We start from the raw sequence: 113,332 nt of genomic DNA, 5'->3' as shown, positions 1-113,332 counted from the left end.
GGAGCTGAAGACCACCATCAACACGATGGTCGACCAGCTGTCCGCCTTCGCCGCCGAAGTCACCCGCGTCGCCCGCGAGGTGGGCAGCGAGGGCCGGCTCGGCGGCCAGGCCGAGGTCGAAGGGGTCTCCGGCACCTGGAAGCGGCTGACCGAGAACGTCAACGAGCTGGCCGGCAACCTGACCCGACAGGTCCGGGCCATCGCCGAGGTCGCCAGTGCGGTCGCGGAGGGCGACCTGACCCGCTCGATCACGGTCGACGCCTCGGGCGAGGTCGCCGAACTCAAGGACAACATCAACTCCATGGTCGGCTCGCTCCGCGAAAGCACCCGGGCCAACCAGGAGCAGGACTGGCTCAAGTCGAACCTGGCCCGCATCTCCGGCCTGATGCAGGGCCACCGGGACCTGGCCGCCGTGGCCGAGCTCGTCATGGACGAACTGACCCCGCTGGTCGCCGCCCAGTACGGCGCCTTCTACCTCGCCGAGGACCGCCCCGGCGCCACCGTGCTCACCCTCGTCGGCTCCTACGGGCGCTCCGCCGCCGCCCAGGAGGGCGCCGCCTTCGCCCTCGGGGAGTCCCTCGTCGGACAGGCGGCCCGCAGCCGCCGGATCATCGCCACCGACCAGGTTCCCGCCGGCTACGTGATCTCCTCCGGGCTGGGCCACACCACCCCGGGCAGCCTGATCATCCTGCCGATCGTGGTGGACGACCAGATCCTCGGAGTGATCGAGCTCGCCTCCTTCTCCGCCTTCAATCCGGTCCACCGCGACTTCCTGGCCCAGCTGATGGAGGCGATCGGCGCCAACGTCAACACGATCGTCGCCAACGCCCGCACCGACGAGCTCCTCGGCGAGTCCCAGCGGCTGACCGGTGAACTCCAGGCCCGCTCCGAGGAACTCCAGGTCCAGCAGGAGGAACTCCAGCGCTCCAACGCCGAACTGGAGGAGAAGGCCGCGCTCCTCGCCAGCCAGAACAGCGACATCGAGGCCAAGAACCTGGAGATCGAGCAGGCCCGGCAGGAGCTGGAGACCCGCGCGCAGCAGCTGTCGCTGGCCTCCACGTACAAGTCCGAGTTCCTGGCCAACATGAGCCACGAGCTGCGCACCCCGCTCAACAGTCTGCTGATCCTGGCCCAGTTGCTCGCCCAGAACCCCGCCCGCAACCTCACCCCCAAGCAGGTCGAGTACGCCGGCATCATCCACTCGGCCGGTTCGGACCTCCTCCAGCTGATCAACGACATCCTCGACCTGTCGAAGGTCGAGGCCGGGAAGATGGACATCCACCCCGAGCGGGTGCACCTGCCCCAGCTCCTGGAGTACGTCGACGCCACCTTCCGGCCGATGACCACGCAGAAGAGCCTTGACTTCACCGTCACCACCGCCCCCGGCGCCCCCGACGACCTGCTCACCGACGACTCCCGGCTGCGCTAGATCCTGCGCAACCTCCTGTCGAACGCCGTGAAGTTCACCGAGCGCGGCGGCGTCGAGCTCCGCATCGAACCGGCCGCGGCCCCCGAGCTGCCCGCCGGGCTCTCCCGGCGCGGTCCGATGCTGGCCTTCCGGGTGCGCGACACGGGCATCGGCATCCCCGAACAGCAGCTGGAGTCCGTCTTCGGAGCCTTCCAGCAGGCCGACGGCACCACCAGCCGCAAGTACGGCGGCACCGGTCTCGGGCTGTCCATCAGCCGCGAGATCGCCCAGCTCCTCGGTGGCGCCGTCACCGCGGAGAGCACCCCCGGCCAGGGCAGCACCTTCACCCTCTACCTGCCGGTCAGCCGTGCGGACTACGAGGACGCCTCCTCCTCCGAAGCCGTCCCGGCGCTCCCGCCTGGGGCCCCGTACCGAGCGGCGAAGGGTCCGGGCAACCGTCCGGGCAAGCCCGAACTCCCCGAACAGCGCAAGCCGCGACGGCTGCTGGTGATCGAGGAGCGGACCAACGGCCTGCTCTCCCTCGTCGCCGAAAGCGCCGACCGGGACTTCGCCCCCGGCCACCGGGGCACGGGGGAGCGGGGCGGCATCCACGTGGTCAACGCCACCGGCTCCCGCGAGGCCGCCGCCGCCCTGGCGGCGCACTCCTTCCACTGCGTGGTCCTGGAACTGGACCTGCCCGACGGTGAAGCCCTCCGGTTCCTCGACGCCCTCGACGGAGACCCGGCCCTCGCCTCGCTCCCCGTCCTCGCGCACAACAACCCCCGCGTGCGGCCCGGCCAGGAGGAGGCCCTGCGACAGCGGGCCGCGTCACACCGCGTGGAACTGCTCTCCAGCCTGGACGAGCTGCGCGAACGCATCGCCCTGCACCTGTCCGCCGAACAGCCGGGAGACGTCCTGCCCCTGGTCCACGGCGACGCGCGCCGCCCGCACGCCGATCACGTGGTCGAAGGCGACCTGGCCGGACGCACCGTCCTCGTCGTCGACGACGACGCGCGCAACCTCTTCGCCCTCAGCGGGGTCCTGGAACTGCACGGCATGCGGGTGCTCCACGCCGAGGACGGGCGCAAGGGCATCGACGCCCTCGTCCGCAACACCGGGGTCGACATCGTCCTGATGGACGTGATGATGCCGGAGCTGGACGGCTACGCCGCCACCGCCGAGATCCGGCGGATGCCGCAGTACGCCGATCTGCCCATCATCGCGGTCACGGCCAAGGCGATGCCCGGGGACCGGGAGAAGAGCCTCGCCGCGGGAGCCAGCGACTACGTCACCAAGCCGGTGGACGCCGACGACCTCATCGCCCGCATCCGCCGCCGGCTCACCCGATGACCGGCGACACGCACCGGTACGACGCCGTCCGCGGGCCGGGAACCCCGGACGGCGAGCGGCCCGCGGGCCTCGTACCGCAGCAGTCTCCGACTCCGCTGGGGCGCCTCGTCGCCACGGTGGAACGGCTGCGCCGGGAGGTCCTGGAGGCACAAGCGGCCGCCGACGGGCGGGCCCTGGTCGAGCTGGCCAAGGGCATCCTGATCGGGCAGCTGAACTGCACCCCGGCCGCGGCGGCCCGCCAGCTCGACGTGCTGAGCCGCGAGAGCGGGATGTCCCCCCTCGCACTCGCCGCCGACATCGTCAACCAGGCCTCCCGCGACCATGTCAGCGCGATCGCCGCCGAGTTCGTCGAACGCACGGGTACGGACGGGGGTACTGACGCGGGTACGGACGCGGGTACGGGTACGGCTGCCGGTACCGGCGGCTCCGGACCCGCCGGCCGGCACTCCACCGTGTCGGTGCGCCTGCGCACCGCCGAGAGCGGGGTGCTGGCCGTCACCGCCGACACCCAGGCGGTGGCCGAGTCCCTCCTGACCAACGCCCTGAGCCCCCTCGGAGCGGTCGCGGTGGCCGTCTGGACGGCCGAACCCGACGGTTCGCTGGCCCTCGCCGGCCACGCCGGGTTCCCGCCCAGGGAGGCCGTCCGCTGGCGCCACGTACCCCCGGGCGTCTCCACCGCCGCCCGCCTCGCGCTGGCGGAACGCCGGCTGGTCACCCTCACCGACCTCGACCGGGAAGGACTCCCCTCCATCGGCCGCGCCGAGTGGCCCGGCGGCGGACGGATGACGGTGCCCACGGGAACGGGCGGCCGCATCCAGGGCGTTCTGGAGATCTGCTGGCCGCGGCCCCTGGAACCCCAGGCACCCTCGGTCGAGCGCCAGGTGGAAGCCCTCGCCGAGCTGTGCGCCCGCACCATGGACGCCGCGCCCCCGCTCGACCCCGCGGCGACCGAGGCGCTCCTCCCGGACGTCGCCGAGCTCATCGACCTCGCCGAGGGGCTCCACGACCCGGCCGTGGTCCTCACCCCGGTCCTCGACCCCGAGGGCCGGCTCGCCGACTTCCGGATCCGGCACACCGGCAGCCGCTTCGTCGACCCGGTGGGACGCCCGCGCGGCGACGTCAACGGCGCCCTGCTCCTGGAGGCCTACCCGCTGGCCGCTGGGGAGAGCGGACTCTTCGACATCATCGAGCGCGTGCACGCGACGGGCGAGCCGTTCCGCGCCGAACGCATGAGCTTGACCGCACTCGTCGACCAGATCCCGGTGACCTCGGTGGCCGACATCAGCGTCAGCCGCCACGGATCCGCCGTCCTGCTGATCTGGCGGATCCAGGACGAAACGGCCCGGCTGGCCAGCCTCCTCCAGCACGCCCAGCGCCTCGGCCGCATCGGGGGCTTCGAAGAGAACCTCCTCACCGGCGAGACCACCTGGAACGCCCAGCTCTACGCGCTCCACGGACTCCCGCCCACCGCGCCCCCGGTCCGGCTGCGGGAACTCCCCGGCTACGCACACCCCGACGACTCCGCGGCCCTCGGCCGGTTCCTGCGCGCGGTCCTGCGCCACCGCCGCCCCGCCTCCGTCAACCTGCGCCTGCGCAGATCCGACGGCATCACCCGCCACATCCGGGTCATCGCCGAGCCCGTCCTCGACGCGGACCAGCGGCTGCACGTCGTGCGCGGCGCCTACCAGGACATCTCCGCCCAGCACTGGACCGAGGTCGCCCTGGCCGCCACCCGGGACCAACTCGCCTACTCCGAGGCCGAGTCCGCCGAACGGAACAGGCTGGCCCTCCAGCTCCAGCACGCCATCATGCCCGCCACCCCGCCGGCCATCGAGGCGCCGGGCCTGCGGGTGGCCGTCCGCTACCGGCCCGCGGAGATCGAGGCGCTCGTCGGCGGAGACTGGTACGACACCGTGGTGCTACCCTCCGGACTGATCATGCTGTCGGTGGGCGACGTCGCCGGGCACGGCATCGAGGCGGCCACCGGCATGGTCGTCCTGCGCAACGCCCTGCGCGGCCTCGCCGTCACCGGGGCGGGCCCCGGCCAGCTGCTGTCCTGGCTCAACACGGTCACGCACCACCTGGCCAAGCACGTGACGGCCACGGCCGTCTGCGGCCTCTTCGACCCGCGCACGAGGGTGATGCGCTGGGCCCGTGCGGGCCACCTGCCCCCGGTACTCGTCCGCGCCGGGGAGGCGGAGGCCTTCCCGCTGATCGAGGGGCTGCTCCTCGGAGCGCTGCCCGATGTCGCCTACGTCGAGCGGGAGGTGCAGCTCGAACCGGGCGACACGCTGCTGATGTTCACGGACGGGCTGGTGGAGCGCCGGGACTCCTCGGTGCAGGAGTCGCTCGGCCACCTCGTGCGGGCGGCGGCCACCACCGACGGGGACCTGGACGGCCAGCTGGACCGCCTCCTCGCCGCGAGCCGCTCCGACACGGACGACGACACGTGCGTCATCGGCATCCGGGTCGGATGACGGCCCCGGCCGGCCGGTTACCGGGCGGCGATGCGCACGGAGTCGATGACGACCTTCTGCCGCGGTGCTCCGTCGCTCCCGCCGTCCGCGGTCCCCTTCCGCGCGATCTCGCGCAGCACCCCGGCGTTCCCGGTGACCTTTCCGAACGGGGTGTAGCGCGGAGGCAGCCGGGTGTCCCGGTACACGAGGAAGAACTGGCTGCCGTTGGTTCCCGGCCCCGCGTTCGCCATGGCGACGGTGCCCGCCGGATAGACGGCGCCCGACAGGTTCTCGTCCGCGAACCGGTAGCCGGGACCGCCGGAGCCGGTACCGGTCGGGTCCCCGCACTGCAGGACGAAGATGCCGGCGGTGGTGAGCCGGTGGCACGAGGTCCCGTCGAAGTACTTGTGGCCGGCCAGATGGGCGAAGGAGTTCGTGGTGCACGGGGCCTTCGCGGTATCGGCTTCGAAGACCACGGCGCCGTGGTTGGTGTGGAGCGTGGCCGCGTACGGCCGCAGCCGGCCGACGTCCCCGGAGGGGGTCCCCACGTTCCTGGCCGCTTTCCCGTCCGGTGCGTACGTGCAGGTGGCGGCGGCCGAAGCCGGCCCCGCTGGTCCGGTGAGCAGCCCGGCGGCGAGCGCGGCGCCGGCGGCCGCGCGGAGAACGTTCGAGAGCATGGGATTCCAATCCGAGAGCGGGGACCGGCCCTTGATACCGGTGTCCCGCCCCGCCCGGCGGAGAAACGCCGTGCGGGTCCTCCGATCAGCCGAGCCGGCCGGCCCGCATCCACGGGCCGGCCAACAACCGAGGAGTCGTACGTGAACCACCGGCCCGAGTCCTTCGAGATCCTCCCCGGCGCCGGTGCGTCGCCGGTGATCCTGCACGTACCGCACTCCTCACGGGTCATACCGGAGCCGGTCCGCAGCGCAATCCTGCTGTCCGACGGGGCGCTCGAGCGGGAGCTCGACCACATCACCGACTCCCACACCGCCCAGATCGCCGCAGTGGCCGCGGCCGCCTGCGCCGTCACCCCGTGGCGGTTCGTCAACGGGCTGTCCCGGCTCGTCGTCGACCCCGAGCGGTTCCCCGACGAGCGCGAGGAGATGCTCGCCGTGGGCATGGGAGCGGTGTACACCCGCTCCACCCACCGGGAACGGCTGCGCCCCGAGGGATTCGACGCCGGGCCCCTGCTCGACCGCTACTTCCACCCGTACGCGCAGGCGATGACGCGGGCCGTGGAGGACCGGCTGGAGGCCGCCGGACGAGCCGTGATCATCGACGTGCACTCGTACCCGACGCGGCCCCTCCCGTACGAACTGCACGGCGAGGGCCCCCGGCCGCCCATCTGCCTGGGCACGGACCCCTTCCACACCCCGCCGGCCCTGCTGGCCGCCGCCGGGGCGGCGTTCGCGGGCTTCGGCGGCACCGGGCTCGACAGCCCCTTCGCCGGTACGTACGTGCCGCTGGAGCACTACGGCAAGGACGACCGGGTCGCCGCACTGATGATCGAGATCCGCCGGGACACCTACATGGCGGAGCCCGGCGGTCCGGCCGGCCCCGGCCTCGCCGCGCTGGCGGCCGCCCTGACGGCACTCGTGGACGAGCTGGCGCAGACCGCCGGCATCAGCTGACATCCGCCGACGGCTCGTACGAGAGGCTCGTCATCGGAGCGTGCACGGTCCAGCCCAGCGCTGCGTAGAGGGCCCGGCCGTCGGGCGTGCCGACCAGCAGGCCGGTCCGTGCACCGGCCTCGTACGCGGTGCTCTGGAGCGTGCGCATCACCAGGCCGCCGAGGCCCTTGCGCCGGTGCTCGGCGGCGGTCTCGACCTGGTCGACCACGGCATGGGCGCCGACGTGGGCGATCTGCCCGCGGGCGGCGAAGTGCCCCTCGCCCGTGCGGACCAGCACGCGGCTGACGCCGCCCCGGGTCCAACGGGTGAGCGTGTGCCCGGCCGGTACTTCGGGACTCTGCGGTACGAGGTCACAGGTCATCAGGAAGCCGGCGACGCCGCTCCGCCAGCCCGGTCCGGCCCAGGGCAGGACCTCCTCCTCCTCGGCGAACAGCTTGAGCCAGGTCCCGGGCGCGCTCGTCGCGGCGACGATCTTGCGCACATCGGCCTCGGAGGGTTCCGGCAGCACGTGCCGGGCCACGTGCTGCGGCTGCCCGACGTCGATCGTCCAGCCCCAGGGCTCCTCGACCGGGTCCGAGGCGCCGCGGGAGACGACCCAGCCGTTGATCCACATCCGCACGAGCCCACTGATCGCGGTGTCCGGCATCGCCCCGCGCCCCCTTCATCGGTAATACATGACAGCCTTGAACGGACCTTACGTAACGGGGGCGGGCCTTGGCCATAGACCCCGTGGCACCCGCTCGCGCAAGATCGCCGGCGTAGCAACGCAAAGTATTCATACGATTGCGTTCCGTGATGATCCAGGTGTGCGGGGCTTCCTGGCGGGCAGATAACCCGCATGCTCTCGGACATGATCGAACGGCTGCGGCTCCTGCCCCGCCCGCGCCGGACCCCCGTCTTCACCGCCGACTTCGCCTCTCCCTCCCAGTGGATCGCCGGCCACTCGTGGGCCTATCCCGACGGCGGCCCGGTCAACCCGGGCGACAACAAGCTGGACCACCTCACCGGCGACCCCTCCTACAGCCGCGGCGGGATCTTCCGGGCGACACCGCGGCCCGACGGCCACTGGGACTGCGGGCTGCTCACCACCGAGGGCAGCGACGACGGCTTCCAAGTGCGCACCGGAGACGTGCTGGAGGCCCGGGTGAAGCTGCCCGTACAGCTCGGCGCCTGGCCCGCCATCTGGACCTGGCGCGACGGCGGCCAGGAGATCGACGTCTTCGAGTACCACCCCGACAACCCGGACCTCCTCGAACTGTCCAACCACGTCAGGGAAGCCAACCGCTACCACCGGGACCCGGCGGTCCGGCCCGGAGCGTGGATCGACCTCAAGGTCGAGTTCGGAAGGAATTCCGTCGTCTGGTGGCTGGGCGACAAGCGGGTCTTCAGCGACGGGCGGGGAGTGGGCCGCCGCTGGTCCGCCTACCTCATCGTCAACCTCTCCGTGTGCGCGGGCAGGTACCACCCGGCGCCGGAGCCGGCGGAGACGGAGCTGTCCTACGAGGTGGCGCAGTTGAGGGTGTACCGGACGCCATGGGGGCTGCTCTGACCCGGCAACGCGCCCGCGGCGGCCGGATTCCGGGGCAGCCCCGTGGCCGGGACGCGCCCTGGACGGTGCATCCGGGGTGCGTTAGCTTCCGGCGCCATGAGACTTCTGGGAGTTGGCATGTGCGCGGCGGCCCTGGTGCTGGGGGTGGTGGCCGCCCCGGCGCAGGCCGCCGACGGGCCGGGGGAACTGCGGGGTGCCCGCTGGGCGCTGAAGGAGACCGGCAAGGACGCCCGCTTCCGGGGACTGGCGGCGGTGAGCCGGTCCACGGCCTGGGTGGCCGGCTCGAAGGGCACCGTACTGCGCACCTCGGACGGCGGGCGCAGCTGGCGCGACGTCTCACCACCCGGGGCCGTCGCGGAGGCCCTGGAGCTGCGGGACATCGAGGCCTTCGACGGGCGGCGCGCCGTGGCCCTGTCCATCGGCGAGGGCGAGGCCTCCCGGGTGCTGCGCACCGAAGACGGCGGCGCCACCTGGACGGAGGCCTTCCGCAACCCCGACCCGCGGGCCTTCTACGACTGCCTCACCTTCTTCGACTCCCGCCACGGGCTCGCGATGAGCGACCCGGTCGACGGCAAGTTCCGCATCCTGTCCACGGACGACGGCGGTCGCAGCTGGCGGGTGCTGCCGGACACCGGGATGCCGGACGCGCTGCCCGGCGAGGCGGGCTTCGCGGCGAGCGGCCAGTGCCTGGTCTCCGCCGGGCCGCGCGACGTCTGGCTGGCCACCGGTGGGGGACCCGTCGCGCGGGTGCTGCACTCGTCGGACCGCGGCCTCACCTGGCGGGTCAGCGAGTCCACCCTCCCCGCGGGCGACCCGGCGCGCGGGGTCTTCGCCCTCGCCTTCAGGGACCGTACGAAGGGCCTGGCGGTCGGCGGCGACTACCGCACCGGGCAAGCCTCCCCGCAGGCCGCCGCGGTGTCCCGGGACGCGGGCCGCACCTGGACCCCGGCGACGGCCCCGCCGCCGGCCTACCGTTCGGGCGCGGCCTGGTTCCCGTACGGCGCCGGCGCGGCCCTGGCCGTGGGCCCGACGGGCACGGACGTGACCGGGGACGGCGGCCGCACCTGGCGGGCGCTGGACGCGGGGTCCTTCGACACGGTCGCCTGCACGGCGGACGGAGCCTGCTGGGCGGCGGGGGAGAAGGGCCGGGTCGGGCGTCTCGAAGGGGCGCGCAGGGGCTGACCGGCGTCGGGATAGGCCCACGAGCGGCCGGCGACCGGCGTCAAAGGGGCGTCACCTGCCGGCGTGCGCCGCCCGCAGGTGCGCCAGATAGACCTCGGGGTCCGGGCCGTGTGCCCGGTCCTGGGCCCCTGGCCGGACGTGCGCCAGCTCCCCGCCGGAGCCGATGCGCAGCATGGTGGTGGCCGCGTGGGGGGTGCCGGGGCGGCGCAGCGCGTCGGCGTCGACGACCGGGATCCCGGGCCCGAACATCGCCGCCGCCCGGGCCGCGGTGTCCGCCGGCGGCTGCCCGGTCCGGTTGGCGCTGCTGACGTAGAGGTGCGGAAAGCCCGTCAGCAGGGCTGACAGCGGCCCCCAGTGCGCCCCGAACAGCAGCAGGTGGCCGTCGCGGAGCGCGGGTCCGGTCCACGGCGACGGCCGGGCGTCCGCGCGTACGGGCACCAGCAGCGTGACCTGCTCGTCGCGCAGCAGGGCGAAGGCGGTGCGGAGCGCGGCCGGTTCCAGGGCCAGTTCCGTGCCCAGCTCGCCCCAGACGGCGTCGTCGTGGACCCAGAGGGCGACTTCCTGGCCGGTCGGCCGGCCCTTGGCATCGTTGACGGCGCCGGGGGTGGTGGCGGCGACGACGTAGGTGAGCGGGCTGGGGTTGGGCAGGATGACGGCCCCTCCGGCCCGCAAGACGTCGGCGGCGGCGCCGGTGTCCGGAAGACGGGTGTCCGCAAGGCTGGCGTCCGCAAGGCCGGTGTCCGGAAGGCGGGTGTCCGACATGGGGTCAGTCCGTTCGGGGTGCGCTGGTGAGGGTGGTCTCGGTGGCTGCGGCCGTGGTGAGGGCGTCGAGGTACGCGGCGAAGTCCGCGTCGGGGATCTGGGCCTGGTTCAGCCGGTAGGCGCGGTCCTTGACCCAGGCCAGAGCCTCGCCGGTCTGGTCCGGATCCAGCTGGTGGCCCAGCCGTTCGGCGACCGCGCGCAGCACGCGCCGGCTGGCCAGGTGGGTCAGCACCACCCTCGGGGCGAGCCCGAGGTGCTGCTCGGGGTCGTAGGGCTGGAAGGTGCGCGGGTGGGTGAAGGGGGTCCCGGTGGAGATCGTGGCGACCCCGCTGCCCACGATCGGCGTGGTCACGGTGAGCGGTATCCCGGTCTCCGCGGACACCATCCGGGCGATGCCCGGCAGCCGCGTCAGGTCCGGCTGCGTCCACCACGGCTCGCAGCCGGGTCCCAGGACGTACGCGGCCTTGGCCGGGTCGTGGGCGAGGAGGAAGAGCAGCTGCTCGGTGGCGACCATTCCGCTGCGCTCGGCCATGCCCAGCCAGGAGCAGGCCGCGACCCGCGCCCCGCTCTCCAGGGCGGCCAGCGTGTTGGCCAGGCCGAGCCCGAGGTCGTTGTGGAGGTGCGAGACCAGGACCGTGTCCGGACCGGCGCCTTCGGAGACCCGCCGGAAGAGGTCCCGGGTCTGTCCGGGCAGCAGGTCGCCGACCGTGTCGGCCAGGACGATCGTGGCCGCTCCCTGCACGGTCATCCGGCCGGCGTACTCGGCCACCAGCGCGTGGTCCGCGCGCGGCGCGTCCACCAGGCACACGTCCACCGCCGTGCCGTCGGCGCGGTCCACGGCCTCCTTGACCACGTCCAGGCCCCGCTCCAGAGCGGTACGGGCGTCACCGTGCACCAGGGCCCGGGCCGTGGCCTCCGAAGCGGCCACGATCACCATGATCCGCCCGTGCGCCGCACCCCGTACCGCGCTCAGCGCCAGCCGGACGTCCTCCACCGTGCCCCGGCAGATCGCCGAGGGACTCACCGACTCCTGGGCCTCCAGGGCCACGTGCCGGGTCGCCTCGAACTCCTGGCCGCACACGGAGGGGAATCCCGCGGCGAAGACCACGTGGCGAGGGCCATCGGCCCCGAACACCGCACCCTGCTCACGGGCGAGCCGCACGCGGAAGGCGGCGCTCATCAAGGTCTTCGCCTGGGCGCCGTCCCGAGCCGACTCCTCGAAGAGGACCACCCGCCCGGCTGCGGCGGACTCCCGCACCACGTCCACGTTCGACAACGTCCAAGCTCCTTCTCCGACGGGGCATTTGAGCGCCCGCGCGCACCGTGGTGATCCACTGGGAAAGATCGTACGGGGCGCACCGGCCTCGCTTCCGCCATACGGGAACGTTCGAGTCGGTGATCGAAATGGGGATGCGCCCGGCCGCCGGCGGCTGGCAGGCTGCGCCGGTGAACCGTGAACACCTCTCCAGGATCGCCCACCGCGCGCACCCGATAAAATCCCCGCTCGACGACGCCTCGGTACGGCTGCTCCTGGAACGGGGCCTCCCGCGCGGCGACGAGCGCGTCCTCGACCTCGGCTGCGGCAGCGCGGAATGGCTCCTGCGCGCCCTGGCCGCCCGCCCGGCCCTGCGCGCCGAGGGGGTCGACATCTCCGAGGACGCACTGGCGCAGGCCCGGCGGGAAGCGGAACGCCTGGGCGTCGAAGGGCGGCTGGTCCTCCACCACCGACCGGCCGTGGAGTTCGCCTCCCCGCACCCGTTCGACCTCGTCGTCAGCGTCGGGGCCGCGCACGCCTTCGGCGGCCTCCTGCCCACCCTCGCCGCCGCCCGCGAGCACCTCGCACCCGGCGGCCGGATCCTGATCGGCGAGGGATTCTGGGACCGGCCGCCTTCCCCGGAGGCCGTGGAGATCTTCGGGGAGCTGGCCGACCTGGCGGGCACCGTCGACCTCGTCGTCGCCGACGGGTGGACTCCCGTCCACGGGCACGTCAGCACGCGCGCCGAACTCGACGCCTACGAATGGGCCTGCTGGGGCTCCCTGGCCGCATGGGCCCTGGACCACCCCGCCGATCCGGACAGCGGACACGTACGCGAGACCGCCACCGCCCGCCGCACCGAATGGCTGCGCACCTACCGGGACACGTGGGGCTTCGTCTCCCTGGTGCTGCGACCGACGCCGAACTGACCCGACCGCCCGGCCGGGTCACACGTAGCCGACCGTGACCTCCTGGAAGCCGAGGGAGCGGAGCAGGCCCTCCAGCATCGTCGTGGTGTTCTTCTCCGTGCGCTCCACGAGCCCGCTGTCGCGCGCGGCGTCCGAGATGTGCTGAACGGCCAGGCGCTGTACGGCCTGTTCACCGGCCGGATTGTCGGTGAACAGGTCGCCCAGCCGGTCCAGTAGTCCCCGCTGCTTGGACACGGCGTACGAGCGGTCCAGGTCCAGCGCCGCCGTCCCGAGGACGGCGTGGGGCAGCCGGAGCGAGACCTTGGTGCGCTCCTCGTTCACCGTGACGGCCTGTTCGCCGAGCCCGCCCAGGTCCACGTAGCCGCTCACGGTCCCCGCTCCGACGTAGAGGGTCCGGGTTCCGCGGATGGAGTCGGGAAGGAAGGCCGCGTCCTTCTCCAGGTCCACCACGACCTGGAAGTTGCCCGCGGCGCCCTCGTAACGGTGCATGTCCTGGATGGACTTGAGCAGGACCGGCCCCGAACGGTCCACGGTGTCCTCGCGGAACAGGCCGCCGAAGCCGGGCAGCAGACTGAACCGGCCCGCCAGTACCAGGCCCGCGGCCAGTACGACCAGCACGGCCAGCCCGCGGACGGCCCGTCCCCGCCACGGCAGCCGCCGCGGCTTTCTTCGCGGTGCGGGTTCGCGCTCCGCGTCGTGCGCTGAGTTGTCCATGCCATGCGGATGCCCGCCCCGCGCGGCCGCACTCCCTCACGGAGCCTGCCGCGGGGGCCCTTTCCGCGAAGAGCCGGGCTACCAGGTGCCGGCGCCCGGTGCGGCCTCGGTGTGGGCGGAGCGTCCGGGGGCGAAGGACATGCGGTTCCAGGTGTGGCGGCGGCCGCGGATGGCCACCGAGTACGCGTACATCACCTCGGGGTCGCACATGCCGGGGAGGTAGGAGTCGCCGAAGTGGTGGGCGTCGAAGCCCGCTTCCTTGGCGTTGAGGGCCAGCTGCGGCACCACGTTCGCGTGGGACCCTTCCTGGCTGGTGCCGATGGCGCCCATGACGATCGCGCCCGCGTCCTGGACCGCGGCGACGGCGGTCGCGGCCAGCTCGCGGGTCATGCCGGGCAGGGTGCCCGGCAGCGGGGCGACCACCCCGTCCGCCCCGGCGTCGACGAGGGCGGTCAGCCGTGCGGGGGTGACGCGTTCGGGGCAGCCCGCGTGGTGCATCTTGCCCGACCACAGGGCCGCGTCGTCACCGAGCCCCTTGCGCAGTTCCTCCGTGACCCGGGCCATGCCGTCGTAGGTGCCGCCGGTCCCGGGATTGGCGGTGATGCACAGCAGGGCGGCGCCCATGTCGACGAGGCGCCGGGCGTGCTCGGAGGTCGCGCGGCGGATCTCCGGGACGTCGCCGGGCTCCAGGTTCACGCCCACGGGCCGCCCGATCAGGCGGGCGAGGTCGGTGAAGGAGGTGAAGGTCCCGAGTCCGGGCATGACCAGCCGCTCGCCGTCCCAGGCCCGCTCGATGAGGTTCAGGATGACGATGTCGGCCCCGAAGGCCGCCACCAGCTCGGCGTTGTGCACGCCGCGCCCGTCGGGATGCGGGGAGAGCGCGGCCCGCTCGGCGAACACCTCGGCCACCATGGTGCGGCCCTCGGCGGCGGCCACCGCCCGGGTCAGCTCGCGGCCGCGCAGAGCGGAGAGGGCGTCACGGTCGAGGTCGAGGATTCGCTGCGTGGTCATACCCACGACCCTAGCCACGGGTCCCCCCGCCCCCGCCCGTCGATGGTCCCCCCGAGGGGGGCCTTTGGCCCCGCCCTGGATTCCTCCCGGCCGCCCGGAGCGGCGGAGCCCGGCCGCATCGAGTCCGCACGCGTCCAGGTCGACCCGTGCCGCGTCCACGACCGCCTCCACTGCGGCCCGCGCGCCAACGGCAGCCAGGAGTGCAGGGCGTACCGGGGCCCGGGCAGCAGGCGCCGTACGGTCGCGGCGGAGCAGGTGGGCAGCAGCCGGGCCGCCTCGCGGTCGCCCCAGGTCGTGCGGACGGAGTCGAGCGAGGACGCAGGAGGAACGAGCAGGTGAATGACGCCGGTCGCAACCGCCACGAAGGGGGCAACTCTCCCCAACCATGAGGATTTGACCCGTTCCGCCCCGTGCAGGAAGGTCGGGGCATGGATCAGATCTTCGAGAAGTTCCGGACCCTGCCCGTCGAGGAGCAGCTCTCCCCGGCCCTCACCCGACGCAGGTACGCGGACTTCCCCGTGCTCGTCGTGGACCATCCGCGCGCCGGGCAGGCCTGCGTGAGCATCCAGGGCGGACAGCTCGTCAGCTGGCGCCCGGCCGCCGCCCGCCCCGGCGATCCCGGCGTGCTGTGGTCCGCCGACCCGGACCTGTGGCGGCGCGGAACGGCCGTCCGCGGCGGCGTCCCGCTGTGCTGGCCGTGGTTCGGACCGACCGGCCCCGCCGGCTCGCCCTCGCACGGGTTCGCGCGAACCAGCGACTGGGAGCTGACGGCATGGGAGGAGGACGAGGACCGGGTCGTGGTGGAGTGCACGCTGCGGTCTTCGGCGGCGACCCGCGCACTGTGGCCCGAGGAGTTCGTCCTCGTGGCGCGGTACACCCTGACCGACAGCTGCCTCATCGAACTCGAAGACAGCGGAGACCACACCGCCACCGCCGCGCTCCACACCTATGTACGGATCGGCGACCTGGGGCGGGCACACCTCGCGGGCCTCGGCCCCGAGCACACCGACGGGCTGACCCGGCGCCGCTACGAGGGCGAAGACGGCACGCTGACCCCCGTGGACCACGTGGAGCGGTTCCAGACGGCGCCCGCGCCCGTCACCACGGTCCGCGACGAGGTGCTCGGAAGGATCGTCGCCCTCGCCCACCACGACCACAGCGACGTGGTGGTCTGGAACCCGGGCGCCGAACTCGCACGGGGCATGGCGGACCTCGCGGCGGACGAGCACCACCACTTCCTGTGTGCCGAGACCGCCCGGGTGGGGCGGCCGCTGGTGGCACAGGAGGGCAGGCCGGGCCGGCTGGCGGTCGAGCTCCGCACGACGGAGCACTGAGGGCGGGGAGTCCCGACCGCCGGCGGCTCAGGTGCCGGTCACCCGCCGGTCAGCGCCGTGGCCAGCAGTGCGGCGGTCCGGGCGATGAGGGGGTTGTCGGCCGGGGCGTCGGGTCGGGGCTTGGTCGTCAGGACGGCGATGACGAGGGGCGGCCGGCCGGGAGGCCAGGCGATGCCCACGTCGTTGTTGGTGCCGTAGGCGCCCGCGCCGGTCTTGTCCGCCACGGTCCAGTCTCCCGGCAGACCGGCCCGCAGCCGCTCGCCGCCCGTCGTATTGCCCAGCAGCCAGTCGGTCAGGCGCTGCCGGTCCGCAGACTCCAGCGCGGTGCCGAGGACGAGACGCCCGTAGGTCTGCCCGATCGCGTACGGGGTGGTCGTATCGGTCAGCCGCTGCGGCTCCGCGGTGTTCAGGTCGGGCTCCCACCGGTCCAGGCGGGTCACCGGGTCCCCGGTCGAGCGGGCGAAGCGCGTGACGGCGGCCGGGCCGCCCAGCTCGCGCAGCAGGAGGTTGGCGGCGGCGTTGTCGCTGAAGCGGATCGCGGCGTCGCTCAGCTCCGCGACCGTCATCCCGCGGGCGACGTTCTCCGGACGGCCGGTGATCGGAGCGTTCCCGGAGTCGGAGGCCTCCTGCGCGGTGTAGCGGATCCGCTTGGCCAGGAACTCCCCGTTCCGGTCGAGGTCACGCAGGACGGCCGCCACGGCCAGGGTCTTGAAGACCGAGCAGATGGGGAAACGCTCCTGCGCCCGGTAGTGCAGCGTGCGGCCGGTGGCGGTGTCGTGGGCGTAGACGCCCAGGCGGGCGGCATGCTCCCGTTCCAGCGCCGCCAGCTCGCGCGCGATGTCGCCGCTGCCGCGGGGGGAGGCGGTCGCGGCGGCGTGGGCGCTCGCCGGCGGCAGCGAGGCCGCGAGCGCCGCTCCGGCTCCCAGGGCGAGCAGGGCGCGCCGGGACGGTGTCTTCTCTGTGGTCTTCACGGTCGTCCTCTTCTTCCTCTCCGGACCAAGATCTGAACCATTCCCCGCCTGTCCCGCGGCGATGCTTCCAAACGGGGAGCCGGGGTCCCGGCGGCTGGCTGCGGAAACGGTGTTCATTGGGGCGCTGGGCCTTCGATCCGGTGAGGACAAATGCACCCAAACCTTCCCCTGGAAGGTGTGCGAGTGGGCACGGAGGGTGAGATGGGGGGTGGGTGGTGGTGAGGCGGCCCACAGGACCTGGGTCACATACGAGGCGGGATCGTAGTCCTTAATCGTCCCGTATGTCCCCGGTCGGATGTTCTCTCACCTGGGGTGATGTGAGTGAGGGGCGTGGGGGTTGTTGCGCCCCGGCTGCGAGGGTGGCTAGTAAGCGGGGTCGTTGCCAGGTGGGCTCTACCCCCGTAGAACTGGATGAGTCGCAGGGCGGACGGAGGTCCCCCGGATCCCCGCTCCCGCTGACGAACCCCTCTCCTTCACGTGAGTGGCTCCGGTGTGCCTGTGACTGCCCCTGTCCCCGTTGAAAGGTCCGTCCGTGTCCAACGCTGTCATCCGCCGCATCGCCGCCTCGAAGAAGACCCTCGCGGGTACCGTCCTCGCCCTGGGTGTTGCCGGTTCCATGCTGGCCGCGGTTCCCGCGCAGGCCGCCCCGGTGAGTGCCAAGGCGATCGCCCAGCAGATGATCAAGGACCCGGCGCAGTTCGCGGCGTTCAACAACATCGTGTCCCGTGAGAGCGGCTGGGACCACACCGCGACGAACTCCTCTTCGGGTGCTTACGGTCTGGTTCAGGCGCTGCCGGCTTCGAAGATGGCTTCGGCGGGTTCGGACTGGAAGACCAACCCGGCGACCCAGATCAAGTGGGGTCTGGATTACATGAACTCGCGTTACGGCAGCCCCGCGGGCGCCTGGACGTTCTGGCAGAACAACCACTGGTACTAAACCCACCAGCGGGATCGCAGGGACACGAAAACGCTCGGCCGGACACCCGGCCGAGCGTTTTCGCATGCCCACGACACCGGGTACGGGGCTGCCCACGGCTCGCCCACCGGGCCCTCACGGCTGTGCGCCGCTCCTCTCGGCCCGGTCCACCAGCCGTGCGAGCTCCGTCCGGGAACGCACTCCGAGCACCGCGAAGACGTTGCGCAGGTGGTGGTCCACGGTGCGCGGGCTGACGGAGAGGATCAGTGCCACCTCGCGGTTGGTGGCGCCCTCGGCCACACAGCGTGCGATGCGCAGCTGCTGCGGAGTGAGGACGGCCAGCCCGCCTACGGGCACCGGGGCGGGTGCGTCGCCGGTCGCCCGCAGTTCGGCCCGGGTCTGCTCCGCCCAGACCGGGGCCCCACAGCGTTCGAAGGAGACGAGCGCGTCCCGCAGCCGGTTCTTCGCCTCGGCCGGACGGCGCCGCCGGCGCAGCCACTTCCCGTACAGCAACTGGGTGCGGGCCCGCTCGAAGTCACCGTGCACCGCCTCGTGCCGGTCCAGTGCCAGCTCGTAGAGCGCATCGGCGGTGTCGTCCGGCGGGGCGACCAGCGCCCGGCACCGGGCCAGCTGCGCCGGTGCCTGCGGGTCGGCCCCCTGAGCGGCCCAGAGTGCGAACTCCTCGACGGCCGCCTTCGCCTCCGAGGAAGCCCCGGACTGTACGGCCGCCTCGACAAAGCAGGGCAGGGCGAGCATCCGGACGGCGAAGTGGCCGCGCCCCGGACCCGGCCGGGTCAGCGGGCCGAGCCGCGCGGCCGCCTCGAAGGGCCGGCCGCGGCACAGGTCCGCGCGCGCCGAAGCCCATTCGGCCAGGGTGACGGCTTGGAGCAGCCCGTGCGGGCGGGCGATCTCCAGGGCCGCGCCGGCATGCGCGGCGACGGCCGCCGCGTCGTGCTCGACCGAGGCGACGAGGGCCAGGATCGCGTGCTGGCCGGCGGCCACGTTGCGCTGGCCGGCCCGGTGGGCGGCATGGAGGCCCTCCTGCGCGTGGGCCCTGGCCCGTGCGTGCCGGCCGGCCCGCAGCTCCGCGTAGGCGAGGTGCTCGAGAATCCGTGGGGTGAGGGAGGCCAGCCCCCGCGACCGGGATACGGCCAGGGCCCGCGCATTGGTCCGGCACGCCGCCGCGATGTCGCCGAGCACCAGCGCGGCCACCCCGGCCCGCAGCAGACGGATGGGGTCGTCGTCCTCCCGCGCACGGTCCAGGACCCGGCGCAGCGGCGACTCTGCCTCGGCCAACTGCCCGACGAGCGCCGTGCGCAGCCCCGCCCGGTAGTCGCGCCTCGGATCCTGCGGGGGAGAAGGGGGAGAGGTAGGAGAAGGGGACCGGGTCTCGGTGAGTGCGGCGAGGCAGTCGACGGGGTCGCCCGCGGCCCAGGCCGCGTCCATCGCCTCCATCCGGGCTTCCGCGGCCGCCTCCGCGTCGGAATGGTCCAGGCGCTCCGCGGCCATGAGCAGCGCCTGGTAGGCGTCGCCGACGGGCCCGTCCCGCAGGGCCAGGCTGCCCCGGAGGAGTTCCGCCCGCCCGTGCACCGTGTCGGGGGATGCGCCGTCCCGGGTGGCGGCCAGCAGCCGGCGCGCCCTGCGGGTGTGTCCGGCCAGGCGTGCGTAGTCCGCCGCGGCGGTGAGCCGTGCGGTACGGGCATCCTCCTGGGGGGTGAGTTCCGCGGCCCGGGCCAGGGCCGCGGAGCGTTCCATGCCGGACGTCGGCGTGCCCGGAGCGGCGGCGGCGTCGAGGCGGGCCGCGAGAGCGGCGTCCGGTCCCTGCGCGGCCAGCGCGAGGTGGAGCAGCCGGCGCAGCGGATGCCGGTCTGCGGCGACGGCCGAGGCGAGCAGGGCATGAGCGGCCCGGCGGTGCGACGACGGCGCGCCGGTGTAGACGGTCCGCCGGAGCAGGGAGCCGGCGAAGGTGATGCGGTCCCCGTCGTGGTGCACCAGCCTCGCCGCCTCGGCGGGATCCAGCGCGGCCGGTCCGAGCCCGGCGGCGCGGGCGGCGCGCAGCACCAAGGAGGCGTCCGCGCCCGCCGCACCGGGGTCGGTTTCGTGCGCGGCGGCCGCGAGGAGCAGCAGCTGCCGGGTAGGGGCGGGCAGGGGATCGAGGGGGCTGCCGAAGGTGGCCCACAGGGCGGCGCCGTCCACGAGCGGGCGGGGCAGCGGCCGGTGGCCGCCGAGCTCACCCGGTGTCAGGCGCCGGGCCAGAGCCGCCAGCACGGCGGGGTTCCCCTCGGCCTCGGAGAGCAACTCCGTGCCCACGGCGGGGTTCAGGTGCTCACCGGTGAGTTCGCGGAGCAGGGCGGATGCCGCGCCGTCGTCGAGGGGGCCGAAGCGGAGCACGGGCAGGCCGGTGAACTCGGTGTCCGCCGCGCGGTGTTCCGCCATCGAGAGCAGCAGCCCGAGCGGGAGACGCGGGTCGGGGTGGCGCGCGGCCAGGCCGAGGGCCGCCCGCGAGGGCGCGTCCCACAGGTGTACGTCGTCCACGCAGACGAGCAGCGGCTCCTTCTCGACGCTCCCGGGGAGGAACCGCCGCAGCAGCGAGGTCAGTTCGGATGCCCCGTCCGGTCGGCCCGCTCCGAACGTGATCCGCGGCGGTGCCGCGCCCGGCACCTCGGCCGCCGCACACAGCAGCGCGCGCAGGCCGTCGTAGGGCCGGGGGGCCCGGGGCAGGGGCCGCGGCCGCAGGACGGGCCCGGGCCTGAACTGCCGTGCGGCCCCGGCCAGCAGGGCGCTCCGGCCCAGTCCGGGCTCCGCCACGAACACCAGCGCCCCGGCGTGACCGGCCCGGAGCCGGTCCGACAGGGCCGCAACAGCTGCCAGTTCGGGTGTCCGGCCGTAGATCCGGCAAGGACTCTCCGCGGTCGTCTGTCCGGTCACGCCGGTGAGGTTACTGCGGTGTAAACCAGGGTGGAAGACCGGACGCGGCAGGTGGGGGACCGAAACGGAAGGGCCTCCCACCTGCCGGGCGGATCAGGAGGTGTGGGGGCAGTTCCCCCGGTACTCCTCGATGGCAGGGCCCGGGCCCGGCAGCGGGCAGAGGAACTGCTCGTAGCGGCTGTCGTTGTCGATGAACCGCTTCAGCCACGAAATGCTGTACTTCGCGATGGTGGTGTTCGAGCTGTTCGGGGTGAAGTGCGTGGCGTTGTTGAGCTCCAGGTACGCCTTGTCGAGCGAGCCGGGCAAGCTCGTGTAGAAGGGCTCGGAGTGCGTGGCGACCGGTGCGACCGTGTCGCCGTCGGCCCCCACGATCAGGGCCGGCGTCTTGATCTCGGGCCAGGACTTGTCGGTGTTCCAGCCGGTGAGCGCGATCGCGGCCTGCAGGGAGGGCCGGCTCTTGGCTGCCTCCAGCGTGCCGCCTCCGCCCATGGAGTGGCCCATCACGCCGAGCCGGCCGCTGTCGATCCTGGTGCGGACGGCGCTGCGCTCCGTCAGGTAGTCCAGGGCGGCCAGCAGTTGGCGTCCCCGGCTGTCGGGCTGGTCGAGCGTGGTGAGCGTATCGATGGTCATGACGATGAAGCCCTGGGAGGCGAGTCGCGGCCCGAGCCAGGAGATCGAGGACTGGTAGGCGGTGAAGCCCGGTGAGATCACCACGGCGCCGAAGGTCCCGTCCGCGGTGGACGTGGGGTAGTAGACGGTGCCGCCGCCGAAGCCGGTGACCCCCAGCGGGGAGACATCGGTCTGGGACACCGCGTACGGGCCGCGCAGGGCCTCGATGCTCGCGCTGGTCGGCGCTGGGCCCCGCTCGTACGGGTTGGCCGCCGAGGCCTGCGCCCCGGATGCCGTGAACGTCGCGATGGCGCCGATCGTCGCGAGGGCCGCCAGTGCGGACACGAGCGAACGGAGCCGCCTCCCGCCCCCGACGGGGTCGGCGGACCGGTTCCCCGTACTGACGGGTCCGTGGTCGGAGTAGGCCTGGTGGATGTTCTCGAAGCGTTGCTGCTGCACGACGGAGTCGTCCTCTCGGTCGTGGCGGAGCCGGTCCGGTGCGGGCCGGCACCCGGCTCCGTGCCGAGGTCCCTGCCGCCCGCCGATGAGTCGGTCCCGCCGCTTGCGCTGGCCGGACCACTGTCGGGGAGCACCACGGGGGCGCACATCGGCGGAACCACCGGTCTCGCCGACGGACGGGGATCCGTCGCCCGAAGGGTCCGCCGCCCGAAGAGGCGGCCACCCAGGCGCGACCGCCGCCCCGCCCCGGCGCGACCGCCGCCCCACCGCGACCGCCGCCCCACCGCGCACGCCGCGCTCAGCCGATCGACAGCCGGTACGCGTCCCATGCCAGCGTCAGCGCCATGAGGTCCCGGGGGCGGGACAGGGACTTCGACGTCAGGTGTTCCAGCCGGCGCAGGCGGTTGAAGACCGTGTTGCGGTGGCAGTACAGGCGGCTCGCCGCGCGGCCCGCCGAGCCCTCCGCCGCCAGCCAGGCGTCGAGGGTCTCAAGCAGCATCGCCCGGTCCGCCGGGTCCAGGTCCAGCAGGGGGCCGAGTACCGCCTGGACCAGCTCGGCCGACAGCTCGGGCTGGCGCACCACCAGGGCCGTGGGCAGCCGGTCGGCCAGCCGCACCAGCACCCGTTCGTCCGGCCCGCAGGTCCGCAGCGCCGTCTCCGCCAGCCGCCGGGCCCGGCCCAGTTCGGCCAGTCCGTCCACCACCGGGCTGATCCCGCCCGGCCCCGGGCAGCGGTCCGCGAGCTCCGCCGCCAGCTCGGCCGACGAGCTGTCGCCCAGCGCCACCACGGCCAGTTCCCGCTCCGTGCGCATCCGCCAGAACAGCCGCATCCCGCCCGCCGCCGCCACCCGGTGCACCGAGTCGCCCCGGTCGGCCGGCAGCACCACCACCGCGTACCGACCCTGCTCCGGCAGGTCCAGGGCCAGTGCCACCTGCGCGGCCAGGGCCGGCGCCGTGTCCCCCTCCAGCAGGGCGTCCAGCAGCGCCTGCGCCCGCTCGTCGCTGCGCCGGCGCATCTCCAGCTCCGCCGTGCGGTACGCCTCCGCGGTCGCGGCCGCCTGCTGCTCGATCCCCGCCCACATGGCCCCGGCCGCGCGGGCCAGGACGGGCAGGGCCTCCGGCTCCTTCTCGGTGACGATGTCCAGCAGCGCGTCCCAGGTCAGCCGGCCCGCCCTGCGGTACGCGTAGAGCAGCAGGTCCAGCGGAAGCCCCTGCTCGGCCCGCCGCCGGCCCAGTTCCACCGCGTACGCGAGGTCCTTGCGCGGGACGGACCGGGACGCGGCGAAGGCCTCGATCCCGTAGTGCATGGCCTCGCTGACCTGCTGCCAGTGTTCGTCCCGCGGAACGGCCAGGTCGAACAGCGGCGAGTGCTTCGCCAGGTCCCCGATGAGCTGGTCGGTGAGCCCGGGGATGGCGGCGATCAGTACGTCCGCCGCCGACACCAGGACCGACCACTCCTGTTCCGTGCGCGTTCTGCGTCCACCCATGGCCGCTGAGGATGTCACCCCGTCTCCACCGCCGTAAGGGGCGCGCACGGCAGGTCTGTGCGCGTGCACAACACGCCCCTGTCCGGGCTGGTCATCGGCAGCGATTCCGCTTCCGCCCGTGGACGCCCGCCCCGGCCCGGTGCTGGTCTGTGCGCCAGCACAAGGCCGCCCAGAGGAAGGAGAGGACGTGGGTTCGCTACAAGTGCGTGCGCTGTCCATCGGCTACGGGCCGGTCCGGGCACTGCGCTCCGTATCGCTCGACGTGCCCGCCGGCGCGGTGGTCGTCGTACTCGGCGGGAACGGCGCCGGGAAGTCGACGCTGCTGCGCGCCGTGTCCCGGACGCTCGGGTTCCACCGGGGAGCCGTCACGGGCGGGAGCGTCACCTTCGACGGCCGGCCGCTGGACGGGCTCACCCCGGACCGGGTCGTCGCCGCCGGTGTCGTACAAGTACCCGAGGGGCGCAAGGTGTTCACCCGGATGACCGTCGCGGACAACCTGCGCGCCGGGGCCCTCGGCGGCCGGGCCGGATCCCGCGCCGATACGGCCCGCTCGCTGGCCCGGGTGCACGAGCTGTTCCCCGTACTGGCCCAGCGGGCGCGCCAGCGGGCCGGACTGCTGTCCGGCGGCGAACAGCAGATGCTCGCCCTGGGCCGGGCCCTGATGGCCCGCCCGCGGCTGCTGCTGCTCGACGAACCCACCCTCGGGCTGGCCCCCAAGATGGCCGCCACCATCGCCGAGACCATCACGGAGATCAACGCCTCGGGCGCCTCGGTCCTCCTGGTCGAGCAGAACGCCGCCCTCGCCCTGCGGCTCTCCTCCCACGCCTACGTCCTGGAGGTCGGCGAGGTCACCCTCGACGGCCCGGCCGCCGAACTGGCCGCCTCGGACGAGGTGCGCCGCCGCTACCTCGGCATCACCGACGAGGCGGCGCCCGAGACGGCCACCGCCGGGGCACGGCGGGAACTGCGCAGGTGGACAGCATGAACGCATCTGCAACCCCTCCGGCGGACGCAACCCCTCCGGCGGATGCAGCCCGTCCGGCGGATGCAGTCCCTCCGGCGCAGGCCGTGCCGACACCGCGCGCCGCCCCGCAGCCGCATGCCGTCCCGCCGCCGCTCACCGTCACCGACGTCACCGTCCGCTTCTCCGGCCTGACCGCGCTCGACTCGGTGTCCTTCACGGTGGACCCCGGCAGCGTGCACGCCGTCATCGGACCCAACGGAGCGGGCAAGTCCACCTGTTTCAACGTGCTCTCCGGGGTCTACCGGGCCACCGGCGGAAGCGTCCGGTTCGGCGCCGCCGAACTCACCGGCCTCGCCCCGCACGCCGTCGCGGCCCTCGGCATCGCCCGCACCTTCCAGAACCTGGCCCTGCCCCCGCACACCACCGTCGCCGACAGCCTCCTGCTGGGGCGCCACCGGCTGATGCGGACCGGCTTCCTGGCCGCCGGACTGCGGCTGCCCGCCGCCGCGCGCGAAGACCGCAGGCACCGTGAACGCGTCCGGGAGATCGCCGAGTTCGTCGGACTGGAGGGCGACCTCGCGGCGCCCGCCGGCTCGCTCCCGTACGGAAAGCAGAAGCTCGTCGAGCTGGCCCGGGCCCTGTGCATGGAGCCCCGGCTGCTCCTCCTCGACGAACCCGTCGCCGGCATGACCGCCGACGAGAGGCAGCGTACGGCCGCCGTCATCGCGGGCGTCCGCGACGGCCTCGGCATCTCGATCGTGCTGGTCGAACACGACATGGGGGTGGTGATGCGGCTCGCGGACGCGGTGACCGTACTCGACTTCGGCAGACGCATCGGCGGCGGGACTCCCGCACAGGTGCAGAACGATCCCGCGGTGGTCCGCGCGTACCTCGGAGAGGAGGAGCCGGCCGCATGACCACCTTCCTCGAACTTCTCCTCGGCGGGCTCTCCATGGGCTCCGTCTACGCCCTGATCGCCCTCGGTTTCGTGGTCATCTTCAAGGCCACCGAAGTCGTCAACTTCGCCCACGCCTCCCTGCTCCTGGCCGGCGGGTACGTCACCGCGACCCTGCACGAGGAACTCGGTTTCTGGGGCGCGCTCCTGGCCGGCGCCCTCTCGGCGGCCGCCGTGGGGGCGGCGATCGAGTTCCTGGTGATGCGGCGCTACCGGGGCCAGGACCAGAGCGTGCTGGCCATCGTCACCATCGGCGTCGACATCCTCCTCATCACCGACCTCACGCGGCGCCTGGGCACCGACGTGCTCTCGCTCGGCGACCCGTGGGGCGACCGCGTGGTCCACCTCGGCGCGGTCACCGTGCCCCAGACCCGGATCGCCGCCATCCTCGCCGCCGGGCTGCTCATCACCGTCTTCCTGCTCGTGTTCCGGCACACCTCCTGGGGCGTGGCCATGCGCGCCGCCGCCGAACAGCCGGAGACCGCCGCGCTGATGGGCGTACGGCTGGGCCGCGTCTCGCTCGCCGCGTGGGCCGTGGCCGGGGCGCTGGCCGCCGTCGCCGCGCTCTTCCTGACCGTCTTCCCCACCCCCGGTCTGGAGCGGGCCACGTCCCTCGCCGCACTGAAGGCCTTCCCGGCCGCGATCCTCGGCGGCCTCGACTCCACCTCCGGCGCTCTGGCCGGAGGCCTGATCGTGGGCGTCACCGAGGCACTGGCCACCGGCTACCAGAGCCAGCTGACCTTCCTCGGCCGCGGCATCGGCGACCTGGCCCCGTACCTGGTGATGGTCGCGGTGCTGCTGATCCGTCCCTCCGGACTCCTCGGCACGAAGGAGCTCGCCCGTGTCTGACACCCGCACCCCCGTGCTGCCCCCCGAGGCCGCCGCCCCGGTCGCGGCTCCGCGGACCCGGCGGCTCAGCACCCGGAACACGCTGATGGCGGCCGCCGTCCTGGTGCTCCTCGCGCTGCCGTTCTACCTCGACCGGTTCTGGCTGCAGGCCGGGCTGTTCGCCATCGCCGCCGCCATCGGGGCCATCGGGCTCAACCTGCTCACCGGAGCCACCGGCCAGCTGTCCATGGGCCACGCCTTCTTCCTCGCCGTCGGTGCCTACGGGTACTGCGCGCTCGCCGGGGACGGCAGCACGGCGGGCGGCCACACCCTGGTCGGACTCGGCCTGCCCAGCTGGCTCGCCGCGGTCCTGGCCGTCGCCCTCGCGGGGGCGGCCGGCGGCCTCTTCAGCCCCATCGCCGGCCGCCTGCGCGGCGCGTACCTCGGCATCGCCACGCTCGCGCTGATCTTCATCGGCCAGCACGTGCTGTTCAACGCCACCAGCCTCACCGGCGGGTTCAACGGCCGGGAGGTGGAGCCGCTCTCCCTCCTCGGATTCACCTTCGACGACACGGAGACCGTCATCGCCGCCGTGCCCTTCCAGTCCGCCGAGAAGCTCTGGTACGTCGCCCTCGCCGCCCTCCTCGGCGGCGCCCTCTTCGCGCGCGGCGTCCTGCGGGGCCGGCCCGGCCGGGCCATGAACGCCCTGCGCGACCACAGCATCGCCGCCGGGGTGATGGGCGTGCCGGTCGCCCGGTACCGGGCCGCCGTCTTCGTCCTGTCGTCCATGTACGCGGGGCTGGCCGGCGTCCTGCTCGCGCTGGTCTTCCAGCGCACCGTGCCGGACTACTTCGGCATGGTGCTGTCCCTGGAGTACCTCGCCATGATCGTGATCGGCGGCCTCGGCACCGTCATGGGGGCCGTCGTGGGCGCCGTCTTCGTCTCCCTCCTGCCCCCACTCCTCACCCGCTACAGCGAGGCCCTCCCGCTGGTCTCCGCCCCCGGCACCGGCGGGGTCTCGCCGGGCGAGGCCTCCCGGTACCTGTACGGAGCGGCCGTCGTCGCGGCCGTCCTGTTCCTGCCCGGCGGCCTCACCGGCATCACCCGGACGGTCCGGACCCGAACCGGCACCACACCCCCGAAGGAGCGAACGTGAACAGAAGAAGGCACGCCGCCGCCGTCCTGGCGGTCGCACTCGTCCTGACCGGCGCCGCCGGGTGCAGCAGCAAGGCCAAGCCCGCCGCGGACGGGGACAAGCCCGCCGCGGGCGGAGTGAAGGCCGGAGCCGGGGTGAGCGACAAGACCATCAAGCTCGGTGCGCTCACCGACATGACCGGCGTCTACGCCTCCCTCGGCAAGAGCGTCACCCAGGCCCAGCAGCTGTGGGTCAAGCAGACCAACGCGGCGGGCGGCATCTGCGGCCGCACGATCGAGCTCACGGTCCGCGACCACGGCTACGACCCGCAGAAGGCCCTCGCCGCCTACACCGAACTGGAGCCCTCGGTACTGGGCTTCGCCCAGTTCATCGGCTCCCCGTTCGTCGCCGCCGTCAAGCAGCGGATCGACGGGCAGGACAAGGGGCTGGTCATCCCGCAGGCCTGGTCCGCCTCCCTGCTCGGCAGCCCGTACATCCGTACCGTGGGCGCGACGTACGACGTGGAAACGATCAACGCGGTCGGCTTCCTCCTCGACCAGAAGCGGATCGCCTCGGGCGACAAGATCGGCCACGTCTACTTCGAGGGCGACTACGGCGAGAACGCACTGACCGGTTCCAAGGCCATCGCCGCGGAGGCCGGACTGACCGTCGTCGAGCAGAAGATCAAGCCGACCGACAACGATATGACGGCCCAGGTCGCCGCCCTCAAGCAGGCCGGCGTCAAGGCCGTGGTCATCAGCGCCGGCCCCCGCCAGGCGGCCTCGCTCGTCGGGGTCGCCGCGGCCGGCGGCTGGAACGTCCCGTTCGTCGGCAACAACTCCGCCTTCGCACCGCAGCTGCTCGCCACCCCGGCGGGCGCGGCCCTGCAGAAGGACTACTACGTCGCCTCCTCGGCGCTGCCGATCGGCTCGCCCGAGGCGGGCCCGGCCGCCCTGGCCGCCGCCTACAAGGCCGAGTACCCGGACTCCGGCCTGGACAACGGTGTGGTGGCCGGCTTCAGCGCCGGCGCCCTGTTCGGGGAGGTCCTGAAGAAGGCCTGCGCCGACAAGGACTTGACCCGCGAGGGGATCCGGGCCGCCCTGCTGAGCCTGAAGTCCTACGACAACGGCTTCGGCATCACCCACGACTTCTCGGACCCGAAGGCCCCTTCCACGCGGCAGAGCGTGATCCTGAAGCCGGACGCGACCGTCCCGGGCGGCATGAAGGTGGTCAAGGAGGCCACCGCGGTACCCGCCGCGACGAAGTTCACGCCCGCCTCCTGAGCCGCGGGGAGCAAACGGACGCCGCCGCCCCGACCCCCGTCGGGGCGGCGGCGTCCGGCTGCCCGGCCCGGCACTCCCGGCCGGGCACTCCCGGCCGGGCACTCCCGGCCGGGCCGTCGGCTCCCGATGAAACGCTTTGCGCACGTCCGGCCAAGTACTGGATGAGGGGGCCATCCGGGATCCCCGCGCAAGGGAGGACCGGGTGCTCAGCCCACGTCACGAGACCGGACCCCCGGGTCTCACCACACCCGAGGGATTCGGCGCGTTCTACGAGCAGCACATCGACGCCGTCCTCGGATTCGTCACCCGCCGGGTCGCCGACCCGTACCTCGCGGCCGATCTCACCGCGGACATCTTCCTCACGGCCATCGGCTCGGCCGCCGGCCACCGGCCCCGCAGGAAGGCGCCGGTCACCTGGCTGTTCGCGATAGCCCGCACCCTCTCGCAGGGCGCCCCCGGTCCGGCCCGCGACGGCGGCACACCGGCCCGGCTCAGCGGCCGCGGCCTCCTCGACGGTGACGACCTCGCCGCACTGGAGGAACGGATCGACGCCCAGCGGGCCTTGAGACACCTGGCCGAGCGCCACGCCGTCCTGCCCGAGCCGCTGCGCGCGGTCCTCGATCTCGTCGAGGTCGACGCACTCACCCCGGCCGAGGCCGCGCAGGTCCTCGGCGTCACCCGGGCGACGGTCCGCGTCCGCCTGCGCCGGGCCCGGCGCGCCCTGGACGCCGCCCCGGTGTCCGTCACCGAAGGCCAGTTGGAGGCATCCCGATGAGCGAGCGGCCCAGTGGTTTCGAGGAGCGCCTCAAGGCGGCGCTCATGGCACGCCTCCCGGACGTGCCGCCCCCGCCCCCCGCCCAGTCCGCCGCCCGGCGGTACGGCATCCCGTTCGCGGTGGGCGCCGCGACGGCGGCGGTCGTCGCCGTGATGGTCCTGCCCGGCAGCACCCACAACGCCTCCCGGCCCGCCGGCGCTCCCACCGGCTCGCCGAGCCCTCCGGCAGCGGACCAGCCCGAGATCAAGCGGGACGCCGACGGCTCGCTCCGCTTCGACCTGCCCGAGAACGACCAAGTGCCCGGGCTCGCAGCGCGACTGAAGGCTCTGGGAGTGGCCGTGGCCGTGGTTCCGTCGAAGCCCCCGTCCCAGTGCTCCGAGCCCGGAGGCGGGTACCGGGGGCCGCAGGCCGATCACGAGGCCGAGATCATGCAGAACAGTGCAGACGGCCACGTCCTGAAGGTCAACGCCAAGACGGTCCCGCCGGGCTACACGCTCACCCTCGGGTGGTCGGACTACTACCCGCTGGGGCAGGGAGGAAGCAGCTTCGGCGTCATCCAGACCTCCAAGGTGCCGTCCTGTTCGGTCGACTACTCCGAGGGACTGGAGGAACTGCTGGCGTCCCGGGCTGCCAGCCCGGCACCGTAGCGACCACCCACCCACCCACACACACGGCAGGATTGGCCCCGGCCCCCGAGGGGGCCGGGCAGGCCGGTCTGCGTCCGCTACGGACGGGCGGTGAAGAGCGTTTCGGTGAACTCCGCGACCTCACTGAAGCCGAGCCGGCGGTAGAGGCGGACGGCCGTGGCGTTGTCGGCCCGGACGTTGAGGCCTATGTGGTCCACCGTCTCGCCCAGCTGCCGGCACAAGGCGGCCACGCAGGCACCCGCGGCGCCCTGTCCGCGGACCCGCGGATGCGTGGTGACGTTCCCGAGCGCGGCGACCCGGTACGCGGCCGAGTGGACGTGCACGCCCGCCACGGCGACCAGTTGCCCGGCCTGCCGGGCGCCGACGTACTGGCCGGTGTCGAGCATGCGGTCGTCGAACCAGTTGCCCGGGTAGGCCTCCGCGAAGAGTTCGAGCAGCTCCGGAAGGTCGTCCCGGCTCAGCGGGGCGGGCCGCCAGGGTCCGGCGGGATATCCGTCGGCCAGCCCGGGCTCGGTCAGCGCCATGCGGAGCAGGGTCGTCCGCGACTGTGCGACGTACCCGGATTCCAGTACCTTCGCGGCGTTCCCGGTCAGATGCCCGAGGAAGCGCCGGGGGAGTACGGGCAGCATCGCCTCGGCGAGCTCCTCCAGAGCGGCCGCTTGCGCGGGGCGGGTGAAGCCCAGCAACGTCGGTACCTCACCGACGGCGTAGAGCAGCGCCACCGGCCCGTCCTTGGAGACGGAGTACCAGCTGGTGTGGGGCCACGGCAGGTCGTCGAGGTCGCCGAGTTCCATCAGGTTCAGGGCCGGATCGCGCTCGAAGCGGGCCGCCAGGTCTGATCGGTCGTGAAGGCTGTGCAGGATCACCCGGACAGCCTACGGCGAGCCCCGGACCGGTCCGGCGGCGAGGTGGACAGGGCCACGGGCAACGGCCCTGCCGGACGCGACGACGCCCCGCACCGAGACGGTGCGGGGCGTCGGACCGCTACGGCTCAGACCGGCCGGATGTCCTCGGCCTGCGGGCCCTTCTGGCCCTGCGTGACCTGGAACTCGACCTTCTGGCCCTCCTGGAGCTCACGGAAGCCCTGGGCGTTGATGTTGGAGTAGTGGGCGAAGACGTCGGGGCCGCCGCCGTCCTGCTCGATGAAGCCGAAGCCCTTTTCCGAGTTGAACCACTTCACAGTTCCGGTGGCCATCTACTGCTCCCTGTCGGGGACGGGGGTCCTCGCGGATGAGGACCCCTTGGGTGTGGGGTGCTTGCCCTGGTCCTCCGACGCTTGGTGAAGCGGTACTTCGGACACACGACTGCCGATCACGAGGCATGATCTACCCACTTGCGCGAGGAGGGCAAACCGATGATCGTTTTGCCCCGACATGGGCACACCACCGCGGGCCGACCGAGCGCGCCACCGCGCGGTACCGAGGATGATCAACAGTCATACTGCTGCCACCCCCTAGGGTGGTGGCCATGGAGTCGTACACGATGGGGCAGGCCGCCGAGCTGCTGGGTGTGAGCGTGGACACGGTGCGGCGGTGGGCGGACGCGGGCCGCTTCCCGACGCACCGGGAGGGCAACCGCCGCATCGTCGAGGGACCCGCCCTCGCCGCGTTCTGCGTGGAGGTCGCCCAAGAGGGCGCCGATGACGAGGACACCCCGTACACCTCGGCGCGCAACGCCTTCCCGGGCATCGTGACCGCCATCAGACTGGGCGACGTCTCCGCGCAGGTGGAGGTCCAGGCGGGCCCGCACCGCGTGGTGTCCCTCCTGACGCGCGAGGCCGTGGAGGAGCTCGGACTGGCCCCGGGCGTGACGGTCACCGCCCGGGTCAAGTCGACCAGCGTGCACGTCGAACGCGGCTGAGCACCCTTCCTGCTGCCCGTGCAGCCGGGCGTGTTCGCGGTCCCGAGCCGGGCGGTCATCCCGGCCAACCTGTTCCACAACGTCGTCGTCGGACTTGCGCGCCCGTCGCCCAACTCGCCCCCGCGACCGCGACCACGAGGGCGAAGCCCCGGACCCTGCGCCCATGCCTCAGGCGCGGCGGACCCGCCACAGCCATGCCGTCGTGCCCGCCAGCAGGGCGAGGGTCGCCACGTTGGCCAGGGTGGCCGCGGTGTCGCCCGCGGGGGCGGCGCCGGACCAGGTCCAGATGCTGATCGCGACGGTCGGCAGGACGGCGGTGAGCAGCACGCCGGCCGTTTTCCGGCCCGTGCTCCAGTGCACCGAGGTGCAGAGGAGCACCGCGCCGATGACGCGGAAGAGGGTGCTGCAGAACCCGACGGCGGGGACGTGGGGGAAGACCGATGCGAGGAGGAAGGGGAGCGTGAGCATCAGGAGCGGGACCACGGGGTGCACCGTGCCGCGCCGGACGGGTGCGTCGGCCCCGCCGGCGGCCGGTGTCCCGACCGCCTCGGCCGCCCCGCCGCCCGCCTCGGCCACGGCCGTTGCCGCGATCGTACGGGGGTCGCCGAGCTCCGCCAGGACCTCGCCGATCGTGACGTGGGGACGTTCGGCGCGGGTCACCTCGATGTGTTCGGCGAGGTCGGCGAGGAGCTCCCGGCGGCGGTCGGCGGGCAGCGCGGAGGCCTCGCGCCCGACGGCGGAGAGGTAGTCGCGTACGGGATCGGCCGAGGTCTTCATGCGGGGTCTCCGGTGGCGTGGTGCGGAAGGGCGAGGAAGCCGTCGACGGCGTCGCGGAAGCCGGGCCAGACCCGGGTGAACTCCTCGAGTGCGGCGCGGCCGCTGTCGGTGAGCGCGTAGTAGCGCCGGGGTGGTCCCGAGGCTGACTCCTGCCAGGTGGTGGTGACCAGGTCGTCGCGGCGCAGCCTGGAGAGCAGCGGGTAGACCGTGCCCTGGCTGGTGGCCAGGGTGCCGGAGTCCTCCAGGGCCTGAAGGAGCTCCACGCCGTACCGGGGGCGGTCGCGCATCAGGGCGAGTACGCAGTACTCCAGGACCCCCTTGCGCAGCTGCGCGGCGGCCCGCGCCTGCTTGGTCGAATCACCTGGTTCCATGCGATGCAAGATACCTGGCGAGGCAACCAGGCGGGAAGAGGGGGGGGAGGGAGGGGGGCCGGTGTCACGTTCACCGGAATCATCTGGCCGATACTTGATCATGTGACGGGGGGCAGCGCGGCGGTGGGGCAACCGGTGAGGAACCGGTTCACTGCCAGGTCAAAGGGTGTGGGGGAGCGCATGGGCTGGTCGATGGCCACGGAAGCCGTCGTGGCGCGCGAGGACAGGTTCGACTGGTTCTGCGAGACGGTGTCCAGCGATGTGATGCCCGTCATGCTCAGCACCCGGCACGCGGCCGACTTCCGGGCGAAGTTCACGGACCTGGACCTCGGCGCCGTGCGGCTGTCGGCCCTGAAGTGCTCACCGGTGCACTCGCGCCGCACTTCGGCCCACGTCCGGCGCGGTGATCCCGAGCACATGCAGCTGGCGCTCATCACCCAGGGCGCTTTCAAGATCTCCCAGCGGGGCAGCGAGTCGGTGATCGCGGGGGGACTCGTCCTCACGGACACCTCGCGGCCGAGCGAAGGGGTCAGCGCGGGCGGGCAGGGCGAGGCCATCGTGCTGCAGATACCCCGCCCGGCCCTGGCGCTGCGCTCGAACCGCGTGGACCGCCTCCTCGCGCAGAACCTGTCCGCGGCCACGGGCTCGGCGGCCGTCCTGGCCGACTTCCTGAAGACGCTGCTCGCGCACGGCCCGTACTGCAGCCCGGAGGAGCTGCGCGGGCTGGGGGCGATCGCCCTCGACCTGGCCACCGCGTGTCTCGCCCAGCACCTCGGCGATCCGGGCGAGGCGCCCGCCGAGGTGCGCGCACAGGAGACCCGGCAGCGCATCCACCGCTTCATCGAGAACAACCTCGGAGACCCGGGCCTGACTCCCCAGGCGATCGCCGACCGGCACAACCTCTCGCTGCGGGGGCTCCACGCCCTCTTCGCCGGCCAGGACTTGAGCGTTTCGGCCCGCATCCGCGAGAACCGCCTGGAGCGGGCCCGCGCCGATCTCGCGTGCGGGGAGCAGGGCGGACAGCCCGTTCAGGAGATCGCGGCACGCTGGGGATTCTCCAGCGCCACGGCGTTCAGCCGGGCCTTCCGCGAGGCCTACGGAATCACCCCGACCGAACACCGGGCATCATCCCGGCAGGCCTGAGGACGCCCTCTCCCGAGCCCGCAGGGGAGGCCCCGAGCCGCTCGCGGGGCTGTTAGCTTCCCTCCCATGCCGGATCATCAGACCGAAACCAAGACGGCCTACGACGGGATCGTCGAGCTCTACGCATCCCTGTTCGCCGACCGGCTGGAGACCCAGCCCTTCGCCCGAGCCATGATCACCACCTTCGCCGAGCTGGTGCGCGGGACGGGGAATCCGCGGGTGGCCGACGCAGGGTGCGGACCCGGACACCTGACGGCCCTGCTGCACGAAATGGGGCTGGACGCCTTCGGGCTCGACCTCTCCCCGGCCATGGTCGACCACGCCCGCCGGGCCCATCCGGAGCTCTCCTTCGACGAGGCGCGCATGGAGTCCCTGCCCGTCGGGGACGCCGCACTCGGCGGCGTGCTCGCCCACTACTCGATGATCCACACCCCGCCCGCCGAACTGCCCGCGCTCCTCGCCGAGCAGGCGCGGGTCCTGGTGCCGGGGGGCCTGCTCATGGTCTCGCTCTTCGCGACCGACCGGCACGAGGCGCCGGTCCGCTTCGACCACAAGGTGACGCCCGCCTACAGCTGGCCGGTGGACCGGTTCGCCGCGTTGCTGTCCGGGGCCGGCCTCGTCCCGTTCGCCCGGCTCGTCCACGACCCGGCCACCGAGCGCGGCTTCCTCGACGCCCACGTGATGGCCCGCCGCCCCTCGTGACCTGCGCCACGTCGGCGACCTCTCCCCGCGGGCAATTCCCGGTGTTAAGGTTTTGTCTGATCGATCTCGATCGCAGGATTGTTACTCCCCGAGGACACCACCTTCGTCGTTCCACGACGTCAAGGCGGTGCGCCGTTCGAGGGGAGGCAAGGCCTGGGTGGCGCCGCGTGCGCGACCCGGGCCTTTTTTGTTGCCCGGATCCGGGCGTGAGAGATCGCGGACCTCAGCAGATGGCAAGAGCCCCAGGATGCAAGGACGCATCATGAACACACCCGTAGCCGGACCCGGCACGCTGGCGGAGCAGATCCTCCGCGGCGTCGGCGGAGCCGAGAACATCGAGAGCTTCACGCACTGCGCGACGAGGCTGCGTTTCCAGCTCCACGACGGGGCGAAGGCCGACACGGCCGCGCTCGATGCCCTCTCCGGCGTCATGGCCACCGTCCCGCAGTCCGGTGACCGGCTGCAGATCGTGATCGGCGGAGCCGTCGCACGCGTCTACTCCGAGATCATGAACCTGCCGTCGATGGCGGGCGGCGGAACGGCCGCCGCGAAGTCCGACGCCGACGTCAAGGCCGCGATGCGGGCCAAGAGCCGTGGCCGCTACGCCTGGGTCGACAACTTCTTCGAGTACCTGTCGGACTCGTTCCGCCCGCTCATGGGCGTGCTGCTCGGCTCCTCGCTCATCATCGCGATCGCCTCCGTCCTCGACGCCCTGGGCTTCGTCGACTTCCGCGCCGCGGACAAGTCCGCCACCTGGGTGTTCGTCGACGCCATGTGGCGCTCGGTGCTCTACTTCCTGCCGGTCATGGTCGCGTACAACTCGGCCAAGAAGCTGAAGATCGACCCCTGGGTGGGCGCCGCGGTCATGGCCGCGGTCATGACCCCGAACTTCACGGGCATGCTCAACCCGAAGTCCGGGATCCCCGGCATCACCTGCACCACCAACGGAACGCTCGGCACCCAGGAGTGCGTGGCCCACGTCTTCGGGCTGCCGATGCAGCTGAACGACTACGGCGGCCAGGTCTTCGTACCGCTCCTGATGGTCGCCGTGCTCGCCCTGGTCTACAAGGGACTGCAGCGCATCTTCCCGGAGACCGTGCACCTGGTCTTCGTGCCGTTCTTCAGCATGCTGATCATGATCCCGATCACCGCCTTCCTCATCGGCCCGATGGGCGTCTGGGCGGGCAACGGCCTCGGTGAAGGACTGTCCTGGCTGAACGGCAACGCCCCGATCGTCTTCGCGATCCTCATCCCGCTGCTGTACCCGTTCCTGGTGCCGCTGGGCCTGCACTGGCCGCTGAACGCGCTGATGCTCGTGAATATCAACACCCTCGGCTACGACTTCATCCAGGGCCCCATGGGAGCCTGGAACTTCGCCTGCTTCGGCGCGACCGCCGGCGTGCTGCTGCTCTCGCTGCGCCACCGCGAGAAGGAGATGCGCCAGACCGCCACCGGCGCCCTGGCCGCGGGTCTGCTCGGCGGCATCTCCGAGCCCTCGCTGTACGGCATCCACCTGCGCTTCAAGCGGATCTACCCGCGGATGCTCGTCGGCTGCCTCGTCGGCGGCGTGCTCGTGGGCGTCCTGGGCGGCGTGGACACCAAGGCCTTCGCCTTCACCTCCCTGCTGACCATCCCGGTCTTCTCCCCGATGGCCACCTACGGCATCGCCATCACGGCCGCCTTCTTCGTCTCGATGGCGCTCGTGTACTTCTCCGACTTCCGCACCCCGGAGGAGCGTGCCCAGGCCAACGCCGAGCGCGACGCCGCCGAGGCCGCCGAGGCCGCCTCCCGCGGCGAGGCCGTGACGGCCGATGACCGCGAGCTGGTCACCGTCGGCGCCGCGACGGCCACCGCGGGCGCCTCCGCCTCCGTTGCCGGCTCCACCCCGGCTGCTCCCACCGCCACCGCCACGGCCACCGCCCCCGCGGCAGGCAAGGCCATCGAGCTCGCCGCTCCGGTCGCGGGCCGCGTCGTCGGCCTCGACGAAGTCGGCGACCCCGTCTTCGCCTCCCGCGCACTCGGCGAAGGTGTGGGCATCGAGCCGGCCGACGGCCGCATCGTCGCCCCGGTCGACGGAGAGCTGGTCATCGTCGCCGCCACCGGCCACGCCTTCGGGATCCGTACCGCGGAGGGCATCGAGGTGCTCATCCACGTCGGCATCGACACGGTGCAGATGAAGGGAGCGGGCTTCGACGTCCGCACCGAGGCCGGCCGGCAGGTCTCGGCCGGTGACCTCCTCGTCGAGGTCGACCTCGACGCCGTTCGCGCGGCGGAGCACCCGACCGTCACCCTCATGACCGTCACCAACACCGCCGACCTCACCTCGGTCGAGCCGCACACCGGCCGGACCGTCGCCGCCGGTGCCCCCGTGGTGACCGTACGGCGGTAGCGACCCGCCAAGAGGCGGCCTGATCCGACGCGGGCACGCCCCACACCTCGTGGGGCGTGCCCGCGTCGGACCGGACCGGGGGAGAGGGTGGCGCATGCGCGCCAGACAATGCGGGATCATTGGGCAGAACCGGACCGCGAACGAGAAGGAGAGCAGGCGTTGAAGGCGCTGCGTGTCCTCAATAACAACGTGGTCCTCGCGCGCGACGACAAGGGCCAGGAGGTCATCCTCACCGGGCGCGGCATCGGCTTCAGCTCCCGCCAGGGCAAACCGGTCGACCCGGCACTGATCGTCCGCGTCTTCGTCCCGGCCGACGGACGCGACCCCGACCACCTCAGCGAGGTCCTCGCCCTCATCGACGAGGAGGTCCTGCGGGCCGTCGTGATCGCCCTCGACGAATCCGGCATCGAGGGGCGCGAGTCCACCCGGCCGACCCTGGCCATCGCCGTCGCCGACCATGTCGCCGGGGCGCTGGACCGGGCCGCACGGGGCATCGTCATCGAGTACCCGCTGCGCGCGGAGGTCCAGGCCCTCTACGCCGCCGAGTTCGCCCAGGCGCAGCGCCTGCTGGAGGCGATCAACGAGCGGGTGGACCCGCGACTGGATCCCTCCGAGGCGATCGCACTCGCGCTGCACCTGGTCAACGCGGGCTTCGCCACGGGCGACCTGTCCTTCACGTACACGATGACCGGGGTCATCCAGCAGATGCTCGCCGTCGTGCGGGAGCGCTACGGGCTGTCCGTGTCCCAGGAGTCCATGAGCGCGGCGCGGTTCATCACCCACGTGCGCTACCTCTTCGTACGCATCCAGCAGCACCGGCAGCTGAAGGGCCACGAGTCGACGATCGGCGAGGGAATCCGCCGTCACTACCCGGAGGCGACCCGCACCGCCCAGCAGCTGGCGACCATCGTCGAGCTGCGCCTGGGGGAGCGCCTGAGCGAGGACGAGGTCTCCTACCTGGCCCTGCACGTGGCCCGCATGACCGTGGAGCCGGACGGCACCCCCGAGTAGCGGGCCCGGGCTCCGCCCCGCGTCCGCGTCACCTCTCCGCCGCGGCCCTACCGGACGCCCTCCGTCACCGGCCGGGCCGACTACGGCCCCGCGGCGGCCGGGCGCCGAGGGCTCCGGCACCGGCCCTCACCATCCCGGTCCGGACGCGGCCGGCCGGGCGATTCCGCCACGCCGGGCCCCGGACCGGGGCGGACGCCCCCGGCCGGCGAGAACGGACGCGGCGTACGGACCGGGTGCGCGCACGTACACTCGGCTCATGAGCCGCACACGACGTGTCACGGGGGACTGCCCGCCGCAGGCCGCCCCCGGCGCGCCCGCGGTTCCTGCGGGCCGGACGGGCATCAGCCCCCGGACCGCCGCCGACGCCCAGGCCCCCACGGTGGGCCGCGGCGTCCTGCACGGCCACGGCTAGCGCCCTCCCACCGCGCCCGGGCCCCTTCCCTCCCGCCGCACCATCCCCGGCGACGGACCCTGCCCCCGGCAGCCCGCGGCCCGGCCCGGACACCGGGCCCGGCCCGGCCCCCGTCGTCCCGAGGGCGACGCATCGCCCTCCCCAGAGCACCACCCGCGGCCCCGACGCTCCGTCGGCGCCGCCACCAGGCTAGGGCCGTGCGCCGGGCCGTAGCCGCCTCCGAAGGGACCACCGTGAAGTTGAGCGGGTTGCTGACCGGCCATGAACACCACGTCCTCCAGGGCGACCCCGAGTCGACGGAGATCACCGCGGCCACCACCTTCGACGTCGACCGGGTGGTGCCGGGCTCGCTCTTCATCGCCGTACCCGGCCACCACGGCGGCGGCCCCGAGGCCATCGGTGCGGCGCTCGCGCGCGGGGCGGTGGCGGTGCTCGTCGACGAGGAAGGAGCCGCCGCCGCACCCTCCGGGCGGGAGCTCCTTCCGGCGGTGTGCATCGTACGGGTCCGCGACACCCGCAAGGCGGCCGCGGTCGTCTCCTCCCGCTACTTCGGAGAGCCCGGCCGGCACATGGACATGGTGGCGGTCACCGGGACCAACGGAAAGACCTCCATCGCCTCCATGGTCGAGTCGCTCCTCAGGATCTCCGAGGGCGCCTCGGTGGGCGTGATCGGGACGGCGGGCAGCCGCATCGGCGACGAGATGATCCCGATGCCGCCCTCGGTGCTGACCACACCGGAATCACCCGACCTGCAGTACCTCCTGGGCCGGATGCGGGACCGGGGCACCGGCAGCGTGGTCCTGGAGGCCACCTCGATGGCCCTGCAGACGTACCGGGTGGACAGGACCTTCGTCGACGTCGGCGTGTTCACCAACCTGACCCAGGACCACCTGGACGACCACGGCACCATGGCCCACTACACGGACGCCAAACTGAGGCTGTTCCAGGGGCTGTGCCGGTACGCGGTGGTCAACGTGGACGACGTCGTGGGAGCCGGGATCCCGGCGATGATGCCCGGCGCGGTGACCACGTACGGCCTCGACCAGGACGCCGACTTCCGTGCCACGGACCTGATCGCGGACGCCGCGGGCACCCGGTTCACGCTGCAACACGACGGCCACAAGTACCCGGCCGCGATCCCGGTCCCGGGCCGGTTCTCCGTGTCCAACGCGCTGGCGGCCGTGGCGGCCTGCCACGTCCTGGGCCACGACCTGGACGGACTGGTCTCCGCGCTCGCCCAGATGCCGCCCGTACCGGGCCGGTTCGAGCGCTTCGTCACCGCCGCCGGCACCTCGGTGATCGTGGACTACGCCCACTCGCCCGACTCCCTCGACAAGATCCTCACCGCCATCCGGGGCTTCGCCCGCGGCCGCGTCATCACCGTCTTCGGCTGCGGCGGCGACCGCGACACCACCAAGCGCGCCGAAATGGGCCGCATCGCCGGCGCCCACTCCGACCTGTGCGTCCTGACCTCGGACAACCCCCGCACCGAGAACCCCGAGACGATCCTCGACCAGATCGCGGCGGGCATCGAAAGCACCGGCACACCCTACGAACGCTCCGCCGACCGGCGCCGGGCCATCGCCTTCGCCCTGTCCGCGGCGCAGCCCGAAGACATCGTCCTGATCGCGGGAAAGGGCAGCGAACCACACCAGATCGTGGGTGAAACCCTCATCCCGTTCAGCGACATGGCCACCGTCCGCGACCTCTCCGCCCACCTCCTCCCCTGACCGGCGCCTTCCCGGGACCGAGAACCCCCGGGCCCTCGCCGACCCCCTAGTCGGGGATGCCGGGCATGCCCCAACGGGCGTGCCTGTCGCCGACGTCGGCCCCCGGGCACGCCCTGCGCCAGGCCGTGAGCACCGGAGGGCGGCCCGGGCGTCCGAAGCAGAGCCGCCGCTTGCGGAGGTGCAGGCGGAGCTTCGCCGAGCCGTCGATGTTGTCGTGGACGACGAGGACCCGGACCACCTCACCGGGGTCGTGTTCCGTGGTCCGACCGCCGGCACGCCGGAGGCGGAGCACGGCGCCGACTCCGGCTCCATCGGGGACGAGCCGCGCCTCGACCAGGCGCCGCCGGTCCCACAGCCAGTACGCGGTCTCCGCAAGGACGTAGGCCACGGCGGCCGAGGCCGCCCACCGGACGTCGGATTCCGCCCACAGCACCAAGGCGAAGAAGCCGAGGCAGCACGCAACCACAGCCATGCGCCGCAGCCGCGGCACCCTCCGCATGGTGTGGTCCGCCGCGTCCCAGAGCAGATCCTCGCCGACTGCCATCACGCCATCATGGGCCCCGGCCGCCCCTCCTGAGAAGCCCCGGCCGGACTCCCGCCGAAGGAAGGCGGGTTCGACGTCGCGCCGGCGGCGGGCGGATCGCGCACCCGCACGACCGCACCCCAACCGGCAATTGGTCCAGACCTATTGACCGGCCGTTCCGTTGCTCCTACGATCCGGTCGGCACAGCCCCACCTGTCCCCACCACACCCAGAGCCGGGCGCCACGCCCCCACGCGTCGCCATGCCCACGGCGCTCGGCCTGAATGGAGCACACCATGTTCCGTCGGAGATCACGTACTCCGCGCCTCCCGGCTGACCTCGGCCCCGGTGCGAACCGGACCGGCCGCGCCAAGCACGGAGCCACCGTCCTGAACCGCTCCCTCGCCGGAGTGAGCGCCGCCGCCGTCATCGGTGCCGGCCTGGCAGCGGCGGGGGCCGTCACGGCCGGCGCCGCGACGACCGAGGACGTCGCCGCCAACCTGGTGGTCAACTCCGGTTTCGAGAGCGGCCTCTCCGCCTGGTCCTGCTCCGGAGGCTCCGGAGCGGCCGTCGGCAGTCCGGTCCGTGCGGGTACCTCCGCGCTCAAGGCCACGCCGTCCGGCCAGGACAACGCGCAGTGCACCCAGACCATCAGCGTGCAGCCCAACTCCCAGTACACGCTGAGTGCTTACGTCCAGGGCAGCTACGTATACCTGGGCGCCACCGGCACCGGCCTCACCGGAACCCCGTCCACCTGGACACCGAGCAGCCCGTCGTACGGTCAGCTCAGCGTCGGCTTCACCACCGGGCCGAGCACCACCTCGGTGACGGTGTACCTGCACGGCTGGTACGGGCAGCCCGCGTACTACGCGGACGACGTATCGCTCGTCGGTCCGGGCGGCAGCAGCCCCTCACCCTCCGTGCCGCCGACCACGACGCCGCCCACCACCGCACCTCCCACCACCGCGCCCCCGACGACCGCACCGCCGACCACCGCGCCGCCGACCACGGCGCCCCCGACCACCGCCCCGCCCGGTGAGACCTGCGCCACGAAGGCCAAGCCGGCCGGCAAGGTCCTGCAGGGCTACTGGGAGAACTGGGACGGCGCCTCGAACGGAGTCCACCCCGGGATGGGCTGGGTGCCCATCACGGACGGCCGGATAGCCGCGCACGGCTACAACGTCATCAACGCGGCGTTCCCGGTGATCCTCTCGGACGGCACCGTCCAGTGGCAGGACGGGATGGACGCCGGCGTCAAGGTCGCGACCCCCGCCGAGATGTGCCAGGCCAAGGCGGCCGGAGCGACGATCCTGATGTCGATCGGCGGCGCCGCGGCCGGCATCGACCTGAGTTCCAGCACCGTCGCCGACAAGTTCGTGGCGACCGTGGTGCCGATCCTCAAGAAGTACAACTTCGACGGAATCGACATCGACATCGAGACCGGTCTGTCCGGCAGCGGCAACATCAACACGCTGTCCGCGTCGCAGGCCAACCTGATCCGCATCATCGACGGCGTACTGGCCCAGATGCCCGCGGGCTTCGGCCTGACGATGGCCCCCGAGACCGCGTACGTCACCGGCGGCAGCGTCACCTACGGATCGATCTGGGGCTCCTACCTGCCGATCATCAAGAAGTACGCCGACAACGGCCGGCTGTGGTGGCTGAACATGCAGTACTACAACGGCAGCATGTACGGGTGCTCCGCCGACTCCTACCAGGCCGGCACCGTGCAGGGCTTCACCGCCCAGACCACCTGCCTGAACAACGGCCTGACCATCCAGGGCACCACCATCAAGGTGCCGTACGACAAGCAGGTCCCCGGCCTCCCGGCCCAGACGGGCGCGGGCGGCGGTTACATGGCGCCGAGCCTGGTCAGCCAGTCCTGGAACGCCTTCGGCGGTTCGCTGAAGGGTCTCATGACCTGGTCGATCAACTGGGACGGCTCGAAGGGCTGGAGCTTCGGCGACAACGTCAAGTCGCTCCAGGGGCGCTGATCACCTACCCTTGAGCCCTTCCCCCTGACCCTCAGGGGGAAGGGGATGTGAGCGGACAGGCCCCGGGTGGGCGCGCGTTGAGCGCCTCCACCCGGGGCCGTGCCGTGTTCCGGCTCGGTTCTGCTCTTCCGGATCAGGAGGCGGTGCGCAGGCGGGTGGCCGCGGATTCCGCTTCCCGGACGACGCGCTCGGTGTCGATGTCGACGAGGCGGCCGTCGAGCTTGAGGGGCCGGCCGTCCACGAAGACCGCGCGGACGTTCTCCGGACGGCCGTTGAAGACGATCTGGTTGATCCAGTCGAACCGCGGGGCGAAGTTGAGGGCGGCCGGGTCGATCACGATGACGTCGGCGCGCTTGCCGGGGCTCAGGGATCCCACCCTGTCGGCCATGCCGATCGCCTCGGCGCCGCCGAGCGTGGCGAGCCGCAGCACGTCGCTCACCTGGGGGAACACCGAGGACTCCAGGGCGCGTGCACGCTGAAGACCGACGGCCGCCTTCATGAGGGCGAAGAAGTCCGAGGAGTCGTTGGTCCCGCCGTCCTGGCCGAGTCCGGTCTTGACCCCGCGCCGGCCGAGGTCGGGAAGCCGCATGATCCCCGAGGCGAGGCGCATGTTGCTGAGCGGGCAGTGCGCGACCCGTACGTCGTGCGCGGCGACGGCGGCGATCTCTTCGTCGGTGAGGTGGACGGCGTGGTTCATGAGGAGCTGCGGACCCAGTGCGCCGATGTCCGTGAGCGTGCCGACCGGATCGTCCGCGCGTTGCTCGGAGCGTTCGAGGACATGGCTGTTGAGCATGACTCCGAGGTCGCGGGCGATCTCCCAGTGCAGCCGGTTGAGGCCGGCGATGGCCCGTGCCGCATGGGTGGCGACCTGCGCCGAGGCGAGCGGGAGCGGGTCGATCAGTTCCCTCTTCGTGCGGGTGATCAGCGAGGCTTCCCGCTCGGCCTGGAACATCGCGTACGTGAAGCGCACGCCGGTGTCGGCCAGGGCCCGCACGTACTGGACCGTCGTGTCGTAGGGGAGGGCGTCCACCCAGTCCACGAGCGTGGTCACGCCGGACTGGACGGAGTCGAGGGCGCCGAGCCGGACGAAGCGGTACATGTCCGCGGGCGTGATACGGGAGAACGTCGCCCGGTTGCAGTCGGCCAGCCAGCCGAACAGGTCGCGGTCCGCGCAGCCGCCCCGCATCGAGGACTGCCACAGGTGGGTGTGCACGTCGACGAATCCCGGCATCACCAGATGGCCGGTCGCATCGATCACCCGGGTGCCGGGCGGTGCGGGCAGCCGTTTCCCCACGGCCGCGATGGCGCCGCCCCGCATGTGGACGTCCGCGTGCTCGACGGTGCCCAGGGGGCCGTCACCGAGGGCGGGATCCATGGTGAGCACGAGCGCGGCGTTCCTGAGGACGACGGCTTGGCCCGGGGCCGTTCCGCCGGGCGGCCGGGTCCGCCCGGCGCCCAGGACGAGGGGGACGGCTGCGGCCATCCCGAGGCCTCCCAGGACTCGGCGTCGGCTGGGCGCTCCCGTCTCGGGCGCGGGCGCGCTGACTTGGGGTGGGCGGGCTCCCGGTAAGGAGGTGGGGACGGGTTCGGGACACTCGCTGAGCGGGTTCATGGCGTGTGGCCTCCCAACGAACGAGGGGGATCGCCCTTCTCCGCACTGACGATCGGTCAGTGACGGCGGGGGCGGTACACGAATCGTCCATCGGGCCGGGGCTCTGCGGATAGAGGCGCGTCAACATTCTGTAGAAGTTTTATCCGTGGCGGCTCGGTGGCGGCTCCATGGAGCCGCTACGGATGCCGCCCCTACGGCCGTTCGTCGTAGGTCCCCGCCTCGACCTCGAGGGCGAGTTCCTGGAGGACCTCGATCGCGGAGACGTCCGTGCGCCCGGCGTCGTGGGCGATCGCGAGGCTGGTGAACGCCAGGCTGAATCCGGAGACCATCGTGTGCAGGGCCGGGCCGAGGGCCTCGGCCACCGCCGCTGCCACCTGCTGCGGAGTCGCGTCGGCCGGCACGCTGATCGACGGGAGCATCTCGTTGAGGAGGGTCGAGGCCACGCCGGCCGTCGCCTCCACGGCGTCGACGCCGCCGGCCCCGTCATCGCCGCCGGCTCCGGCTCCTTCCTCCCCGGCCGCATCCCGTTCGTCCTCGACGGCCCGACGGATGTCCTGGGCTTCGGTGAGGATGCCGATCACTCGCTTGAGGACCTCTGAGCGTTCCATCCCACGGAGCCTAGTCCCGCATGCGGGCGCGGACCGACTCCACCGGTGGCCGCTCCCGCAGCGCCCCGTACGCGATGAAGTAGGCCGGCACCCGGTTCAGCCACGGCGCCCCGGTCACGAGCTCCGTCAGCCGCTTCGCCGCCTGCGGGTGGCCGAAGGCGGTCCGGCCGGCCAGCAGGGGCTCGATGACCTGCGTGTGGGCCAGGCGCTGCAGGCCCTGCGTCGCCACCGTCGTCGGCATGCGCCGCCGTTGTACGCGGCGTACGTCGTGCAGCCCCACGCTCCCCGCGCGCAGCGGTCCCACGAGATGGCGGGCCGCCGCCACGGCGTCCTGGACGGCGAGGTTGATGCCGATGCCGAAGACCGGCGACATGGCATGGGCGGCGTCGCCGATGCACAGCAGACCCGGCCGGTGCCAGCGGCGCAGCCGCTCCAGCCGGACGTCGAGCAGCTTGACCTCGTCCCAGGAGGTGACCGAGTCCGCCCGGTCCGCCAGCCACGGGACGGCCTGCGCGAACTGGGCCATGAAGCGGTCCAGGCCCTCCGCGCGGCGCTGCGCATCGGTCCCCTTGGGGATGAGCCCCGCACACTGCCAGTAGTCGCCGCGGTCGATGAGCGCGCTGAAGAACCGCTCGCCCAGGCCTCCCAGGAGCCCGCTGGGATCGCTCTCGTGCCGCGGCAGCCGGAACCACCAGGCGTCCATCGGGCACGGGAAGCCCCGCAGGCCGAGCTCCGGCAGCGCCCTGGCGAAGGATCCGCGGCCGTCGCAGGCCACGGTCAGCGTGGCCCGGATTTCACCGGTGGCCCCGTCCGCCGTGCGGTAGCACACGCCCGCGACCCGCCCGCGCTCCATCAGGAAGGACGTGGCCTCGGTGTCCATGCGGAGCCGGAAGGAGGGTTCCTTGCGCGCCTCGTCGGCGAGCAGGTCGAGGAGGTCCCACTGCGGCACCATCGCGATGTAGTTGTACTTCCCGGGCAGGGCCGCGATGTTCCCGACGGTGACGAGGGAACGGTCCGGCCCGACGGGCAGCTGCACCGAGGTCACCCGTCGCTGTGGCAACCGGGCGAACCGTTCGGCGAGGCCGATGTCGTCCAGCAGGGACAGCGTGGAGGGGTGCACGGTGTCGCCGCGGAAATCGCGTAGTAAGTCCCCGTGCTTCTCCAGCACGGTGACCTCCACCCCGGCCCGGGCCAGCAGCAGCGCCAGCACCATCCCGGCGGGCCCGCCGCCCACCACACAGCAGGTCGTACGCTCCACGGCAACCCATCCCTCCGGCGGCACCGGCCATCCCGACGACACATGGCCCACTACCCCACCAGCTTGCTCGTCATCGCTCCGCGCGGGGCGGCGACGCGCGGTGTGCCGGGTGGTGACGGCCGGGTCGCGGCCACGGGCGGGAGACTGCCGGGCATGAACATGGACGTGGAGTCGGTGACGGCGGAGCTGTACGCGGTGCGGCCCTCGGAGTTCACCTCGGCCCGGGACGCGTACGTGGCCAAGGCCCGGAAGGCCGGGGACCGGGAGCTCGCCGCGGCGATCGCCGCGCTGCGCAAGCCGACGGTGGCGGTGTGGACGGCCGGGTTGCTCGCCCGCGGCCGGCCGGAAGAGGCCCGGCAGCTCCTCCTGCTCGGCGAGGCGTTGCGCACCGCCCACCGGACCCTGGACGCCGGGCAGCTGCGCAAGCTGTCGCACGACCAGCACCTGGTGATCGGCCGTCTCGCGCGCACGGCACGCTCCCTGGCCGCCGAGTTTGACCAGACGGTGAGCGAGCCGGTGCTGAGCGAGGTCGAGCGGATCCTCCACGCGGTGCTCGCCGATCCCGAGGTCGCCGAACGGTGGGCGGGGGGCCGCCTGGTGCGGTCCCCGGACCCCGCGTCCGGCTTCACCGGCCTCGAACCACAGCCCGGCGCGGCTCCGCCCCGGCGGAAGGAGAGCGCTCCGCCCGAGCCCGCGGGCCCCGCAACCCGCCGGACTCCGGCGCCGGGAACGGACGGGGGAGCGGAGCAGACACGGCGTCAACGGATCGAGGCAGCCCGGGAGGAGCTGTCGGAAGCCCGCGCCGAAGCGGACCGGCTGAGTACCGAGGAGGCCGCGGCACAGGAACTGGCGGACGGCGCTGAGGCCGCGGTGCGGTCCGCGGTGGCCCGGCTGGAGGAGGCCCGGGCGGCGAGCGCGGCCGCGGCCGCCGGCCTGCGCACGGCCGGGCAAGCGGCGGCGAAGGCACGGAAGCGGGCGGATGTGGCGGCACGCAAGGCCGAGAAACTCACCGGCTCCGAGGCGTGACCTCTTGCCGGGGCGGTCGGCCTCCCCGACGATGCTGCAAGACCCCTTCTGCCCGGGTCTCTCAGGCTCTTGACGGGGCATCGAACAACAGGGGGAAACAGTGAAGAACCATCACGCTCCGAAGAAGCGGTCCCGTACGGCGGCGTCCGCCCTCGTACCGCTCTTCGTCATCGCAGGACTGCTGCTGGGGCCGGCGGCAACCGCGACGGCGGCCGCGCCCACCGCCCGGCAGGCACCCGCTTCCGCAGCTCTCCACCAGGGTCCCCTCGCGTCCGGCGCGGGCGAGGTGACGGTACTCGGCGCACCCGCGTCGTCCCGGGTCCAGGCCACCACCGGCAACAAGAAGAAGAAAAAGAAGAGCAAGAAGAAGGGCGGCGGCTTCTTCAAGACCCTCCTCGTCATCCTGCTCCTCGCTGTCGTAATCCTCGCGATCGTCTTCGTCGTACGCATGCTGCTGCGCCGCCGGTCCGCCTAGGGACCGACGCCACACCCCGGTCGCCGCCCACGTGAAGGGGCCGCGGCCGGGTTCCGTCCGGCCCGCTCCGGCCGGTCCAGGACGCTGGTGAGCGTGGTGGGACGGAATCCGACCACCACGCCCAGGTCCACCACACCCACCTCCGCCAGGCCTGGCTCCGCCATGCCCGCCTCCGCCATGCCCGGCTTCGGCTCCAGGCCCACGAGCTCCGCCACGCGGAGCTGAAGCGTGGCCGGAAGCGGAACGGCGGTCACCCTCTTGTCGGAACTCCCTTGCTCAATGGTCAAGAAACGTTGACCATTGAGCCATGCCCACCGATGAGCCCCCCGAGGCCTTTCACGTCACCACGGACGAGCAGCTGCGCGCCGTCTCCAACCTCACGCGCCACCGGATCATGGCCATGCTCCGTTTCGAGCCGGCGACGATCACGCAGATCGCCGCACGGGTCGGCCTGGCGAAGGGGAGCTCCAGCTATCACGTGCGCCTGCTGGAGCGGGCCGGCCTGGTGAAGGTGGTGCGGACGCGGAAGGTCCGGGGGGTCAACGAGCGGTACTACGCGATGGCCGCGCGGTCGATCGTGCTGCCGGACCCGGGCGAGGGCGGGCCGGACCTGCTGATGCGGCACGCGGTGGCGGACCTGGAAGGGGCGCCGTCGGACGGTGAGCGGCACGTGGGGATGGCACACCTGCGGCTCACCGACGAGCAGTTCGCGGAGCTGGGGGCGCGCCTGGAGGCATTGGCGGACGAGTACCGGGAGTTGTCCGATCCGGCGCTGCCCGACGCCTCGTTCGTCTTCGCCCTCTTCCACCCTGCACGTCGCGACCAGAGCACCGAGGGAGACTCCAAGTGACCACCGGCACACAGAAGTTCCCCACCGGCTTCGGACGGCTGTGGACCGCGCAGACCGTGTCCTCGCTCGGCGACGGGGTCACGCATGCCGCGCTGCCGCTGATCGCGCTGACCCTGACGCGGGATCCGATGGCACTCGCCGTCGTCACCGCCGCCGGCACCCTGCCGTGGCTGCTCTTCGGATTGCTCGGCGGCGCCCTGGTGGACCGCTGGGACCGCCGGCGCACGATGTGGATCGCGGACGCGGCACGTGCCGTGCTCCTCGCGGTACCGGTGGCCGCCGCCGCGCTCGACGTGCTGAGCATTCCGCTGCTCGGGGCCGTCGCCTTCCTGCTCGGCCTCGGCGGACTCTTCTTCGACACCGCCGCCACGGCCTACCTGCCGGACCTGCTCGGCCGCGACCCCGCGCTGCTGGAACGCGCCAACTCCCGCCTGCGCGGCGCCCAGACCGCCGCGTCCGGCTTCGCCGGGCCGCCCGCGGGCAGTGCGCTGCTCGCACTCGGGCGGGCGGTTCCGCTGCTCGCCGACGCGGTGTCGTTCGCGGTCTCCGCCCTGCTCGTACGGTCGCTGCCGAGCATGCCCCGTCCCGTACCGCAGGCCCGTGAGTCGCTGCTGCGGCAGGCGCGGGCCGGGGCCTCGTACGTCTTCCGGGACCGGTTGCTGCTCGGGCTCGCACTGCGCCCGGCGGTCGGGAACATCGCCTTCATCGCGGTGGAGACGGTACTCGCCCTCTTCGCGCACGACCGACTCGGCATCGGCGCCCTCGGCTTCGGCCTGCTCCTCACGGCGGAGGCCACCGGCGGCCTGCTCGGTGCGGGCATCGCCTCCCTTCTCGGCCGCCGGCTCGGCACCGGCACCGCGCTGACGTGCACGGCCGCCGTCGAAGGACTGGCCGTCCTCGGGCTCGCCACCGCCGGGAACCCGTACGCGGCCGGCCTCGCGCTCGCCGTCTGCGGGGCGGGCATGGGTGCCACGATGGTGCTCGCCCCCTCCCTGCGGCAGGCGATCGTCCCCGCCCACCTCATGGGCCGGGTCGCCTCCACCTCCCGCATGCTCGCCATGTGCGCCGCCCCGTTCGGCGCCTTCCTCGGCGGCTGGCTGGCCACCGCGTACGACGTCCGCACCCCGCTCTACGCCGCCTCCGGCCTCCTCCTCGCCATGACCGCCATCACGGCCAACATGACCGGCAACCGCCGCGTCGAGGCGGCGCTGCGCGCGGCCGCTCCCGCGGCAGGCACCCCCGATGACACGGAATCCGGGGATCCGGCCCGGCGGGAAGTCTCCGAAACGGTGTGACGCCGCGTGCGGGTCTTATAGGCCGTCCTACGTAGCCGGGCCTCTGGTCTGCCGGCCGGTGCGGACCACGTACTGGATCTTGAGACTGCGGGAGGCCCATGGCAGGCTCGTGCCGCATGATCGATGAATTCGCGAAGGACAACCTGCTCGGGAGACTGCGGCGGGACCGCGAGGCGCTGCTCTGGAAACTCGACGGCTTGTCCGAGTACGACGCCCGTCGACCTTTGACGGCGACCGGGACCAACCTCCTCGGGCTGGTCAAACACGTGGCCACCGTCGAGGCCCGGTACTTCGGCGAGGTCTTCGGCCGTCCCTCCCCGGAACCGCTGTCCCGGTGGCAGGACTCCGACGGCAGCGATCAGTGGGCGGCCGGGGACGAGACCCGCGATCAGATCATCGGGTTCTACCGGCGCACGTGGGAACACTCGGACACGACGATCAACGGGCTTCCCCTCGACGCTCCCGGCCACGTGCCGTGGTGGCCGGAGCCTCACGCGCACACGAACCTGTTCGCCGTCATGACCCATGTCCTCGGCGAGACCGTCCGGCATGCCGGACACGCCGATATCCTGCGCGAGGGCCTCGACGGCCGGACCGGGCCGCGCGCCGAACACGAGCAGCAGATCGACGAGGATGCCCGTGCGGCCCACCGCGCGAAGATCGAGCGGGCCGCGCGGTCGGCCGCATCAATCGGGGCTTAGGGATCGATCGCTCTTTCGCTATCCTCCGGTGATGCTCATGGAATCCGGAGAACCAATTCCCGGGCAGGGCCGAAACGCCGATGTCCTCGTCCGTCCCGGCGCATCGGGCGACCTTTCGGCGCTGACCGACCTGTACAACCACTACGTCCGGGAAACCCCCGTCACCTTCGACGTGGAGCCCCTGACCCCCGGCATGCGCCGGGAATGGCTCGAAGCACATCCCGCGGCCGGACGGCACCGGCTGCTGGTCGCGGAGTCGGACGGACGAGTCATCGGCTATGCCTGCAGCGGCCCCTACCGCCCCAAGCAGGCGTACGAGACCTCGGTGGAGACCAGCATCTATCTGGCGCCCGACCAGGGGCGGCGGGGCATCGGCTCCCTGCTCTACGCAGAGCTCTTCCGCGCCCTCGCGGAAGAAGACGTCCACCGGGCTTATGCGGCCATCACCCTTCCGAATCCGGGATCCCTCCGACTGCACGACCGCTTCGGCTTCGAACCCGTGGGCGTGCACCGCGAGGTGGGTCGCAAATTCGGTGCCTACTGGGACGTCGCCTGGTATCAGAAGGAGATGCGGTAGGCGCGAGCCGCGTCGGCAGGACACCCCCTAGGGGGTGTCCGCGAAGTGGCGCCGGGCGCCCGGAGGGCGCCCTCGCGGCGTTCGGTGCGTGCTCTCGGCGCACCGGGCGGAAGCCCGTGTACTGGACGTACTCGGGATTTCGCCCGGTGCGCCGAGAGCGCGTGCCGGGCGTCGCGAGGCAGGCGGGACTTTGCGGAGACCCCCTAGTGCGGCAACTCCACCACCACGGCGCCGAAGTGCCGTCCTTGCGTCAACTCCCGCAACGCCTGCGGGGCGCGATCGATGCCCGGGATCCGCACATGGGGGAAGCGGATCTCACCGGACCGCAGCCAGGCCCCGAAGCGGCCGGTCCATTCCTGCTCCACGCCCGGATGCTCCGTACCGAGGTACCCGCGCACCGAGACGCCCCTGACGACCAGGCGGAACGAGTCGATCTCCGCCGGGGCACAGGCGCCGGCGGACCCCGGTGCCAGCTGGCCCGAGAGCGCGCCGAGCAGGGCGAAGCGGGCGCCGTGGCGGGCGGCGCCGACGGCCGCGGCCAGTTGCTCGCCGCCCACGGTGTCCACGAGCACGTCGATCCCCCCGGGCGCCGCCCCGGCGAGCTGCTCGGCGATCGGCCGCCCGGAGCCCCGTAGCAGGACCGCGTCGTAGCCCAGCTCCGCCACCAGCCGCTCGGCCTTCTCCGCGGAGCCGGTGGTGCCGATCACCCGGCCCGCGCCCAGCAGCCGCGCCGTCTGGCCGGCCAGGGTTCCGACCGCGCCCGCCGCTCCGGTGACCAGGACGGTGTCCCCGGGCCGGACCCCGGCGAGCCGGGTTAGCGCGCCGTACGGGGCCGAGCCCTGGGCGAGGTGCGCCACCGGGTCGGGCAGGGTGTCGTCGAGGGGTGTGCAGTCGGCCGCGTCCACCAGGGCGTACTCCCGCCAGCCGAGCAGGTGCGAGACGAGCGCGCCCGGGCCCAGCGGGCTGCCGGCCGGGGCGGCCACCACCTCGCCGACGGCCGGCCCGAACAGTGCGTCCCCGGGGCTCAGCGAGGGCAGCGGCAGCCCCTCGACCGCGCCGCCGATCAGCGTGAGCAGCCCGGGGAACACCAGGAAGTGGCGGTTGCGGACGAGCACCTGCCCGGGCCCGGGCTCCGGCAGCGCCACCTCGGCAACGGTGAAGTGCGCCCGCTCGGGCGGTCCTTCGGGGCGGGCTGCGAGCCGGATCTCGCGTGCGGTGCGGGGCAGGGCGGCCGTGGCCATCGGGGCTCCTCGAAGCGGCGCGGCCGGCGGCGGCGCGGACGGCCGCCGCCGGGCCGGGGCGGGTGGGTGCGCAGACGCTAAACCCTGACCCGCACGTCAGGGTCAAGCCCGGGCCGGGCCGCGCCGGCCGTCCGGCATAGACTGCGCCCGGCCAGGACGGCCTGGAACCGCGTCCGGCCCGGACGGCCGGGAACCGCGTCCGGCGGGGATGAACGGGATGAACCGGGACGACGCGTCCGGCCCGGACGGTCGGTGAACGGCGGGGAGCGGGTGGGCATGGGCGGGGCGGCCGCGCTCGAGAAACTGATACCGGTGGCGCTGGCGTTCGGCGCGGGCGTGCTCCTCGCACGCCGCAAGGTGGTCCCCGCCGAGGCCTCCAAGGCCTTCGCCGACTACGCCTTCCTCTTCGCCGTCCCGTGCTACCTGTTCGGCAACATCTACGCCGCCGATCTCTCCGCCCTCTTCGACTGGCGGGCCATCGGCGGCTACGCGGCGGCCGCCGCGCTCGCGGTCGTGGCCGTCGCGGCCGCCTCCGCGGCGGCCGGTCTGCGCGATCCGCGGGACGTGGCGCTGCGCGTGATGGCCGGGGTCCAGGTCAACACCGCCTACTTCGCCGTCCCCGTCTTCATCACCTTCTTCGGGACGGCGGCGCCGATCTTCCCGGTGCTGCTCTTCCAGGTGTGCGTCCTGTCGCTCGTCGTCATCGCCATCATGGAGCTGGGCCGCGCCGGCCCCGGTTCGGGCGGCCCCGCCCGGCGCCTGTCCCGCGCCGTCAGCGCCTCGCTCGTCACCCCGCTGGTCCTCGCCTGCAACGCCGGGATCCTGCTCAACCTGCTCTCCGTGCACGTGCCGGGGGTGGTCCTCGACGGGGCCGCCTTCGTCGGCGACAGCGCGTCCCCGGTGGCCCTGTTCGCCCTCGGACTGCACCTCGGCGGGATGGGTCTCGACGTCCGGGGCACGACGGCCGAGGAGCTGGCGCTCATCGGCTTCAAGTGCGTGGCCTTCCCGCTGCTGGCGTGGGCGGTGTGCGGGGTGCTGTTCGGGGTCCGGGGCGAGTGGCTCACGTACCTGGTGCTGATCGCCGCGATGCCGACGCCCCAGAACCTGTTCATCTTCGCCCAGCGCTACGACGTGGGCGTGAACCTCTCCGCCGCCGTCGTGATCAAGAGTTCCCTGGTCTCCCTCCTGTTGCTGCCGCTCTGGCTGCAGGCGGTGTCCGCGTGACCGCCCGCCCCCGACCGCGGCGGCCTCCGTTCCCCGGGCGGCCTCCGTTCCCCGGGCGGATTCCGCTCGTTGAGCGGGTATGGAGCTCCCGTCGATCGCGGCGCCCGGCGTCGGTGAACAGGCCGATGCCGTGGCCGATGCCGCCTGCCACCTCTACGACGCCCTCGCCCCCTGGGGGCGCACCGCCCCGGGAGGGTGGAGCCGGGGCGCCGCCGAGGACGCCGCCGAGGCCATCGAGACGGCCGCGCACGCCCTCGCGTACGCCCATCCGCGTGCCGAGGTCATCCTCAGCCCCGTGCACACCGCCCTCGCGGACCTGCGCCGGCAGCTCGGCCTCGCGCCCGCCGAAGCGCTGACCGCGGAGGGGCTGCCGGCGACCCCGCGCACGGTGGGCAACCCGCGCCGCACCCGCTGGGTGCGGGTGCTCACGCCACCCGCGCCCCGGCAAGAGCCGTCTCGTACAACTTCTTGATGTCGGCCCCGAAGTAGGAGCTGTAGGAGGTGTCGGGGGTGTCCCCGCCGGTCTTCCAGCCGCCGATCACCCCGATCACGTCGCCGGTCTCGGTCCGCTCGTCGAAGCCGGTCAGGAACGGGCCTCCGCTGGTGCCGCCCGGATAGCCGGTGCAGTCGATCCGCAGGAACGATCCGGGGATCCCCGGATCGGTGCTGGTGAACTTCGTCGTCCGGTTCACGCACAGCCGCGGCCGGTCGGCGGAGGCCGGATAGCCGATCAGCGAGACCTGCTTGTGTGCGTACGGGGCTCCGGTGATCAGCCGGTTCCCGCCGACCACGTCCTCCACGGGGTAGCCGTCGGCGTCCGGGCCGACCTGGGCGAAGGCCACGTCGAGGGCGGCACCCCGGTCCGCGCCCAGCTCCCGGTAGCGCGGGTCGATCCAGACCTTGGAGCGGCCGGCCGCATCGCGCAGGACCGGGAACATGCCGTACGGCTGGGGGTTCTGGGCCGTGTACTGCGGTACGAAGGCCACCTGGCGGGTGTCCGTCCCGAGCAGGCAGTGCGCCGCGCTGAGCACCAGGTCGCGGCCGGGGGAGGCGACCACGCTCGCGGTGCAGAAGTAGGCGCCGCCGCCCTGCATGACGAACATCCGGCCGACGACCGGGATGCCGTCGAAGTCCCGGCCGGTCCCGTCCACCGCCGCCGGGGCACCGCCGCGGGTGATCGGGACCGCGGACGCCATCCGGTCGGGAGTCCAGAACGACTCCGCCTCCCGGGCCGACCACCGGTCGGCGGCCGGGGCCGGGGACGTGGCCGGGGCGGTGCCGGCCTCGGCCTCGGGCAGCGGCCCGCCGGGCAGCAGCAGGGCGGCCGTGGCAGCCGCCACCGTCAACGTACGTCGCATGTCCGTCTCCTTCTTCGGGGATGGGCAGGGAGGGCGAGGGGCGAGGGGACTAGGGGAGCTGGAGGCGAGGTGCCAGGGGCCGGGGGGCTATACGGCTTGGGGGAAGCGGAACAGCCGGTCCGGGTCGTAGCGGCGCCGGACCTCTTCGAGGCGGGCCAGGTTCGGTCCGTAGTAGGCCGTGCGCCAGCCGGTCAGTTTCGGATCGGCGTAGTTCTGGTACGCGGCTCCGCCCGCCCAGGGCCGCAGGTCCTGCCAGATCCGGTCCAGCCAGTCCTGGTGCCGGCCGATGTCGGCGGCCGGAGCCGGGCCGGGCCAGTAGACGAGGTACTGGGCGAGGAACCCGGCCGAGCGGTGCGCGAAGGCGGTGGCCCGCGCCGGGATCCGGTTGAGGGCCCCGCCGCAGACCCCGTCGAACTGCACCACGCCGACGCCGCCGGGCGGCACGCTCCCGGCGTAGCGCCGCAGGGCGGCCAGCACCGTCGAGGCGGCCGGTTCGGTGAGCCCGTCCGGGGCCCAGAAGTCGGACCGGGCGGCGTAGGAGTCGCGGCCGAGCCGTCCGCGGGGGTCGTGTCCGGGCAGGCTGCCGGGCAGCCGGCACGCGGCGGGGTCCCGATCGAGGCAGCCCGCCATCGCCCGGACGGTGTCCCCGTAGCCGCGTACGACGGTCCAGCTGTCCCGGGGCGGGCCGCCCACCAGGTCGCACAGCCGGGTCAGCTGCCGTTCCAGCTCGGCGCGCCCGCCGTCCAGGCAGAGCACCCGCAGGGCCGGGGCGCCCACCGGGCCGCCGTCGACGGTGAACTCCACCTGGCTCCAGAACGGATCGGGCAGCGCCTCCAGCCAGCGCTGCCAGCCGCGCAGGACGGCGGAGGAGTCGGCGGCGGACCAGTGCAGTTCCGCGAAGGCGCAGTCGGCGACCGGGTGGGTCCGGAAGCGGAACCCGGTGACCACCCCGAAGTTGCCGCCCCCGCCGCCGCGCAGGGCCCAGAACAGGTCGGGCTCGCGGTCGGCGGCGACCTCTCGGACCGTTCCGTCGGGGGTCACCAGGGTGACTCCCGTGAGCCGGTCGGAGGTGGCGCCCCGGGCGCGGGAGGAGAACCCGAGTCCGCCGCCGAGGGTGAGACCGGCGATGCCCACGGAGGGGCACAGCCCCGTCGGGACGGCCAGGCCCCGTGCGGCGAGGACCGCGTTCACCTCCCCGAGCCGGGCGCCCGCGCCGATCCGGACCTGCGTCCCGGACTCCGCGGCCACGTCCGCCATGGCGCCGGTGTCGATGACGAGTCCGGCCTCGCGGGTGGACCAGCCCGCGTAGCCGTGGCCGCCGCCGCGCGGCACCACGGGGACGGCCGAGCGCCGGGCGAAGTCCAGACAGGCGGCCACGTCCCCCGGGTGCGCGGGGTAGGCCACCGCGCCCGGCCGGACCGTGTCGTAGCGGGGCTGGAAGAGCTGCCGGGCCTCGTCGTAGTCCCGGTCGGCAGCCGTGACCACCCGGCCGTCGAGGGTACGGGCCAGCGCCCCGTAGTCCGGGTCCGCGCGGCGGGGCGCCGTACGGGGCCCCGCGCGGGCCGTCGCACCGATCGAGGCGAGGACGCCGGTGGCGGCTCCCGCGAGGACCTGGCGGCGGTGGAGGGTCATCCCCCCCTTGTGCCACCGGCCCGGCCGTTCGCTGCGAAGGCGGGCCCGCTGGGGCCGGGTTGCCCCCCGAACGGCCCATCCGGGGGGCCGGGGGCGGCTCGGTCAGGGGTTCGGTCGGGGTTCGGTCGGGGTTCGGTCGGGGTTCAGCCCGTCCGGCGGGCCAGCAGGAAGCCCTGCGGGGACTTCTCCGCGGCATCCGGTTCCCGGACCAGGCGGGCCGTCTCCACCAGGCCCGCCCCGGCCAGCAGCTCGCTGATCAGCTCGGGCGGGGTCCAGTACACGTCGAGGTCGACCGGATGCCCGTACGCGTGCTCCAGCCGGAGCTGCCGGTCGCCGGCCTTGAACGCGATCAGCAGGTGGCCGCCCGGGGCCAGCACCCGGGCGAACTCGGCGAACAGCGCCGGGAGCCCGGACGGTGGCGTGTGCACGGTGGAGTACCAGGCCAGCACCCCGCCGAGAACCCCGTCGGCGATGTCCAGGGCCGCCATCGAGCCGACCTCGAACCGCAGCCCCGGATACGTCCGGCGGGCCACCGCCACCATCGCGGGGGACAGGTCGACCCCGAAGGCGCGTACCCCCAGGCCGTCGAGGTGCGCCGTCACCCGGCCCGGACCGCACCCCAGATCGGCGACCGCCCGGCCGGCGCCGGGCCCGTCCCCGCGCACGTACTCGGCGAAGGCGGCGAGCATGGCCCGGTCCAGCGGTTTGCCCTCCAGCTCTCCGGCCAGCAGCGCGGCGTAGTCGGCGGCCACGGCGTCGTAGGACGACCGGACGGAGTTCAGGTGCGAAGTCGATGCCATGCCCCCGGACAGTAGCCCGCCGGAGCCCCGAACCAGGCCCTCTCTTTCGGATCTTGCCGGGCCCGCACCGTCCGGCACGATCCGAAAGAGCCGGCCCGGCGGCCAGGAGACGGCCCGGCCGCGAGAGGGCCCGGCCGCGAGAGGGCCCGGCCGCGAGAGGGCCCGGCCGCGAGGCGGCCGGCCCGGACACCCCCTAGCCCCCGGTCAGCGGATTGTCCAGCTCGGCCCACTGATCGCCCGGAACCCCCGGGCTCAGCCGCATCAGCGTCAGCGCCTTGGTCGGCAGCGGCTGCGTCAGCAGCGCCCAGGTGTCCGCGGTGGCGGGCAGGCCCGGTGCGGCCGTCGCGAGGTCCGCCGCGAGCGCCGCGGCCGAGCCCGCGGTGGAGCCGAGGGCTCCCGCCACCAGGGAGCCGAAGAGCTTGCGGCGCAGCAGGGTCACGTCGTCGGTGATCAGCCGCCCCGACAGCGGAGGCACCGGCAGGCCGTGCCGGGCCAGGCGGGCCGGGCTGATCCGGATGTCGGCGAGGTCGCGGTACACGAGCCGCAGCGGGGTGCCGTCGGCGGACAGGACGACCAGGAGGTTCTGGCCGTGGGCCTCCAGGGCCACCCCGAGATCCAGCACGCGCAGGCACACCGACAGGGCGAGGCGGGCGAAGCCGGCCCGCCAGGCGTCGGAGCGGACGTACGGGGTGAGCGCCAGGGCGGCCACCGGCAGGACGCGCTCGCCCGCGCCCCGGTCCGCGTACGCCTCGGGCGGCTCGCGGAGGACGGCGGCCAGGTCCGGGGTGCCGGCGGTGACGGCGCCCAGGGTGCGGGTGATGTGCAGGCGGCCGTCGAGCCGCTCGGACAGGCTCTGGGCGAAGGCGGAGACCGCGGCCGCCGTCTCGATGGAGTAGACGGAGATGTCCCGCACCGAGGAGGTGAGGCGGGTGCTGAGCGCGGTCTTGACGTGCGGCCCGCCGTCGGCGGGGGACAGGGTCCGCAGGGCCATCAGCGGATGCGCGGCGGCCCCGGGCCGCAGCTCGGTGCCATGCGGCTCTGCTTGTTTCACCACGTGCTCGGCCTGCCACGGATGGACCGGTACGAGGATCCGCCCGGCCTCCCGCCACCGGTCGGGCCATTCCCCGGTCACCCGGCACTCCCCGGCCCGTACGACGGCCAGCCCGAGGGTGACCACGGGCCGGTGCTCGGGTGCGTACGCGAGCTGCTCGGCCACCGTGAAGCCGGGGCGGGAACGGCAGTTGGGATGGTACGGATGGCCGTCCACCACCCGCTGCTCCCACTCCCAGGCGGCGAGCCCCTTCGTGTCCCCGGTACCGGGGCCGGCCGGCTGGCCGGCGCGGGACAGGGCCAGGGAGGCTGTGCTCTCGTCGAGCTCGGCGGCGAACTCCTCCCCGTACGGCAGCCCGAGCGCCGCCACCAGCAGGGAGGCCCGCCGGTAGGGGCGGCCGTCGAGCAGCAGCTCGGTCACGGGGGGCGCGCTCGCCCGGGTCGCGGAGAAGGTGGTCGCGTACGGGTCGGGGAGGGGGCCCTCCAGCCGGGAGCCCGAGGCGAGCCGGAGCGCGAGCACGCCGGAGCCCCGCTCCCGGTGGGTGATCCACGGCAGCGGCTCGAAGGCGAAGGCCCGCCACAGCCGGGTGAGCACGGCGGCGCGCGCCCCGGGCAGCGCGGCGGCGTAGGCGGACCCGAGGCCGGGGCGGAGCGCGGCGGCGTGACCGTCGGGTCCGGCGTGACGGGCGTGACCGTCGGGACCGGCGTGACGGGCGTGACCGTCAGGACCGGCGGGTCCGACGTGACCGGCGTCACCGTCGGGACCGACGTGACCGGCGTGACCGGCGGGTCCGGCCGGTCTCGTCGCTCCGGTCGTTCCGGTGGCTCCGGCCGGTCCGCCCGCTCCGGTGGGTGCGGTTTCGGACAGCCCCGCGAGTTCGGCGGCCACGGCCTCTTCGGCCGCGGCGGCGGGGAGGTGCATGCTGGGATACAGGGCCCCGGTCCTCTCGGATGACGTGATGATCACTTCATCATCGCGGATACTGAAGATCACGGCCGGTGGTACGCCCGCGCACCTCCGGCGCTCCGGCTGGACCGAATGGAATCCGTGGACCTCAACGCCACCGACAATGCCGCCGCCGACGCCTGTGCGGCGGCCCCGCTCCTGAACTGCCTCCTGCGGGAGGCCGCCGAACCGGCCCCGCTCGCCGGGGCGGAGGGGGCAGCTGGTTCCGCGGCGGACGGTTGGCGCGCGTACCGGCTGCTCGGCAGCCGGCGGCTGCTGCGGGTGCGGGCCGGGCGCAGGCCGGGTCGGGCCGAGCTGGGGGCCGGGGACGGCTGGCATCCGCTGTCCCACACCGAGCTGGTCAAACTGGTCTCCGACGAACTGCGCCAGTACACCGGGGTGTCCAACGGCGAGCTTCCGGTCGAGATGGCCGACAGCCGGGAGACCATCGCCGCGCTGCTGGCCGCTCGCGCGCTCACGCCGCCGCCGGCCGACCCGTACGTCCGGTCCGAACAGTCCCTGGTCATGGGGCACCCCCACCACCCGGCCCCCAAGGCCCGGGGCGGCGGGCCGGCCAACGGCTGGCTGCCGTACGCCCCCGAGGCCTACGCCCGTTTCCCGCTGGCCTTCCTGGGCGTGCGCGAGGACCAGGTCGTGGAGGAGGGCGGTCCGGCCGCGGCCGACGCGGTCGACTCGCTCGCGGAGTCGCTGGGCGGGCCGCGCCCGCCGGCCGGCTACCGGCTGCTGCCCGCCCATCCCTGGCAGCTCGACCTCGTCGGGGGCCGGCCGGCCGTCCGCGAGGCCCTCGCCGACGGGAGGCTGCTCTCACTGGGAACGGGCCGGGTTCCGGTCTGGCCGACCGCCTCGATCCGGACCCTGTACGTTCCCGGAGGCCCGGGGAGCGGCAGCGGTGGCGGGATCGCGGCCGGCGATCTCTTCGTGAAGTTCAGCCTCGACGTGCGGATCACCAACGACGTGCGCCGGCTGTGGCGGCACGACCTGCTGAAACTGCGCCGCACGGACGCGGCGGTCGAGGCGGGCTTCGCGGAACTGCGCCGGTCCGGCTCGGTCGCCGCCTGGCTGCCCGACCGGGGGTACCGGACGGCCGCCTTCGCCTTCGAGGAGCTCGCCGTACTGGTCCGTGACGGCCTGGCGGCGCACGCCGAGCCCGGGCTCACCCCCCTGCTGGCGGCCGCGCTGGCCGAGGGGTACCCGGACAGCCCGCTGGCGGCGACGGCCGACCCGGCCGCGTGGTGGCGGGCCTACCTGCGCCAGGTGGTGCCGCCCGTACTGCACCTCTTCGCCCGGCACGGCGTGGTGCTGGAGGCGCACCTGCAGAACACCCTGGTGGCCGTCGACGCCCAGGGCATGCCCGCGCAGGCCCTCTTCCGGGACGCGGAGGGCGTCAAGCTCCTCCGGGGCCCGGACCCTGACCCTGACCGGGACCAGGCCCCGGACCCGGACCGGGAGGCTGGCTGGCAGCGCCTGGTCTACTGCCTGGTGGTCAACCACCTGACCGAGGTGGCGGGCGCGCTCGCGGAGAGCCACCCGGAGGTGGCCGGGGAGCTGTGGCCCGCCGCCCGCGCGGAGTTCCGGCGCTTCGGCGCCGCCCACGACTTCCCCGAGATCGCCGCGCTGCTCGCCGCCCCGGCGCTCCCGGCCAAGACCAACCTGCTGCTGCGCTGGACCCGCGCGGACGGCGCGGACTCCCGCTACCTGCCGCTTCCCAATCCGCTGCGGACCTGAGGGAGCGTGCGGTTCCGGCCAATCAGGGTCCGGATACCGGATCCCCCCTCACTGACAGGTATAGACCAATGCTACGTTGGTCGAGCAGACCGCGCAGTCCTTGACCTCCCGTCAGAGGAGAAGCCATGCCCTCCCCTTCGCGGGGCGGCGGCCCGGCCGCCATGCCCAAGTACCAGCGGATCGCCGCAGCGTTGCGGCGCGAGCTCGACCTCACCGCACTCACCCCCGGCGCCCGCCTGCCCTCCGAGCGCAGCCTCGCCGCCCGCTACGAGGTCAACCGGCAGACCATCCGCGCCGCCCTCCAGCACCTGCGGCAGGACGGCCTCGTCGTCACCGGCCGGCGCGGCACCCGCCCGGCGTTCCCGGTGCCGGCGCAGCGGCCCGCGGCGGAGTTCCCGGCGGGCCATCCGGCCCCGGGAACCAACCCGGCCGCGGCTCCCGCCTCCGTACCGGCGGCTCAGGCCGCCCCGGCACCGGTGGCCGCACCGACGCATTCCGGGGACTCCGCCCAGGCGTGGCTCACCCTCGTCACCCTGGCTCCGGCGCTCGCCGAGCAGCTCGGCATGCGCGGCGGGGAGCAGACCCTGGTCCACCACCACCGCGAGAGCGGCCCGGCGGGCCAGACCCGGCGGCACGCGGTGACGTACCTCTGCCCCCGCAGCGTGGCGCGGACCCCCGGACTGGCCCAGTACCGGGACAGCCTGGTGGCGGGCGTCCGGGACGTGGACCTGGGGCCCCTGCACCACTGGCTGGAGGGAGCCGCCCGGGCCGGCCGGGTCGCCGAGACCATCACCATGACCCGGACCAACTCGCCCCAGGCCGCCACCCCGGCCGGCGGGCTCTCCGTACGCCGCACCCTGCACGACGCCTCCGGCAGGCTGCTCGCCGTCACCGATCTCGCCTTCCCGACCTGGGACCGGCTGACCTTCGACCGCTCCCCGGCCGCCCTCGGCTTCCGGGTGACCTAGGGAGCACGAGGTACGAGGTGGTGGCGTACCGGCGGCCCCCGGGCGGCACGCGCCGGCCCGTCACGTGTTCGTGTGGACGTCCCCGGTGGTGGTGGAGGTGATGACCGCCCGGCGGCCGAGGTCGCCCGGCGGGATACCCGGGTGGTGCCCTCCCGGCCGGGCCGCTCCCGGGGACACCCCGAGGGCCAGGCGGGAGACGATCCGGTAGCGGTCGCCCCGGTACACGGAGTGCACGTATTCCACGGGCCGGCCGGTCGAGTCGGTGGTGAGCCGCTCGATGAGCAGGGCGGGGGAGAGCAGCGGGACGTCCAGCAGGCCCGCTTCCCCCTCGTTCACCACGGTCGGTTCGATGGACTGCTGCGCCTCGTGCACGTACACGCCGTGGTGGTCGCGCAGATGCTCGTAGAGGTCCCCGGCCTCCAGCTCCGCCGGGGTCAGGGCCGGCACCAGATCGGCCGGGATGTGCAGGTGCTCGATGGCCATGGGGGCGCCGTCCACCAGCCGCAGCCGGGCGATGTAGAGCAGGCTCGCGCCGGGGGAAATGCGCAGGCGACGGCCGATCCGGGCGCCCGCCTGGACGGTGGAGTGCTCCAGGATCCGGCTGGACCAGTGGCCGGCCGCCTGCCGCATCGCGAAGGCCGCCTCGTCGGCGGACAGTTCCTGGGTGATCTTGGCCGGCGCGACGAACATCCCGCGCCCGTGCTCGCGTACGAGCTGCCCCGTGGCCACGAGCTCGTCCACCGCCGCCCGCAGGGTGGGACGGGAGACCTCCAGGGTGGCGCACAGGGTGCGTTCGGAGGGGATCGCGTCGCCGGGCCGTCGGATGTCGATGAGCCCCAGCAGGTGCTCGCGGACCCGTTCCCGCTTGAGTACGGATCCGGAGTCGGTTGCGTCCTTCGTCATGGCCCGCCCCCATGTCTCTCTGCTCACCTGTCCAACTGGTCATGTGCATCTAACCACTCGGGCACAGGGGACGCGAGGAGTCCGTCGAAATTTCTCGTCCCGTACGGGGTTGACGGCGCACGCGGGTCGTGTCACCTTCTAGCCACTCAGCTAACCAATTGGTCAGTTGGTCAACTCCACGTCCCCTTGCATGAGTTGGTGGACGAGGTGACCGGCCGGCCAGGTGAGGAGTCCCCGAGAACGTGACCGCAGCCGCCGCTTCCCTCCGCCCCGACCGCGCGCCCGACACCGGGCCCGGCCCTGCTCCCGAGCTCGCCCCCGGCCTCGCGCTCGTCCCGCGCCCCGACTCGGTCACCGCCCTCCCGGGCCGCTTCACCCTGGACCACCGCACCGGACTGCGTGCCGGCCCCGGCGCCGAGGCGGCGGCCGGTCTGCTGCGCGAACTGCTCACCCCCACCACCGGGTTGCCGCTGGCCCCGGACCCCGACGGGCGGATCACCCTCCTCCTGACCCCCGGGGACACGGCCCCCACGGGTCCCGGAGAGGAGCCGCTCGGCGCCGAGGGATACGCCCTCACCGTCCGTCCCGACTCCGTGCTGCTGCGCGCCGCCCGCCCCGAGGGACTGCTCCACGGGGTGCAGACCCTGCGCCAGCTGCTGCCCCCCGAGGCGCTCGCCGCCGGGGGCGCGCAGCCCCGTAGGCCCGCCGGCGGCTGGTCGCTGCCCTGCGTACGGATCACCGACCGGCCGCGGTTCGCCTGGCGCGGAGCCCTGCTGGACGTGGCCCGTCACTTCCAGCCCGTGGCCTACGTACGCCGCTTCGTGGACCTGCTCGCCCTGCACAAGCTCAACGTGCTGCACCTGCACCTCACCGACGACCAGGGCTGGCGGATGCCGGTCGAGGCCTACCCCCGGCTCACCGAGGTCGGCGGCCGCCGCACCGAGACCGCGGGGGACGGGATCCCGCACGAGGGCGCCTACACCCGCGCGGAGCTCGCCGGACTCGTCGCCTACGCGGCCCGGCGCGGGGTCAGTGTCGTACCCGAGATCGAGATGCCCGGCCACGCCCGCGCCGCCCTCGCCGCCTACCCCGAACTCGGCAACCGGCCCGGGGTCCGGCTGGACACGTGGACCCGATGGGGCGTCTGCGAGAACGTCTTCGGGGTCCACGACGCCGTCCTCGACTTCTGCCGGGGCGTACTGGACGAGGTCGCGGACGTGTTCCCCGGGCCGTACGTGCACCTCGGCGGCGACGAATGCCCCCGCGCGGAATGGGAAGGCTCCCCGGCCGCCCGCGCCCGGATCGCCGCCGAGGGACTGGCCGGCCCGGCCGCCCTCCACGGCTGGTTCCTCGGCGAGGTCGCGGCGCACCTCGCCGGGCTCGGCCGCCGCCCGCTCGGCTGGACCGGGACCGGCACCGAACTGCCCGCCTCCTTCACGGCGCTGGCCTGGCTCGACGCGGACCACGGGCGGGCCGCCGCACTGCGCGGGCACGACGTGATCATGACCCCGTACCGCTCCACCTACCTCGACTACCCGCAGTCCGCCGACCCCGGCGAACCGCGCGGCCAGGACGGCGGCGTGCTCGACCTCCGCGGCGTCTACGACAACGACCCCGCGCCCGCGCACTGGGAGCCCGAGGCGGCGCGCCGCGTCCTCGGCACCCAGGCGCAGCTGTGGACCGAGTACGCGAGCACCCCGGCCGAGCTCGAATACCTGGCCTTCCCGCGGCTGTGCGCGCTCGCCGACACCGCCTGGTCGGCGCACCGCGACTGGCCCGACTTCCTGCGCCGCCAGGGCCACCACCAGACCCGGCTCGCCGCCCTCGGCGTGCGCGGCCGACCCCTTCCCTCCCCCCACCCCGAGAGGAACGCCGTATGAACACCCCGAGCCACGAACCGACCGCCGCCCCCGCCGTCCCCGCCCCCGCCGCCGCCCCCAGCCACGCCCCCGGCCGCACCCAGAGCCGCAGCCCCCTGCGCAAGCGCCGTACGGCCATGGCCTTGGCCGTCGCCCTGACGGCCGGTCTCGGCTCGGCCGCGGTGACGGCCCTGCCCGCCAGCGCCGCGGGCGACTCCGTCAAGGTCCAGTACCGCACCAGCGCGACCGGTGCCACGGCCGACCAGGCGGAGCCCTGGTTCAAGGTGGTCAACAACGGCTCCGGCAGCGTCGCCCTGAACCAGGTCTCCTTCCGCTACTACTTCAAGGCGGACAGCCCCAGCACCCAGTACCGGTACGCCTGTTCCTGGGCGGTCAAGGGCTGCGCCAACATCACCGGCACCTTCGGCACCCTGGCCACCCCGACGGCCACCGCCGACCGCTACCTGGAGATCACCTTCACCGGCGGCGCCGGCAGCCTCGCCCCGGGCGCCGACACCGGCGACATGCAGCTGCGCTTCTACCGTGCCGACTGGCAGACGCTGCGCCAGTCCGACGACTACTCCTTCGACGGGTCCCGCACGGCGTACGCCGACTGGGACAAGGTGACCGCCAAGCTCGGCACCGGCACCGTCTGGGGCACCGCGCCCGGGGGCAACACGCCCGACCCCACGCCCACGCCGACCGACCCGACGCCCACCCCCACCGACCCGGGTCCGTCCGGAGCCACCCTCTTCGACGATTTCACCTACACCTCCTCCTCCGACCCGGCGATAGGCGCCCACGGCTGGAGCGTGCGCTCCAACGCGGGCGGCCCCGGGGTCCCGGGCGCCACCTGGGCCCCGGAGAACGTCACCTTCGCGGCCGAGGGCGGCAACACCGTCATGAACCTGGAGACCTCGACGGCCGGCACCGGCGAGAGCACCAAGCACACCGAGATCCTCACCAAGACCATGAAGTTCAAGAACGGCACGTACGCGGCGCGGGTGAAGTTCTCCGACGCCCCGAAGTACGGGCCGGACGGGGACCACCTCGTGCAGACCTTCTTCCCCATCAACGACCTCAAGGCCCCGATGGCCGACGACTACTCGGAGTACGACTTCGAGTACCTCCCCAACGGCGGCTGGGGCGAGCCCTCGAACATCCTCTACACCACGTCCTGGGAGACGTACCAGGCCGACCCGTGGGTGGCCGTCAACCAGCACACCGAGTCCCGGCAGAGCTACGCCGGCTGGCACGACCTGGTGCTCACCATCGACAACAACGCCATCACCTACTACATCGACGGCCAGGTCTTCGGCACGCACGACGCCAGGTACCTGCCCGAGCGGGGCATGTCCATCAACTTCAACCAGTGGCTGATCGACCTCAACGGGCAGCCGGGCTCCACCCCGCGCGCCTACGACCAGAAGGTGGACTACGTCCTGCACGTCAAGGACCAGGTCCTCACCCCGGCCCAGGTCGCCGCCAAGGTCGGCGGCTACCGCACCGCGGGCACGGCCTTCGTGGACACGGTCCCCAACAGCTGATCGGGGAAGCACCAACGGCGGTGGGGGGGGGGGGGGGGGGGGCCCGGGCGCCCCCCCCCCCCCCCCCCCCCCCCCCCCCCCCCCCCCGCCCGGCCGTTCGGAGCGGTCGCGCCGATCAGAAGCGCAGCGCCCACGCGTCCAGATAGCCGGTGTTCCCGGCGAAGGCGTCGAACACGCGGAGTTTCCATACCCCGTTGGCGGTCTCGGACGAGGCGTCCACCCCGTACATGCCGATGAGGTTCGTCTCGCCCCAGTCCGTGTACTCGTCCTTGATCGGATACACCGTCCCGTCGGGCGCGATCAGGTCGATCCGCAGGGTCCCGGAGTCCGGGTGCTTGACGTACACCTCCACGTCCAGCTGGGCCGGCGCGGCGCCCGTCATCCCGCTGACCGTGATCGGGGCCTGGATGGTCTTGAGGTCCCCGACGTTGTAGTTCGTTTCGTTGGAGAAGCGCTTCACGGGCACCTTGTTCGGTACGTTCCCCATGTAGAGGGAGAGCACCGGGGAGCCCTTGCCGGGAGAGAGCACGGCGCCCGTGGTGGCCTTGGCCTTCAGGTAGGCCGCCACCTGGGCCGGGGTGTAGGTCGGGTGGAGCGCCAGGTAGACGGCCGCCGCGCCCGCGACGTGCGGGCTGGCCATGGAGGTGCCCGACATCACGGTGCTCCAGTCGTCACTCCAGTACGCCGCCGAGGTGATGGAGTCGCCCGGGGCGAAGATGTCCACCAGCGGACCGTAGTTGGAGTACGTCGAGCGTGCGTCGCGGGTGCTCAGCGCCCCGACGGTCAGTGCCTGGGAGACCCTGGCCGGCGAGTGCGTGGAAGCGTCCTTGTTCTGGTTGCCCGCGGCCACCGCGTAGGTGATCCCGGAGGCGATGGAGCCGCGGACGGCCGCGTCCAGCACGGTGTCCGGGTCCCCGCCCAGGCTCATGTTCGCGACGGCCGGCTTCACGGCGTTGCGCGTGACCCAGTCGATCCCGGCGACCACCTGCTCGGTCGTGCCCGAGCCGCTCGCGTCGAGGACCCGTACGGCCACCACCTTGGCCTTCTTGGCCACGCCGAAGGTCTTGCCCGCGACCGTTCCGGCCACGTGCGTGCCGTGCCCGTGCTCGTCGTCGGCCACGAAGTCGTCGTCGATCGCGTCGTAGCCGTACCGGGCGCGCCCGCCGAAGTCCTGGTGGCTGATGTTGATGCCGGTGTCGATGACGTAGGCGGTGACGCCCTGTCCGGCCGAGGTCGCGTAGGTGAAGGAGTCGTTCAGCGGTTGCCTGCGCTGGTCGATCCGGTCCAGGCCCCAGGACGGCGGGCTCGGCTGGGTGGAGTCCAGACGCAGCTTCCGGTTCTGCGCGACCGTGGTCACGGCCGGGTCGGCGGCGAGCCGTCGTGCCTGCTTCTCCGTCATCTTGACGGAGAAGCCGTTCACGGCCGAGTCGTACGTCCGGCCGACCGAGCCGCCGAACCGCTCGACCACGGACCGGCCCCGGTCCGTACGGGATGCCGCGCGCGACGGGTCCAGCAGGACGAGGTAGCTGTCGGCGACGGCTCCGGGCGCTCCGGCGTAGAGCACTTCCCCCTCCGGCGGAGAGGCGGCCGAAGCCCCGGTGTTCACCCCGAGCACGAGTGCCGAGGCGAGTGCGCATGCGGCTCCGTACCGCCGCAGTAAATGCGATCGCATGATCATGAAATGAGACCCCCCTGAGTCGTCCGCTCAGAGTGCTGCGTTCACAAGCTCCGCACAAGAGGCCCGTACAAGGACCCGTACGCACCCGCGTACGAAGGCCCGCGCGAGAGGAATCGGGCCTTTCCGATTGAGGTCCTTCTCCTCTTAGCGCCATCCGTTTACACAACGGAATCTTTATGCGAGACCCCCTCCGAATCCGGACGAAAGATCCTCCATGAAGAAGACGAAGGCAGCGCTCTGGGAATTCCTCCAGGGCCTGGGCAAGACCTTCATGCTGCCCGTGGCGCTCCTCGCCTTCTGCGGCATCATGCTGGGCGTCGGCTCCTCGCTCTCCAGCCCGGCCGTGCTGCAGAACCTCTCCTTCCTGGAAAAGGAACCGTTGCAGCTGGCTTTCACCTGGATGTCCAACACCGGACAGGTCGCCTTCAAGTTCCTTCCGGTCCTCTTCGCGATGGCGATTCCGCTCGGCCTCGCGCGGGAGGACAAGGGCGTCGCCGCCTTCTCCGGTTTCGTCGGCTTCGCCTCCATGAACCTCGCCGTCAACTTCTTCCTCACCACCCGCGGCGTGGACTTCGAGGACAAGGGCGAGATCGCGCACTACGGCATCGCCGACGTGCTCGGTGTGAAGTCCATCGACACCGGACTGCTCGGCGCGGTCGCCGTCGGTGTGATCGTGGCCCTGCTGCACAAGCGCTACCGCACCAAGCAGATGCCCGACGCGCTCGCCTTCTTCGGCGGCCTGCGCTTCGTGCCGATCGTCTCGGCCCTGGCCATGAGCATCGTCGGACTGCTCGTCCCGCTGGTCTGGCCCACCCTCGGCAGCTGGATCGCCTCCGTCGGCACGGGCATCGCGCACGCCGGAGTCTTCGGACCCTTCTTCTTCGGCATGGGCGAGGTGCTGCTGCGCCCCATCGGACTCCACCACATCCTCGTCGCCCTGTTCCGCTTCACCGATGCCGGCGGCGCCGGGGTGGTCTGCGGGGAGAACGTCAGCGGCGCGCTGAACCTCTTCTACGCACAGCTCTCCTGCCCCACCCCCTCCGGCGCGGCACACACCGCGACGCAGTTCCTGTCGCAGGGCAAGATGGCCGCGTACCTCGGCGGACTGCCCGGTGCCGCGCTGGCCATGTACCACTGCGCCAAGCGCACCATGCGCCCGGAGATCAAGGCGCTGCTCATCTCCGGCGTCGTCGCGTGCGTGGTCGGCGGGGTCACCGAGCCGCTCGAATTCCTCTTCCTCTTCATCGCCCCGTGGCTGTACCTGATCCACGCGGTCCTGGTCGGCCTCGGCTTCCTGGTCTCCGCCGTCCTCGGCGTGTACATCGGCAACACCGACGGCAACGTCATCGACCTGCTGGTCTTCGGAGTCCTCCAGGGCACGACCACCAAGTGGTACCTGGTCCCGGTGATCGCCGCGATCTGGTTCGCCGTGTACTACTTCCTCTTCCGCTGGGCGATCACCAGGTTCAACCTGAAGACCCCCGGACGCGAGGACGAGCCCTCGGACTCCGGGGCGGCGTCCGCCACCGGCGACGACGCGGAGGCCGGCACGGGCACCGGCACGAACGCCGGCACGGACGCCGCCGAGTCCGCCCCGAAGGCCGAGCTGGTCGCCGGCAAGTACGACCCGGTCGCCATCCTCGAAGCCCTCGGCGGCCCGGCCAACATCCACGCCCTCGACAACTGCATCACCCGCCTGCGCATGACGGTCGGCGACGCCGCCCTGCTGGACGACGCCCGGCTGAAGAAGCTCGGAGCCATCGCCGTGGTCCGGCTCGACGACCACAACGTGCAGGTCATCATCGGCCCCCAGGTGCAGTCCGTGAAGGACGCGCTCGCCAAGCTCACCCCGGTCGGCTGAGCCATGGCCACCACCTACGACTTCGACGCGCCGGTCGACCGGCACGGCACCTGGTGCACGCAGTGGGACTACGTCGAGGACCGCTTCGGCGTGCCCGGCCTGCTCCCCTTCACCATCTCCGACATGGATTTCGAGACCGCCCCCGAGGTGCTCGCCGCCCTGCGCGGCCGCCTGGAGCACGGGGTCCTCGGCTACTCCCGCTGGCGCCACGAGGAATACCTCTCCGCCATCCGGCACTGGTACGAGACCCGCTACGGCACCCCCGTGGACGCGGACCGCATCGCCTACGCCCCGGCCGTCCTCTACCAGGCCGGCCGGATCCTGGACCTCTGGTCCTCGCCCGGTGACGGGGTCGTGGTCCACACCCCGGCCTACGACGCCTTCCCGCGGCTGCTCGCGGCCCGCGGCCGGGAGATGCGCGGGGTCCCGCTCCACGACTGGGACGCACTGGAAAGGGAGTTGGCCCGACCCGACACCACGGTGCTACTGCTGTGCTCCCCGCACAATCCCACCGGACACGTGTGGAGCGGGGCCGAGCTGGAGCGGATGGCCGGGCTGTGCGAGCGGTACGGGGTGGCGGTGATCAGTGACGAGATCCACTCGGACCTCGCGCACACCCCGCACCGCCCGTGGGCGCTGCACGGCCGCCCCGGCGGGCGCTGGGCCATCGTGACCTCCGCCTCGAAATCCTTCAACATTCCCGCGCTGACCGGCAGTTACGGAATCTTCGGCGACGCGGAGTCCTGCGGGGACTACCTGACCCTCCTCAAGGACGCCGACGGACTGTCGTCCCCCGCGGTCCTCTCCGTCGCCGGACACATCGCCGCCTACCGGGAGGGCGGGCCGTGGCTCGACGCGCTCAACGCCTACGTGGCGGACAACCTGCGCATGATCGGCGACCGCCTCGCCGAAGCCTTCCCCGAGCTGGACTGGCGGCCGCCCGGGGCCGGCTACCTCGCCTGGATCGATCTCCGGCCCCTCGGAGTTCCCGACGAGGAGCTCCAACGTGAGCTGATTCATACCGAGAAGGTGGCGATCATGCCCGGAACCGCCTACGGGCCCGAAGGCGCGGGCTTCGTACGCCTCAATGCGGGCTGTCCGCGTTCGAAGGCGCAGGCGGGTGTCGAGGCCTTGATCCGGGCCCTGCGCACCACCTCGGGCACCCCCGCCGGAGCGGCCCGCGAAGCCGCCCCGGGAGCCGCCACCGGGCCCGCGGCCGAGGGGAATTGACCGGACGGCCGACGGGACTGTGGCCGGACGGCCGATGTGCAACCGGGACGGGACCCTGCCGCAAATGCGGCCGGGCCCCGGCCGGTTGATCTAGGGAAAATCCAGGAAAAGGGGAACTGGGGAACGGATCCGGAACCGGTTAGGGTGTACGCCCATCAAGGTCATGCGCCGCAAGCCGACCAGCCCAAGGAGCGACCCCGTGCCGAAACCCGCCCCGTTCTCCCATACCGCCGGCCCCCTTTCCGGCGCCCTGCCCGGCCCCCGCGCCGAATCCACGCCCGGCCCCCTGCCCGGCTCCCCGCCTGCTGCCCGCACCGGTGCCAGGACCGGTCGCCGTCCCGGCCCCTGCGCCGGCCGGCTCGCCGTCCCCGCACAGAGACCCGCCCCGGGCGGAGCCCCGGGCGCCGCCACCGCCGCGCAGCTCCCCGCGGAGCCCGCTGCCACCGTGCTCCCGCCGCGGATCGCGGAGCCCCGCGAGGTGGCTCCCGCGGACGCGCGCGAGCTGACGAGGCTCTTCTTCCGCCAGCTCCACGAGCTCGACGAGGGCACCCCCGAGTACCGGTACGTCCGCGAGACCCTCATCGAGATGAACATCTCGCTCGTCCGGTTCGCGATGCGCCCCTTCCGCGGCCGCGCGGACGGAGGCGACCTCGAAGACCTGCTCCAGGTCGGCACCATAGGCCTGATCAAGGCCATCGACCGGTTCGACCCGGCCCGCGAGGTGGAGTTCGCCTCCCTCGCCATGCCGTACATCACCGGGGAGATCAAGCGCCACTTCCGCGACACCAGTTGGGCGGTCCGCGTACCGCGACGGCTCCAGGAGCTGCGGATCGACCTGGCCAAGGCGAAGGAGGAGCTGACCGGGCTCCTCGACCACCCGCCGACCGTCGCCGACCTCGCCGCGCACCTCTCGCTCACCGAGGAAGAGGTCATCGAGGGGCTCGTCGCCGCCAACGGCCACACCAGCGGCTCCCTCGACGCCCCGGGCTCCGAACGGACCGACGGCGGCACCGAGGGCCACAGCCTCGCCGAGACCATGGGAGCCGAGGAACCGGCGCTGGAGCGCGTCGAGGACATCCAGACCCTGGCGCCGCTGCTGGAACGCCTCGGCGAGCGCGAGCGCCGCATGCTGTCCATGCGCTTCGGCGAGGAGCTCACCCAGGCCCAGATCGGCGCCGCCCTCGGCCTGTCGCAGATGCAGGTCTCGCGCCTCCTGACCCGGGTGCTCGCGCATCTGCGGGTCTCGATGCTCGCCGACCCGGAAGGGTCCGGTACCGGATCCGCACGACAAGCGGAATCCGCTGTCACGGCTGCGGCCGCGCACTCGGGCGGCGACGCAGCGTAAGTGACATGGCTCACTTTGCCGTTTGCAGAGGTTAAGGGCGGGCAGGAGCGCCGCTGGAGCGGACTCGTCCGCCGGCCCGCAGCGGCCGGAGCACGGGTGACGGGCGGATCCCGTCGCGCTCCACGGCCCGCCGGCCGCACGCATGCCGGTGGGCCGTTCCCGGTACGACCCTTGAGGTGTATGTGTCCACGCTCATAGCCGAGCACGTGTACAAGGTGTTCGGTAAAGGCCCCGACAACGGCGCGGCCGTCGCGAAGGCGGTCCGCGCACTCGAAAGCGGCGAGACCGACCGCGACGAGCTGCGCGCCGAGGGAACGACGGCAGCGGTGATCGACGCCTCGTTCCGCGTCGAGCCGGGCCAGATCTTCGTCGTCATGGGTCTGTCGGGCTCGGGCAAGTCCACCTTGCTGCGCATGCTCAACGGCCTGCTGGAGCCGACCGCCGGCCGGATCCTCTTCGACGGGGAGGACCTCACCGCCCTCTCGCCGGCCGACATGCGCCGCGTACGCTCCACCAAGATCAGCATGGTCTTCCAGCACTTCGCCCTGTTTCCGCACCGCAACGTGCTGGAGAACGCGGGCTACGGCCTGGAGGTCCAGGGCGTCCCCCGGGCCGAGCGCGAAGGACGGGCCGCCGAAGCGCTGGCCCTCTGCGGGCTCGGCGGTTGGGAGAAGTCCTGGCCCGACGAGCTGTCCGGCGGCATGCAGCAGCGCGTCGGCCTCGCCCGCGCCCTGGCCACCGACGCCGACCTGCTGCTGATGGACGAGTCCTTCAGCGCCCTCGACCCGCTGATCCGCCGCGACATGCAGGACCAGCTGCTCGAACTCCAGCGGAGCCTGGGCAAGACCATCGTCTTCATCACCCACGACCTCAACGAGGCCATGCGGCTCGGCGACTCCATCGCCGTCATGCGCGACGGCCGCATCGTCCAGCAGGGCACGGCCGAGGACATCCTCACCCGCCCCGCCGACGAGTACGTCGCCTCCTTCATCCAGGACGTGGACCGCTCGCGGGTGCTGACGGCCGACGCCGTCATGACCGGGGAACCCGGCGGCCGCCCGGACTGCGGCTGCCCTACCGTCTCCGCCGGCACCCCGCTCGCCGACGTGTGCGCCGTCAGCGCCCGCGTCCCGCACGACGTGGCCGTCACCGCCGAGGACGGCACCGTCGTCGGCTCCGTCCCGCAGGGCCGCCTCGTCGCCTTCATCGGTGACGAACGGCGCACCGTGCTCGACTGCGCGGAGGTGGCAGCCTGATGCCCCGCCTGAACCTGGGCTCCTGGGTCGACAGCGGTGTCGACTTCCTCCAGAGCCACCTGTCCTGGCTGTTCGAGGCCATCGCCTCGCTCGTCACCGGGCTCTACGACGGCATCGAAGCCGTCCTGAACGCCCCGAACCCGCTGCTGCTGGCCGGCATCCTCGCCGTCGCCGCCTGGTGGCTGCGCGGGCTGCTCGCCGCCGTGCTGGCCTTCGCCGGCTTCGCGCTGATCGACTCCGTCGCCCTGTGGCCCGATGCCATGTCCACGCTCGCGCTGGTCCTGGTCGCCACCCTGGTGACGCTGGTCTTCGCGATCCCGCTGGGCATCTGGGCCTCGCGCTCCGACAAGGTCAGCGCCACGCTGAAGCCCGTCCTGGACTTCATGCAGACCATGCCGGCCATGGTCTACCTCATCCCCGGCATCATCTTCTTCGGGGTCGGCGTGGTGCCCGGCATCATCGCCACCATCATCTTCTCGCTGGCGCCCGGCGTCCGGATGACCGAGCTCGGCATCCGCCAGGTCGACGCCGAACTCGTCGAAGCCGCGGACGCCTTCGGCACCACCCCGCGCGACACCCTCGTACGGGTCCAGCTCCCGCTGGCGCTGCCCACCATCATGGCGGGCATCAACCAGGTCATCATGCTCGGCCTGTCCATGGTCGTCATCGCCGGCATGGTCGGCGGCGGCGGCCTCGGCGGCGCCGTCTACCGGGCCATCGGCAGCGTCGACATCGGCCTCGGCTTCGAGGCCGGCATCTCCATCGTCATCCTCGCCATGTACCTGGACCGGATGACCGGGGCCCTGGGCCGCCAGGTCTCCCCGCTCGGCCGCCGCGCCCTCGCCAAGGCGCGCTCCGCCGCCACCGGCACCGCCAAGGTGTGGAGCCACCGCCCGCAGCCCGTCTTCGCCGTGGCCTCGGCCCTGGTGCTGGCCCTGGTCGCCGGCGGCCTCGGAGTCTTCGGTGACTCCGGAAAGTCGCAGGTCAACGCGGCCGGCGGGGCCGGTGTCGAGAACATCGGCAAGGGCCGCAAGCTCAGCATCGGCTACATCCCCTGGGACGAGGGCATCGCCTCGACCTTCCTGTGGAAGGAGCTCCTGGAGCGCCGCGGCTACCAGGTCGACGCCCGCCAGCTGGAGCTCGGCGCGCTCTACACCGGCCTCGCCGGAGGCCAGGTCGACTTCCAGACCGACGCCTGGCTGCCCTCCACGCAGGCCGAGTACTGGAAGAAGTACGGGAACAAGCTCGACGACCTCGGCTCCTGGTTCGGCCCCACCTCGATCGAGCTGGCCGTCCCCTCCTACGTGAAGGACGTCAAGACCCTCGCCGACCTGAAGGGCAAGGCGGGGCAGTTCAAGGGCCGGATCATCGGCATCGAGCCCAGCGCCGGTGCCATGGGCCTCCTCAAGGACAAGGTGATGCCGCAGTACGGGCTCGACGGCGAGTACAAGGTCGTCGACGGATCGACCCCGGGCATGCTCGCCGAACTCAAGCGGGCCTACGAGAAGAAGGAGCCCGTCGCGGTCGTCCTCTGGTCTCCGCACTGGGCGTACGCCTCCTACGAGCTGACGAAGCTCGCGGACCCGCAGGGCGCCTGGGGCAAGGGCGACGGCATCCACAACGTCGCCCGCAAGGACTTCGCGGCCGACGAGCCGAAGGTCGCCAAGTGGCTGAGCTCCTTCAAGCTGACGGAGGCCCAGCTGACCGGCCTGGAGGCCAAGATCCAGGAATCGGGCAAGGGCAAGGAACAGCAGGCCGTCCGCGCCTGGCTGGCCGAGCACCCCGAGGTCGACAAACTGGCCTGACGAACGGGGGCCGGTGCGGCGCGGACAGCCCTACGGGGCTCCGCGCACCGGCCCCCGCCCACGGCCCGGGGGGCTTCAGCCCGCCGTGACCGGTGCGGGCGCCGGCTTCGCCAGCGGCTCCCGCGCGGGACCGGACCCGGAACCCACCGGCCACCACAGGGAACGGCCCAGCAGCGAGGCCAGGGCCGGCACCAGCACGATCGACAGCACGAACGCAGAGAGCAGGATCCCGAGCCCCGTCGCGAAGCCGATCTGCCGGGTCGCGGAGCCCTGACCGGCGGCAAGGCTCCCGAAGGAGAACGCCAGTACCAGGCCCGCGGTCGCGATGGCGGGCGCCGTGTGGCGCACGGCCCGGGCCACGGCCGCGCGGGCCGGACCGGGCCGCTCCATCTCCTCCCTGATCCGGTCGGTGATCAGGATGTTGTAGTCGGTGCCCAGCGCGACCACGAACAGGAACAGCACCAGCGGCAGCGAGAAGTCCACGCCCGGCCCGTCCGAGAGGTGCTGGAACACCAGCGTCGAGGCGCCCAGCGTGGCCGCGAAGCCCAGGCCCACCGTGAGCATCAGGACCACCGGCGCGAGCAGACTGCGCAGCAGCAGGAACAGGATCAGCGCGATCAGCGCCGCCGCCACCGGGAAGACCACCTTCAGGTCCTCGTCCACCGCGGACGCGATGTCGGAGAACACCGCCGCCGTACCGCCGACATGCGCCTCGGTACCGTGCGGCCGGTGCGCGGCCACCGCCTCCCGGAGCGGTCCGGACACCAGATCGCGGGCCTCCTGTCCGTGCGCATCGACGGTCGGGAACACGTCGATGCGGGCCGCCCGGCCGTCCTCGCTCAGTACCGTAGGCGCCACCTGGCCCACCCCGCCGACCGAAGCCAGCGCACGGGAGAGCCCACCGAGACGCTCGGCCGTCAGCGTGCCCCCGTCGGAGGCGGTCACGAACACGGCGGCCGGATCCGACACCCCGGCGGGCAGCGCCCGGGCGATCTCGGCCGCGGTGGCCGCCGAAGCCGTACGGCCCCCGCCCGCGCTGCTCTGCCCGTAGTCCACCCGCATCCCTGCCATCCCCGCGGCCAGCGCCCCCAGCAGCGCCACTGAGGCGAGCACCAGGGTCAGCGGCCGTCGTGCCACCAGGGCGCCCGTCCGCGCGGCCACGCCCTCGCGGGGCTCCCGATCCATCGCCCGGGAAGGCCAGAACATCCTGCGGCCGGTGACGGCGAGGAGCGCCGGCATCAGGGTCAGGCTGCCGAGCAGCATCACCAGCACGGACACGGCGATGGCCGGGCCCAGTACCCGGAACTGGCCGAAGGTGGCCGCCGCGAGGGTGGAGAACGCGGCGACGATGGTCAGCGCCGCGCAGGTGATCGCCGTACCGACCCGGCCGGCGACCTCGGCCGCCGCGGCCCGGCCCGACTGCTCCGGGTGCGTGCGCAGGTGCTCGCGGAAGCGGAAGAGCAGGAAGAGGAAGTAGTCGATGCCGATGCCCACCAGCACCACACCGATCAGCTGAGGTGTGGAGGCATCGAGGTCGATGCCGGTCAGCAGCGCGGCGACGATCACGACCCCGGCCGCCGCTCCGCCGATGATGCTGACGGCGATCAGCGGCAGCAACGCCGCCAGGACGCTGCGGAACACCAGCACGTGCAGCAGGACGATCACCGCGAGCATCACGCCGCCCACGATCTTCGACCGGGTCTCCTGCGCATCGGCGGTGTCCACGGTGTCCGCGAGCCCGGCGGTGAACCCGGTGCGCAGCCCCTCCTGCGCGAACTCGGCCCGGGTGCGGTCCCGGAACGCCCGGTACAGATCCTGCATCCCGGGATCCATGGGATTGCCGGTCAGCTCGACCGACAGCAGCCGGAAGCTCCGGTCCGGGGCCGTCATCGCCGGGCTGATCCGCGGCCGTTGGGAACGGTCCTGCGCCAGGAAGGGCGGGGTGTCCTCGGGCGGCGGCATGGCGATCCGCTGCCGGGTCAGCTCCGCCGCCCCGGCGTCGATCCGCCGCTCGTCGGCGGTGGTCAGCGGCGCACCGTCGGCGCGGGCCACCAGCACGGTCAGGGGGTTGGCATCGGGCTCGGCCCCGAAGTGTTCCTCGGCGACCTGGAGCGCGGCCGCCGCATCGTAGGAGGCCGGAAGGAACGCGCCGGTGCTCGGCTGCGTGGCGCGGAAGACCAGGGCCTGGCCGAGGATCGTCAGGGCGATGCCCAGTACCGCCCAGAGGGCGATGACCTTCCACGGACTTCGGGTGGCGAAAGCGGTCAGGGCGCGGATCAAGGAGTCCTCCGTAGCGGGGCGGCGGCCGGGGGTCCCCGGCCTGCTCACCAGCTCATCAGCGCCCGCCCGCCGAAACGTCGGGTCCGGGGAGGAGCTCCCGCCCGGGACCAGCGACCGGTGCGCGCCCCGGCCAGGACTCCGGTCCTGGTCCGCGCTCCTCCTGGGGGCCCACGGTCCGCGGGCCGTGCGATGGGAAGATGGAGCATGCCGACGATCACCACGGACGAACGGGCGGGCGGGAGCGCGCCCGTCCGGGCCGCGAACCGGGCCCGGATCCCGAACGGGATCCGGGCCCTGAACTGGACCCGCAACGACGCGCTCGTGGCCATCGCCGCCGCCGTCGTGGACCTGGTCGGCTACGGGTTCGGCGCGGCCGGGAACGGCAGGCCCCTCACGGTGTCCGCCCTCGCCCTGGTGGTCCTGACCGCGCCCTGCCTCCTGGCCCGGCGGGTCAGGCCGGTCGCCGTGCTCTGCGCCGTCCTCGCCCTCGGCGTGGCGCTGAACCTGACCACGGCGCAAGACCCGCACTTCTCCGCGGGAGTGACCGTCGCGCTCTACTCCGTGGCCCGCGTGCGCGGCCCGGCGGTCACGGCGGCAGCCGCCTTCGCGGCCGTGCCGCTGACCGTGGCCGGCAGCGGCTCCGGCGGCACGAACGGGTTCATGGGCCTGCTCGGCAACACGGTCGCGGTCCTCCTCGTCGTCGCCGCCGCGCTGCTCACGCGCCGCTGGCAGCTGGAGACCGAGGCCAAGCGCACCCTGCTCGCGGAACGGGCGGTGGCCGAGGAACGCCGCCGCATCGCCCGCGAACTGCACGACATCGTGGCCCACCACATCACCACCATGCAGCTGATGGCCGGCGGCGCGCGGGCCAACCTGGCGCACGACCCGGAGGCGGCCCGCGGGGCCCTGGTCACCCTGGAGGGTTCCGGGCGGATGGCGCTGCGCGAAATGAGGCAGCTGCTCGACGTGCTGCGGGCCGGAGAGGAACCGGAGCACACCCCGCCGGCCCCGCAGCCCGGAACCGGCGACCTGGAGCGGATCGTCGCCGAAGCCCGGCTGGGCGGCCTGGAGACCGGGTTCACCGTGGACGGTCCGGTGCGCCCGCTCCCACCCGCCCTCGGGCTGACGGTGTTCCGCATCGTGCAGGAGGCGCTGACCAACACCCGCAAGCACGCCGGGCGGGCCCGGGCGCACGTACGGCTCGCCTACCACCCGTACGAGGTGACGGTGGAGGTCCGCGACGACGGGACGGGGGACCCGCCTGTGCCTTCGCGGACGGCTCCCGGTTCCGGCTACGGTCTGATCGGAATGCGCGAACGGGTCGCCCTGCAGGGCGGCACCCTGGAGGCGGCCGCCGTGCCCGGCGGCGGATTCCGGGTGGCGGCGCGCCTGCCGGCGCCGCCCGGTCCGGACGCGCCCGGGGAACAGGGAGAGGAAGAACGCGGATGATCCGTGTGCTCATTGCCGACGACCAGCCGCTCGTGCGCACGGGCCTGGCGCTGATCCTGGCCCCCGAGCCGGAGTTCGAGGTGGTCGGCGAGGCCGGGAACGGCGCCGAGGCGGTCGCCCTCGCGCAGCGGCTGCGGCCCGACGTGGTCGTCATGGACATCCGGATGCCGGTCCTGGACGGGGTCGGGGCCACCGCGGAACTGTCCGCGCTGCTGCCGCAGTGCCGGGTCCTGGCGCTGAGCACCTTCGACATGGACGAGTACGTGGTCGCCGCCCTGCGGGCCGGAGCGTACGGGTTCCTGCCCAAGGACGTCTCCCCGGAGGAGCTGACCGCCGCGATCCGCACCGTGTACGCCGGTGAGGCCGCCGTGGCGCCGCGTCTGCTGACCCGGCTGATCTCCACGTACGTACGGGCCCCCGCGACGCGGCCCGTCGGACGGACGGCCGGAGTTCCGGCCGGGCTCACCCCGCGGGAGCGGGAGATCTGGCAGCTGCTGGCCGGCGGACTCGACAACGCCGAGATCGCCGCGGACCTGGACATCAGCGTCTCCACGGTCAAGAACCACATCACCGGCATCTTCGGCAAGCTGGGCGTCCGCGACCGGGCCCAGGCGGTCATCGCCGCGTACGAATCGGGACTGGTGGAGGTCGCCGCCGGGCCGCGCTGAGCGCCAAGTCCCGGGGGAGCGGCGGGCGGAGCCCGGTGCGCACACTTCTGACCTGCCGGAACCCCGCCGGAACACTGGAGGATTCACCCGTGCGCCGGGGGGCAGGTCCATGGCACAGTGCGATCAGCCCAACCGCACGACCAGGGAGTCTCCATGAGCGATCCGCACGCCACGCAGCTCGCGGCCGCCCCGAGCCCGACGGGCCCGACGGGTCAGGCGAGTCCGCTGCCGTGCTGCCCGGTGTGCGAGGACGCCCCGGAACGCATCTCCTGGCGGCAGCGTCCGGGGCAGCCGGTGGTTCTGGTCTTCGAGCCCTGCGGGCACCGGCACGGCTCACCGGCCGCGCCGGTCCTGGCCGTGAGCCCGCCGCCCGTCACGGGCTGGGGACGGGCCCTCGCATGAGCGAGCTGATCCACTGGATGAGCCCGCCGTCGTACATGCCGGGAGCGTAGGTGTAGGCGTCGTGGCCACCGCCCTCGTCGACGTGGAACTTCGTCTTCACCGGCCCCTTGCCGTAGTCCTTGATGAACTTCTCGATCGGGGGCCGGTTCTGGACGTCGCTGCCCTTGGTGCCGACCTGGAAGGCCAGGTCCACCTCCGGGCCGCCCCGCTCGATCAGCTTCTGCGCGAGTTCGGGCGGGCTGTTCTCCGCCTTCTCCCGGGGGTGGCCGTTCCACAGACGTGAGTCGGGGACGATGTCGGGCCCGCCGGCGATCACGGCGCGGAACCGGTCGGGCTTCTGCAGCACCGCCTTGAGCCCGGCGAACCCGCCGGAGGAGCTGCCCATGAAGGCCCAGCCGTCGCGGGACTTGATCGTACGGAACGTCGCGCGGACCAGGTCGGGGACGTCCTCGGTGAGCCAGGTGCCCATCTTCGGCTGGCCGGGGATGTCGCTGCCGTCCCAGTACAGTCCGTCCTTGTCGGAGGCCGGGTTCAGCACGGGCATGGCCAGGATGAAGGGGAGGCTGGCGCCTTCCTTCGACCACTTGGAGATGTCGGCCTCCAGCTTGAGGTTGCTCCCGCTCCAGTAGTTCTCGTTGAAGCCGGGCCCGCCGGGCAGCGCGATCATCACGGGGAAGCCGCTGCGCGCGTACTTCGGGTCGTGGTACTGCGGCGGCACCCAGAGCCAGACCTTGCCGGTGAAGTGGGACTTCTTCCCGGCGAGGGTGGTCACCATCACCTTGCTGCCGTCCTCCGGGATGGTGCCGGACACCTTGAGCTCGGGCGTCGGTCCGGTGGGCATCAGGGTCAGCGGGTCGCCCGCCGTGTCACCGGCCTTCCCCTGCGCCGTGGTGCGGGGCTCGTCGAGGTGCACGGTGTCGCCGACGTCGCCGCCGCCGTCGGACCGGTTGAGGTGGGTCACGAACCCGATGGTCATCCCGACCACGACCGTCAGCGGGACGGCCACTCCGGCCCACCGCCGCCACCTGGGCGGCCGGTCGGGGGAACACCCCGGGACCCGGCCGTGTCCGTGCTGCGCCTCCCGGCGATTGCCCTGCTTCATCGTGCGCGACTCCTGAGCCCGTACCGAGGCGGCCGGTGTGGCTGCCGGGGAGTGAGAGTCCACGAGGAAAGGAATGGTTCGTCACTAAAGGCTACGAAAAGGGCAAAATGCTGGTCATGTCGGGCTGACCATCCCGGGACCGGTCATGTCCGGCCGGTCACGTCCGGACCGGTCACGTCCGGATCGGTCACGTCCGGGCCGGTCATGCCGGGCTGGTCATGCCCGTGACGATGAGATCGATGCCGGCGAGGAACTGCGCGCGGTCGTCGTGATCGAGTCCCTCGTCCGCGAGCGCCCGGATGAAGGGGTACTCCTCGGGGCTGAGGTCCTTCCACGACTGCGCCACGGTGCCGATGTATGCGCTGCGATCGGCTTCCGGGCCGAGGCCGCGGGCGCGCATCCGGTTCGCGGCGTTCTGGCCGGCGGCGCCGAGGACGTAGTGCACCAGCGCGGAGGTCGCGGTGAACCAGCTGCTCGCGGGCACGTCCAGCGCGTGCACCTGCCGCCCGATGGCCTCCAGGACCCGGAGCGCCACCGGGCCGGAGGGGTGGTGGGCGAGCTGCGCGGCGAGCTGGTCCGCGAGCCACGGGTGCGCCTCGACGGCGTCGAAGAGGCCGAGGGCCACGGCGTGGATCTCTCCCCGCGGTCCGTCCGGCCCGTCGGCGAGGGCTGCGGCGACGGTGTGCTCGGTGGCCGCGGCCAGCAGTTCGCCCTTGCCGGCCACGTGCCAGTAGATGGCCCCGGGGCCGGTGGCCAGGCGTTCGCTCAGGGCCCGGAAGGTCAGCCCGCTCTCGCCCGCCCGGTCCAGCAGGTCGACGGCGGCCTCGACGATCCGCTCACGGGAGAGGGCGTCGGTGCGCCGCTCGGGCTTCTTGCGCGTCGGTGGTGTCACCCCGCCATTTTGACATGGCTGGAACGCCGTTCCACACTGGGCGATGGAACGGCGTTCCAGACAGCTCGCGTGAGACAGCAGGAGGAACCATGGCACTGCAGGACCAGCCCGCGTACCTGATCAGGATGAAGGCCAAGCCCGGACTCGGTGACAAGCTCTTCGAGCTGGCCACGGCCGGGATGGAGAAGTCGGGGTCCTCGGACCGTTTCATCATCGCCCGCGAGGACGCCGACCCCGACGTGCTGTGGAACATGGAGGTGTTCCGGAGCCGCGAGGCGAAGGACGCGTACGAGAACAGCCCCCTCGCGGACGAACTCCGCGACGAGATCATCGGCCTGCTCGCCGAGCCGCCGCTGCGGATCGAAGTCCACCCGTACTCCGCCCTGCCCGCCGGCCCGGCCTGAACGACCGGAAACCGGCCGTCCGCGGGGCCCGGCCTGAGCGGCCCGGGGCCCGGCCGCCCCGGGCTCAGGCGTCGGCGGGGGCGGGCTGGAGGTGGGCCGGGTCCGCGGGCCGCTGGCGGTCGATCAGGGCCGAGGCCAGCAGCGCGGTGACCGCCGAGAGCACGAGCAGCGGCATCAGGGTGGGCGACTCCTTGCCCAGCAGCGCGGCGGCCAGGACCACGCCGGTCACCGGGAGCCGGGTACCGGCCACCCCGGCCGCGCAGATGCCGGCCGCCAGGGCCGGAGCCATGCCGAATCCGGGAAGGCTGCCGAAGGCGATGCCGATCGCCGCCCCGATCATGATGGACGGGAAGATGGGGCCACCCCGGAGGCTGCCCAGGGCGATGCCCCAGCCGATCAGTTTGAAGAGGGCGAGGGCCACCAGCGCGCCCACGCCCCAGGCCGAGGGGTCGGCGGCCAGCTGGCCGACGGTGTTCTGCCCGGACAGGGCCACCTCTTCGGGAGAGCGTCCGGTGATCAGCGCGTAGGCGGTGACGCAGAGACCGACGGCCACCGCGCACAGGATGATCCGCTGCGCGGAGGCGCCCACCCAGCCGTGCACCCGCAGGCCCGCCGACTTGCCCAGGGCGACGAGCACGCCGATCAGGGCGGCCATGGGGATGCCCCACAGGAAGTCGCCCGCGTCGGGCAGGCCGGCGGCGGGTTCCTGGGGGAGGGTCAGCGCGCCGATGCCGAGGCCGGTCCAGTGTCCGAAGCCGGTGAAGACCAGGGCTCCGACCCCGCTGGCGACCAGGGCGGGCAGGATCAGTACGAGGATGCGCGCGCCCCCCGCCACGAGGGCGGCTCCCTCCAGCACCATCACCACCGGGATCAGCGGGCTGCCGAAGATGGTGCTGATGGCGGCGGTGGACCCGGCCATGCCGAGCACGGTGGCCAGCTCCGGCTCGGTCGCGCGCTTGGCGGCGCGGATGCTGAGCAGGGCGAGTCCGCTGCCGATCGCCATCAGGGGCGCCTCGGGGCCGAGCATCACGCCGAGGGGCAGGCAGGCCAGTGCGGCCAGGATCACGCTCAGGGTCTCGTTGGGCATCGTCGGCGGGCCGCCGAAGCCGTAGGCGGGGACGTGTCCGCCGGCGCCGGTCATCCGCGTGATGATCGGCGCGGCCAGCAGGCCGGCGAGGGTGAGCGTGGGCAGCCCCCACCACCACGGGGGGCGGGAGTAGCCGAGCAGGTCGGGTGCGGTGTGCCAGACCCAGTGCTGGAGTTCGTGTTCGAGGCTGACGAAGCCGAAGGCGAACAGCGAGACCGGGATGCCGATGAGCGCCGAGAGGGCGAGCAGGCGCAGGGTCCCGGGGGCGAGGAGGATCTGACGGAGCGATGCGGGCTGTTTCGCCTGTTCCATGAGCGCCGGGCCCTCCAGAAAAGTCCGTAGTTCGTCCCAGGGTCACGGCGGTGGTCGGGCCACGCAGGGCGGGTGGGCCATACGAGTGAAGGGCCGGTCGGGCTCCTCATGTCCCCTCCTCGTGTTCAAAGGTGCTCGTTGACCAGCCATTCCAATCATCTTCCTTCAAATGGGGCCTCTGGACCGCTATGTTGCCCGGTGCATGCCAAGAGGCGTGTGCGCAGTCCGGACCGCACGAGGAGCCGCCCCATGAGACTCATCAGCATCCGCAGACGCCCACGGCGGCGGCGCGCCCCGGTGGCCGCACTGCTCGCCGCGGCCCTCGCCGCGGCCGGTCTGGCCACCGCCGGCGCCCTTTCCTCCCCGGCCGAGGCGGCCGCCTCGGCACCGGCCCCCACCACGGCGGGCAACGCCACCGGGCTCACCCGGTCCGGGAACACCTTCACCATCGCAACCGCCGGCGGGGCCAAGGCCCGGGTGGTCGTCGCCCGCGCCGACATCTTCCGGCTCTGGCTCTCACCCGACGGGGCCTTCACCAACGACCCGGCCGGCACCGACCTCGCCCCCACCACCGACTTCGGCCCCGTGAGCGCCGCCTGGACCGACGCGGGCGGCTACTACAAGATCACCACCGGCTCCCTGACCATCCGGGCCAACAAGACCCCGCTGCAGTTCTCCGTCTACCGCGCCGACAACTCCACCCTCGTCTGGCAGGAGACCCAGCCCACCTCCTGGACCGGCAGCCAGACCACCCAGTACCTCGCGCGCGGAGCGGACGAGCAGTTCTACGGAACGGGCCTGCGCCTGGGCGAATGGGCCCTGCGCGGCAAGACCGTCCCGATCGCGGTCGACAACAAGTGGCGCGAGAACAACAACGCCAGCCCCGCCCCCTTCTACGTGTCGACCAACAACTACGGCGTGATGCGCAACACCTGGGCCCCGGGCTCGTACGGTTTCAACGCGCCCACCACCCTCACCCACGACGAGAAGCGCTTCGACGCCTGGTACTTCACCGGCGACTCCCTCAAGACCGTCCTCGACGCCTACACCGACGTCAGCGGCAAGCCCTTCATGGCTCCGGCCTGGGGCTTCGAACTCGGCAACGCCGACTGCTTCAACGCCTCCAACCCGGCCTACCAGGGCGACCACGACCGGCTCCGCCACCAGACCACCCCGGACGTCGTCGGCTACGCCACGGACGCCCGCGCCGCGGACATGCCCTCGGGCTGGTTCCTGCCCAACGACGGCTACGGCTGCGGCTACACGGCGCCGCTGAAGTCCACGGTCGACGCGCTCAAGGCCAAGGGGTTCCAGACCGGACTGTGGACCTCGACCGGCCTCGGCGGCATCAACGACGAGGTCGGGAGCGCCGGTTCCCGTGGAGTGAAGACCGACGTCGCCTGGATCGGCGGCGGTTACAAGACGGCCTTCTCGGGTGTCCAGCAGGCCGTCGACGGCATAGAGAAGAACTCCGACGCCCGCCGCTACGTCTGGACCGTCGACGGCTGGGCCGGCACCCAGCGCAACGCCGTCGTCTGGACCGGTGACACCAACGGCACCTGGGACGACATGCGCTGGCACGTCCCCGCCATCGCCGGCGCCGGCCTCTCCGGCCTCAACTACGCCTCCGGCGACGTCGACGGGATCTTCGCCGGCAGCCCCAAGACGTACGCCCGCGACCTCCAGTGGAAGGCCTTCACCCCGGCCTTCATGACCATGTCCGGCTGGGGAGCCACCGGCCCGTCCGCCGGGTACCAGGACAAGCAGCCCTGGCGGTTCGCGGAACCGTACCTCTCGATCAACCGCAAGTACCTCCAGCTGAAGATGCGGCTCATGCCGTACCTGTACACGATGAGCCGGACCGCGCACGAGACCGGCGTGCCGAGCACCCGCCCGATGGTCCTGGAGTACCCCGACGATCCGGTGGCGCGCGGCAACCTGACCAGCGGCCAGTTCATGGCCGGGGACTCCTTCCTCGTCGCGCCCGTGGTCTCCGACACCTCCGTGCGCGACGGCATCTACCTGCCGGCCGGCACGTGGACGGACTACTGGACGGGCAAGACCTACGCCGGACCGGGCTGGCTCAACGGCTACCAGGCCCCGCTCGACACCCTGCCCCTCTTCGTCAAGGGCGGCGCCATCGTCCCGATGTGGCCGCAGATGAACTACACGGGGGAGAAGCCCGTCTCCACCCTCACCTACGACATCCACCCGCGCGGCGCCACCTCCTTCAGCCTCTACGAGGACGACGGCATCACCCGCGCCCACGAGACGGGCGCCTTCGCCCGCCAGCAGGTCGACGTCACCGCCCCCGCCTCCGGATCCGGCACGGTCACCGTGTCCGTCTCCGCCCCGGTCGGCAACTACACCGGCAAACCGGCCTCGCGCGGCTACGAGTTCAGCCTCCACGTGGCCACCGCCCCGACCGCGCTCACCGTGGACGGAGCCGCCCTCACCCGGCTGACCAGCAAGGCCGCCTACGACGCGGCGGCCACGGGCTGGTTCTTCGACGCCGCCGACCGCGGCGGAATCCTGTGGACCAAGACCGGGACGAAGTCGGCCGCCTTCAGCGTCTCCGCCACCGGCACCTCCGTCCCGGCCGCCGACCCCATCCCGGTCACCTCCAGCCCCGTCCCGCAGTCGGCCTGGACCCTGGTCTCCGCCGACAGCCAGGAGACCGGCGGCGAGAACGGCGCAGCCCGCAATGGCTTCGACGGGAACACCGGGACCATCTGGCACACCGCCTGGTCCGGCTCCGCGCCCGCACCGCTCCCGCACGAGATCCAGATCGACCTCGGCGCCCGCTACACGGCCGACGGCCTCGGCTACCTGCCCCGCCAGGACGGCGGGGTCAACGGCCGGATCGGCTCCTACGAGGTGTACGTCTCGGACACCACCACCGACTGGGGATCCCCGGTGGCCGCCGGCACCTTCGCCGACACGGCGGCCCTGAAATCGGTCTCCCTGTCCGCGAAGGCGGGCCGCTACCTCCGCCTCAAGGCACTGACCGAGGCGGGCGGCCGGGGCCCCTGGACCAGCGCCGCCGAGATCACCCTCACCGGCCGTGCGACCCCGCTGCCCGCGGCCGCCACCCTGGTCAACGGGGCCTCGGCCACCTGCATCGACCTTCCGGGCAGCGCCACCACCCCCGGCACCCAGCCCACGCTCTACAGCTGCCACGGCGGCCCCAACCAGCGCTGGACCCTCCAGGGCGACGGCCGGCTCACCGGCCTCGGCGGAGCCTGCCTGGACGCCGCCACCGCCGGCGCCGTCGCGATCCAGACCTGCAACGGCAGCTCCGGCCAGACCTGGCAGACCGGCCCGGACGGCAGTCTGCGCAACTCCGGCCAGTGCCTGACCCCGGCCGGCTCCGCGACCGCCAACGGCACCAAGCTCACCCGGGTCGCGTGCGCCACGACCGCGGCCCAGCGCTGGACGTTCACGCCGTGAACCCCCGGGGCACGCCCCTGAGGTTCCCGGCACGTTGATGAGAGCCGCCTGACACCCCCCACCGAGCCCGGTCCGGCATCCAGCCGGGCCGGGCTCCGGAGCGTGCGGGGCGCGGCGGTTACCGTGGAGCCCGCGCTCCCCGGACCCTCCAGGAAGGTGCTCATGCCCGCCGCGAAGATGCACGCCGACGAACCCGACATCGACACCACCCTCGTGCGCGGCCTGATCGCAGGTCAGTTCCCGCACTGGGCGGAGCTTCCGGTCGAGCGGGTGGACTCCGCCGGGACGTCGAACGCCATGTACCGGCTCGGCACCGACCTGGTCGTACGGCTGCCGCGCACCCCGGGCGCGGCCGGCGACGTGGCCACGGAACACGTCTGGCTGCCCCGCCTCGCCCCGGGCCTGCCGGCCGCCATTCCCGTCCCCCTCGGGATGGGGCGGCCCGCCGGGGGCTACCCCTGGTCCTGGTCCGTCTTCGGCTGGGTGCCCGGCGAGAACCCGGTGCCCGGCCGGATCGCGGAGCCGGAGCTCCTGGCCGCGGACCTGGCGGAGTTCGTCGCCGCCCTGCACCGGGCCGAACCGGCGGGCGCCCCGGCCTCCTACCGCAGCGAGACCCTGGCCGCCCGGGACGCCGCCACCCGTGCCGCGATCGCGGAACTGGGCGCCGCCGCCGACGACGCAGACGCCGCCGACGAGGTGGACGCGGCGGCGGCGACCGCCCTGTGGGATGAGGCCCTGCGGGCCGAACCCTGGTCCGGGCCCCCGGTCTGGATCCACGCCGACCTGCAACCGGGGAACCTGCTCCTCGCCGACGGACGGCTCGCCGCCGTCATCGACTTCGGCTGCGCCGGTCTCGGCGAACCCGCCGTGGACCTGATCGCGGCCTGGTACGTCCTCCCGGCCGCCGCCCGCCCCGCCTTCCGGGCCGCCCTCGCCGCCGACGGGGCGATGTGGACGCGCGCCCGCGGCTGGGCCCTGTCGATCGCCCTCATGGAACTGGCCTACTACAAGGAGACGAACCCCGTCATGGCCGCCATCGCCCGCCACGTCATCGGCGAACTCCTCGCGGAGGCACCGGGCCCCGAATGACCGGAACGCGCACGGGACCGGGCGCGAATGACGGGAACGCGCACGATCCGACCGGACGGTCGGCCGGGGTGTGGATCGTTGTCGGTGCCGGTTGCGAGCATGGGAGGCATGACACCTTTCCTTCTGACCGACATCGACCGGGCCGTCCGCAGCAGTTGGAGCGCGATGACGTGCACGCCCGAGTACCGCGACCGGTGGACCAGGGAGAACCCTGCCCGCGACCAGTGCGGGGTCACCGCCCTCGTCCTCAACGACCTGCTGGGCGGCGAGCTGCTCCGCGGCGAGGTCCTCGTCGACGGCGAACGCGTGGACTACCACTGGTGGAACCGCCTCGGCCTGGGCATAGAGATCGACCTCACCCGGGAGCAGTTCGCGCCCGAGGAGAAGATCACCGAGGGGACCGTCGTCCCCCGCCCCCCGGACAGTGAACTGCGCCGCCTGCGCACGGAGTACGAGCTCCTGCGCGACGCGGTGACTGCCGAGCTCGCCCGTACGGCGCAAGCCTGAAGCATCGGGTCGGCACCCGGTTCCGCCCTCGCGATGACGGGACCGGGTTGCCGCCCTGGGCCGTGAACCGATCGTCGGACAGCCGGACATCCAAGTCAATCCTCCGGATTTCTGGCAACCCCCCAGGGATAACTTGGGTGTTGTGACTCTCGATGATCTCCGCGTCTTCATCGCCGTCTGCCGGGCGGGCAGCCTCAGCGCCGTCGCCCGCGACCTCGGCCGCACCCAGTCCGCCGTCAGCCAGCACATCCGCCGGCTGGAGAAGGAGACCGGCGCCGCACTCCTGGAACGGCACCCGCGCGGAGTCTCGCCCACCGCGGCCGGGCTGATCCTCCGGGCGGCAGCCGCCGACGGCATCGCCGGGCTCGACGGGGCCCTGCGCCGGCTCGACGCCCTCGTACGGGGCGACGGCGGCTCGGTCCGCGTCACCACCGGGGCCACGACCGTGCGCCACTTCATGGCCGAGGCGATCGTCGCCTTCCGCGGCAGCCACCCACGGGTCAGCCTGGAGTTCCGGACCGAGAACTCCAGCCGCAGCTGCTTCGAAGCCCTCGCCGCCGACGATCTCGACCTCGCGTGGATCACCATCGGAGCCCCCGTCCGGGGCATCGAACAACGCCCCGTCATGCGGCTGCCCTGGGTCCTCGCCGTCGCCGCCGACGACCCCCTCGCCACCCGTTCCCGGCTGGAACCGGCCGACCTCGGCGCCCTGCGCCACATCCGGCTGCCGGAGAACTCCACCTCCCGCGCCCACCTCGACGCCGCCCTCGCCGACGCGGGCATCCGGATCAGCTCCGACACCAGCGCCGCCGACTGGGACACGGCCCTCCTCCTCGCCGAACTGGGCCTGGGGCACGCCGTCGTACCCGCACTGCCCGGCTGGCAGGTCCCCGGCTCAGACGGACCGCTGCGCCTGGTGCCGCTCCCCGTCCTGCCGCCGCTCGCCGTCGGCTGGGCCGTCCGGCGCTGGTCCGCCCTCGCCCCGCTCGCCCGCGCCTTCGCCGACGAGGTGGCGCGCAGCTGCACGGTCCGCGCGGCCGCCGGCGGGGGCGGGCGGGGCGGGCCGTGACTCCGGGAGGGGAGCGGGTGGAAGGGGAGCGGGCCTTCGTGACGCGGGCAGCCGGGAAGCGGGCAGCCGGGAGGCGGGCAGCAGTCCTACGGCGGCCAGCGCGGCCAGCGCCACGGGCGAAGCCCCGGTCCCCGCGGCCACCGCGATGCCGAGGGCGGGCCCCACGTTCATCGCGGTCTGCTTGAGCCCGCCCACCACCCCCGCGTGCCCGGCCGGGGCGTCCCCGACCACCGTTCCGGTGGCCGTCACCATCACCGCGGCGAAGCCCGCGCCGAGCACCCCGAAGCCCCAGCCCGGACCCAGCCCCGTGATCCCGAGCGCCACCAGCCCGGTCCCCGCCATCGCCGTCCCGCGGGCACCGAACCGCCGCAGCAGGGCCCCCGCCACCGGTGCGCCCACGACCATCGCGGCCGTCATCGGCAGCACGCGCAGCCCGGTGGCGAGCGGATCCAGCCCCGCCGCGTCCTGGAGCGCGAAGCTGGCCGCGAACAGTGCCCCGAACAGGGCGGCGGAGACCAGGGCCAGCAGTGCGACGGACGCCGTCACCGGGACGGAGCGGGCCACCGGGCGCGGCACCAGGGGCTGGGCGGAGCGGCGCTCCGAGCGGACGAGCAGGGCCGCCAGCGCGGCCGCGGCGGCGAACCCGGTCAGGGTGCGGGGCCCCGACCAGCCGTGTTCCGGTACGCCGGCCAGCGCGTGGACCAGCGCCGCGAGGGCCGTCGCGAGGAGGGCCGCACCGCCGGGCCGGATCCGGCCGCCGTGTTCGGTGGCCGGTGGCGCGGGGACCCGTACGCACAGGGCCGCCGCCGCGATCGCCAGGGCGGCGGGCACGTTCGCCACGAACACCGCGCGCCAGCCGAAGCGTTCGACCAGCAGGCCCCCGAGCAGCGGTCCGGCCGCCGCGGCCAGTCCGATCGCCGCGGTCCGCACCGCGATGGGCCCGCCGATCCGCTCGGGCGGGTACGCGAGCCGCAGCAGGGCGAGCGTCGCCGGCTGGAGCAGCGCCCCGAACAGCCCCTGGGCCGCCCGCAGGGCGATCACCCAGCCGACCCCGGGAGCGAGCGCGATGCCCGCCGAGGCCGCGGCGAAGCCGAGTACGCCGGTGAACACCAGCCGGGCGTGCCCGTACCGGTCGCCCAGCCGGCCGGCGAGCACCAGGAAGGCGGCCACGCTCAGCAGGTACGCGCCGCTCGTCCACTGCACCTCGGCCAGACTCGCGCCGAGGTCCCGCCGCAGACGGGGCTGCGCCATCAGCAGCACGGTCCCGTCGAGGGCGACGAGCATCGCTCCGGCCGCGCTGACGCAGAGCGCGAGGCGGGGCCTCACGGGCGCAGGTGTGCGTCGACCGCGGCGTCGACGACCCGGTCGAGCGTCACCTCGGGGTCGCCGCCGAGGGCGAGCGGCAGGCTGCCGCGGGACCACAGCTGGGCCGCGCCGTGCAGATTGGCCCACAGCGCCGCGGCGGTGATCCGGGGCTCGCCTTCGGTCCGGCACCGGGCGACGAGGGAGACGAGCAGCTCGAACATCGGCAGCGTGGACTCCCTGAGCGGGGCCTCAGGAGCTCCAGCAGCCCCAGCAGCCCCCGGAGTCTCCACCGTCCCGTCCCGCCCGGAGCCGTCCAGCAGATCGTGGCGGAACATCAGCTCGAACATCCCCGGGCGCTCCAGCGCGTAGCCGACGTACACGCGGCCCAGCGCCCGCACCTGCCCGCGCGGGTCCTCCGCCCCCGGGCCCGCCAGCGCGGCGGGAATGCGCGAGCCGAGCTCCCCGAACCCGCGCCGGGCGATCGCGGAGAGCAGCGCGTGATGCGTGGGGAAGTACCGTCGCGGCGCCCCGTGGGAGACCCCGGCCCGGCGGGCGATCTCCCGCAGGCCGAGCGCGGCGCTCCCCTCGCCCGTCACGAGCTCCACGCCGGCGTCGATCAGCCGCTCACGCAGTCCACTGTCCATGGACACTGTCTACCAGCAGTTCGTAGACAGTGTCTATCACCGCCCTTCCGCGATGATGGGATGAGCGCGGCCGGGCGAGGCGTCCGGCCCGGCCGAGGGAGAGGTGACCTGCCATGGCGGAGCACGAGACGCGCGAACCCGGGCCGTCGGCGGGCGGGCTCGAAGAGGGCCGCCTGATGAAGGAACTCGAAGCCATCCACCGCACGCGCCACGAAACCCTGCTGCACGGTTCGGACGACGCCCTGGTCACGCACACCCAGCGGATGGCCGAACTGGAACGCGAGTACGTCCGCCGCCACCCCGAACGCGCCCAGACCCCGGGCCGCACCCGCTCGGGCGCCCGGGCCCGCACGGAGGGCCAGGGCTGAGCAACAGATTTGCATCATGTGAGACAAATTTGTATCGTTTGATACGAAGGAGGATCGCATGATGAACGACGAAGAGCTGCTGGACGGCGCCGCGCGCGTGCTCGCCGGTGATCACAGTGCCTCCATGGCACACATCGCCGCAGGCATCGGCACCAGCCGTGCCACGCTCAGCCGCCGCTACGCCACCCGCGAGGCACTCCTCAAGGCCGTCGCCGTCCGGGCCATCGACGTGGTCGACGGGTGCCTGGCCCCCGCCGATCTGCCCGCCGCCGCCGACGGGGCCGAGTTCGACGCCGCGCTGGAGCGGCTCGTCACCGGGCTGCTGCCCGCCGCGCACCTGTACGGGTTCACCGCCCGCGATGCCACCGTGCTCGCCGACCCCGAATTCCGGGCCGGGATCCAGCGCCAGGACGAGCGGGCCCTCGGCTTCCTCGCCCTCGGCCAGCGCCTCGGCCGGCTCCGCGTCGACCTGCCCGCGTACTGGATCTGGTACTCGCTCTGGGGACTGCTCGACGCCGCCGCCGAGGGCGTCCGCGACGGACACCTCGCCCGGCGCGACATCGGCCGGCTCGTCCTCGCCTCCTTCCTCAGCGGAACCCGCCCGTCTCCGGCGGCCTGAGCCCGCGCCCCCGAACCCCACCCCCGTACGACCGTGAAACAACCGTGAACGGAAACCCCATGCACACCCCCACGCAGGACCCGCGCCGCTGGATCGTGCTCGCGATCCTCTCCGGCAGTCTCCTGCTCATCTCGATGGACACCACGATCCTCAACGTGGCCTTCCCCTCGCTCGTCGGCGACCTCCAGCCGGGCGCCGTACAGCAGCTGTGGATCATCGACATCTACGCGCTCGCCCTCTCCGGGCTGCTCGTCACCGCCGGCGCCCTGGGCGACCGCTGGGGCCGCAAGCGGCTCCTCATGGCGGGCTTCGGCATCTTCGCCCTCGCCTCGCTCATCGCCGTGTTCTCCACCGAGGCCTGGCACGTCATCGCGGCCCGCGCCCTCCTCGGCGTCGGCGGCGCCGCGATCATGCCGTCCACCCTGTCGATCCTGCGCAGCGTCTTCACCGACGCCAAGGAACGCGCCTTCGCCCTCGCCGTCTGGGCCGCCGTCTTCGGCGGCGGCATGGCCTTCGGCCCCGTCATCGGCGGCCTGCTCGTCCAGGACTACGGCTGGCACTCCGCCTTCCTCCTCAACCTGCCCGTCACCGCCGTGATCGTCGTGGCCGGCCTGCGCTACCTCCCCGAATCCCGCTCCCCGCGCGCCGCCGGGAAGTGGGACTGGACCGGCGTGGGGCAGTCCATCGTCGGCATGCTCGCCCTCGCCGGCGGCATCAAGCAGCTCGGCAAGAGCGGCGTCGCCGACCCGCTGCCCTGGGCCCTGCTGATCCTCGCCGCCGTATCGCTGACCCTCTTCGTCCGCCGCCAGCTGCGCGTGCCCAACCCGCTGCTCCAGGTCCGGCTCTTCACCAAGCCCGCCTTCAGCGTGGCCGCCACCGCGATCTTCCTGCCCATGGTGGGCATGGGCGCGATCCTGTTCCTGGTCACCCAGTGGCTCCAGTACGGGCAGGGCTACACCCCGCTCGAGGCGGGCCTGCGCCTGCTGCCCGCCCCGCTCGCGCTGATCTGCGCCTCGATGGTCGCCCCGACCCTCATGCAGCGCTTCGCGATCCGCCACGTGCTCGGCGGCGGTCTGGTGGTCCTCGCCGCGGGCATGGCCCTGCCCTGGACGCTCCAGCAGTTCACCGGCCTCGGCTACCCCGCCTTCGCGGCGGCGCTGACCATCATGGGCCTGGGCGCGGGCATCGCCACCACCGTCGCCTCGGTGACCCTCATCTCCGCGGCCCCGGCCGACGAGGTCTCCAGTGCCGCGGCCATCGAGGAGACCTGCTACGAACTCGGCTCGGCCATGGGCGTCGCCATCCTCGGCTCCACCGCCGCCGCGCTCTACCGGGGCAACCTCCCGGCGCTGGGCCTGGACGCCCCGACCACGGCCGCCGTACGGGACTCCGTGGGCGAGGCCGCCCACACCGCCGAACAGCTCGGCGGCACCCTCGGCCGGACCCTGCTCGAGGCCGCCTCGCAGGCCTACACCCTGGCGATCACCCCGGCGTTCCTGATGGCCGGCGTCCTCGCGATCGCCGCAGCGGCGACCGCCTGGACACTGATCCCGCGCGACCTGCGGCCGACCGAGAACCACTAGGCCGGCTCTCGGAGGAGCGAGGGCGTACGCGGTCTACGAGGCGGCCGCGTACGCCCACACCGCGCGCATCACCGGGGGCGCCGCCGGGCCGCTCAGCTCGCGCGGGGTCAGCACGACGGTGACGGCCCCCGTCGAGGGGACGATGTGCGCGGCGGTGCCGGTGCCGCCGATCCAGCCGTAGCGGCCCGGTACGTTCCACGGGTCGGCCGGCGTGACGTCGACCGACCCGCCGAACCCCCAGCCCTGGCCTTCCAGGAACAGCGCGCCCCCGGCCCGCTGGGCCGGGGTCAGCCAGTCGGTGGTCATCCGGCGCACCGCGTCGGGCGACAGCAGCGGGCCGCCCCCGTCGAGCAGCACCCGCGCGAAGCGGTGGTAGTCGTCCGCCGTGGAGACCAGGCCGCCCGCACCGGACGGGAAGGCGGGCGCGGAACTCCACTGCCCGTCGGGTGCGTCCACGAGGTCGAGGCCCCCGTCCGCGCCGGACCGGTACAGGTGCGTGAACCGGCCCGACTGCCCCGCGGGCACGGCGAAACCGGTGTCGGGCATGTCCAGCGGCTCGAAGATCCGCTCGGCCAGGAACTCCGGCAACGAGCACCCCGCCACCCGGGCGATCAGCACCCCCAGCACGTCCGAGCAGGTGTTGTACAGCCAGGCCTCGCCCGGCTGGTGCAGCATCGGGATCCGGCCCAGCGCGGCCATCCACGCGTCCGGCTCCACGACCGCCTGCGGCTGCGGCGGCCCCTGGCGCAGCTCGTCGAAGAGCGGCGCGACCGCCGGGAGCGAGAAGTCGGAGGGGAAGCCCCACCCCGCGCGGAAGGTCATCAGATCGGCCACCGTCACCGGCCGCTTCGCCGGAACCACCTCGCCGACCGGGCTCGCGGGAGTCCGTACGACCACCGGTTCGGCGATCTCCGGCAGCCAGGGCGCGACCGCGTCCGTGAGCGCGAACCGGCCGTCCTCCACCAGCATCATGACCGCCGCCGCCGTGACCGGCTTGGTGAGGGAGGCGATCCGGAAGATCGAATCGCGCACCATCGGGGCCTCGCTCCCGGCGTCCGCGCCGCCCACGGCGGCCACCTCGGGCTCCTTGCCGTCGCCCCGGTCCACCAGGGCCACCGCACCCGGCAGGGTCCCGTCGTCCACGTACGGCTGGAGGATGTCGCTCAGACCGGTCACGAGCCCGTCCCTTCGTCGAGAGCCTGTCCTACGGAGTCCCACAGCCCGCAATGGTGCCGGCCCGCCGCGTCCACCGGGCGGATGCCGCCCGGGTCTTCGAGCGTCAGGGCCTCCGGCGCCAGGGACAGCACGGCGGGGGAGCGCGGCCACCAGGGCCCCGCCCCCGGGGCGTTCGGGTCGCCGGTCGCCGCGAACCGGGTCCAGTAGCCGGCCATCCGCTCCGACAGCACCTGCTGCCCGGCGCTCATCGGGAGCCCGGTGTCGAACAGGTACGGCAGTTCGGAGCCGTGCGAGGCCCCGTACGGGAAGCCCGGCACCGGCGGCAGCCCGGTGAAGTCCGGTGCGTGCCGGTCGTCGAACCCGTAGTCGTACGTCGGCACGTGCCGCGCCAGCGCACGGCTGTCCCGCAGCTGCGGGCAGACGAAGGAGGCATCCGTGAGCGCGGCGGCGAAGGCCAGCGCGGGCGTCGGATGGTCCGTCACCGGGTAGGCGGCCTCGACGAGTCCGGCGCGCGCCCCGAACGCGGCGCGCAGCCGGGACCGGTAGGCCTGCGGATCGGCGACCGGATGGGCGGCCAGGGTTTGCCCGAGGAAGATCCGCATCTCGTCGCGGGTCGAGCCCTGCACCACCGGGACCCGGTGGAACTCCCCCCGTTCCAGGGCCCGCCGGGGCTCGGCGGGGAGCAGCCGGGTGCCGTAGGACACCGCGGAGAAGAGCGGGGTGAGCTCGGGGGTCGTCAGGGTCTCCGGGGCGAGGCCGCGCAGGCACTCCAGCACCTCCGCGTCGAGCGGCCGCCCGCAGCCGAGCCGGACCGCCGCCGCGGCTCCCCGGGCCACGGTCAGGGGCTCCGGCACGAACGGCTCGTAGGCGGGCAGAGCGGGGAGCAGCGAGTGCGCCGGAACGGTGAGCGAGCAGGAGCCGCTCTGCACGATCGCCCGGTGGAACAGGCCCGCCGAGGCGGGGGAGGTGAGGTGCATGCAGACGCTCAGGCCGCCCGCGGACTCGCCGAACACGGTGACGTTGCCGGGATCGCCGCCGAAGCGGGCGGCGTTCGCCCGCACCCAGCGCAGGGCCGCCTGCTGGTCGGCGAGCGCGAAGCCGGGGGCTCCGTGGAGCGCGGGATGCCCGAAGAGCCCGAAGATCCCGAGCCGGTAGTTGACCGTGACGACCACGGCCCCGCCCGCCGACGCCAGCCGGCCCGGCCGGTAGAGGTCCCCGGCACCGTTCATGAAACCGCCGCCGTGCAACCAGACCATGACGGGCCGGGGCGGGGCGGTGGCGGGTACTCCCGCCGGTCCGGCCGCTCCCGCCGGTCCGGCCGACGGTGCCCGCCCGGTCGCCCCCGGCGGGAGGAGGGGCGCCGACCGTCCGGTGCCGGCCGTCCCGCTCGGGACGGTGACGTTGAGGAACAGGCAGTCCTCCGAGCCGCTCGGGGCGCCCGGCCCCACCGCGGGCAGCTGCACGCACCGGGCCCCGGGCGCTCCCGCGTCCCGCACGCCCGCCCAGCGGGCGGCGGGCTCGGGGAGCCGCCAGCGCAGGGGCCCGATCGGCGGGGCGGCGTACGGGATTCCCTCGAAGGTGCGGTACCCGGCGGCCTCCCGCCCGCGGACCGCTCCCCGGTCGGTCTCGACCACGGGCCGCGGGCCGGTGGCGCCGGCGTCGACGCCGGCACCCGCGCCCGCGAGCCGACCGGTCCAGCCCGGCGGGGCTGCGGCGAGCGGCGCGAGGCCGACTCCGGTCCCGGTCCCGGCTGGGGTCCCCGACCCGGCCCCGGGACCCGCGGGCGCGGTGGTCGACGCCGGGGCGGTGGGGGCGGCGGTCACGAGGAGGAGGGTGAGCAGCAGGACTGCCGGGGACGCCATCAGCGGCCCCTCGTCAGCACGCCCCGGACGAAGGCCGCCTGTCCCGCGTGCTGGAGGTCGTCGGCGATCACGCTGACCAGCCGCGCCCCGAGGGTCACCGGGGGGTCCCACCGCTCGTCGACCACCCGGTCCAGATCGGCGGCGGACAGCCCGTCCAGGAACCGCCGCGTCTGCGCGTGGACCGCGTCGAAGTACCCCAGCAGGAGGCCCCCCGAGTCGACCCGGACGGCCGCGGCGTCCTTGGCGGTGTGCCCGTAGCCGGTCGACCCGGGCGGCAGCGGGAGCGCGAAGCGCTCGTCCCAGCCCTGTGCGTGCCAGACCTGCTCCCAGCCGGCCGCATCCGCCACGTGGTCGTCCTGGACCCGGGTCAGGTGCCAGACGAGCCAGGTGATCGAGTTCGCCCCGGGATCGGTCCGCGCGTCCAGCTGCCCGGGCTCCAGCCCCTCGACCGCCTCGTGCACCACGTCGTGGATCCGTCCGAACGCGTCGGCAAGTACCTCCGTACCCTTCATGCCCCCACCATGCCCACGAGCGGCGCCCGCCGGGCCCGCGGCACCGCGGGGGACCCCCGTTTGCCCGCCCCGAATGGCGCAGCGCGGCCGGATGCCGCTGAATGTAACAAAGCGTGCGCTTCCCATGACGCACGATGACCGGCGTGCGATGTGTAGACCCGCGCGTCGGCGAACGGAGCTTTCCATGAATGACCCGATCACGCTCGCCGCGACGGAGCACGAAGAACCGCGCAGGCTCCCCGACACCTCGGACGGCCGGCCTCCGGCCCCCGACACGGACGACCTCGGCTCCGGCCCCGAGACCGGCTTCCGAGCCGACTCGACGGCCGACTCCGGGACCGTCCGCGAGACCCAGGCCGGTCCGCAGGCAGGTCCGCAGGCCGGGCCCGTCGCCGGTCCGCAGGCAGGTCCACCGGCAGGTCCGCAGGCCGGGCCCGTCGCCGGTCCCGGGGCAGGAGCCGCGCCCGGACCGGACCCCGGACCCCGGACCGCGCCGGCGTCCGCGCACACCGTCCTGGAGACCGCCGCCACCGGCCGCCCGGTACGGGAGGTCACCGATCTGGTGCACCTCCTCAAGGAATCCGGACAGGTTCCCAATCCCGGACACACGGCGCTGCGCGCGGCCGCCGTGTCCCGGCCCGTCCACGAGGTCCGCGAGATGGTGACCCTGCTGGGCGAGCCCCCGCACGAGCGGGCCGAAGCCGACATCACCCTGCGTGCCGCCGCCCTCGGCCGCCCCATCGAGGACGTGGCCCTGCTCGTCAGCATCCTCGGTACCGGCGAACAGCCCGCGCAGCACGGTGCCGAGCAGGCGGACCGGGTACGGCCCGCCGCCCACCAGCCCGCGCCGCCGGCCGCTCAGGCCCCGGCGCGGGGTCCGTCCCCGGCCGCGGCCCGGGGCCCGGCACGGCCGGGTGCGGGCGCACTGCGCCACATACTGCGCTGGCCGGTGGCCCTCGCACTGCTGCTCTGCGGTGCGCTGCACGTGCCCGGTGATCTGGCGGGCCTGGCCTCCGGCGACCCCGGCGGGCTGCTCGCCCTGGCCGTCACCCTGCTCTGCCTGACGGCCGGCGTCCTGCTCGCGGTCCGGGACACGGCGGGTGCGTGGCGGGCCGGCGCGGTGGTCGCGCTCGGCGTGGCCGCGCTCCACGTGGTCGGCGGCATGGCGGGGTTCGATCCGCTGGACGGCGCGGTCGGCGGCTCCCTGGAGTGGGCCGGGATCACCACGGTGCTGAGCGCGGCGGCCGGCGCCGTACTCGCCGGCCTGGCCCTGCAGTTCCGTCCGGCGGCCGATCCGGCCGACGGCGCCTGACCCGGACGGGGGGGGGGGGGGGGGGGGGGGGGGGGGGGGGGGGCGCCCCCCCCCGCCCCCCCCGGCGGGGGGGGGGGGGGGGGGCGGGGGGGGGGGGGCCCCGGGGGGCCCCCGGGGGGGGGCGGGGAGGCGCCCGGGGCGCCTCCCGCCCGGGCCGGCCCCGCCTGTCCGCCGGGGCGCCCCCCCCGGCCGCGGGCGCCTCCCCCGCCGGGGGGGGGGGCCCGGGTCCTTGACCCGGGCCCCCTCCCCGCCGTTCCACCGCTTCGCGGAGGGAGACACCCGATGGACCCGGTGGCCGCGCTGGACCGCATCGCCTTCCTGCTGGAACGCGCCCAGGAGCCGACCTACCGGGTCCAGGCCTTCCGCACGGCGGCCGCCGCCATCGGCCGGATGGCCGAGGGGGAGCTCGCCGAACGGGTCGCCGCGGGCACCCTCGAAGCGGTCAAGGGCATCGGCCCGAAAACCGCCCAGGTCGTCCGCGAAGCCGTCGGCGGAGCGATCCCCGCATACCTGCAGGGGCTGGAGGAGAAGGTCGCGGCCCACCCCGCCGGCCCACCCCCGAGCCCCGGGGCCCTCGCCCTGCGCGCGGCCCTGCGGGGCGACTGCCACATGCACTCCGACTGGTCGGACGGGGGCAGCCCCATCGAGGGGATGGCCCGGGCCGCGGCCGCCCTCGGGCACGAGTGGGCGGTGCTCACCGACCACTCTCCGCGCCTGACCATCGCGCGGGGGCTCACCCCCGAGCGGCTGCGGGACAACGCCACCTGGGCGCCGTTCCGGCTGCTCACCGGCATCGAGTGCGACATCCTCGACGACGGATCGCTGGACCAGGAGCCGGAGCTGCTGGCCGAGGTGGACCTCGTCGTCGGCTCCGTCCACTCCAAGCTCCGCATGGCCGCCCCCGCCATGACCCGGCGGATGGTCGCCGCCGTCCGCAATCCGCACCTCGACGTCCTCGGGCACTGCACCGGGCGGCTGGTGACGGGCAAGACCCGGCCCGAGTCGGAGTTCGACGCCGAGGCCGTCTTCGCGGCCTGCGCCGAGTCGGGGGCCGCCGTGGAGATCAACAGCCGGCCCGAGCGGCTGGACCCGCCGCGCCGGCTGCTGCGGCTCGCGGTGGCCGCGGGCACCCTCTTCGCGATCGACACCGACGCGCACGCCCCCGGACAGCTCGACTGGCAGACCCTCGGCTGCGAACGAGCCCTGGAATGCGGGGTGACCGCCGACCGGGTGGTCAACACCTGGTCCGCGTCCGATCTCACCGCCTGGACCCGCACCCGCCGCCTGCCGCAAGCCCCTTAGCCCACCAGGGACAGCCGGCCGGACTCCTGCCCTCCTACCCCTCGGCTCCGCCGTCCGTGCGGGTCGCCGTGAGGGTGAAGAGCGCCCCGTCCGGATCGCGCAGCGACACCCACCGTTCCGTGTCGCTCGCCCCCGGCTCCGACACCGTGCGGCCGCCCAGCGCGACGGCCGCCTCCACCGCCGGCCCCAGCGCGGGCACCCGGAAGTGCACGTGCCAGCGCGGCCGGGTGTACGGGCTGTACGAACCCGGCTCCACGGGGCCGCTGTCGAGGCGCGCCACCGGGCCCCCGTCCTGGCGCAGCACCACCCGGTCCTCCTCGTACGCCACCTCGCAGCAGCCCGAGCGGCCGGTGGCCCACTCCAGCACCTCCCCGTAGAAGATCGCCGAGTCGAAGGCGTCCCGGGTGCGCAGTTCCAGCCAGGCCGGCGCCTGTCCGGTGCCGACCCGCCAGCCCGAGGAGACCTGGCCCTCCCAGATGCCGAACACCGCCCCGTCCCGGTCCGCCACCAGCGCCCCGCGGCCCCCCGACTCGAAGGAGACCGGGCCGACCGCGATCGTGCCGCTGCGCTCCCGGATCCGGTCCACCGCCACGTCGGCGTCGTCGACCGCGAAGTACGGGGTCCAGGCCACGGCCACCGCGAGATCCCCGGCCAGCGCCCCGATCCCGGCCACCGGCATCCCGTCCAGCTCGGCCACCGAGAAGGCCTCGCCGAGCCGCGCGGTCCGGAACCGCCAGCCGGCGACCTCACCGTAGAACCGCTGGGCCGCGCCGAGGTCCCGTGCCATCAGGCTCACCCAGCACGGGGCCCCGAAGACGTCCCTCGTCGAAATCTCCACCGTTTGCTCCGCCCTTCACCGGGGCGCGGTCAGCGCGCCGTCCGAGCACAAGCAGTAGCGCCCCGTCCCCGGCCGTGGCCCGCAGGCGCGCCACCGCGACCACCGCCCGTGGGTCACGGGTATCCCCTTGGCGGCACCCGGCCGGGCCCCTGCCGTGCAGCCATGACGATCATGAATTCCCAGGACATCGATACGGCGGTGTCGCTCACCGGCCGACGGGAGCTGTCGCGACACCGCCGTCCACGTCACCGAGGACTTCACCGCCTACGCCGCCCGGCTCACGGTCCGCGCCACCGACGCGTACGTCCTTCTGAGAATACGGGCCGAGGCGCGTACCGGCCCGTCCGGCCTGGTCGATCCGATCGAGGCCTCTGGGGGTTTCCTGTCGGCCGCCGTGGCCCTCGCCGGAGCTGAAGGCACTGTCCGCCCGGACCCTCGGACAGCCGGGCGTCACCCGGCCGGATGCCACGACCGACGAGGACGGCGCACGCTCCCGGGCGGCGCTGCGGCGGGCCGGTTTCACCGGGGCCGGTACGGGGGAGGGCCTGGTCCGGTACGTCCTACGGGGCTGAGCGGGGCTCGGGCGCACGCCCCGGCTTCCCACCGCGCCCCCGGCCCGGAAAGCAGGTCGCGCATGCCGCGTTCCCAGGTCCCCCTGATCGATCTCGGCCCGTGGCGCACCGGCGGGCCCGAGGAGCGCCGCCTCGTGGCCGCCCGCGTCGACGAGGCGCTGCGGGCGGCCGGCTTCCTGCTGGTGGCCGGGCACGGGGTGGATCCGGAGCTGCCCCGGCGGATCCGGGAGGCCGCCCGCACGTTCTTCCGGCTCCCGGCCGCCGCCAAGGCCCCGTACGCCGTCGCGGTCGGCGGCCGCGGCTGGCTCGGCCCGGGCGCCGAGGCCAACAGCTACGCGGAGGGCGAGGCCTCCCCGCCGGACCTCAAGGAATCCTGGTCCTGGGCGGCGGAGGAACCGACGGGCATCGCCTCGGTGGACGCCGAGTGGTTCCGGCCCAACGCGTGGCCGGCCGAAGTGCCCGCGCTGCGGCCGCCGGTGACGGAGTACCTGGCCGCGATGCGGGCGCTCTCCGACGAGCTGCTGGAGCTGCTGGCCACCGCCCTGGGCCTGGACCCGGACCATTTCACCCGCCACACCGGCCACCCCACCTGGGGGTTCAACGTCAACTGGTACCCCGGCACCGAGACCGTCGGCCCGCCGCTGCCCGGCCAGTTCCGCATCGGCGCGCACACCGACTTCGGCACCGTCACCGTGCTGGACCGTGAGCCGGGCGAGGGCGGACTCCAGATCCACACGGACGAGGAGGGCTGGCAGGACGCCCCGTACGACCCGGCCGCGCTCACCGTGAACATCGGTGACCTGATGGCGCGCTGGACGGGAGACCGCTGGCGGGCCGGCCGTCACCGGGTCCTGCCGCCGCCGGCCGACGCGCCGGCCGAGGAGCTGATCTCGCTCGTCTACTTCTACGAGTGCGATCCGCACACCCGGGTGGAATCCCTTCCGGCGCCGCTGGGCCGGATCGCGCACGAGCCGGTCGACTCGCACGTCCACCTGCGGGCGCAGCTCGACGCGATCACCGTCCCGGCGGGGGCCCCGGAGGAGGATCCGGCGGCCGGTCAGGCGGGTCCCGGGGAGTAGCCGGGGACCCGATTACCCGATGTCCGGCGCGTTCGGCAGGATGGGTGTCATGACCGAGATCCGTACCCCCCGCCTCCTCCTCCGCCGCTGGTCCGAGGACGACCTCGTCCCCCTGTCGGAGATCCTCGCCGACCCCGAGGTGATGCGCTGGATCGGCGACGGCGAGACCCTCGACCTGGAGGAGACCGCCGAGACCATCGAGCGGTGGGAGGACGAGTGGGACGAAGAGGGCTTCGGGATCTTCGCCGTGGAGCTGCTGGCCTCCGGCGAGCTGATCGGAGCCGTGGGGCTCTCCATGCCGTGGTGGCTGCCCGAGGTGCTGCCGGCGGCCGAGATCACCTGGCGGCTCGGCCGCTCCTACTGGGGCCAGGGCTACGGCTCCGAGGCCGCGCACGCCACCCTGGAGTTCGCCCTCCAGGAACGCGGTCTCGACCGGGTCGTCGCCGTGAACCGGGCGGGCAACGACGAGTCCGAGAACGTGATCCGCAAGCTGGGGATGACCGCCGAGAAGGACATCAACCACCCGGAGACCCACGCCCTCCTCAACCTCCACGGCATCGACCTCACGGAGTACGAGGGCTGAGCCGCCCCGCACGCCCCGTAGGCCCCTCACGCCCCGCACGCCTCGCGCGCCCGGCGTGCCCCCCCCGCCCCCGCCGCGCCCGTGCCCGCATCGACCGATCGGTTGACCCCGCTGTCGGCCGCCGGGCCGAGCGGCCGGGCGGTCCCGCGCGGTGAGGATGGATACGGGGGAGCGGGCGCACCACCGGCCCCGCCCCCGGAACCGAGAGGGGCCACGCCCATGCCGCAGCACGACCGCCCGCACCCGCGCCGCCGCGTACGGGGATCCCGTACCGCCCTCGCGGCCCTCGCCGGAGCCCTGCTGCTGGGCGCCTGCTCCGCTCCCGGCGCGCCCGGGGCCGCCGCCTCCGCGGCCCCCGCCACTGCTGCCGCCTCACCGCTGCCGACGGCCGCGACCACCCCGGGCGGCACCCTGCTCGTCGCCGACTTCGGGGCCGACACCGTCACCTTCGTCGACCCGGAGCGCGGCGCGGTCGGCTCGGTGCGGGTCGGCCGGGCCCCCTACGGACTGGCGGTCGGAGCGGACGGCCGGGCCTGGGTGGCCACGGCCGAAGGGGTCGCCGTCGTGGACACGAAGACGCGGACCCGGACGGCCCTGATCCCGTACCGCACCACCGGCACCGGGCCCGTGACCGGCGGCGAGTACCGCGGCGGCGGCATGGGCATCGCGCTCTCGCCCGACGGCGCGCACGCGTACGTCGGGGTCAACGTGCCCGGGACCACCGGTGTCCTGGAGGTCGTCGACACGGCGGGGAGCGCCGTGACGGCGGTGGTCCCGGTGGGCCGGCGGCCCTTCGACGTGGACGTTTCGCGCGACGGTTCGCAGGTGTACGTCACCGGCCACGACTCCTTCGACGTCACCGTCGTGCCGGTCGGGCCCGCGGGCCCCGCCGGACCGGCGCCGCGCCGCATCGAAGTCGCCCCCTACGGGACGGAGGGCGGCCTCGGCTCCTGGCTGAAACCGCACTACGCCGTCGTACGGCCGGCGGACGGGATGCTGCTGCTGCCCTTCGAGGGCGAGCGGCTCGCGGTGGTGGATCCGCGGACGGGCCGCACCACCGTGGAGGAGATGACCGCCGACACCCATCAGCACGGGGCCGCGGTCACCGCGGACGGCAGGCTGCTGGTGGTCGGTACGGGGGCGGTGGAACCGGGCAAGGGTAAGGGGCCCTCCCTCACGGTCCGTTCCCCGGACGGCTCGGAGCGGGTGTACCCGCTGGACGGACCGCACGAGGACGTGGCCGTGTCCCGGGACGGGCGGACGGCCTACGTCACCGGGGGCTACACCCGGGACGGCTACTGGAACGGCATCACGGTCGTGGACCTCGACAGCGGGAGCAGCCGCCGCCTCGCGGCGGGCTCGCGCCCCCTGGGCATCGCCGTCCTGGAGTGACCCGGCATCAGCCCGCGCAGGTGTCCAGCATGGTGGCGAGCATCTTCTTCTCGGGCTCGGTGACGGTCAGGCCGTACACGGACTTGACCGTGGTCCAGGCCCGCCCGTACTGGCACCAGGCCGACTTCGACGGCGGCTGCCACAGGTCGGGGCTCTGATCGCCCTTCGACCGGTTCGAGGAGGCCGACACCGCGAGCAGTTGGGGGTGCGTCAGATCGTTCGCGAAGGCCTTGCGCTTCGCGGCGTCCCAGCCGGCCGCGCCGGAGCGCCAGCCCTCGGCGAGGGGCACCATGTGGTCGATGTCCATCTTCGAGGCCTCGGTGACCACCACCTCGTCGTACAGGCTCTTCCAGGTGCCGGACACGGCCTTGCACTGGGCGTCCCGGGTGACCTTCGCGCCGTCCCGCTGGAGGACGACCTCACGGGTGTCGCACTTGTCGCCCTGCTCCGCCCAGTGCGTGAACTTGTCCCGGCTGTAGCCGGACATGGTTCCGGGCGGCGCCACCTTCAGCGAGGCCAGCTGGGTACGGGCCACGGAGACGCCGACCATGCCGGGAAGGACGTCGCCGGCGGGGGGCTTCCCGTCGGCGGGAGCGCCCGGGCTGGCGGCAGCCGACGGCGCGCCTCCGCCCGGCTTCGGATCGTCGCCGGAATCGGACCCGGCCCCGCCCGTCGTTCCGGAACAGCCGGCTACGGCCAGCAGCAGCACGGCCGCCAGTACCGCACCGGGCACGCGCATCTGACGCCCCATGACCCCACCCCGAACCCTGCCGCCCACTGTGTCCCGGGAAGCCTACCCATGCCGGACGCCGCTCGAAGCCAGGCCCGTTGGCCCGGCGGGCGGCGAACGCTCCCCGGGGGTGCGCCGGGTGACGGGCGGACAGGCCCTCAGACCGGCTCCGGGCCGGTTTCGAACCGGTTCCGGCGCGGGGCCCGAGGCCGCCCGGGCTCAGGTGCCGTGGGTGCGCAGCCACGCCTCCAGGACGGCGAAGTCGGCGTCCCCGAGGCCGATCCGGGGGTCGACCCGGTGGAGGAGGGCAGGGCCGGGGTGGTGCGCGGCCACCCACCGGCGGTCCGCGTCGCCGATCTCGTCGTCGACCCAGACGAACGCCCGTCCCGCCCGAACGGGATGAGGGGTCCGTCCACGTCGAGGAAGAGGACGGGCCGCGCCACGAGGGCGACCGGGGGAATCGGGGGATTCGTCATGCGGCACATCGTTAGCAGGCAACCCGCACCTGCGGGAACGGCCCCCCGGGAGGGAACCGCGGACCCCCGCGGAGCCCTCTACACGACCGGAAGGGGGAGGCGACATGACGAAGACGGCGGTATCCCGGACCGGGCGGACGGCCCTGGCCGGGCTGGTGACGGTGCTCCTGTGCGCGGGACTCGCGGCCTGCGGCGACGCCGTACGGGCCGGGGAGGCGGCCGGGCCCGCAGCTCCCACCGCGGCGCCCGGTCCGGAGCGCTGCGATCTGGACGGGGCGAAGGCGAAGGACACCGATGCGGGCCCGGACCGGTCCACCGCCGCGCCCGATGTCCCGACGGAGGAGCAGACGGGCGGATACGCCGGTCCCCCGACCGACGAGGAGACGGGCGGATACGCGGGCCCGCCCACGGACGGGGAGACCGGGGGCGATCCCGGTCCCCCGACGGACGAGGAGACCGGCGGCCCTGGCGGTCCGCCCACCGATCAGGACACCGGCGCGCCCGGCCCGCCCACGGACGGCGGCTCCGGCCCCACCGCCGCCACCAATGGCGCGGGTCCCTGCGGCGCGGCCGGGTGGTTCGACATGAGGCGGGACTTCGTCGCCTACTACGCGGAGCACCGCACCGACGAGGACACGTTCGTCTCCGCGGAAGGCATCGGCGAGGTCCGCGTCCGCAAGGTGCACGGGAAGGGCCTCGCGGAGGTGACCTTCGCCACCCGGGCGGTGGGCAAGGGCCGCGGGGACGACGCCCGCAGGGTGGTACGGGTCTTCGCGGCCTGGCGGCACGAGGTGTACGGGGGCACGGATGCGGGCACGGTCACGGTTCGTACGCGTGAGGAGTTCCCCGTGACCGTCACCGAGCCCTGGTGACCCGCGGGCGGCTCCGCCCGGAACGCCCGCCCACCACGAACCCCGCCCTCCCCGGAACAGGAAGCAGAGGCAGAACCACCGTGACCGACGACGCCGCCAACGCACCGCACGTCCCCTCCGACGCGGAGCGCGCGGCCCGCGCCCGGGTACGGGACCGGGCCACCGGCCTGACCCACCACCAGGCCGAGGAGGAGCTCGAGGCCGCCGAGGCCGCCGCCGTGGAGGCCGCGGGCGGCGACCTGGAGAGCGCCGACGCCGCCACGCGCGCCGCCGTCGCGGAATGGCGGCGCATCACGGAGCTGCTCTTCGACCACGGCGGGCCGTACGCACCCGATATGGACGCCTTCCTCCAGGGGCAGCTCACGGCCCGCGAGGCTCACGCCGACTCCAACGGGGGCTTGGGGGTGTCATAAGGTTGTCTTATGGGGGTATAACCCGGGGGTGGGTGCCGGGTTAGGCTGCCCTTAGCTTAGGGTTCCTCTTGATCGAGTCTTTCGCCGTTCGAAGGGAACCCAGCCATGCCTCGCCCCCTGCGGGTAGCAATCGTCGGTGCCGGCCCCGCCGGCATCTACGCCGCCGACGCCCTGCTGAAGTCCGAGGCGGCCGCCGAGCCGGGTGTGTCCATCGACATCTTCGAACGGATGCCGGCCCCCTTCGGCCTGATCCGCTACGGCGTCGCCCCCGACCACCCCCGCATCAAGGGCATCATCACCGCCCTGCACCAGGTGCTCGACAAGCCGCAGGTCCGCCTCTTCGGCAACGTGGACTACCCGAACGACATCAGCCTCGACGAGCTGCGCTCCTTCTACGACGCCGTGATCTTCTCCACCGGCGCCACCGCGGACCGCGCGCTCACCATCCCGGGTGTCGACCTCGACGGCTCCTACGGCGCCGCAGACTTCGTCTCCTGGTACGACGGCCACCCCGACGTGCCGCGCACCTGGCCGCTGGAGGCCGAGAAGGTCGCCGTCCTCGGCGTCGGCAACGTCGCCCTCGACGTGGCCCGCATCCTCGCCAAGACCGCCGACGAGCTGCTGCCGACCGAGATCCCGGCGAACGTCTACGAGGGCCTCAAGGCCAACAAGGCCCTCGAAGTCCACGTCTTCGGCCGCCGCGGCCCCGCGCAGGCCAAGTTCAGCCCGATGGAGCTGCGCGAGCTGGACCACTCGCCGAACATCGAGGTCATCGTCAACCCCGAGGACATCGACTACGACGAGGGTTCGATCACCACCCGCCGCTCCAACAAGCAGGCGGACATGGTCGCCAAGACCCTGGAGAACTGGGCGATCCGCGACATAGGCGAGCGCCCGCACAAGCTCTTCCTGCACTTCTTCGAGTCGCCCACCGAGGTCCTCGGCGCGGACGGCAAGGTCGTGGGGCTGCGCACCGAGCGCACCGAACTCGACGGCACCGGCAACGTCAAGGGCACCGGCACGTTCACCGACTGGGACGTCCAGTCCGTCTACCGCGCCGTCGGCTACCTCTCCGACGAGCTGCCCAAGCTGCCCTGGGACGTCGACTCCGGCACGGTCCCGGACGAGGCCGGCCGCGTCATCGAGGCCGGCGCGCACCTGCCGTCCACGTACGTCACCGGCTGGATCCGCCGCGGCCCGATCGGCCTGATCGGCCACACCAAGGGCGACGCGAACGAGACGGTCGCCAGCCTGCTCGCCGACCACGCGGCCGGCAACCTGCTGACGCCGGCGGCTCCCGAGCCGGAGGCGGTCGCGACCTTCCTCGCGGAGAAGCAGGTCCGCTTCACGACGTGGGAGGGCTGGTACAAGCTCGACGCCGCGGAGAAGGCGCTGGGCGAGCCGCAGGGCCGCGAGCGCATCAAGCTCGTCGAGCGCGAGGACATGCTCAAGGCCAGCGGCGCGTAGTCCCGCTCCGGGGCCGGGTCCCCGGAGCGTCCGGCCGGCCCCGCGGCGTGCGGGCCCGGCCGGACTGCCGTACGGACCCGCGTGCGCGTCTTACGGAACTCTGACGGGCGGGCGCGGACCCTGGCCGCGGGGAGCCGCGGGTGGTCGAATCGTCACGTGAGCACAGACCAGCACCCCGGCCCGGACCTCGATCCCGGCCCAGACCCCGACCTCGACCCCACCGCCGACCCCGACGGCCGCGGTGTCCCCGTCGGCCGGCGGCTGGTCCTCGGCATGGTGGGGCTCGGCGCCCTCGGACTGGCCCTCGCGCCGAAGCTCCAGTCGGGCTTCGACGCCGTACTGGGCGCGGCCGCGAGCAAGGACCCCACCGGACTCACCGGACTGCTGCCGGGCGGCGGCGGGTTCCGGTACTACTCGGTCGCCGCCTCGGTCCCCGAGCGCGGCCCGGCCGACTACCGGCTGACCGTCGACGGCCTGGTCGAGCGCCCGGCCACGTACACCCTCGACGCGCTGCGGGCCCTGCCGCTGACCCGGGTGGTGCGCGACGTCCAGTGCGTGACGGGCTGGCGCGTCCCCGAGACCCCCTTCGAAGGGGTCCCGCTCTTCCGGCTGCTGGACGCCGCCGGGGTCCGCCCCGAGGCCCGCGCGATCCGGTTCACCTGCTTCGACGGCACCTACACCGAGAGCCTCACACTCCCGCAGGCCCGCCGCGAGGACGTCATGGTCGCCCTGAACATGCAGGACAAGCCCCTCAGTCACGCCCACGGCGGTCCGGTCCGGCTCTACGCGGCCCCCATGTACTTCTACAAGTCGGCGAAATGGCTGTCGGGCATCACCCTCACCCGGGACGTCCGGCCCGGCTACTGGGAGGAACTCGGCTACGACGTCGACGCCTGGGTCGGCAAGTCGAACGGACGCGACGATGCCCCGACCGCCTGAACTCCCGGCCGGAGAGGCCGGAGAGGCCGGACCGGTCGGCCGGACCGCACCGGCCGCACAGACCGCACCGGCCGTGCCCGGTCGCCCCGCCCGCGTGGGCCGGTTCAGCCCCGCCGTACGGCTGGTCCACCTGGCCACCGCCGCCCTGACCGGGGTGTGCCTGGCGACCGCGGCCTGCCTCTACCTGCCGCCCCTGGCCGAACTCGTCGGCCGCCGCCACCTCGTGGTCACCGTCCACGAGTGGTCCGGACTGCTGATCCCGGCCCCCGTCCTGCTCGGGCTCGGCTCCCGGGCCTTCCGCGGGGACCTGGGGCGGCTGAACCGCTTCGGCCCGCACGACCGCACCTGGCTGCGCGCCGCCCTGCGCCGCGACCGCCGGCCTGCCGCGCGCCCGGCGGGCAAGTTCAACGCCGGGCAGAAGCTCTACGCGAGCTGGAGCGCCGGGGCCGCCCTCGTGATGCTCGGCACCGGTCTGCTGATGTGGTTCACCGGGCTGACCCCGCTGCCCTGGCGGACCGGGGCCACCTTCGTCCACGACTGGCTGGCCCTCGCCATGGCCGCGGCCGTCGCGGGCCACGTCATGATGGCCGTCCGCGATCCGGAGGCCCGGCGTGGCATGCGGACGGGCTCGGTGGCCGCCGACTGGGCGCGGCGCGAACACCCCCTGTGGCGCCCGCACGGATCCCCGGCCGGACGGGCCGTACGCCGCCCTACTCCGGCGGAACCGCCGCGTCCAGGGCGGCGGTGAGCCGCCGCAGGCGGTCCTGCAGGTCCTTGACCTCGGAGAGCTCGAAGCCGGTCGCGGCGGCGATGCGCCGGGGCACCTCGACGGCTCGCGCACGCAGCGCCGTACCCGCCCCGGTGGGCCGTACGTGCACGGACCGTTCGTCGGCCGCGCTGCGCTCGCGCACGATCAGGCCGGCCGCTTCGAGCCGCTTGAGGAGCGGGGAGAGGGTGCCCGAGTCGAGCCGCAGGTGCTGCCCGAGCTGCTTGACGGGCAGCTCCCCGTGCTCCCACAGCACCAGCATCACCAGGTACTGGGGGTAGGTCAGCCCGAGGTCCTTCAGGACGACCCGGTAGAGCCCGCCGAAGGCGCGGTTCGCCGCGCCGAGCGCGAAGCAGATCTGGCCGTCGAGGCGCAGGAAGTCCTGGTCGGGGGCGGTGTCGGTCGGTTGCTCGGTCATGGGGGCCAGTGTACCCGGGGTGTTGTGTCGGCAACTAAATTGTGCACAACGTAATTGTGTGCCATATTGATGGAGCGAGGTCGCCGGTCGGCGGCCCGCCTCCGCCCCTTGAGAGGACCCCCGAGATGGACGCGATCTACACCGCTGTCGCCACCGCCAACGGCCGCGAAGGCCGCGCCGTCAGCTCCGACGGCCAGATCGACCTGGCGCTGGCCATGCCGCCGGCCCTCGGCGGCAGCGGCCTGGGCACCAACCCCGAGCAGCTCTTCGCGGCCGGATACGCCGCCTGCTTCGCCAGCGCCCTCGGACTGGTCGGCCGTCAGGCCAAGGTCGACACCAGCGAGGTCTCGGTCACCGCGGAGGTCTCCATCGGCAAGGACGGCGAGGGCTTCGGGCTGGCCGTGGTCCTGCGCGTGGAACTCCCCGAGGTGCTGCTGGGGGAGACCGGGACCCTGCTGGTCAAGCAGGCGCACGAGGTCTGCCCCTACTCCCGGGCCACGCGCGGCAACATCCCCGTCGAGCTCGTCGTCGAGTAATCCGGTCCGACCCGGCCGATCCGGCCGATCGGCCGGATCGGAGCATGAAGGGCGGCGGTTCCGGGCGTGATGCCGGAGCCGCCGCCCTTCCGTGTCAGAGCCCGGGCGCCGCCGCTCCGGTCGCACGCGCTGCGCGGGCGGTGAGGGCGGCGGCTCCGGCGTCGGTGAGGCGGCCGTGCAGGCGCAGCCGGGCGAATCCGCCGTCCGGGTAGACGTCGATCCGGGCGTGCGTGGCCAGGACCGGCGCGGCGAGCGGCAGCCGGTGCGGGCTGTCCGGCTCCAGCCGGGTGCGCGGGAGGACCTGCTTCCACGCGCCGTCCGCACCGTCCTTGACGGACAGCGCCACCCAGCCGGCCGCGTTGCCCTTCAGGTTCGCGGTGTCCACCTCCACCGCACGGATCTCGCACTGGCCGGCCAGCCGGTACGCGATCCAGTCGTTCCCCTTGTCGCGGCGCCGGCGCGTCTCCCAGCCGTCGTCCTGCTTCTGTGACAGCCCCGGCATGATCGTGTTCCCGGGGGAGGAGTAGAAGCCGTCCGAGGCCTCCTCCACGACCCCGCCGTTGACCACGCAGGCCACGTCCACCGCGCCGAGCAGGGCCAGCCATTCGGGGTCGGGCAGCACCTCGCCGTGGACCCGCAGGCGTGCGATGCCCCCGTCGGGATGCTGGTTGACGCGCAGGTGCGTCCAGCGGCGCCCGGAGTCGACCGCGAAGCCGTTCGCGGCGTGGCCGTACACGGGGGTGCGGGGCACGATCTCCTCCCAGGCGTCCGTCCGTTCGAGGAGTTCGGCGGCCGAGGGCGTCCCGTCGAAGGCCGCCGCCCACACGCTGACCTGCTGCGGGTGGTTCCCGCGGAAGTGTGCGGTGTCGACGAGGATCCCGCGGATGACGCCGGGGGCGCCGAGGCGGATCAGTGCCCAGTCGTGGTCGGAGTCCGTCGGGAACGGCTCGTGCGCGCCCGCTCCGCGCCGCCGCCGGGTCTCCCAGCCGTCCATCACCTTGCCCTTGTTGCCGTAGTCGTGCACGTCGAAGACGGCGGGGGCGCGCAGCAGGAGGTTCTCCCGCTCGGCGAAGAACTCGTCGTTGGCCGCGATGACCCCGGCGCCGAGCCGCCGGTCGGCCAGGTCGGTGAGGTGGGAGAAGTCGAAGGTGCCGCCCCGGTAGTCGGCGTAGGGGTCGCCCGAGACGTAGGGCGCTGCGGCGAAGTCGTTGGTCGTGAGCTGCATGCGCGGAAGCCTGCTTTCCTTTGGCGGTAGGGGAGTTGGGGCTCGGTGGGATGCCCCTACTCTCGGCCGCCGGGATTGCTCAGGTCCATCGATTGTTTTTGATCGTTCCTTTCAGTAGATCTGAAAGGTAGTGGTGGTGGTGATGGCGCGGGCCCGGCAGTTCGCCGGTCCCGCGGAGCTCAGAACGTCCGGTCCAGCAGTGCGAACAGCGCGGACCAGTGCCGCTCGTCCGAGGCGGCGTCGTAGGAATTCGTGTCGGCCAGCGTGTAGCCGTGCGCCGCACCCTCGTACACCTCGGCCCGGTGACGGACCCCCGCCGCCGACAGGGCCTTC

Annotated in this window: 100 protein-coding genes and 3 pseudogenes (2 of these 103 only partly in view); 63 read left to right on the top strand and 40 right to left on the bottom strand. The window is 73.5% G+C overall.

Annotated features, from left to right (window positions below; genetic code table 11):
* Positions 1-2,758, top strand: a pseudogene (locus tag ACIA8F_RS15760) (HAMP domain-containing protein); it begins 1,268 nt to the left of the window's first position.
* Positions 2,755-5,235, top strand: coding sequence for a SpoIIE family protein phosphatase (locus ACIA8F_RS15755; RefSeq protein ID WP_399379111.1), 2,481 nt, complete (start codon positions 2,755-2,757; stop codon positions 5,233-5,235). The pseudogene ACIA8F_RS15760 and the gene ACIA8F_RS15755 overlap by 4 nt, the downstream one beginning before the upstream one ends.
* A gap of 17 nt (positions 5,236-5,252) precedes the next feature.
* Here ACIA8F_RS15755 and ACIA8F_RS15750 read toward each other — a convergent pair whose 3' ends face one another.
* Entirely contained in the window at positions 5,253-5,891 is a 639-nt protein-coding gene (locus tag ACIA8F_RS15750) for a peptidylprolyl isomerase (RefSeq protein ID WP_399379110.1), read from the bottom strand.
* A gap of 141 nt (positions 5,892-6,032) precedes the next feature.
* Here ACIA8F_RS15750 and ACIA8F_RS15745 point away from each other — a divergent pair, with 141 nt between their 5' ends.
* Positions 6,033-6,845, top strand: coding sequence for an N-formylglutamate amidohydrolase (locus tag ACIA8F_RS15745; protein ID WP_399379108.1), 813 nt, complete (start codon positions 6,033-6,035; stop codon positions 6,843-6,845).
* On the opposite strand, the gene ACIA8F_RS15740 is transcribed toward ACIA8F_RS15745, so the two are convergent.
* Positions 6,838-7,491 (bottom strand): GNAT family N-acetyltransferase, encoded by a 654-nt coding sequence (locus tag ACIA8F_RS15740; protein WP_399379107.1) that lies wholly within the window; start codon positions 7,489-7,491, stop codon positions 6,838-6,840. The genes ACIA8F_RS15745 and ACIA8F_RS15740 overlap by 8 nt on opposite strands.
* Before the next feature lie 204 nt (positions 7,492-7,695).
* On the opposite strand from ACIA8F_RS15740, the gene ACIA8F_RS15735 reads away from it, so the two are divergent.
* Entirely contained in the window at positions 7,696-8,394 is a 699-nt protein-coding gene (locus ACIA8F_RS15735) for a beta-glucanase (protein ID WP_399379105.1), read from the top strand.
* Between the two features lie 96 nt (positions 8,395-8,490).
* Positions 8,491-9,576 (top strand): WD40/YVTN/BNR-like repeat-containing protein, encoded by a 1,086-nt coding sequence (locus ACIA8F_RS15730; RefSeq protein WP_399379104.1) that lies wholly within the window; start codon positions 8,491-8,493, stop codon positions 9,574-9,576.
* Between the two features lie 51 nt (positions 9,577-9,627).
* Here ACIA8F_RS15730 and ACIA8F_RS15725 read toward each other — a convergent pair whose 3' ends face one another.
* The gene (locus ACIA8F_RS15725; RefSeq protein WP_399379103.1) at positions 9,628-10,338 is read right to left on the bottom strand and encodes a hypothetical protein; all 711 of its coding nucleotides are present in this window, start codon (positions 10,336-10,338) and stop codon (positions 9,628-9,630) included.
* A 4-nt stretch (positions 10,339-10,342) separates the two neighbouring features.
* Positions 10,343-11,605 (bottom strand): 2-isopropylmalate synthase, encoded by a 1,263-nt coding sequence (locus ACIA8F_RS15720; protein WP_399379130.1) that lies wholly within the window; start codon positions 11,603-11,605, stop codon positions 10,343-10,345.
* Positions 11,606-11,784: 179 nt separating this feature from the next.
* Between ACIA8F_RS15720 and ACIA8F_RS15715 the strand changes: the two genes are divergently transcribed.
* On the top strand, positions 11,785-12,522 hold the full coding sequence (locus ACIA8F_RS15715; protein WP_399379102.1) for an SAM-dependent methyltransferase: 738 nt from the start codon (positions 11,785-11,787) through the stop codon (positions 12,520-12,522).
* 18 nt (positions 12,523-12,540) lie between these two features.
* Here ACIA8F_RS15715 and ACIA8F_RS15710 read toward each other — a convergent pair whose 3' ends face one another.
* Positions 12,541-13,236 carry a DUF4230 domain-containing protein gene (locus ACIA8F_RS15710; protein ID WP_399379101.1) on the bottom strand — a complete coding sequence of 232 codons (696 nt, stop codon included), beginning with the start codon at positions 13,234-13,236 and terminating at the stop codon, positions 12,541-12,543.
* Positions 13,237-13,314: 78 nt separating this feature from the next.
* A complete protein-coding gene (locus tag ACIA8F_RS15705; RefSeq protein ID WP_399379099.1) occupies positions 13,315-14,247 on the bottom strand; it encodes a hypothetical protein in 933 nt (310 codons plus the stop codon).
* 428 nt (positions 14,248-14,675) lie between these two features.
* Between ACIA8F_RS15705 and ACIA8F_RS15700 the strand changes: the two genes are divergently transcribed.
* Positions 14,676-15,581: a D-hexose-6-phosphate mutarotase gene (locus tag ACIA8F_RS15700; RefSeq protein WP_399379098.1), complete on the top strand. Its 906-nt coding sequence runs from the start codon at positions 14,676-14,678 to the stop codon at positions 15,579-15,581.
* A gap of 38 nt (positions 15,582-15,619) precedes the next feature.
* Here the strand turns inward: ACIA8F_RS15700 and bla are convergent, their stop codons facing one another.
* The gene (gene bla, locus ACIA8F_RS15695; protein ID WP_399379096.1) at positions 15,620-16,552 is read right to left on the bottom strand and encodes a class A beta-lactamase; all 933 of its coding nucleotides are present in this window, start codon (positions 16,550-16,552) and stop codon (positions 15,620-15,622) included.
* A gap of 532 nt (positions 16,553-17,084) precedes the next feature.
* On the opposite strand from bla, the gene ACIA8F_RS15690 reads away from it, so the two are divergent.
* The gene (locus tag ACIA8F_RS15690; protein WP_399379094.1) at positions 17,085-17,489 is read left to right on the top strand and encodes a transglycosylase SLT domain-containing protein; all 405 of its coding nucleotides are present in this window, start codon (positions 17,085-17,087) and stop codon (positions 17,487-17,489) included.
* Positions 17,490-17,603: 114 nt separating this feature from the next.
* Here ACIA8F_RS15690 and ACIA8F_RS15685 read toward each other — a convergent pair whose 3' ends face one another.
* The 3 genes from ACIA8F_RS15685 to ACIA8F_RS15675 form a co-directional block, all read right to left on the bottom strand.
* Positions 17,604-20,396, bottom strand: coding sequence for a LuxR C-terminal-related transcriptional regulator (locus tag ACIA8F_RS15685; RefSeq protein ID WP_399379092.1), 2,793 nt, complete (start codon positions 20,394-20,396; stop codon positions 17,604-17,606).
* Between the two features lie 93 nt (positions 20,397-20,489).
* On the bottom strand, positions 20,490-21,350 hold the full coding sequence (locus ACIA8F_RS15680; protein WP_399379128.1) for an alpha/beta hydrolase family protein: 861 nt from the start codon (positions 21,348-21,350) through the stop codon (positions 20,490-20,492).
* Positions 21,351-21,762: 412 nt separating this feature from the next.
* Positions 21,763-22,950, bottom strand: a complete 1,188-nt coding sequence (locus tag ACIA8F_RS15675; RefSeq protein ID WP_399379090.1) for a PucR family transcriptional regulator — start codon at positions 22,948-22,950, stop codon at positions 21,763-21,765.
* Positions 22,951-23,137: 187 nt separating this feature from the next.
* On the opposite strand from ACIA8F_RS15675, the gene ACIA8F_RS15670 reads away from it, so the two are divergent.
* From ACIA8F_RS15670 to ACIA8F_RS15640, 7 genes are all read left to right on the top strand, one after another.
* Complete coding sequence (locus ACIA8F_RS15670; protein ID WP_399379089.1) at positions 23,138-23,935, top strand: ABC transporter ATP-binding protein; 798 nt, start codon at positions 23,138-23,140, stop codon at positions 23,933-23,935.
* A gap of 83 nt (positions 23,936-24,018) precedes the next feature.
* Positions 24,019-24,831, top strand: a complete 813-nt coding sequence (locus tag ACIA8F_RS15665) for an ABC transporter ATP-binding protein (protein ID WP_399379087.1) — start codon at positions 24,019-24,021, stop codon at positions 24,829-24,831.
* A complete protein-coding gene (locus ACIA8F_RS15660) occupies positions 24,828-25,718 on the top strand; it encodes a branched-chain amino acid ABC transporter permease (protein WP_399379085.1) in 891 nt (296 codons plus the stop codon). Before ACIA8F_RS15665 ends, ACIA8F_RS15660 begins: the two co-directional genes overlap by 4 nt.
* On the top strand, positions 25,711-26,853 hold the full coding sequence (locus ACIA8F_RS15655; protein ID WP_399379083.1) for a branched-chain amino acid ABC transporter permease: 1,143 nt from the start codon (positions 25,711-25,713) through the stop codon (positions 26,851-26,853). Before ACIA8F_RS15660 ends, ACIA8F_RS15655 begins: the two co-directional genes overlap by 8 nt.
* Positions 26,850-28,115 (top strand): ABC transporter substrate-binding protein, encoded by a 1,266-nt coding sequence (locus tag ACIA8F_RS15650; protein WP_399379081.1) that lies wholly within the window; start codon positions 26,850-26,852, stop codon positions 28,113-28,115. Before ACIA8F_RS15655 ends, ACIA8F_RS15650 begins: the two co-directional genes overlap by 4 nt.
* Before the next feature lie 202 nt (positions 28,116-28,317).
* Positions 28,318-28,890: an RNA polymerase sigma factor gene (locus tag ACIA8F_RS15645; RefSeq protein WP_399379079.1), complete on the top strand. Its 573-nt coding sequence runs from the start codon at positions 28,318-28,320 to the stop codon at positions 28,888-28,890.
* Positions 28,887-29,537, top strand: a complete 651-nt coding sequence (locus ACIA8F_RS15640; RefSeq protein WP_399379077.1) for a hypothetical protein — start codon at positions 28,887-28,889, stop codon at positions 29,535-29,537. Before ACIA8F_RS15645 ends, ACIA8F_RS15640 begins: the two co-directional genes overlap by 4 nt.
* A gap of 77 nt (positions 29,538-29,614) precedes the next feature.
* Here ACIA8F_RS15640 and ACIA8F_RS15635 read toward each other — a convergent pair whose 3' ends face one another.
* Together ACIA8F_RS15635 and ACIA8F_RS15630 are read right to left on the bottom strand one after the other, a co-directional pair.
* Positions 29,615-30,403, bottom strand: coding sequence for a GNAT family N-acetyltransferase (locus ACIA8F_RS15635; RefSeq protein WP_399379076.1), 789 nt, complete (start codon positions 30,401-30,403; stop codon positions 29,615-29,617).
* Positions 30,404-30,528: 125 nt separating this feature from the next.
* Positions 30,529-30,732, bottom strand: coding sequence for a cold-shock protein (locus tag ACIA8F_RS15630; RefSeq protein ID WP_389699500.1), 204 nt, complete (start codon positions 30,730-30,732; stop codon positions 30,529-30,531).
* Positions 30,733-31,004: 272 nt separating this feature from the next.
* Between ACIA8F_RS15630 and ACIA8F_RS15625 the strand changes: the two genes are divergently transcribed.
* The gene (locus tag ACIA8F_RS15625) at positions 31,005-31,397 is read left to right on the top strand and encodes a molybdopterin-binding protein (protein ID WP_399379073.1); all 393 of its coding nucleotides are present in this window, start codon (positions 31,005-31,007) and stop codon (positions 31,395-31,397) included.
* A gap of 168 nt (positions 31,398-31,565) precedes the next feature.
* Here ACIA8F_RS15625 and ACIA8F_RS15620 read toward each other — a convergent pair whose 3' ends face one another.
* The gene (locus tag ACIA8F_RS15620) at positions 31,566-32,174 is read right to left on the bottom strand and encodes an HAAS signaling domain-containing protein (RefSeq protein ID WP_399379071.1); all 609 of its coding nucleotides are present in this window, start codon (positions 32,172-32,174) and stop codon (positions 31,566-31,568) included.
* A complete protein-coding gene (locus ACIA8F_RS15615) occupies positions 32,171-32,545 on the bottom strand; it encodes a PadR family transcriptional regulator (RefSeq protein WP_399379069.1) in 375 nt (124 codons plus the stop codon). Before ACIA8F_RS15615 ends, ACIA8F_RS15620 begins: the two co-directional genes overlap by 4 nt.
* 168 nt (positions 32,546-32,713) lie before the next feature.
* On the opposite strand from ACIA8F_RS15615, the gene ACIA8F_RS15610 reads away from it, so the two are divergent.
* From ACIA8F_RS15610 to ACIA8F_RS15585, 6 genes are all read left to right on the top strand, one after another.
* On the top strand, positions 32,714-33,688 hold the full coding sequence (locus tag ACIA8F_RS15610) for a helix-turn-helix domain-containing protein (protein WP_399379067.1): 975 nt from the start codon (positions 32,714-32,716) through the stop codon (positions 33,686-33,688).
* A gap of 66 nt (positions 33,689-33,754) precedes the next feature.
* Complete coding sequence (locus ACIA8F_RS15605; RefSeq protein ID WP_399379065.1) at positions 33,755-34,390, top strand: class I SAM-dependent methyltransferase; 636 nt, start codon at positions 33,755-33,757, stop codon at positions 34,388-34,390.
* 262 nt (positions 34,391-34,652) lie between these two features.
* Positions 34,653-36,779, top strand: coding sequence for a glucose PTS transporter subunit IIA (locus tag ACIA8F_RS15600; protein ID WP_399379063.1), 2,127 nt, complete (start codon positions 34,653-34,655; stop codon positions 36,777-36,779).
* A 159-nt stretch (positions 36,780-36,938) separates the two neighbouring features.
* On the top strand, positions 36,939-37,790 hold the full coding sequence (locus ACIA8F_RS15595) for a PRD domain-containing protein (RefSeq protein ID WP_399379061.1): 852 nt from the start codon (positions 36,939-36,941) through the stop codon (positions 37,788-37,790).
* Positions 37,791-38,046: 256 nt separating this feature from the next.
* Positions 38,047-38,202 (top strand): hypothetical protein, encoded by a 156-nt coding sequence (locus ACIA8F_RS15590; protein WP_399379059.1) that lies wholly within the window; start codon positions 38,047-38,049, stop codon positions 38,200-38,202.
* Positions 38,203-38,435: 233 nt separating this feature from the next.
* The gene (locus tag ACIA8F_RS15585; RefSeq protein ID WP_399379127.1) at positions 38,436-39,932 is read left to right on the top strand and encodes a UDP-N-acetylmuramoyl-L-alanyl-D-glutamate--2,6-diaminopimelate ligase; all 1,497 of its coding nucleotides are present in this window, start codon (positions 38,436-38,438) and stop codon (positions 39,930-39,932) included.
* Between the two features lie 46 nt (positions 39,933-39,978).
* On the opposite strand, the gene ACIA8F_RS15580 is transcribed toward ACIA8F_RS15585, so the two are convergent.
* On the bottom strand, positions 39,979-40,476 hold the full coding sequence (locus ACIA8F_RS15580; protein ID WP_399379057.1) for a hypothetical protein: 498 nt from the start codon (positions 40,474-40,476) through the stop codon (positions 39,979-39,981).
* Positions 40,477-40,738: 262 nt separating this feature from the next.
* Here ACIA8F_RS15580 and ACIA8F_RS15575 point away from each other — a divergent pair.
* Positions 40,739-41,290, top strand: a pseudogene (locus tag ACIA8F_RS15575) (carbohydrate binding domain-containing protein); the annotation flags it as partial.
* Between the two features lie 84 nt (positions 41,291-41,374).
* On the top strand, positions 41,375-42,448 hold the full coding sequence (locus ACIA8F_RS15570; RefSeq protein ID WP_399379125.1) for a chitinase: 1,074 nt from the start codon (positions 41,375-41,377) through the stop codon (positions 42,446-42,448).
* 133 nt (positions 42,449-42,581) lie between these two features.
* Here ACIA8F_RS15570 and ACIA8F_RS15565 read toward each other — a convergent pair whose 3' ends face one another.
* The 3 genes from ACIA8F_RS15565 to ACIA8F_RS15555 all read right to left on the bottom strand — a co-directional run bounded on the left by ACIA8F_RS15565 (position 42,582) and on the right by ACIA8F_RS15555 (position 45,926).
* Entirely contained in the window at positions 42,582-43,931 is a 1,350-nt protein-coding gene (locus ACIA8F_RS15565) for an amidohydrolase family protein (RefSeq protein WP_399379055.1), read from the bottom strand.
* Between the two features lie 320 nt (positions 43,932-44,251).
* Positions 44,252-44,668: a hypothetical protein gene (locus ACIA8F_RS15560; protein WP_399379053.1), complete on the bottom strand. Its 417-nt coding sequence runs from the start codon at positions 44,666-44,668 to the stop codon at positions 44,252-44,254.
* 10 nt (positions 44,669-44,678) lie between these two features.
* The gene (locus ACIA8F_RS15555; RefSeq protein ID WP_399379052.1) at positions 44,679-45,926 is read right to left on the bottom strand and encodes an FAD-dependent oxidoreductase; all 1,248 of its coding nucleotides are present in this window, start codon (positions 45,924-45,926) and stop codon (positions 44,679-44,681) included.
* 153 nt (positions 45,927-46,079) lie between these two features.
* Between ACIA8F_RS15555 and ACIA8F_RS15550 the strand changes: the two genes are divergently transcribed.
* The gene (locus ACIA8F_RS15550) at positions 46,080-46,952 is read left to right on the top strand and encodes a hypothetical protein (RefSeq protein WP_399379051.1); all 873 of its coding nucleotides are present in this window, start codon (positions 46,080-46,082) and stop codon (positions 46,950-46,952) included.
* 100 nt (positions 46,953-47,052) lie between these two features.
* Positions 47,053-47,427, top strand: coding sequence for a hypothetical protein (locus ACIA8F_RS15545; RefSeq protein WP_399379050.1), 375 nt, complete (start codon positions 47,053-47,055; stop codon positions 47,425-47,427).
* Here ACIA8F_RS15545 and ACIA8F_RS15540 read toward each other — a convergent pair.
* Positions 47,424-47,681: a hypothetical protein gene (locus tag ACIA8F_RS15540; RefSeq protein WP_399379048.1), complete on the bottom strand. Its 258-nt coding sequence runs from the start codon at positions 47,679-47,681 to the stop codon at positions 47,424-47,426. The two genes, ACIA8F_RS15545 and ACIA8F_RS15540, sit on opposite strands and share 4 nt — an antisense overlap.
* 53 nt (positions 47,682-47,734) lie before the next feature.
* Between ACIA8F_RS15540 and ACIA8F_RS15535 the strand changes: the two genes are divergently transcribed.
* The 4 genes from ACIA8F_RS15535 (at position 47,735) to ACIA8F_RS15520 (ending at position 50,850) form a co-directional block, all read left to right on the top strand.
* The gene (locus ACIA8F_RS15535) at positions 47,735-48,277 is read left to right on the top strand and encodes an ArsR/SmtB family transcription factor (RefSeq protein ID WP_399379047.1); all 543 of its coding nucleotides are present in this window, start codon (positions 47,735-47,737) and stop codon (positions 48,275-48,277) included.
* Positions 48,274-49,572: an MFS transporter gene (locus tag ACIA8F_RS15530; protein ID WP_399379045.1), complete on the top strand. Its 1,299-nt coding sequence runs from the start codon at positions 48,274-48,276 to the stop codon at positions 49,570-49,572. Before ACIA8F_RS15535 ends, ACIA8F_RS15530 begins: the two co-directional genes overlap by 4 nt.
* A 116-nt stretch (positions 49,573-49,688) precedes the next feature.
* Positions 49,689-50,273 (top strand): DinB family protein, encoded by a 585-nt coding sequence (locus ACIA8F_RS15525; RefSeq protein ID WP_399379043.1) that lies wholly within the window; start codon positions 49,689-49,691, stop codon positions 50,271-50,273.
* 31 nt (positions 50,274-50,304) lie between these two features.
* Positions 50,305-50,850, top strand: a complete 546-nt coding sequence (locus ACIA8F_RS15520) for a GNAT family N-acetyltransferase (protein ID WP_399379041.1) — start codon at positions 50,305-50,307, stop codon at positions 50,848-50,850.
* A 203-nt stretch (positions 50,851-51,053) separates the two neighbouring features.
* On the opposite strand, the gene ACIA8F_RS15515 is transcribed toward ACIA8F_RS15520, so the two are convergent.
* Positions 51,054-52,091, bottom strand: a complete 1,038-nt coding sequence (locus ACIA8F_RS15515) for an MDR family NADP-dependent oxidoreductase (protein WP_399379040.1) — start codon at positions 52,089-52,091, stop codon at positions 51,054-51,056.
* Positions 52,092-52,367: 276 nt separating this feature from the next.
* On the opposite strand from ACIA8F_RS15515, the gene ACIA8F_RS15510 reads away from it, so the two are divergent.
* Together ACIA8F_RS15510 and ACIA8F_RS15505 are read left to right on the top strand one after the other, a co-directional pair.
* The gene (locus ACIA8F_RS15510; protein ID WP_399379124.1) at positions 52,368-53,315 is read left to right on the top strand and encodes an AEC family transporter; all 948 of its coding nucleotides are present in this window, start codon (positions 52,368-52,370) and stop codon (positions 53,313-53,315) included.
* A 79-nt stretch (positions 53,316-53,394) separates the two neighbouring features.
* Positions 53,395-53,787, top strand: a complete 393-nt coding sequence (locus tag ACIA8F_RS15505; protein ID WP_399379038.1) for a hypothetical protein — start codon at positions 53,395-53,397, stop codon at positions 53,785-53,787.
* On the opposite strand, the gene ACIA8F_RS15500 is transcribed toward ACIA8F_RS15505, so the two are convergent.
* From ACIA8F_RS15500 to ACIA8F_RS15485, 4 genes are all read right to left on the bottom strand, one after another.
* Complete coding sequence (locus tag ACIA8F_RS15500) at positions 53,741-54,673, bottom strand: trypsin-like peptidase domain-containing protein (protein ID WP_399379037.1); 933 nt, start codon at positions 54,671-54,673, stop codon at positions 53,741-53,743. The two genes, ACIA8F_RS15505 and ACIA8F_RS15500, sit on opposite strands and share 47 nt — an antisense overlap.
* An 87-nt stretch (positions 54,674-54,760) precedes the next feature.
* On the bottom strand, positions 54,761-56,305 hold the full coding sequence (locus ACIA8F_RS15495) for an FAD-binding oxidoreductase (RefSeq protein ID WP_399379035.1): 1,545 nt from the start codon (positions 56,303-56,305) through the stop codon (positions 54,761-54,763).
* A 143-nt stretch (positions 56,306-56,448) separates the two neighbouring features.
* Complete coding sequence (locus tag ACIA8F_RS15490) at positions 56,449-57,105, bottom strand: class I SAM-dependent methyltransferase (RefSeq protein WP_399379033.1); 657 nt, start codon at positions 57,103-57,105, stop codon at positions 56,449-56,451.
* A gap of 193 nt (positions 57,106-57,298) precedes the next feature.
* Positions 57,299-59,077: an IucA/IucC family protein gene (locus tag ACIA8F_RS15485; RefSeq protein ID WP_399379031.1), complete on the bottom strand. Its 1,779-nt coding sequence runs from the start codon at positions 59,075-59,077 to the stop codon at positions 57,299-57,301.
* 117 nt (positions 59,078-59,194) lie between these two features.
* On the opposite strand from ACIA8F_RS15485, the gene ACIA8F_RS15480 reads away from it, so the two are divergent.
* Together ACIA8F_RS15480 and ACIA8F_RS15475 are read left to right on the top strand one after the other, a co-directional pair.
* A complete protein-coding gene (locus tag ACIA8F_RS15480; RefSeq protein WP_399379029.1) occupies positions 59,195-60,847 on the top strand; it encodes an IucA/IucC family protein in 1,653 nt (550 codons plus the stop codon).
* 125 nt (positions 60,848-60,972) lie between these two features.
* On the top strand, positions 60,973-61,815 hold the full coding sequence (locus tag ACIA8F_RS15475) for a GntR family transcriptional regulator (protein WP_399379027.1): 843 nt from the start codon (positions 60,973-60,975) through the stop codon (positions 61,813-61,815).
* 60 nt (positions 61,816-61,875) lie between these two features.
* Here ACIA8F_RS15475 and ACIA8F_RS15470 read toward each other — a convergent pair whose 3' ends face one another.
* Complete coding sequence (locus ACIA8F_RS15470) at positions 61,876-62,718, bottom strand: GntR family transcriptional regulator (protein WP_399379025.1); 843 nt, start codon at positions 62,716-62,718, stop codon at positions 61,876-61,878.
* A gap of 242 nt (positions 62,719-62,960) precedes the next feature.
* Here ACIA8F_RS15470 and ACIA8F_RS15465 point away from each other — a divergent pair, with 242 nt between their 5' ends.
* On the top strand, positions 62,961-64,598 hold the full coding sequence (locus ACIA8F_RS15465; RefSeq protein WP_399379023.1) for a beta-N-acetylhexosaminidase: 1,638 nt from the start codon (positions 62,961-62,963) through the stop codon (positions 64,596-64,598).
* 116 nt (positions 64,599-64,714) lie between these two features.
* The gene (locus tag ACIA8F_RS15460; RefSeq protein ID WP_399379122.1) at positions 64,715-66,124 is read left to right on the top strand and encodes a cellulose binding domain-containing protein; all 1,410 of its coding nucleotides are present in this window, start codon (positions 64,715-64,717) and stop codon (positions 66,122-66,124) included.
* A gap of 115 nt (positions 66,125-66,239) precedes the next feature.
* On the opposite strand, the gene ACIA8F_RS15455 is transcribed toward ACIA8F_RS15460, so the two are convergent.
* Entirely contained in the window at positions 66,240-67,802 is a 1,563-nt protein-coding gene (locus ACIA8F_RS15455) for a S8 family peptidase (protein ID WP_399379021.1), read from the bottom strand.
* A 214-nt stretch (positions 67,803-68,016) separates the two neighbouring features.
* On the opposite strand from ACIA8F_RS15455, the gene malX reads away from it, so the two are divergent.
* The 5 genes from malX to ACIA8F_RS15430 all read left to right on the top strand — a co-directional run bounded on the left by malX (position 68,017) and on the right by ACIA8F_RS15430 (position 75,299).
* Positions 68,017-69,663 carry a maltose/glucose-specific PTS transporter subunit IIBC gene (malX, locus tag ACIA8F_RS15450; protein WP_399379019.1) on the top strand — a complete coding sequence of 549 codons (1,647 nt, stop codon included), beginning with the start codon at positions 68,017-68,019 and terminating at the stop codon, positions 69,661-69,663.
* A gap of 3 nt (positions 69,664-69,666) precedes the next feature.
* Positions 69,667-70,893 carry a MalY/PatB family protein gene (locus tag ACIA8F_RS15445; RefSeq protein ID WP_399379017.1) on the top strand — a complete coding sequence of 409 codons (1,227 nt, stop codon included), beginning with the start codon at positions 69,667-69,669 and terminating at the stop codon, positions 70,891-70,893.
* 199 nt (positions 70,894-71,092) lie between these two features.
* A complete protein-coding gene (locus ACIA8F_RS15440; protein WP_399379015.1) occupies positions 71,093-72,238 on the top strand; it encodes a SigB/SigF/SigG family RNA polymerase sigma factor in 1,146 nt (381 codons plus the stop codon).
* A gap of 182 nt (positions 72,239-72,420) precedes the next feature.
* Positions 72,421-73,494 (top strand): glycine betaine/L-proline ABC transporter ATP-binding protein, encoded by a 1,074-nt coding sequence (locus ACIA8F_RS15435; RefSeq protein WP_399379012.1) that lies wholly within the window; start codon positions 72,421-72,423, stop codon positions 73,492-73,494.
* The gene (locus ACIA8F_RS15430) at positions 73,494-75,299 is read left to right on the top strand and encodes an ABC transporter permease/substrate binding protein (protein ID WP_399379009.1); all 1,806 of its coding nucleotides are present in this window, start codon (positions 73,494-73,496) and stop codon (positions 75,297-75,299) included. The genes ACIA8F_RS15435 and ACIA8F_RS15430 overlap by 1 nt, the downstream gene beginning before the upstream one ends.
* A gap of 75 nt (positions 75,300-75,374) precedes the next feature.
* On the opposite strand, the gene ACIA8F_RS15425 is transcribed toward ACIA8F_RS15430, so the two are convergent.
* Positions 75,375-77,579, bottom strand: a complete 2,205-nt coding sequence (locus ACIA8F_RS15425) for an MMPL family transporter (RefSeq protein ID WP_399379007.1) — start codon at positions 77,577-77,579, stop codon at positions 75,375-75,377.
* Positions 77,580-77,783: 204 nt separating this feature from the next.
* On the opposite strand from ACIA8F_RS15425, the gene ACIA8F_RS15420 reads away from it, so the two are divergent.
* From ACIA8F_RS15420 to ACIA8F_RS15410, 3 genes are all read left to right on the top strand, one after another.
* Positions 77,784-79,028: a sensor histidine kinase gene (locus ACIA8F_RS15420; protein WP_399379004.1), complete on the top strand. Its 1,245-nt coding sequence runs from the start codon at positions 77,784-77,786 to the stop codon at positions 79,026-79,028.
* Positions 79,025-79,696, top strand: coding sequence for a response regulator (locus ACIA8F_RS15415; RefSeq protein WP_399379002.1), 672 nt, complete (start codon positions 79,025-79,027; stop codon positions 79,694-79,696). Before ACIA8F_RS15420 ends, ACIA8F_RS15415 begins: the two co-directional genes overlap by 4 nt.
* A 153-nt stretch (positions 79,697-79,849) precedes the next feature.
* Positions 79,850-80,098: a hypothetical protein gene (locus tag ACIA8F_RS15410; RefSeq protein ID WP_399378999.1), complete on the top strand. Its 249-nt coding sequence runs from the start codon at positions 79,850-79,852 to the stop codon at positions 80,096-80,098.
* Here the strand turns inward: ACIA8F_RS15410 and ACIA8F_RS15405 are convergent.
* Positions 80,070-81,200, bottom strand: coding sequence for an alpha/beta hydrolase (locus tag ACIA8F_RS15405; protein ID WP_399378997.1), 1,131 nt, complete (start codon positions 81,198-81,200; stop codon positions 80,070-80,072). The genes ACIA8F_RS15410 and ACIA8F_RS15405 overlap by 29 nt on opposite strands.
* Positions 81,201-81,402: 202 nt before the next feature.
* On the bottom strand, positions 81,403-82,092 hold the full coding sequence (locus ACIA8F_RS15400) for a TetR/AcrR family transcriptional regulator (protein WP_399378996.1): 690 nt from the start codon (positions 82,090-82,092) through the stop codon (positions 81,403-81,405).
* Between the two features lie 89 nt (positions 82,093-82,181).
* On the opposite strand from ACIA8F_RS15400, the gene ACIA8F_RS15395 reads away from it, so the two are divergent.
* Positions 82,182-82,496, top strand: coding sequence for a putative quinol monooxygenase (locus tag ACIA8F_RS15395; RefSeq protein WP_399378994.1), 315 nt, complete (start codon positions 82,182-82,184; stop codon positions 82,494-82,496).
* A gap of 64 nt (positions 82,497-82,560) precedes the next feature.
* On the opposite strand, the gene ACIA8F_RS15390 is transcribed toward ACIA8F_RS15395, so the two are convergent.
* Complete coding sequence (locus tag ACIA8F_RS15390) at positions 82,561-83,895, bottom strand: chloride channel protein (protein WP_399378992.1); 1,335 nt, start codon at positions 83,893-83,895, stop codon at positions 82,561-82,563.
* 249 nt (positions 83,896-84,144) lie between these two features.
* Between ACIA8F_RS15390 and ACIA8F_RS15385 the strand changes: the two genes are divergently transcribed.
* The 4 genes from ACIA8F_RS15385 to ACIA8F_RS15370 all read left to right on the top strand — a co-directional run bounded on the left by ACIA8F_RS15385 (position 84,145) and on the right by ACIA8F_RS15370 (position 90,010).
* On the top strand, positions 84,145-87,345 hold the full coding sequence (locus ACIA8F_RS15385) for a TIM-barrel domain-containing protein (protein ID WP_399378990.1): 3,201 nt from the start codon (positions 84,145-84,147) through the stop codon (positions 87,343-87,345).
* 162 nt (positions 87,346-87,507) lie between these two features.
* Positions 87,508-88,434, top strand: coding sequence for an aminoglycoside phosphotransferase family protein (locus tag ACIA8F_RS15380; protein ID WP_399378988.1), 927 nt, complete (start codon positions 87,508-87,510; stop codon positions 88,432-88,434).
* A 108-nt stretch (positions 88,435-88,542) separates the two neighbouring features.
* The gene (locus ACIA8F_RS15375; protein ID WP_399378986.1) at positions 88,543-88,941 is read left to right on the top strand and encodes a hypothetical protein; all 399 of its coding nucleotides are present in this window, start codon (positions 88,543-88,545) and stop codon (positions 88,939-88,941) included.
* Between the two features lie 142 nt (positions 88,942-89,083).
* A complete protein-coding gene (locus tag ACIA8F_RS15370) occupies positions 89,084-90,010 on the top strand; it encodes a LysR family transcriptional regulator (RefSeq protein ID WP_399378984.1) in 927 nt (308 codons plus the stop codon).
* 15 nt (positions 90,011-90,025) lie between these two features.
* On the opposite strand, the pseudogene ACIA8F_RS15365 reads toward ACIA8F_RS15370, so the two are convergent.
* Both ACIA8F_RS15365 and ACIA8F_RS15360 read right to left on the bottom strand, forming a co-directional pair.
* Positions 90,026-91,294 (bottom strand): annotated as a pseudogene (locus ACIA8F_RS15365) (MFS transporter); the annotation flags it as partial.
* A 38-nt stretch (positions 91,295-91,332) separates the two neighbouring features.
* A complete protein-coding gene (locus ACIA8F_RS15360) occupies positions 91,333-91,959 on the bottom strand; it encodes a TetR/AcrR family transcriptional regulator (RefSeq protein ID WP_399378983.1) in 627 nt (208 codons plus the stop codon).
* Positions 91,960-92,072: 113 nt separating this feature from the next.
* Here ACIA8F_RS15360 and ACIA8F_RS15355 point away from each other — a divergent pair, with 113 nt between their 5' ends.
* The 3 genes from ACIA8F_RS15355 to ACIA8F_RS15345 are packed head-to-tail and all read left to right on the top strand — an operon-like array spanning position 92,073 to position 94,529.
* Entirely contained in the window at positions 92,073-92,327 is a 255-nt protein-coding gene (locus ACIA8F_RS15355; protein ID WP_399378981.1) for a DUF6158 family protein, read from the top strand.
* A gap of 58 nt (positions 92,328-92,385) precedes the next feature.
* Positions 92,386-92,946 carry a TetR/AcrR family transcriptional regulator gene (locus tag ACIA8F_RS15350; RefSeq protein WP_399378979.1) on the top strand — a complete coding sequence of 187 codons (561 nt, stop codon included), beginning with the start codon at positions 92,386-92,388 and terminating at the stop codon, positions 92,944-92,946.
* Positions 92,947-93,005: 59 nt separating this feature from the next.
* Entirely contained in the window at positions 93,006-94,529 is a 1,524-nt protein-coding gene (locus ACIA8F_RS15345) for an MFS transporter (protein WP_399378976.1), read from the top strand.
* A 33-nt stretch (positions 94,530-94,562) separates the two neighbouring features.
* Here ACIA8F_RS15345 and ACIA8F_RS15340 read toward each other — a convergent pair whose 3' ends face one another.
* The 3 genes from ACIA8F_RS15340 to ACIA8F_RS15330 are packed head-to-tail and all read right to left on the bottom strand — an operon-like array spanning position 94,563 to position 98,079.
* Positions 94,563-95,705, bottom strand: coding sequence for a serine hydrolase domain-containing protein (locus ACIA8F_RS15340; protein ID WP_399378974.1), 1,143 nt, complete (start codon positions 95,703-95,705; stop codon positions 94,563-94,565).
* A complete protein-coding gene (locus ACIA8F_RS15335; RefSeq protein ID WP_399378972.1) occupies positions 95,702-97,567 on the bottom strand; it encodes a carboxylesterase/lipase family protein in 1,866 nt (621 codons plus the stop codon). Before ACIA8F_RS15335 ends, ACIA8F_RS15340 begins: the two co-directional genes overlap by 4 nt.
* A complete protein-coding gene (locus ACIA8F_RS15330; protein ID WP_399378971.1) occupies positions 97,567-98,079 on the bottom strand; it encodes a DUF664 domain-containing protein in 513 nt (170 codons plus the stop codon). The genes ACIA8F_RS15335 and ACIA8F_RS15330 overlap by 1 nt, the downstream gene beginning before the upstream one ends.
* A gap of 184 nt (positions 98,080-98,263) precedes the next feature.
* On the opposite strand from ACIA8F_RS15330, the gene ACIA8F_RS15325 reads away from it, so the two are divergent.
* Positions 98,264-99,391 carry a hypothetical protein gene (locus tag ACIA8F_RS15325; protein WP_399378969.1) on the top strand — a complete coding sequence of 376 codons (1,128 nt, stop codon included), beginning with the start codon at positions 98,264-98,266 and terminating at the stop codon, positions 99,389-99,391.
* Between the two features lie 282 nt (positions 99,392-99,673).
* Positions 99,674-100,693 carry a PHP domain-containing protein gene (locus ACIA8F_RS15320; protein WP_399378968.1) on the top strand — a complete coding sequence of 340 codons (1,020 nt, stop codon included), beginning with the start codon at positions 99,674-99,676 and terminating at the stop codon, positions 100,691-100,693.
* A 34-nt stretch (positions 100,694-100,727) separates the two neighbouring features.
* Here ACIA8F_RS15320 and ACIA8F_RS15315 read toward each other — a convergent pair whose 3' ends face one another.
* Entirely contained in the window at positions 100,728-101,480 is a 753-nt protein-coding gene (locus ACIA8F_RS15315) for a VOC family protein (RefSeq protein WP_399379120.1), read from the bottom strand.
* 685 nt (positions 101,481-102,165) lie between these two features.
* On the opposite strand from ACIA8F_RS15315, the gene ACIA8F_RS15310 reads away from it, so the two are divergent.
* From ACIA8F_RS15310 to ACIA8F_RS15300, 3 genes are all read left to right on the top strand, one after another.
* The gene (locus tag ACIA8F_RS15310) at positions 102,166-103,182 is read left to right on the top strand and encodes an isopenicillin N synthase family dioxygenase (RefSeq protein ID WP_399378966.1); all 1,017 of its coding nucleotides are present in this window, start codon (positions 102,166-102,168) and stop codon (positions 103,180-103,182) included.
* 49 nt (positions 103,183-103,231) lie between these two features.
* Positions 103,232-103,765 (top strand): GNAT family N-acetyltransferase, encoded by a 534-nt coding sequence (locus ACIA8F_RS15305; RefSeq protein ID WP_399378964.1) that lies wholly within the window; start codon positions 103,232-103,234, stop codon positions 103,763-103,765.
* A gap of 219 nt (positions 103,766-103,984) precedes the next feature.
* On the top strand, positions 103,985-105,157 hold the full coding sequence (locus ACIA8F_RS15300; protein ID WP_399378962.1) for a hypothetical protein: 1,173 nt from the start codon (positions 103,985-103,987) through the stop codon (positions 105,155-105,157).
* A gap of 7 nt (positions 105,158-105,164) precedes the next feature.
* Here ACIA8F_RS15300 and ACIA8F_RS15295 read toward each other — a convergent pair whose 3' ends face one another.
* On the bottom strand, positions 105,165-105,908 hold the full coding sequence (locus ACIA8F_RS15295) for an HNH endonuclease family protein (protein WP_399378961.1): 744 nt from the start codon (positions 105,906-105,908) through the stop codon (positions 105,165-105,167).
* Between the two features lie 559 nt (positions 105,909-106,467).
* Between ACIA8F_RS15295 and ACIA8F_RS15290 the strand changes: the two genes are divergently transcribed.
* The 5 genes from ACIA8F_RS15290 to ACIA8F_RS15270 all read left to right on the top strand — a co-directional run bounded on the left by ACIA8F_RS15290 (position 106,468) and on the right by ACIA8F_RS15270 (position 110,802).
* Positions 106,468-107,235, top strand: coding sequence for a hypothetical protein (locus ACIA8F_RS15290; protein ID WP_399378959.1), 768 nt, complete (start codon positions 106,468-106,470; stop codon positions 107,233-107,235).
* An 80-nt stretch (positions 107,236-107,315) separates the two neighbouring features.
* On the top strand, positions 107,316-107,648 hold the full coding sequence (locus tag ACIA8F_RS15285; protein WP_399378957.1) for a hypothetical protein: 333 nt from the start codon (positions 107,316-107,318) through the stop codon (positions 107,646-107,648).
* 105 nt (positions 107,649-107,753) lie between these two features.
* On the top strand, positions 107,754-109,115 hold the full coding sequence (locus ACIA8F_RS15280; RefSeq protein WP_399378955.1) for an FAD-dependent oxidoreductase: 1,362 nt from the start codon (positions 107,754-107,756) through the stop codon (positions 109,113-109,115).
* 273 nt (positions 109,116-109,388) lie between these two features.
* Entirely contained in the window at positions 109,389-110,054 is a 666-nt protein-coding gene (locus tag ACIA8F_RS15275) for a molybdopterin-dependent oxidoreductase (protein ID WP_399379118.1), read from the top strand.
* Entirely contained in the window at positions 110,038-110,802 is a 765-nt protein-coding gene (locus tag ACIA8F_RS15270) for a cytochrome b/b6 domain-containing protein (protein ID WP_399378954.1), read from the top strand. Before ACIA8F_RS15275 ends, ACIA8F_RS15270 begins: the two co-directional genes overlap by 17 nt.
* Here the strand turns inward: ACIA8F_RS15270 and ACIA8F_RS15265 are convergent.
* Complete coding sequence (locus ACIA8F_RS15265) at positions 110,765-111,238, bottom strand: MarR family winged helix-turn-helix transcriptional regulator (protein WP_399378952.1); 474 nt, start codon at positions 111,236-111,238, stop codon at positions 110,765-110,767. The genes ACIA8F_RS15270 and ACIA8F_RS15265 overlap by 38 nt on opposite strands.
* A gap of 125 nt (positions 111,239-111,363) precedes the next feature.
* Between ACIA8F_RS15265 and ACIA8F_RS15260 the strand changes: the two genes are divergently transcribed.
* Entirely contained in the window at positions 111,364-111,774 is a 411-nt protein-coding gene (locus ACIA8F_RS15260; protein WP_399378950.1) for an organic hydroperoxide resistance protein, read from the top strand.
* A 94-nt stretch (positions 111,775-111,868) separates the two neighbouring features.
* Here the strand turns inward: ACIA8F_RS15260 and alc are convergent, their stop codons facing one another.
* The gene (alc, locus tag ACIA8F_RS15255; protein ID WP_399378949.1) at positions 111,869-112,999 is read right to left on the bottom strand and encodes an allantoicase; all 1,131 of its coding nucleotides are present in this window, start codon (positions 112,997-112,999) and stop codon (positions 111,869-111,871) included.
* 179 nt (positions 113,000-113,178) lie between these two features.
* A protein-coding gene (locus ACIA8F_RS15250) for a dienelactone hydrolase family protein (RefSeq protein ID WP_399378948.1) crosses the window boundary here: on the bottom strand, positions 113,179-113,332 show its 3' portion. The gene runs 611 nt beyond the window's last position; only the last 154 of its 765 coding nucleotides appear in the window; the start codon falls outside the window, past its right edge — the gene reads right to left on this strand; its stop codon occupies positions 113,179-113,181.

This window comes from Streptomyces sp. NPDC051563 (assembly GCF_044454225.1).
Taxonomy (GTDB): Bacteria; Actinomycetota; Actinomycetes; order Streptomycetales; family Streptomycetaceae; genus Streptomyces.
Note: the sequence above shows the minus strand (reverse complement) of the source record. Positions and strands in the feature narration are given on the sequence as shown.

Coding starts and splice junctions, on each gene's coding strand:
- ACIA8F_RS15755 (WP_399379111.1), top strand. CDS start 2,755: ATGACCGGCGACACGCACCGGTACGACGCCGTCCGCGGGCCGGGAACC.
- ACIA8F_RS15750 (WP_399379110.1), bottom strand. CDS start 5,891: ATGCTCTCGAACGTTCTCCGCGCGGCCGCCGGCGCCGCGCTCGCCGCC.
- ACIA8F_RS15740 (WP_399379107.1), bottom strand. CDS start 7,491: ATGCCGGACACCGCGATCAGTGGGCTCGTGCGGATGTGGATCAACGGC.
- ACIA8F_RS15735 (WP_399379105.1), top strand. CDS start 7,696: ATGATCGAACGGCTGCGGCTCCTGCCCCGCCCGCGCCGGACCCCCGTC.
- ACIA8F_RS15730 (WP_399379104.1), top strand. CDS start 8,491: ATGAGACTTCTGGGAGTTGGCATGTGCGCGGCGGCCCTGGTGCTGGGG.
- ACIA8F_RS15725 (WP_399379103.1), bottom strand. CDS start 10,338: ATGTCGGACACCCGCCTTCCGGACACCGGCCTTGCGGACGCCAGCCTT.
- ACIA8F_RS15710 (WP_399379101.1), bottom strand. CDS start 13,236: ATGGACAACTCAGCGCACGACGCGGAGCGCGAACCCGCACCGCGAAGA.
- ACIA8F_RS15705 (WP_399379099.1), bottom strand. CDS start 14,247: ATGACCACGCAGCGAATCCTCGACCTCGACCGTGACGCCCTCTCCGCT.
- ACIA8F_RS15700 (WP_399379098.1), top strand. CDS start 14,676: ATGGATCAGATCTTCGAGAAGTTCCGGACCCTGCCCGTCGAGGAGCAG.
- ACIA8F_RS15675 (WP_399379090.1), bottom strand. CDS start 22,950: ATGGGTGGACGCAGAACGCGCACGGAACAGGAGTGGTCGGTCCTGGTG.
- ACIA8F_RS15660 (WP_399379085.1), top strand. CDS start 24,828: ATGACCACCTTCCTCGAACTTCTCCTCGGCGGGCTCTCCATGGGCTCC.
- ACIA8F_RS15640 (WP_399379077.1), top strand. CDS start 28,887: ATGAGCGAGCGGCCCAGTGGTTTCGAGGAGCGCCTCAAGGCGGCGCTC.
- ACIA8F_RS15630 (WP_389699500.1), bottom strand. CDS start 30,732: ATGGCCACCGGAACTGTGAAGTGGTTCAACTCGGAAAAGGGCTTCGGC.
- ACIA8F_RS15625 (WP_399379073.1), top strand. CDS start 31,005: ATGGAGTCGTACACGATGGGGCAGGCCGCCGAGCTGCTGGGTGTGAGC.
- ACIA8F_RS15620 (WP_399379071.1), bottom strand. CDS start 32,174: ATGAAGACCTCGGCCGATCCCGTACGCGACTACCTCTCCGCCGTCGGG.
- ACIA8F_RS15615 (WP_399379069.1), bottom strand. CDS start 32,545: ATGGAACCAGGTGATTCGACCAAGCAGGCGCGGGCCGCCGCGCAGCTG.
- ACIA8F_RS15605 (WP_399379065.1), top strand. CDS start 33,755: ATGCCGGATCATCAGACCGAAACCAAGACGGCCTACGACGGGATCGTC.
- ACIA8F_RS15600 (WP_399379063.1), top strand. CDS start 34,653: ATGAACACACCCGTAGCCGGACCCGGCACGCTGGCGGAGCAGATCCTC.
- ACIA8F_RS15590 (WP_399379059.1), top strand. CDS start 38,047: ATGAGCCGCACACGACGTGTCACGGGGGACTGCCCGCCGCAGGCCGCC.
- ACIA8F_RS15580 (WP_399379057.1), bottom strand. CDS start 40,476: ATGGCAGTCGGCGAGGATCTGCTCTGGGACGCGGCGGACCACACCATG.
- ACIA8F_RS15565 (WP_399379055.1), bottom strand. CDS start 43,931: ATGGCCGCAGCCGTCCCCCTCGTCCTGGGCGCCGGGCGGACCCGGCCG.
- ACIA8F_RS15560 (WP_399379053.1), bottom strand. CDS start 44,668: ATGGAACGCTCAGAGGTCCTCAAGCGAGTGATCGGCATCCTCACCGAA.
- ACIA8F_RS15550 (WP_399379051.1), top strand. CDS start 46,080: ATGAACATGGACGTGGAGTCGGTGACGGCGGAGCTGTACGCGGTGCGG.
- ACIA8F_RS15535 (WP_399379047.1), top strand. CDS start 47,735: ATGCCCACCGATGAGCCCCCCGAGGCCTTTCACGTCACCACGGACGAG.
- ACIA8F_RS15525 (WP_399379043.1), top strand. CDS start 49,689: ATGATCGATGAATTCGCGAAGGACAACCTGCTCGGGAGACTGCGGCGG.
- ACIA8F_RS15520 (WP_399379041.1), top strand. CDS start 50,305: ATGCTCATGGAATCCGGAGAACCAATTCCCGGGCAGGGCCGAAACGCC.
- ACIA8F_RS15515 (WP_399379040.1), bottom strand. CDS start 52,091: ATGGCCACGGCCGCCCTGCCCCGCACCGCACGCGAGATCCGGCTCGCA.
- ACIA8F_RS15510 (WP_399379124.1), top strand. CDS start 52,368: ATGGGCGGGGCGGCCGCGCTCGAGAAACTGATACCGGTGGCGCTGGCG.
- ACIA8F_RS15505 (WP_399379038.1), top strand. CDS start 53,395: ATGGAGCTCCCGTCGATCGCGGCGCCCGGCGTCGGTGAACAGGCCGAT.
- ACIA8F_RS15500 (WP_399379037.1), bottom strand. CDS start 54,673: ATGCGACGTACGTTGACGGTGGCGGCTGCCACGGCCGCCCTGCTGCTG.
- ACIA8F_RS15495 (WP_399379035.1), bottom strand. CDS start 56,305: ATGACCCTCCACCGCCGCCAGGTCCTCGCGGGAGCCGCCACCGGCGTC.
- ACIA8F_RS15490 (WP_399379033.1), bottom strand. CDS start 57,105: ATGGCATCGACTTCGCACCTGAACTCCGTCCGGTCGTCCTACGACGCC.
- ACIA8F_RS15485 (WP_399379031.1), bottom strand. CDS start 59,077: ATGCACCTCCCCGCCGCCGCGGCCGAAGAGGCCGTGGCCGCCGAACTC.
- ACIA8F_RS15480 (WP_399379029.1), top strand. CDS start 59,195: ATGGAATCCGTGGACCTCAACGCCACCGACAATGCCGCCGCCGACGCC.
- ACIA8F_RS15475 (WP_399379027.1), top strand. CDS start 60,973: ATGCCCTCCCCTTCGCGGGGCGGCGGCCCGGCCGCCATGCCCAAGTAC.
- ACIA8F_RS15470 (WP_399379025.1), bottom strand. CDS start 62,718: ATGACGAAGGACGCAACCGACTCCGGATCCGTACTCAAGCGGGAACGG.
- ACIA8F_RS15460 (WP_399379122.1), top strand. CDS start 64,715: ATGGCCTTGGCCGTCGCCCTGACGGCCGGTCTCGGCTCGGCCGCGGTG.
- ACIA8F_RS15455 (WP_399379021.1), bottom strand. CDS start 67,802: ATGATCATGCGATCGCATTTACTGCGGCGGTACGGAGCCGCATGCGCA.
- malX (WP_399379019.1), top strand. CDS start 68,017: ATGAAGAAGACGAAGGCAGCGCTCTGGGAATTCCTCCAGGGCCTGGGC.
- ACIA8F_RS15445 (WP_399379017.1), top strand. CDS start 69,667: ATGGCCACCACCTACGACTTCGACGCGCCGGTCGACCGGCACGGCACC.
- ACIA8F_RS15430 (WP_399379009.1), top strand. CDS start 73,494: ATGCCCCGCCTGAACCTGGGCTCCTGGGTCGACAGCGGTGTCGACTTC.
- ACIA8F_RS15420 (WP_399379004.1), top strand. CDS start 77,784: ATGCCGACGATCACCACGGACGAACGGGCGGGCGGGAGCGCGCCCGTC.
- ACIA8F_RS15415 (WP_399379002.1), top strand. CDS start 79,025: ATGATCCGTGTGCTCATTGCCGACGACCAGCCGCTCGTGCGCACGGGC.
- ACIA8F_RS15410 (WP_399378999.1), top strand. CDS start 79,850: ATGAGCGATCCGCACGCCACGCAGCTCGCGGCCGCCCCGAGCCCGACG.
- ACIA8F_RS15405 (WP_399378997.1), bottom strand. CDS start 81,200: ATGAAGCAGGGCAATCGCCGGGAGGCGCAGCACGGACACGGCCGGGTC.
- ACIA8F_RS15395 (WP_399378994.1), top strand. CDS start 82,182: ATGGCACTGCAGGACCAGCCCGCGTACCTGATCAGGATGAAGGCCAAG.
- ACIA8F_RS15390 (WP_399378992.1), bottom strand. CDS start 83,895: ATGGAACAGGCGAAACAGCCCGCATCGCTCCGTCAGATCCTCCTCGCC.
- ACIA8F_RS15385 (WP_399378990.1), top strand. CDS start 84,145: ATGAGACTCATCAGCATCCGCAGACGCCCACGGCGGCGGCGCGCCCCG.
- ACIA8F_RS15380 (WP_399378988.1), top strand. CDS start 87,508: ATGCCCGCCGCGAAGATGCACGCCGACGAACCCGACATCGACACCACC.
- ACIA8F_RS15375 (WP_399378986.1), top strand. CDS start 88,543: ATGACACCTTTCCTTCTGACCGACATCGACCGGGCCGTCCGCAGCAGT.
- ACIA8F_RS15360 (WP_399378983.1), bottom strand. CDS start 91,959: ATGGACAGTGGACTGCGTGAGCGGCTGATCGACGCCGGCGTGGAGCTC.
- ACIA8F_RS15355 (WP_399378981.1), top strand. CDS start 92,073: ATGGCGGAGCACGAGACGCGCGAACCCGGGCCGTCGGCGGGCGGGCTC.
- ACIA8F_RS15350 (WP_399378979.1), top strand. CDS start 92,386: ATGATGAACGACGAAGAGCTGCTGGACGGCGCCGCGCGCGTGCTCGCC.
- ACIA8F_RS15345 (WP_399378976.1), top strand. CDS start 93,006: ATGCACACCCCCACGCAGGACCCGCGCCGCTGGATCGTGCTCGCGATC.
- ACIA8F_RS15335 (WP_399378972.1), bottom strand. CDS start 97,567: ATGGCGTCCCCGGCAGTCCTGCTGCTCACCCTCCTCCTCGTGACCGCC.
- ACIA8F_RS15330 (WP_399378971.1), bottom strand. CDS start 98,079: ATGAAGGGTACGGAGGTACTTGCCGACGCGTTCGGACGGATCCACGAC.
- ACIA8F_RS15325 (WP_399378969.1), top strand. CDS start 98,264: ATGAATGACCCGATCACGCTCGCCGCGACGGAGCACGAAGAACCGCGC.
- ACIA8F_RS15320 (WP_399378968.1), top strand. CDS start 99,674: ATGGACCCGGTGGCCGCGCTGGACCGCATCGCCTTCCTGCTGGAACGC.
- ACIA8F_RS15315 (WP_399379120.1), bottom strand. CDS start 101,480: ATGGCACGGGACCTCGGCGCGGCCCAGCGGTTCTACGGTGAGGTCGCC.
- ACIA8F_RS15310 (WP_399378966.1), top strand. CDS start 102,166: ATGCCGCGTTCCCAGGTCCCCCTGATCGATCTCGGCCCGTGGCGCACC.
- ACIA8F_RS15305 (WP_399378964.1), top strand. CDS start 103,232: ATGACCGAGATCCGTACCCCCCGCCTCCTCCTCCGCCGCTGGTCCGAG.
- ACIA8F_RS15300 (WP_399378962.1), top strand. CDS start 103,985: ATGCCGCAGCACGACCGCCCGCACCCGCGCCGCCGCGTACGGGGATCC.
- ACIA8F_RS15295 (WP_399378961.1), bottom strand. CDS start 105,908: ATGGGGCGTCAGATGCGCGTGCCCGGTGCGGTACTGGCGGCCGTGCTG.
- ACIA8F_RS15290 (WP_399378959.1), top strand. CDS start 106,468: ATGACGAAGACGGCGGTATCCCGGACCGGGCGGACGGCCCTGGCCGGG.
- ACIA8F_RS15280 (WP_399378955.1), top strand. CDS start 107,754: ATGCCTCGCCCCCTGCGGGTAGCAATCGTCGGTGCCGGCCCCGCCGGC.
- ACIA8F_RS15275 (WP_399379118.1), top strand. CDS start 109,389: ATGGTGGGGCTCGGCGCCCTCGGACTGGCCCTCGCGCCGAAGCTCCAG.
- ACIA8F_RS15270 (WP_399378954.1), top strand. CDS start 110,038: ATGCCCCGACCGCCTGAACTCCCGGCCGGAGAGGCCGGAGAGGCCGGA.
- ACIA8F_RS15265 (WP_399378952.1), bottom strand. CDS start 111,238: ATGACCGAGCAACCGACCGACACCGCCCCCGACCAGGACTTCCTGCGC.
- ACIA8F_RS15260 (WP_399378950.1), top strand. CDS start 111,364: ATGGACGCGATCTACACCGCTGTCGCCACCGCCAACGGCCGCGAAGGC.
- alc (WP_399378949.1), bottom strand. CDS start 112,999: ATGCAGCTCACGACCAACGACTTCGCCGCAGCGCCCTACGTCTCGGGC.